The organism is Streptomyces sp. NPDC046870, assembly GCF_040704595.1.
GTDB lineage: Bacteria > Actinomycetota > Actinomycetes > Streptomycetales > Streptomycetaceae > Streptomyces > Streptomyces argyrophylli.
Genome location: NZ_JBEYXM010000021.1, coordinates 1 through 112,826, shown reverse-complemented (window position 1 = coordinate 112,826; position 112,826 = coordinate 1). Strand labels below are relative to the sequence as shown.

Genomic DNA, 112,826 nt, shown 5'->3' with positions numbered 1-112,826 from the left:
TGACGAACGCCGAGCAGCCGCTCGGGGCCGACTCCTACACGTCCGCCCGGACCGTCAACCGCTCGGTGCACCGCGGCTTCGCCGACGAGGCGAAGATCCGGGCACTGCTCGACGACGGCGCGACCCTGCTGCTGCGCTGCCTCGACCAGTGGCACCGGCCCACCGGTGCCGTGCTGGCCGAACTGGCGGAGGAGCTGCAGCGCCCGGTGGAGGCGTTCTTCTTCGTCACGCCGGCCGGGCACCAGGGGCTGCCGCTGCACCGCGACGACGCGGACGTCCTGGTCGTCCAGGTCGCCGGCCGCAAGGAGTGGCAGGTGCACGAGGGGCCGGCCGACGGGCACTGGGGCCCTGGGAGCGTCGGCCGCGAACGCCCCCCCGCCCAGGTCCTGCGGACCACCGTCGGGCCCGGCGACGTCCTGTACCTGCCACGCGGCTTCGCCCACCAGGCCACCGGCGACGAGGGGCTGTCGGCGCACCTCTCCCTGACCATCCGGGAGATCGCCCTGACGGACCTGTGCCGCAGCCTGCAGTCGCTGTCCCTGGAGGGCCTGGGCCTGGCCCCGCGCCCGGTGGACGACGAGGCGATCGTCGCCTCGGCCGCGGAGGTGCTCGCCCACGTCCGCGCCCGGCTGGCCGGTCTGGACCCCGAGGAACTGGTCCACCGCGCGAGGCGGGCCCGGCTGGCCGCGGCACCCGGGCCCCGGTCCGCGCTGTCACTCACCGAGCTGGCGGCGAAAAAGCCGTAGAGATCCCTATCGAAAAGCAAAAGGCATCCCGAAAGCAGATCGCGCACGCCTGATGATTAAAGGTGCGTCCGGTCTGTGATTTCGGGATGCCGTTTTGCATTTCCAGATATTGATTCAAAAATTCTCCGGATTTCTCTTGTTGGCGGTTCCGCGGGGCTGTTAGGGTTCATTTCGCGATGGACTGCAAAAGGCGTCCACCGTCCTCTCGTGAAAGGAAAGAAAAATGGAGAACAACCAGATCAACATCGCCGCTCTGACCGACGAGGAGCTGGACGACATCGTGGGTGGCGGCACCGTGCACACCGACGCGGCCTGCATCTGAGCCGGCACCACATGAAGGGTGACGCCGGCCGACGCCGGCGTCACCCCGTCGGGTGAGGACTGACGGGATGACCAACACAGCACGCTTCCGCTCCGAGGCCGTCGAGCACCGCCACGGGCACCGCGGCCTCGGCCCGGCGCTCGGGCACGATCTGACGCCACGGCCCAGGAGGAGCCTCCTGGCCCTGGGACGCTCGCTGCTCGGGCGGCTGCGCGAAGGACGCCGCCCCCGGGTGCCTGTCTGCTTCCAGACCCAGGTCAGCGACTGCGGTCCGGCCTGCCTGGTCATGACCCTGCGCCACCATGGCGTCGAGGCCGAACTGGAGGCGGTCCGGGCCCGGGCGGACTCGGGGCGCAACGGCGCGTCGGCCCGGACGCTGCTGGAGATCGCCCGGGAGTTCGGGCTCAAGGGACGCGGGGTGCGGACGGATCTCGCCGGGCTGCGACACCTGCCCGCCGGCTCCATCCTCTTCTGGAACTTCAGTCACTTCGTCGTGCTCGAAGCGGCGACCGCGGACCACGTGGACATCGTCGACCCGGCGCACGGTCGGCGCAGGCTGGCCTGGGCCACCGTCGGCGAGGCGTTCACCGGGGTGGCCCTGGAGTTCGAGCCGCCGCTGGAGCGCGCCGCGCGGGCCCGCCGCCCGGGAACCACGGGGCCGTGGGCCCGTCTGCGCCACCTCAGGCCCGGTCCCGGGGAGCTGCGGGGCATCGCCGCCGCCTCCCTGGCCCTGATGGCGTTCGAGTTCGTCCTGCCCCTCACCATCAGCCGGCTCGTGGGACACGTGCTCCCGGGCAGGCTCCACTCCGAACTGTGGCTGATCACGGTCGGACTGGGCACGCTCGTCGTGCTGTTCCTCGCCCTGCAACTGACCAGATCGCTCCTGCTGATCAAACGCCAGGCCCTGGTGGAGAAACAGCTCACCTGGGGCGTCATGGAGCACCTCGCCTCGCTGCCGTACGACTACTTCACCGTGCACAACGCCGGCGACCTGGCGATGCGGGTGCGCACCAGCAGCACCCTGAACCAGGTCCTGAGCGTCACCGCCGTCTCCGCCGTGTTCGACAGCGTCCTGATCGTCGTCTACCTGGCGGCGATCGTCCTCGCCAACCCGGTCCTGGCCGCCCTGGTCATCGGGCTGATCGCCGTCCAGGCCGGGCTGACCGCGGTCACCTGGCGCCGGCAGACCGCGCTGAACCACGAGGTCCTGGAGCAGCAGACCAGGGCGCAGAACGAACTGGTGGAGATGCTGGAGAGCATCACCACGCTCAAGGCCGCCGGGGTCGAGGGCGAGGCCGTCGAACGCTGGTCGCACGCCCTGGTCCGCGAGGTCAACAAGCGGCTGCGCGCACGCCGCAGCCTCGCGGCGTTCACCGCGGTGGGCCGGACCGTCCAGTTCGGCGCACCCGTCGTGGTGCTCCTCGCCGGCACCTGGCGGGTCCTGGACGGACACGACTCCCTCGGCTCCACGCTCGCCTTCATGGCCCTGACGACCGCGCTGTTCGCCCCGCTGGAAGGCATGTTCGCCGCGGTCTCCCAGCTCGCCTCCGTCCGGCCCACCCTGGCGCGGCTCGACGACGTCCTCCAGGCCGAGCCGGAGCCGCGCGCGGCGGGCACGCCCGCCCCCGCGCCGGCCGGGGAGGCCGCCGCGATCACCGCCGAGGGCGTCTCCTTCCGCTACCGGGGAGCCCCGTCCCCCGCCCTGTCCGGAGTCGAACTGGACATCCGCCCCGGGCAGTTCGTCGCCGTCGTCGGCCGCTCGGGATCGGGCAAGTCCACCCTCGGCATGCTGCTGGCGGGGCTGTACCTCCCGACGTCGGGGACCATCACCGTCGACGGCACCGATCTCGCGGACCTGGACCGGCCCGGCTACCGCCGGCAGATCGGGTACGTCAACCAGAACGCCCACCTCTTCAGCGGCACCATCCGGGAGAACATCGCCTTCGGTGCCGGGGAGCCGGACCAGGCCGACCTGATCAGAGCGGTCAAGGCGGCCTGCGTCCACGAGGAGATCGCCGCCCTCCCGATGGGCTACGACACCCTGGTGGGCCCGGGCGGACACGGGCTGTCGGGCGGTCAGCGCCAGCGCATCATCCTGGCCCGGGCGCTGGCGCGCCGCCCCCGGCTTCTGGTGCTGGACGAGGCGACCAGCGCGCTCGACCCGCAGCTGGAGGAGGAGATCTTCGACAATCTGCTGAACGCGGGCATCACCGCCGTCGTCATCGCCCACCGCCTCACCGTGCTGGAGCGCGCCGACCACGTCGTGGTCGTCCGGGACGGCAAGGTCGTGGAGGCCGGATCGCCCGCCGAACTCAAAGCCGCCGGAGGGGAGTTCCTGTGCCTGACCTGACCCCCGGTGACCCGCGCGAGCGGATCGTGCCGCTCACGTACGAACAGGAGTGGTACCACGCCAACATCCGCCGCTCCACCCGGGCCCGCCGCAATGTGCGGCTCTCCTACGAGATCCGCGGCCCGTTCGACCCGGACGCCTTCACCGAGGCCGTCCACGGCTTCGTGGCACGGCACGACGCGCTCCGCATGGACCTCGTCGCCCGGCCCGGTGCCGACGCCCCCGCCCAGCGCGTCAGGCCCCTCGCCCCGGGGGAGCGGATCGTGCTCCACCAGAGCGTGACGGCCGCCTCCGAGCGGCAGTTCACGACGTACGCGTCGGCACTGCACTCACGCGACTTCCTCGCCCCCTGGGCCGACGGGGAGCGGCCGTACACCTTCCGGCTGCTGCGCTACGCCGACGACCACCACGCCTTCCTGGCCACCTTCCAGAACGTCGTCTTCGACGGCCGCGCGCACGAACTGTTCGCCCGGGAGACCTGGCGCGACTACCGGACGCTGCTCGCCGGCGGCTCCCCACCCCTCGCCGCCCCCTCCTTCGCCGAGGCCGCGCTGCGCCAGCGCGGCCGGTACGGCGCCGGGCACCTGGACCGGGCCCGGGAGAGCTGGCGCGAGCGGCTGGAGTTCGCCGCCCGCACCGCCTGGAACCGGCCCGGGCACGCGGAGCCGACCTCGGACGGAACCGTGCACGCGCAGCTCGCGGGCGAGGACGCCGTCGCCTTCCACCGGGCCTGCGAGCGGCTGCGGTGCACCGCGATGCAACTGCTCGTGGCCTCGTTCGTCAGGGCGCTGTCGGCGTGCGCCGGCGCGGACCGGGTGACCGTTTGGACGTCCATGGACTCGCGGCAGACCGCCGAGCGCGACGTGGTCGGCATGTTCGCCGGCGTCAGCCCGCTCGCCGTCCGCGCCGCGGGCGCGGACCTGCCCGACGTCCTCGTCGAGGTACGGCGCCGGATGCTCGACGCGCTGCGGTACCAGCAGATCCCGGCGAGCGAGCTGTCCGCGCTCGCCGCGGAGTCCGCCGCCGACGGCGCCGATCCGCTCCGCCGGGACGTCCACGTCAACCTGCGCCGGTTCGACGGCCCCTACCGGCCCACCGAGCGGTCCGGACCGCTGCGGGTCACCGCCGACGCCTACCCGCTGCGCAGGATCACCTTCGGCACGTCCTCGGCCCTGCACCTGAGGTGCAACGAGTACCGGGACCGGGTCCTCGTCGACCTGGTCTTCGACGGGCGGCGCGTCGGGCGCCCCCTGGCCCAGGCCCTCCTGGACCGCATGGTCCGCACGGCGGTCGCACCCGCCGAGACCCCGAGCACCCCGAGCACCCCGAGGACCCCATGAACACCTGCCACGACGGCCTGCTCGCCCACGTCCTGACCGCCGCGACCACGGTGTTCGGACACCCCGTCGAGCCGGGCGACAACTTCTTCTCCCTCGGCGGGGACTCCATCGCCGCCGTCGAACTCGTGACCCTCCTCGAAGAACGGCTGGGCGTCGCGCTGGACACCGAACCCGTGGTGAACACCGCGGACTTCGCGGAGCTGGCCGGCGCGCTCGCCGCGGCCACCGCGCCGGCCCGGGAGGCGTGAGGCCGCCGTGCGTCCCTACCTGTGGAACCCCTGGGCGACGGCCCAGGAGCGGCCCGGGCGGCTCGCCGTCGTCGCGGACGACGAGACGTACACCTTCGCCGAACTCGTCCGGCGCGCCGACGACCTCTGCCTGGGCCTGCGCGCCCGGGGCCTCGCGGACGGCGCCGTCCTCGCCACCGACATCCCCAGCGGCCCGCGCTTCTTCGCGCTCGCCCTGACGGCGCTGCGGTACGGCTACGGCCTCTTCCCGGTCGACGGCCGCCTGGTCGCCGCGCCGTTCGGGCCCGCGCTGCTGAGCGGCATGGACACCGCGCTGCACATCACCGCCCGGCCGGCCGAGGGCGGCCCGGCGCTGCCCTGCCCCACCGTCACCGACGACGAACTCGCCTCGGGGGCCGCGCCGCGCTCCACCGCTCCCGCCGCCGCGGCGCGCGCCGGGTACCTCGCGTTCGCCACCTCGGGCACCACCGGGGACCCGCAGGCCGTGCCCCGGGCCCGGCCGTGGCGCCCCTACAAGGGCGTGGCCGTCAGCCCCCGGTACGCCGCCGGAACCGGCCTGGGTCCGCACCTGATGGCCAACCCCACCTTCCACCTGGGCACCTTGGGGCCCGCCCTGTACGCGCTCCAGGCCGGCAGTGCCGTCGTCGTCCAGCGCGCCTGGTCGCCGGGCGGCTTCGCGGAACTGATCGACCGGCACGGAGCCGACAGTGCCATGCTCAGCCTCGACCTGCTGCTGGACGTCCTGGCCGCCGGCGCCCGGCCCCGCCATCCGCTGCGCGCCCTCTTCCACGGCGGCGCCGCCTGCCCGCCGCAGCGCAAACGGGAGGCCATCGCCCTGCTCGGGCCCGTGCTGCACGAGTACTACGGCACGTCCCGGAGCACTCTGACGGAGATCACCACCGAAGAGTGGCTGCGCCATCCCGGGTCCGTGGGCCGGCCCCTGCCCGGGATCGGCATCGAGATCCGGGACGCGGGGCGGCCGGTGCCGTCGGGGACCGTCGGCACGATCCACGCCCGGCTGCGCGCCGCGGACCGCGAGCGTCCCGGCGAACCCCTGCTGGACACAGGGGACCTGGGCTTCCTGGACGACGACGGCTATCTGCACGTCGTGGGCCGCGCCGGGGACGAGGGGCAGCGCGACGAGGCCCGGCTGGAGTACGAGATCCGGCTGCTGCCCGGCGTCTGCGACGTGGCCGTGGTCGGCGGCGCGGACCCGGTGTGCCACGTGGAGACGGTTCCGGGACCCCCGGACGACATCGTCACCGGCATCCGGGACGCCGCCCGGCGGCTCGGTGTGCCCGCCCCGCGCATCGCCCTGGGCCCGTCCGGGTCCCTGCCGCGCACCCCGAGCGGCAAGATCCGGCGGGCGGTACTGCACGCCCCGGCCGGACCGGGCCGGCCACGCCGGTGACCGGCGCCCCGCCGGGCCCGGTGGTGACCGCGTACGACTGGCTGCGGCAGCACGCCCGCGCCCGGCCCGACGCCTTCGCGGTGACCGTCTGGCAGGACGGAGCGGCCCGGCAGCGCCTGACCTTCGGGGCACTCGCCGGGCTCGTCGACCGTGTCGCGGCCGGCCTCGCGGCCCGCGGCGCCCGGGCCGGCGACCGGGTCGTCCTCGCCCTGCCCAACGACCTGTCCTTCACCGCCACCCTGCTCGCCGCGCTGGCCGTCGGACTGGTCCCGGTGCCCGCCCCCACGCCCGACGCGGTACGGCAGGGCGCCTTCGAGGAACGGCTCCGCGGCATCGTCGCCGACTGCCGTCCCGGCCTGGTCGTCACCACGGACGCCTGGACGCCCGCACTCCACCGGGCACTGCGCGGGGCCTGCGGGCCGCCCGCGCACACCTGGGAGGCCCTGTCCACGGCCGACCCGGAACCGGCGCCCGGTGTCCGGTCGGGTCCGCGCCCCGGCATCGCCCTGCTCCAGTACACCTCCGGCTCGACGGGCACTCCCAAGGGCGTGGTCATCAGCCACCGGGCCCTGGCCGCCCAGTGCGCCCAGTCCGCCCTGGCCTACCGGGAACGACTCGACGACACGGCGGTGACCTGGGTGCCGCTCCACCACGACATGGGCCTGGTCACCGGCCTCTTCCGGCCCCTGTACACGGGCTACGAGTCCGTCCTGCTGTCACCGCGTGCCTTCGTCCGCGACCCCGGCGCCTGGCTCGCCGCCCTCACCCACTGCCGCGGCACGCTCTCCAGCGCACCCGACTTCGGCTACCGGCACTGCGTACGCCGGATCACGCCGGCGGCGGCCGGGACCTTCGACCTGTCGTCCTGGCGGGTGGCACGCAACGCGGGCGAGGTCGTCCGTGCCGACACGGCGGCCGACTTCACGGCCCGATTCACCCCGGCCGGTTTCCGGGCCGACGCCCTCTGCCCCTCCTACGGCATGGCGGAGGCCACGCTCACCGTCACCGCCGCCACGCCCTGGGCACCGTCCGCCGAGCTGACCGTCCGCCGCGACGACCTGCGCCGCGGCACCGCCGTGCAGGTGGGGCCGGACGCGGACCCCGCCGCGCCCACCGTCACCCTGCTGTCCTCGGGACGGACGCTGCCCCGGACCCGTGTCACGGTGCGCACGGCCGACGGGGGGACGGCGCCGGACGGGACGGTCGGGGACATCCTCGTTCAGGGACCGCAACTCTTCAGCGGCTACTGGCCGGACACCGCGAGCGCCGCAGGAGGCGGCCCGGGTGCCTGGCACGCCACCGGGGACACGGGCTTCCTGCTGCGCGGGCACCTGTTCGTGCTCGGCCGCGCGGACGACACCCTCGTGCACCACGGGAGGAAGTTCTACGCCGCCGACGTGCTCGCCGTGTGCGCCACCGTCCCGCGGCTGCGGCCGGGCCGCTGTGCCGTGTTCACCGTCGAGGCACCCGGGCCGGACGGCCGGGACACGCCGCAGGTCTGCCTGGTCGCCGAGGTCGGCGAGGACGCGGCGGCACCGACTCCCGCCGTCGTACACGAGATCAGGCGGCGCCTCGCCGACGCCCTCGACCTGTACGTCACCACCGTGGCCCTCGTGCCCGCCGGCGAACTGCCGGTGACCACCAGCGGCAAGGTACGGGTCGCGGACACCCGCCGCCGCTACCGGCGGGGCACCCTCCGCGTGCTCCCGGTCCCGGCCCGGACCCGGGCGGCCGGCGCGGCCGCCCGCCAGGCCCTGCCCTGAGACCCCACCCCTGCCGCACGACGCCATGCGCCGACTTCCCCCCGCACCACGGCCCCGGGGCACGCGCGGGTCCGTCACCCGGCCAGGCGCAGGGCCGCCGTCTCCTTGTCCGGGGGCAGGCCCATCGGCGGGCGGTCCGGGCGGTGCGGCGGGACACCGCCCAGCGAGCGCAGCCAGGTCCAGGTGTCGGCGACGGTCCGGGCCACCGGACGGCAGCGCAGCCCGGTGGCGAGGGCACGGGAGGCGTCGGCGGTGTGCAGGGCGTCGTACCGCTCGCCCGGCGGGAGCCAGACCGGCAGCTCGGTCCACGGCCGGATGCCGGCGGCCAGCACCGTCTCCGGGGCGGTCCACCTCAGGTCGGCGGTGCCGCCGGTGACGGCGACGCAGGCGTCCAGCAGATCGCCCATGGTGGTGTGCCCGGGCGGGCTCACCAGGTTGTAGGCGCCGCCGAGCCCGGCCGCCGCGGCGTCCAGTGTCCAGGCGGCGAGGTCGCGCGGGTCGACGTACTGGAGCGGCAGGTCCCGCGGCCCCGGGGCCAGCACCGGGCCGCCGCGGGCCGTCCGGCCCAGCCACCACGGCAGGCGGCCGGTGTTCTCGTAGGGGCCGAGGATCAGCCCCGCCCGCACCAGCAGGGCCCGGTCGCCGAAGGCCTGGAGGGCCGCCAGTTCCCCGCCCCGCTTGGCGCGCGCGTAGCTCACGTCGGCGCCGTCGTCGGGGGACGCGTCCACCACCGGCGCGCTCTCGTCCGCCCCGGCCGGCGCCGGGTAGGCGTAGACCGAGCGGCTGGAGACGTACACGTACCGCCCGGCCCGGTCCGCCAGCAGCCGGGCGGTGTCGCGGACCGCCGCCGGGCTGCCCGACCAGGTGTCCACGACCACGTCCCACGTGCCGTCGGCCAGCGCGGCGAGACCGTTCTCGCCGGTCCGGTCCCCGTGCAGCGCGGCCACCCCGGGCGGCGGCGCGTGCCGCCCCCGGTGGAACACCGTGACCCGGGCGCCGCGCGCCCGCGCCTCCTGGGCGAGCGCCCGCCCCACGAACTCGGTGCCCCCGAGGATCAGCACCCTCATGACGGCAGGGGCAGCACGTCGTAGATCTCCGGGCCGAGTGCGCCCAGGTCGATGAAGCCGAGCGTACGGCCGGCCGCCAGGTCGGCGATGGTGAGCCCGCACCGGCCGCGGGGCATGCCCGGGTCCGAGGGGTTGGCGACCTGACCGGTGCTCTTCGACACCTTCCGGCCCTGGCTGGTGCCGACACAGGCGAGCTGCGGCGCGAGCCAGCCGAGGCCGCGCGGGTAGCCGTCGGTCCCGGCCGTCCGGCCGGACCGGCTCACGACCCGGGCGTGGTGCGACTCGCACCAGTACAGCTCCCCGTCGTGGACGGACACGGTGTGCGGGTGGTAGACGTCCTTGACGACGACCTCGTCCCGGGTGATGTCCCGGACGTACCCGTTCTCGGCGCTCGCCCACAGCTTGGAGGCGCGCGGGCCGAAGCCCGATACCAGCACCGAATTCCCGTGGCGGGCCAGGGAGTTGAGGTGGTGGGTGTCACGCCCCTCGGCACTGGCCCGCCACACGGCCCCGCGAGGGACCAGGCCCTCCGGCCGGTCGTCGTAGGCGAGAACCTCGTCGGTGCCCGAGGAGACGACGAGCAGCGCCCCGTCGTGATGGAGCAGCGAGTGGCCGTCGCGCACCTCCGGCAGCCGGTGGGACGACAGCAGTTCCAGGGACTCCAGGGACAGCACCGAGACCCGGAACTCACGGTTCACGCAGTAGAGCACGAAGACCCTGTCGCCCGAGGTGGCCAGGCCCGTCGCCCACGCCACCTCGCCGTCCGGATCGATGGGTACGGGGTCCGCCGCGCCGGTGCGCAGGTCGACGCGGAACAGCGCCGTGCTGCTGTTGGCGGGCAGCGCGATCGGATAGGTGAACGTCACCAGGACGCGGTGTGCGGCATGGTCGGGCAGTACGACGCCTTGGTCGGTGTGCTCCCACGGCGGATTCAACTGCGCCACCCCCAGAATTTCCGAAAGATGCCGTTCCGGCACCCTGCCGGAATCCGGTCACCATCCTTTTGCGCGGGGCGTGGCCGGACAAGTCACGTATCCGCGGTACCGGCCGGGGGGTTCGGTGCCGTCAGAACCGGCCGAAGCCACAGGAGCGGCACTGTTCCATGGCGAATTCACCGCGCACGTTCCCGCGGTGCACCCGCATCCGTTCGGGCATCGTCCACGCCTCTTCGACGGACATGTCCTTGATGTTGCCGAACACCTTCTGCGCGAGGTAGTCCTCGCAGCACAGGATGAGCTGGCCGTGGGCGTTGATGTGCAGTTCGTTCATCACGACGCCGCACGACTTGCGGCGCTGCACCTGGAGGGGTATCAGGCCGGCCCGGTTGGAGGCGTTGGCCTTGATCTGCTGGGCCGTCTTGTACCGCAGGCGGGGCGGGCTCCCGTCGTAGCGGTCCATGATCTCCCGCACGCCGCGGGGCATCTTCTCGCCGTGCTGGGTGACGACGAAGGCGTCGACCGACTTGCCCAGCTCGTGGAAGAGGTCGAGCGTCAGGAAGTCGCCGTTGGTGTACAGCGCGATCCGGGCGAGCGGCATCTCCTTGCGCGCCAGCCGCAGCAGGTCGGGCATCCGCGGGTCGGCCAGCGGCTCCCCGTAGTTGTGCGGGCTGAACTGGTTGCAGAAATTGTTGCGGCCGAGATCGGAGACGATCTTGTGGAAAAGGTCCTCCGGCATGCGGACCTCGTTCTGCCTCAGTCCGCGGTCGAAAATGCTGTTCGGACAGTAGTCGCAGCGGCGGTTGCAGTAGGTCGTCGTCTCCACTTCGACGAACATCGGCTGGTGATCGGAGAACGTGCCCATGGGCGTCACTCCTCGGTCTCAGGGGGAAATCCCGGAAAAGGGCCGGAGGGCCCGCGGGCGAACCCTCCGGTGTGGTGCGGTCCGGCTCAGGTGAGTTCGAGCCGGGGGAACAGCGGCGGAGCCTTCTCGATCCGTCGTCCCGCCGGGTCGGCCGCCACCGCGGCGGCCGGGTCCCGCGTCGTCGCGCCCAGCGCGTCGAGGATCCGCCGGGCCGACTCCGGGACGAAGGGCAGGAGCAGCACGGCCAGCCGCACCGACGCGCGCAGCGTGAGGTTCAGTACGGTGTCCAGGGCCGCCGCGGCCGACGCGTCGCCCTCTTCGGCCGCGCGCGCCAGATGCCAGGGCGCCCGCTCGTCCACGTAGGCGTTGGCCCTGCGGACCAGGTCCCACACCCGGGCCAGCGCCTCGCGGTGGTCGTAACGGTCCATGGCGGCGCGGCACGCCTCGGCGCTGGCCGTCATCTGGTCCGTCAGCGCGCGCTCGGGAGCCTCCAGCGGACCCGCGGCGGGAACCGTGCCGCCACGGTAGCGGGCGGTCATCGCGGTGACCCTGCTGACCAGGTTGCCCAGGCCGTTGGCGAGGTCGGTGTTCCAGCGGGCGACCAGCCGTTCCTCGCTGAAGTCCCCGTCGCCGAAGGGCGAGAAGTCCGCGAGGAGGTAGTACCGGACGGCGTCGGCCCCGTACCGGTCCACCAGCTCCATGGGGTCGACGGCGTTGCCGAGCGACTTGCTGAGCTTCTGCCCGCCCGTGGTGATGTAGCCGTGCACGACGACGTCGGTCGGCAGCGGCAGTCCGGCCGACATCAGCATGGCCGGCCAGTAGACGGCGTGGAAGCGCAGGACTCCCTTGCCCATCACGTGCACGCGCTGTTCCGCCCCGGCCCAGAAGCGCTCGTACCGCTCGCCGTCCCGGGTCCAGTCCAGCGCGTTCACGTAGTTGGTGAGGGCGTCGATCCAGACGTACATCACCTGGCTGTCGTCGCCCGGCACCGGGATGCCCCAGCCGCGTGCCCGCTCGACGGAGCGGGAGACGCTGATGTCCTCCAGGCCGGCCCGGATGAAACTGGTCACCTCGTTGAGCCGGGACGCGGGATGGACGCGCAGCCGGCCGGAGTCGAGGGCGTCGAGGAGCTGGTCGCCGTACCGGGACAGACGGAAGAAGTAGTTGTGTTCGCGGACCCGCTCCGGCGGCACCAGGTGCTCCGGGCACTTGCCGTCCACCAGTTCGTCCGGGGTGTAGAACTGCTCGCAGCCGACGCAGTACAGCCCCTCGTAGTCCTTGACGTAGAGGTCACCGTTCTCCTGCATGCGCCGCCAGATCTCGGTGGCCCCGGCGATGTGGTCGGCGTCGGCGCTGGTGCGGATGAATCGGCTGATGTCGATGGACAGCGCGTCGACGAGCCGTTCGAAGTACTGCACGTTCCGGTCGACGAGCTGCCGGGTGGGAACACCCTCGCGCTCGGCCGCCAGGACGTTCTTCAGGCTGTTCTCGTCCGATCCGCTGAGGAAGTACACCTCCCGGTCGAGCGCCATGTGACGCGCGAGGGAGTCCGCCTGGACGTACTCGAAGGCGTGCCCCAGGTGGGGTTGGGCATTGACGTACGGGATGGTCGTGGAAACGAACGCCGTGGAGGACATGATCTCCTCAGAGGGACGGAAGGACGGGCGGAGCGACCGCATCGCGCGGGCAGACGTACGGCGGCTGGGCCGGCGGCGGAAGGCCGGATACGGTGCCGGGGTAGTTTACTGATCGACGAGCGTGGCCCGGTGTGCGGCACTCTGCCTCAAATCACCGTCCGGGGCCGCCAGTTGAGGAGGCCGACGGCCGACGAGCACCCGGGCGACGCGCTCGGCGGTGGTCGCCCAGCGCGGGGCGGCGCCCGCGAGGACGCGCTCCACCTCCCCGACCAGTTCCTCGAAGATCAGCCGGTTGGCCTCCAGGGTGCGGCCGGCCACGTGCGGGGTGTGCACCACGTTCGGCATGCCGCGCACGGGATGGTCCCGGGGCAGTGGCTCCTCCGGGTGGACGTCGAGGCCCACCCGCAGCTTCCCGGCCGCCGCGCGGGCGAGCAGGGCCGGCAGGTCCACCGTCGCCGCCCGACCCACCAGCACCACGACCGCCCCGGCGGGCAGTTCCGCGATCGCGTCGGCGTCGACCAGCCCCGCGGTGTCGGCGCGCGGCTGCGTCGCGACGACGAGGATCTCCGAGCGGCGGGCGAGCTGTCGCACCGAGGACACCAACTCGACCCCGAGGTCACCGGCGGCCGCCGGGGAGAGCCACGACGAGCACACGGCGGTGTCGCATCCGGCGCCGCTCAGCAACCGCACCAGATGACGGCCTATGCCGCCCATCCCGACGATGCCGACCCGTCGCCCGGCCAGCGTCGTGGGCCACGCGCCCGCGCCGGCACCGGTGCCCGCGTCCTCCCAGCCGTCCCACCAGCCGCCCGAGGCGACCAGCGCGTGCCGGCCGGGGATGTCACGCAGACAGCACAGCACCAGGCCCAGGGCGAACTCCGCGACGACCGGCCCCATCGCACCGGAGCTGTCGGAGCAGACGACACCGCGGCGCAGGGCCTCCCGCACGTCGAGGAACCGCCACCGGCCGTCCTGCCCGGCGCCGGCCAGCCGCAACAGCGGCGCTCCGGCGAGGCGTTCGGCGTCCAGGTACGGCAGGCGGGTGTCCCACCCGGCGACCAGCAGCGCGGTGCTGCGCCCGACCTCCCGCAGGATTCGCCCCTCGTCGTCGTCGCCGAGCACCGTCACCTGCGCGACGGCCGAGAGCCTGCGCAGCGCGGCCTCGGTCAGTACGTGGTCGCGGGCGAAGTCGTCGGCCACGACCAGGGCACGGGGGCGTGCGGACTCAGCCACCGAGGACCTCCGTGATGTCGGCCCCCGGGTCCGCCGGCAGCTCCACCCGGCCGCCGTCCCGCGCCGCCCGGTAGCCGGCCAGGAGGACCTCCAGGGTGCGCAGCGCCCGCTCGCCGCTGTGCGCCGGGGCCCGCTCCTCGGCCAGCGCGGTCACGAGTTCCTCCAGGGACCGGATCCACTGGGGTGCCCCGAGCGCGCTCTCCCCGACCTCCACCTCGGACCAGCCCGTGCCGCCCGGACCCAGCACCCGCAGGATCGGCCCGCGCCGGAAGCCGTCCGGGCCGGGCAGGACGCTGCCGAACTCGATGAGCCCCTCGGTGCCGACCAGCCGCATCAGGGGCTGGCCTGCCACCTCGGCACCGCACTCCAGCTGGCCCCGCAGCCCGTCGGCGTGTTCCCACACCAGCAGCCCGGAGTGCTCCAGCAGCAGCCCGGCGTGCTCCCTGCGGCGGCTGAGGTCGACCGTGCCGGCGACCCAGGTGACGGGTGCGTCCCCGGCGAGGAGGAAGCTGATGTCGATCCAGTGCGGGCCCCAGTCGAACAGGGCGGAGTCCTTGCTGTGGCACTCCACGCGCAGCAGCCGCCCCACCGCTCCCTCGGCGGCCAGCCGCACGGCCCGCTGGATCGCGAGGCCGAAGCGGCGCTGGTGGTTCACGGCCAGGGTGATGCCCGCGGCGGATGCCGTGTCGATCAGGGTGCGGGCCGGGGCCAGGCCGGTGGCGAGCGGCTTCTCGCACAGCAGGCCGCCCGAGAAGCCCTCCTTGGCCAGCTCCTCCACCAGCTCCGGCTGGGTGAGCGGGCCGGTGGCGGTGATCACGATGTCGGGCCGGTGGGCCAGCAGTTCGCCGACCGAGCCGACGGCCCGGCCGCCGTACTGCCGTACGACGTCCTCCGCGCGCGCCCGGTCCGCGTCGAGGGCGGCGACCAACTCGGTGCCCTCGCACCTGTCGACCGTGAGCGCGTGGGCGGTCCCGGCGTCACCGCACCCGATCAGGGCCGCCCTCAGGGGGGACCTCGTCGTCTGCCGTGTCATCTGTCTTCCTGCCTCTCCGTGCGGTGCTGTGTGGGGTCGGTGCGGCCGGGTGCCGCCGGCCGGCCGGTTCGCCGGTGCCGTACCCGTGCGCGGTGGCCGCGGTTCACTCCCAGCCGGTGCGGGCGGCGAGCCAGCGGCACGTGGCGGCGGCCTCCGCCCGCTGGAACTCCCGGATCGCGCCGGTGTCCCAGTCGGCGGGCTGCCGCGAGGCGTTGACGAAGCTGCCCGCCAGCGCGGCCAGGACGCTGTCGACGGCCCGCGGGTCCGCGGCGCGGCCGGCCGGATGCGCCAGGAAGAGACCCTGCGGATCGGCCAGGCCCTGCACCGCCGCGCAGAGCGCGAAGATCATGGGGTCGATCCAGTCCTGCCCCCGGGCCGCCCAGGCCCAGTCGACGAACCGGACGGTGCTCCCGGCGACGAGGATGTTGTCCGAGCGCAGGTCCGAGTGGAGCAGGGTGTCGCCCCGGGCGGCCTGCGGGAAGGACTCCTCCAGCCGGGCCAGTCGGTCCACGTGGCGCCGCGCCCAGGGCGCGAGGCCGTCGAGCCCCTCGACTCCGCCCAGCCCCTCGCGGTCGCCGAGCAGGTGGTTCCAGCCCCGCCAGTCCGCCAGGGTGCCTCCCCAGGGCTTCGCCGCGGGCACGGGGCAGGAGGCCGCCAGCTCGGTCAGCCGGACCAGCGCCCCCAGTACCAGCCGGAGGTCGCGCTCCCGCCAGGGCACCGGGGGCGTGCGGCCGGCCGCCGCGTCGAAGACGAGGGCGAGCCAGTCCCCGGTGTCCACGGTGCCCCGGAAGGCCGGTGCGGGCAGCGCGGCCGGAAGCTGCGCGGCGACCGCCGCCTCCCGCTCGTACAGCGCCACCGCGTAGGGATCGCCGTGCCGCGGTACGGCCTTGACGAAGGCCCGGGTGCCGTCGGCGCACCGAAGCCGGGTCGCGACCCCCCGGGAGAAGCCGCCGCTCTGCGTCCGGGACCAGGTCACCGAGGAGCCGAGCAGCCGCTCCACCTCGGCCCGGGCCGCGGGCGGCAGCGCCGTCCAGGGCAGCCGGGCGCTCCGCGCCTGCGGTACGGCCCGCGTGGGCGGTGCGGGAGCGAGCCGCGCCGTCACGGTGTCACCGCCGTGGCGTCGAGGCTCCTGCCGAGCCAGTTCTCCAGCTCCTCCACCACCGGGAGGGCGAGCTCGCTGAAGAGACAGGGGTGGGAGCGCAGCCACGCCGTGTCCATCTGCCGGGTGTAGGCGCGGCTGAAGTAGCCGTAGTGGTGCAGGATGTGGATGTCGTCCCGCAGCTCCGGCCGGTCGTCGTCGCGGAAGATGGTCTCCCACTGCTTCCAGTGCACCGGGAAGAACCGGTCGTGCGGGCTGAAGTCGTCCGGTGCGGTCGACGCGCGCACCAGCCGGGTCCAGCGGTAGACGATGCTCTGGTAGACCGCCAGGTCCTTCTCGGGCAGGTGCAGGAAGTCCTCCACCATGGCGGCCGGCAGCGGGTCGCCCGGCGGGAACGCCAGCACCCCCACCTGGACGATCTTGCCGTCCTCCAGCAGCAGCCGGTCGGGCAGTTCGCCCAGCGGGCGCCGGGTGAGCGTGTCCGTGTCCAGGTAGAGCCCTCCTCGGGAGGCCAGCACGCAGAAGCTCACCAGATCGGACCGGTGCGCCACGAAGGTCATCCGCCGGTACAGGTCGGCGTGCGCGGGGGACATCAGCTCCTCCAGGCACAACGGTTCGATCTCCACCCGGGGCACCGAGCGCAGCAGCTCGAAGTACCGGTTGCCGGCCGGTTCCTCGTCGACGATGACGACGACGCGGCCCGGCGCGTGCGCGGCGGCCGAGGCGACCGCGAGGAAATGGCCGAAGTCGAACTCCTGGCCGGACCAGTAGAAGTGGACGGGTGGCGCGGCGGCTGCCGCGCCCCCGCCGACAGTCGCGGGCGCCGGGAGCGTGGTCATGAGACCACCGCCTGACCGACCCGCCGCAGTGCGCGCATGCCCATGCCGATCTCCCATTCCGCGCTGATCCGAGGGGGTTCCTGCGGGCCGGACAGGACGGCGTCCAGCACCGCTCGCAGGACCTGGTGGGCCATCGGGCGGCCCAGGCAGGCGTGCCGGCCCCGGCCGAAGGCCACGTGGGGCAACCGCCGGTCCCACCGGAACTCCAGCGGGTCGGGGAACTGCCGGGGATCGCGGTTGGCCGCCACGAGCACCAGGACCACCCGGTCCCCGGCCGGGATTCGCTGGTCCCGCAGGACGATCTCGGTCGCGGCGCGGCGCGGCGCGAAGTGGAACGGGGTCGCCAGCCGGACGGCCTCGGTGACGAAGCCGTCGGGGTCGGCGCGGTAGCCGTCCCGCAGCCCCGGGTCCGCGGTGAGCTGCTCCAGGGCGACCGCCAGCGTGGCGACCGTGGGCTCCAGCGCGCCGGTGACCAGTTGCGCGTAGACGGCGACGGCGTCGGTGCGCGTCAGGGAGCCGTCGCGGACCGCCCGGTCCACGGCGATGGCGAGCGGGCTCGTCCGCGCGAGGCAGGCGCGTTCGACGAAGTCCGTGAAGAGGTCCAGTGCCTCGCGGGCCGCCAGGATCGTCGCCAGGCGCGTCTGCCGCCCCACGAAACCCATGAGGCGCCCGGACCAGGCCGCGAGGAGGGACAGTTCCTCGCGGCTGACCCCCAGCAGACCACCGAGGGCGGCCTCGCAGGCGGGGCGCAGCAGGGAGTCCAGCAGGTCCGCCGCACCGTCCGGCCCGTCCGGGAGCAGCGCCCCGGCCGGCAGCCCCGCCCGGACGACGGCGGCCACCCGGGTCACCTCGGCCGGGGCGAACGCCGGCCGTACCACCCTGCGGACGACGGCGTGCCGGGGCGGGTCGAGGAACATCGGCCAGCGGGCGAGGAAGTCCACCAGGGGAGCCGCCGCCGTGCGCTGCTCCTCGGTCAGCTCCTCCAGGAACGGCTCGGGCGTGCGCGCCAGCAGCCGGTTGTCGGCCAGCAGGTCCCACACGTCGGCGTACCGGGTGACGTACCAGGACGCGGTCTGCGGGTGCCAGAGCACCGGTGTCGTCTCCCGGGCCGCGTCGAACCAGCCGAGCGGGTCCGGCGGGACGAACGGCCGGCGGGGCGCCGCGGCGGGCGCCGGCGGATTGTCGTCGTGCTGCACGGGTACCGCATCCCTCCTGGGCGTGGGGGCCGCACCCCCCGGGCGCGGGGGTGCGACGGTGTGTCGGGGCGAGACGGGCACCGCGGCCTACCCGGGCTCCGGGGCCGAGCGGACCAGGGTCCAGGTCTCCCGCAGGGTGTCCGGCCGGACGGGCCGGTCGGAGTAGTCCTCGCTCACCCCGGCGACGGTGAAGCCGGCGGCCCGCGCGGCGGCGCGGACCTCGTCGTGCCCGAACCACCACTGGCTGTGGTGCTCCGTCTGCCGGCGGAAGCCGTCGCCGGACGCGGTGAACAGGGAGATGGCGTAGTCGCAGCGGTGCTCGCCGGGGTGGTAGCGGTTGCGCCACACGTAGGCGAAGTCGTCCAGGTCGTCGCCGTAGTGGCTGTCGCCGAACACCGACTCCAGCTTGTGCCGGGTGTTGAGGTCGAAGACGAACACACCCTCGGGGCGCAGGGCGGCCGCGACGGTCCGCAGCAGCGCGGGCAGCTCCGCCGGGGCGAAGTAGTTGACGCTGTCGAAGCAGCACACGGCCGCGTCGAGGGAGCCGGCCGGCACCGGCAGCGGCGCCGGGAGCCGGACCTCGTGCAACGGCGTGCCCGGGGCGACCCGCCCACGGGCCCGGGACAGCATGGCCGGGGAGCCGTCGACGCCGCTGACCTCGAAGCCCCGCTCCTGGAGCAGCCGGGTGACGGTGCCGGTGCCGCAGCACACGTCGAGAACCGTGCGGACGGGCAGCTCGGTGCCGCGCAGCCGGGCCGCCAGGTGGTCGGCCCAGGCCGCGTAGTCGTTCTGCGCCGTCCAGCGGTCGTACACCGCCGCGAGCGCGTCGTAGAGGGGGAGCCCGCCGGTGTCGGGACGGGCTGGCGCGGTGGTCATCGTGGCCTACCGGCGGACCTTGACGGCCAGGTTGACACCGCGCTCGGCCCACTCCTGCCGCTCACAGGCCTCCAGCTCCAGCGCCAGCAGGGTGTCGAAGTACTCCTTGTCCTCCAGCGCGCGGGAGATGGCGCTGATCGCGCCGTACGGGTAGCCGAAGTCCTCCGGGCCGGGCAGGGCCAGCGAGGTCACCCCGAAGACGCGCTCGCCGGCGAGGCCGGCGCCCTCGGCGAGGGAGAGCAGCTCGGCGGCGCTGTAGACCCGCAGCGGCGGCACCGTCGGCGACCACTTGACGGTACGGGTGCGCAGCAGCTCCTTCAGCTCCTCGACGCCGGCTCCGTCCCGGCAGATCTTGGACGACAGGGCGTTGGACAGTGAGTGGCTCATCAGCAGGCCCGGGGCGCCGGGCCGCAGCACCCGCTGGACGGTGGCGAAGGCGGCGGCCGGGTTGTCGAGGAAGCTCAGCACGCCGTAGGTGCTCAGGACGGCGTCGTAGGTCTCCGAGGGGAGCTGCGGGGCGTCCTCGACGTCGCAGTGGACCAGCTCGACGAGGGAGGCGACCGACGACTCGGCGAGGTTGCGCTCCGCCTGCCGCAGCATGTCCTCGGACTTGTCGGCGACCGTCACCCGGACCCCGAACTCGGTCGCCAGCCAGATGCCCCAGCGGGCGGTGCCGCCGCCGACGTCCAGCACGTGCTTGCCGGGGCGCAGGTCGAGGTGGCGGCGGACCAGCTCCTTGATCACCTCGTCGGACAGGTGCCAGTAGGCGGCCTCGTAGAATCCCTCGACATTGCCGGCGTACGAGGTGAAGAAGCCGTCGAACTCGGTCTCGGTCATCAGGGTCATGGCGTGTTCCTCCAGTCGGGTGCGGTCCGCGCGGGTCGGCGGAACCGGTGGGGGTGGTGCGGGCGGGTCAGCCGCGGCGGGCCGCGGTGGCGGTCCGGGAGCCGGGCCGCTTCCGGTCGAGCAGGCGTGAGGGTGGCGCCTGCAGAGCGGCGAGGTAGGCGCCGTAGTCGACGCCCTCGGGGAAGTCGACCAGCTCCACCTCGGGGTCGAGGGTGATCCAGTCGTGGCTGTCCCAGTGGGCGGCCAGCTCGTCCCAGTCGGGGGTCACCGGCCAGCCGTGCGGGTGCGCGAACTGGGTGCGCAGCGGTTCGGTCGTGAGCTGGTAGCGCACGTCGGCGGAGAGCCGGATCTCGTCGCTGCTGTTGGGGCCGCCGCCGTGCACGGTGAGGCTGTGGAAGACCACCGCGTCCCCGAGGGCGAAGTCGGCGGACGCCCAGCGCTCGTCGTCCGGCGCTACGGGCAGGTACAGGGGGCGGCGGCCGCCCTGGGCGGGGTCGGTCGGCAGGAAGCCGGCCCGGTGCGAGCCGGGGATCAGCCGCAGCCCCTGGCGGCGCGCGTCGCAGTCGGTCAGCGGCAGCCACACGGTGAGCGCGTCGGTGGTGACGTGCTGCACCACGAAGTCCTGGTGCGCGCGGGTGAAGTAACGCACGGGGTCGGCGGACGGCGGTGCCAGCCGCACCACCCGGGCCGGGTGGCAGAACATCGGACCGCCGAGGAAGCGTTCCATGAACGTCCACAGCCGGGGCGTGAACGCCAGCCGGTGAAAGCTCTCCAGGCGCTGCACCGCGGGGTAGACGGTGGCGAACCCGTCCCGGCCGAAGGACAGGCCGCTCCGGGAGACGGACAGGCCGTCGGGGTCGGCGAGCCATCCGATGCCGTACAGCGCGGCCCGCAGCTCCGCCTGTACGGCGGCGGGGCCGGCCGGGTCCAGCAGGCCGGGGAGGTACAGGTATCCGTCGTCGGCCAGCCGGTCGCGGAGCGCCTCGACGTCGTCGAGGATGTCGTGGGAGTCCCTGAGTGTCTGCACGGCGGGTCCGTCAGGGCAGGATGGTGCGGCCGTTGGCGCGCGGCATCAGGGCGAAGTCACGGATGTCCGCGCGGCCCAGCAGCCACATGAGGAACCGTTCGACACCCATGCCGAAGCCGGCGGTGCGCAGCGGGTGCGCGGACTTCATCCGCACGTACCACTCGTACTCGGCCGGGTCGACGCGGTGGGTCTCCAATGCCGCCAGCACCTCGGGCCCGTCGATGTGGCGCTCGCCCGCCCCGACGACCTCACCGGGGCCGAACAGCAGGTCCCCGTTGAGCGCCCGCCCCTGCGCGTCGCGGCGCTGGTAGAAGGGGACGGACAGCGCGTCGAAGTGGGTCACCCACAGGAACTCGCCGTGCCGACGCATCAGTTCCTGCTCGCCGGCCCGGGTGAGCGTCCGCCAGCCCTGCTCCTGGCGGACGTGGCGGGGATCGGCGCCGAGGTCGGCCACGGCCTCGTCGAAGGTCATCCGGGTCAGGGCCGTGGACCGCTCCAGCAGCGCCTCGACATGCCCGAGGCCGCCGGCGGCCGCGCGGATCACCGGCGCGTGACGCTCCGCCAGCTCGGCCACCACATGCCGCAGGTACGCCTCGACGACCTCGATGACCTCGTCGAGGCCGCCGGGGATCTCCGCCTCGCTGTGGAAGAACTGGCACAGGTGGGTCTCGTCCGGGTCCTCACCCCGGAAGGACGGCATCAGGTAGTAGGCACCGGCCTCGCTGAGCCGGCACAGGTACTCCAATCCGAACTGCATCGAGTCGGCGAGGTAGGTCGGTACGCCGAACATGTCCACCCGCACCGGCTGGGAGTCGCTGCCCAGGCCCATCGGCGAGGACACGGAGCCCGTCGTCACCGGCAGGTGCCCGAAGCGCACCCTGCGTTCGGTCCAGAAGCCGACGGTGGCCGAGGTCAGGGTGTCCTGGAGGTCGAGCAGCCGCGCGTACCACTCGCTGCCGAGCGCGCGCAGGTAGTGGGTGTCCGGGTCGCGCCACGAGCCGGGAGGCGCCAGTTCGGTCGCGGACGGCGGCGCGGTCGTGGTGACGGGCAGGGTCTCAACACTCATGAGGGGAGTTCCTCTCTCGGTGACCACCGTGCGGCGGCGGGCGATCGGACGGCCGCGGGTGCGTCCGCCGGCAACGCGGTCAAGGTGATGCCGTGGGTGTCGCAGGCCTCGCGGAAACGGGGGTCCAGCAGGACATGGAGATCGCTGACGCGGATGTCGCGGGCCCATTTCCAGCGCCGCGAGTCGGGAGACGTCAGCGTGCCCAGCTCGGGGCGGTCCAGCGCCGGGTGGGTGACGATCATGTGGGTCCCGGGCGGCAGCGCGGAGAGATGCTCGCGGAGCAGCTCCGCCTTGTCCTCCATCGGGCAGTTGGACAGGTGCCACACCGAGTCGACCGCCAGGGGGATGCCCGGCGCCGGCACCGCGTCCCGGCAGGGCAGCCCCCACTCCGCGCTGACCCGGGCCAGCACCTCCGCGTCGAAGACGCCGATGTGCGACTCCAGGTGCCGCAGCCGCACCCCGGCGTCGGCCGCCGTCCGCAACTGGGCCCGGAACTCCGCCAGCGCCTCCTCGGGGTCGGCGGCGGCCCGCAGTTCGGCCACGCCGGGCAGGAAGGCGCCGTCGGGGGCGCACAGCGACCGTCCGCCGGTGAGCGGCCGGTAGCGCAGCCCCTCCCACTCGCAGGCCAGGACGAGGTGGGCGCCGAGCGGGAGCCCGGCCCGGAGCGCCAGCCGGACGGCGCGGCGGGCGTCGGGAGCGGGGACCATCAGGGACGCCTGGGTGACCACGCCCGCGCGGTGGGCGGCCAGGATGCCGTCGGTGACCGCCGGGCACATGCCGTAGTCGTCGGCCTGGACGACGAGGAGCCGCTCCGTGGTGGGTGGAGTCATGCCCGGCCTCCCCGGGTGACCGCGTGCAGGGCCCAGCGGCGGCCGGGGGTGGCGGTGACCACCTGATGGGCGGCGGCGCCGGGGAGTTCGCGCAGCCGGGTGTCGAGTTCCGCGATCAGGGCGTGCCAGCCGGGGTGCCTCTCGGGCGGCGGCAGGTAGAGCGAGATGAGCAGCTCCCCGCCGGACGCCACCCGGTCCAGCATGCCCACGGCCGTGTCCACCGGGTCGTCCAGGTAGTAGAGCACCTCGCTCAGCACGACCGCGTCGAACCGGCCGCGCAACGGCAGCCGGGAGGCGTCCGCGCACAGCAGCAGCTCGCCGGGCCGGCGACCCCGGGCGGCCAGCGCGTCACGGGACCAGTCCACGCCGACGTAACGGCCGTCGAAGCGGGGGCCGAGCCGGTCGCGCAGGGTACCGGTGCCGCAGCCCACGTCCAGGACGTCCCGCGCCCCGTTCGCCAGGATGCGGTCGGCGAGGGCGGTGTAGCGGGCGTCCTCCGCCGGTTCGGTCAGGTAGTCCCAGCGGCCCGAGCGGTACTGCCGCTCCCAGTCGTCCCTGCTGTACACCGGCACCTGGCCGTGCGTCGTACGGGTGCTCATCGGGCCGCCTCCGGGTGCGCGGACCGCAGCCGGCCGGTGAGGCCAGGAGCGGCGAGCAGGTCCTCGGCGGCGTCGAGGGCGAAGTCGATGTGTGCCTCGCCGTGCGCCGCGCTGACGAAGTTGACGCCGTGCCCCAGCAGGACGCCCCGGCGCGCCATGCCCGCCACGAAGGCCTCCGCGAGCGGGGCGTGCCCTGCGGGGTCGGCCGCGAAGCGCAGGCACGGCATGGCGTCGTGGCCGACGGCGAAGGGGGCCAGACCGTGGCACCCGGCGAGGGCGTCGAGGCCGTCCCGCAGACGCCGGCCGAGCATGGCGACACGGGCGTAGTAGTCGGTGTTCGCGTAGTGCCGCAGGGCCGCCTTCATCACCTCCAGGGACACCCGCTCGCCCGTGAAGGCGCTGGCGACGCCGAGCTTCGCGAAGTGCGCCATGGTGCGTCGGGGTCCGGCCACCGCGGCGAGGGCGGCGCCCGCCGCCAGGCTGGTGGAGAAACAGGTCAGGTCGGCCTCCGTGGCCAGCGACTGGCCGAGCCCGCCGGGCGCGAGCCGGAAGGCGGTGATGTCCTCGTCCAGCACCAGCATGGTGCCGTGCAGGTCGCACAGCCGGCGCAGTTCGGCGAGGAAGCCCGCGGTCAGCCGCCGGTGGTGGGGCGGGCACAGCACGACCGCGGCGGTCCGGGAGCCCTCGTCGGCCAGGAGCCGGAGCAGCAGGGCGTCGTCGTCCGCCGAGTCCAGCTCCACGGCGGGGGAGGCCCCCGGCGGGCCCGCGGGGCGGCCGGCGAACAGGACGCGGTCGCGGCCGGTGACCGTCCGGGCCAGGCGGACCGCTGCCGCGCGGGCCCCGGTCCGGGTCTTGAGGAAACGCACCATCTCCACGCCGGGCACCGCGGCGACCAGCGCTTCGGCGGCCGTGATCTCCGCCTCGACGGGCAGGGACAGCAACAGGCCGCGTCCGCCGCGCTCCCGCACGGTGTTGGCGACGACCGGGTGGTTGTGACCGAGCGTCGCCGCGCCTCCCGCGCACACGAAGTCGACGTAGGACCGGCCGTCGACGTCCCGGACCAGGGCGCCGTCGCCGCGCTCCAGGTAGCCGGGGTGGATCCCCGTCAGACGCCCGGGGCCGTCGGCGAGGGTGCTGCTCGTCCCGGGGATGACCCGCTCGGCCCGCTCCCGCAGCGCGGCCGACCGGGCGAGGGTGAGTGGCCGGTCGCCGGGTTCGGGCAGCGCGCCGGTGTCGGCGCCGGTGCCGAGGTGTTCGGGGGTGATGGCCCGGAACCGGGAGCGCTCGGCGAGCCAGGGGCGCCCGATGTCGTGCGCGACGACGTCCCGTGTCCACAGCACCCGGTGTTCCTCGTAGCCGTTCTCCGCGATCACCAGATCGCGCAGGCGCTCGTCCACGCAGCTTCCCGGGTCGGTGGTCGCCAGGGCGCGGGCCACGGCGGGCGCCCAGCGGTCCGTCACATGGACGTGCGGGCTCAGCGGCAGGAAGCCGGCGGCCCAGCTCGCCGGGGTCAGCCGGACCAGCGGCACCCGGGTGCCGGCCACCGGCCGGGCCTCCTCCGGCCGGTCGAACGTTCCGCCGCGCGCCACGTGGGAGTTGCCCAGCACGATCTGGGTGCCACCGCCCGCCAGCAGGTCCTCGATCAGCGCGTCCAGGTCGACGGGGCCGTCGAACTCCCAGTCGTCCTCCAGGTGGACACCCACGGGGGTGCGGGCGTGGGCGAGCAGGACGGACAGGGCGCCCGGCAGACCGACCGGCCGGGGGAACTCCTCCACCACGACCTCGCTCACCCGGGGCTCGGAGCGCGGCAGGTCGCGCAGGAAGGCCAGGGTCGCGGCCCGCTCCTCCGGCGGGACGCCGTAGGCGGGGTCGACGGTGGCGATCACCCGGAACGTGCCGGAGAAGCGGACGTTGGCGAAGAAGGACGTGTAGGTCCGCGGCAGGGTGTCGCGGCCCACCGAGGTGGTGGTCAGATCGACCGCCGAGGTGTCGAGCGGGGGTGCCGGAACCGGCATTCCATCCTCCTGTGGACGAACGGGCGGGGTGGCAGCGGACGTGCCGGTCAGTAGAAGCGGCCCTGCTCGCTGAGCAGCGACGCGCGTCCGGGGCCGCCGCAGGCCGCGCAGGCCATCGGCCCGCCCGGCACGACCCAGCCGAAGAACGGCAGCCCGCGCCCGGCCGCGCACGGCGCGCACGCGCCCTTGACCAGGCCGGACCGCTCGATGCTGCGGTCCAGGCGCTCGCGTGCGCGGGACAGCAACCGCCGGTCGTAGGAAGCGAGTTCCCGGCGCAGCCGCCCCGCCGTCGGAGGGCCCGGTAGCCGCTCCCGCTCGGTGGGGTTGCGGCGGCCGATCCGCCAGCCGCCGTCCTCCCGCACCCCGAGCACCAACGGGGTGCCCGCACGCAGCAGCCTCCGCTCGGCACGCATGCGCCGGTACGGCTCGTGCGGCGCCGTACGGACCACGTCGGCGCGTATCCCGTCCAGCTCCCGCCGCCAGTGGTCGAGCGCCGGGCCGGCGCCGGGCGAGGCCAGGACGGCCGTCTGCACGGGCGCCAGCGGTGAGGGGAGCCCGAGCCCCCAGCGGTCCCGGTGGTGCATCGCCACCAGGGCGAGTACCTTGCCGGTGAAGCCGATGTCGACCAGCTCGCCGTCCACGCCCAGCGCCTCGCGGTAGCGACGGGCCATCAGGTAGGTGGTGGCGACGACCGTCGGCCTGCCGTCGCGCAGGCAGGAGACCGTCAGGTGGCAGGTGTCGCCGTAGCCCGCGGGGGCGTCGACGGCCACGGTGAGCACGGGCAGGCCGAACGCCGCGAACGTGCTCTCCAGCACCTCACGGTAGCCCTCCAGGGCAGCGGCCCCGGTGCCGCGGGGCAGTACGTGGTTGAGCTGGATCGCGGGCCAGATGTAGCGCTCGCGGAACAGCGGGGTGCCGCTGCCGCGCAGCCGGCGCAGCAGCCCCCCGGTGGTCACCACCGGCCCCTGGTGGCCGGTGCGGTGCAGCCAGGCCACGTTGAGGTGCAGGTTGTCGGCGCGCAGCACCCAGCCGGGCAGGTCGCGGTCGCCGGGGCGGAGCCGGTAGACGTTGCCGTAGGTCGGGAAGACCCGGTCGTAGGACTCCTGCGGGTCGAGGAAGGCGTGGGTGGTCTCGGCAGGCGGTGCGACACGGGCCACCCGGCCGAGGAAGGTCTCGACCATGAGCCGGACGACGTCCAGACCCGGGCCGCGCCACGGCGTGATGCCGCCGGCCACGCCGCCCGGCGCGACGACACCCGCGTCGACCAGGACCTGGTGGTACGTCATGTCAGTCATGTGCGCCCCCGTCCGCCGGGTGGCCGATCCGCGCGCTCAGCCACAGGCACGGCCGTCCCCATTCCAGGCCGACACGCGTCGCCGGCTCCTCGGTGCCGGGAGGCAGGGCGCGGACGAGTTCCGCGCCGAGGCGTTCGGCCTCCGCGAGATCGTCGGTGAAGGCCTGGACGAGCAGCAGCCCGTCCGACTCGCCGTCGGCGCCCAGGTCCTGGCCGACGGAACAGCAGCGCCGGGGGCCGCGGCGCAGCCAGGCCCGGGGGATCATGCGGAAGTCGGTTCCGTGGGAGCGCAGGTACCAGGGCTCGCCGTCGGGCTCCAGCCGGACCGTGTGCGCGTACCGCAGGCCGCCGGTCGCGGGGACCGCGGGGATGTCTGCGATCTCCTCGATGCCGTGCCGCCGCATGACCTCGTCGAGGGCGGGAGGAGCCAGCTCACGCAACCGCCGCATCGAGCACCTCCAGCGTGCCGGCGTCCCCGTCGAGCCGCGCGGGCGTCCCCAGGGGCAGCGTGAGCATCGGGTCGGTGTGGCCGATGTCGGCGCCGGCCACGACCGGGACCCCGTGCCCGGCGAAGCGCCGGCGCAGGTGGTCGGTGAGAGCCCGCTCGAAGCCTTCGGGCGCCCGGAAGGAGCGTCCGAAGACCAGCCCGGCCATCCCGGTGAAGACACCGAGCATCTCCAGCTGCGTCAGGCCGCGTTCGACGTGGTGCAGGTCCGTGCCGGTGGTCTCCAGGACCACCACGGCACCGGAGAAGTCGGGGAAGTACCGGGTGCCGGCGAGCAGCCCCAGCGTCTCCAGGTTCCCGCCGATCAGCGGACCCGTCGCCGTGCCGCCGTGCAGCGGGGTCCAGCCGGGCGAGGGCGTGGTCGCGCGGGCCCGGTCGTCGGCCTCGTCCCACAGCAGCAGTTCCTCCGTCCACCGGGGGGCCGCGGCGAGCGGGCCCAGGGGCTCCGCCCGGCCCACGGCGCGGACGAAGTGGTCCCAGGTGTACGGCAGGGGGCCCGGGTACTCGGCCAGCTCGGGCAGGAGGGTGGGGCCGTGGAACGTCACGATGTTCGCGACCCGGAGCGCGGCCAGCAGGACGGTGGTGATGTCGCTGTAGCCGACGAGGATCTTCGGGTCGGCGGCGAGCGCGTCGTAGTCCAGTTCGTCCAGGACCGCGTTGCCGGTCAGCCCGCCAAGGGACATGACGACGCACCGCACCTCGGGGTCGCGGAGGAAGGAGTTCAGCTCGGCGGCCCGCTGGGGTCCGCCGTCCGCCGCGGAGGGCTTCCCGGCCAGCGGTCCGAGCCGCACCCGGTAGCCGCGCGACCGCAGTGCGCGCACTCCGCGCTCCAGACGCCGCGGGGCCACGACCGAGCCCGAAGGGGTCGCCACCGCGACGAGGTCCCCCGCACGCAGCCGCGGCGGCCGTATCGGCGGCGCGGATGCGCGCCCGGCGCGGACCGGTGACGGACCGGTACAGGGCAGGACAGGCATCATCAGCTCCAGGGCCGTTCGTGGACGAAGGGGACGAGGTGCGGGCGCGGCCGGTGCGTGGGGCCGTTGCCGCGGGTCCGGGGCACCGGGCCTCTCTGTGCCGGTGCCGGTGCCGGCCGTGCGCCGACGACGTCGATTCTGGCCGTGCGGCCCGCGCGCCGACAGTCCCGGGATCACGGGACAGCCGCAGCCCGGCACCGGCCGGGCGCCGTGTCGCGGGAACGCGTGACTTGAGGGCCACGGAGCGCGGTGCCTAGGCTCGGCCGCCCGGGCGGGTGGATGTCCGCCGGCACCCGCCGGCGCGTCAGGGCACCGCACCACGGCCGCGGTCACGGGAACGAGAGTCCGGTCACCGTCGTGGGGGACACGCGGTGGAACGTCAGCCCGTACCGCCGGTGCGTGCGGAACGTGCTTGGCGGTACGGGGGTCTCCTCACGTGGGAGTCGCCACTCCCGCACGAGCCGGGACCCCCGTCCGACGGCACTGCGCGCAGGGCCAACCAGGAAACGGGCCGCGGGGAGCCGGGCGGCTTCTCGCGGGTTGCGGGGCGCCGGGCGGCACACCTGAGGGGTGCCGGGCGGCTTCGCGCGGGCCGGGGGGCGTCCGGCGTCTCGTGGGCGGGGGGGGAGCCGGGCCTGTCCGGTCGCCGGTCACCGTCGGCGTCCCGTTCCTGAGCCCCCGTCCTCACCGCAATCCCGTTCCGACCGCCGTGCGAACCGGGAGCACCCCGTCGGTGCCCCCGGCCGTCCGGTCGTACCGCCGTGCCCGCGCCCTCGTGTCCCCGAGCGGTCGCCGGTACGCCGTGCCGGGGTGAGGCCCCGGACGGCATCCCGTGGCCGGGCGGACGGTCCGCCCGGCCACGGAACGCGTTCTCCGACAACCAGGGGAGTCCCTATGACCCGACCGACACCACCCCGACCGTGGGCGGTCTTCGACATCGACGGTGTCGTCGCCGACGTACGCCACCGAGTGCCGCATCTGTACCAGCCCACCCCCGACTGGGAGGCCTTCTTCGCCGCGGCCGAGGGGGACCTGCCGCTCGCCGAGGGCGTCGAGCTGGTGGCCGAGTACAGCGCGGACCACGCCCTGGTGTGGCTGACGGGCCGCCCGGAGCGCATACGGGACCTCACCACCGCTTGGCTGGCCCGCCACCGCCTGCCGCACGAGCACCTGGTCATGCGGCCCGACGGTGACGACCGGCCGGCGAGCGTCCTCAAGGCCCGGAGACTCGCGGAGCTGGCCCTGCACCGGCCCGTCGCCGTCGTCGTGGACGACGACCCCAGGGTGGTGAGCGAACTGCTGGACGGCGGCTGGCCGGTGCACCGGGCGACCTGGGCGCCGGCGCCTCCCCCGCTGCAGGACGCCCAGGAACGGCTCGGCCGTACCTGACGCGCGGGTGACGGCGTAACGGACGCGGACGTCGGCCGGCGGGCGGGTCGCGGCGCGGCCGGTCAGGCGGTCGGCGCCCGCGCCGGCACGGAGCCGGACGCGTCGAGGGCCAGGAGGCCGGCGCGGACGGCGGCCGCGCTCCGGTCGAGTTCGCCGCGCTCCCGCACGCGCCAGTCCGCGTCGATGCGGAATCCGTCACCGACGAAGCGCGGGAAGACGTGCAGATGGGCGTGGAAGACCTCCTGGAACGCGGCCTCGCCGTCGGCCAGGAAGAGGTTGACGCCGTCACAGCGCAGGTTGGAGCGGCGCAGCGCGCGGGCGAGCCGGTGCGCCACCGTCCACATGTGGGCGCCCAGGGGCTCCGGGAGGTCTTCCAGGCCGGGCGCGTGCGCCTTGGGCACGACCAGCAGATGACCGGGGGTGACCGGCTGGAGGTCCATGAACGCCACGGTCGTGTCGTCCTCGTGGACGATGCTGGCCTCGGCCTCACCGCGCACGATGGCGCAGAAGACACAGTCGTGGACGGCCATGGGCCCCTCCTCGGGTGGGGGAAGGATCCCACGAGACCACAGCCCGGGCAGCGGATGCCAGTCCGGCACCGGCCGCCCTCCGTCCGGGGGCCGTAGGACGCCCCGGTGCCGGGCTGCCCGTCCAGGGCCGCGAAGGCCTCCGCCAGCGCCCCGGTCACCTCGGTGCGGAAGTGCGCGTCCAGCAGGGGACGGACCGGCTCGGCGGCGTCGGCACCGGTCGTCCGGGACACCTCCTCGACCGCCACGGACCGGCCCGACACCAGCAGCCTCAGCGTGGGCAGGGCCTCGGCGGGAACGTCGGATGCCGGCCGTTCACGGTCACCACGGCGTTGCCGCCGCCGGCCGTCAGGTGTGGCGGGAAGTCCGTCAGGCACACCGCCTGGGCGGCCGGCCCGAACGCGCGGTCAGGATTCCGAGCGGTCAGGGTGCCGTCACACGGTGAGCGAAGCCGCCAGCGCCGCCAGGGAGAGGTCCGCCGGAGGCGTCGGCATGGCGTCGAGGCGGGCCTGCCGGGCCCACGCCACCAGGTCCCCCGGGTCGATGCCGGCCAGGCGCCGGCGCGCCCCCTCCAGCAGGGCCGCCGCGGCGGCCGTGATCGCCCCCTCCGTGACCGGCAGCGGCGGCAGCGCGCTCCCGGTGTCGCCGAGCGCGATCCGTTGCAGACCCGAGGACAGGTCGGCCACCCCGACCTCTCGGACCGTCAGCGACAAGTGCGCCGACAGCCCGTCCTGACCGTGGGCGCGGTGGGCGAAGCCGCGCGGGATGTACAGGACGTCACCCGGGCGGGTGACGGTCGTCAGCACCTCGGCCGGCTGCGGCTCGTGGCCGGGCACCCGGCCCGCGTGCCAGTGGCCGTCCGCCGGTCCCTCGTGCACGCTCCAGCTCTTGCTGCCCGCCACCTGCACGACGAGGACGTCGGCGTCGTCACGGTGCAGCGGCAGCCCCGCGTGGCCGGCGGGCGTGACGAAGTAGAACGCCTCGACGGCCAGACCCAGTTCACCGGCGAGCGCGCGCAGCAGGGCACGGGTCGGCGCGTGCCACTGGTCGATGCAGCGCAGCAGCAGGGTCGCCCCCGCGTCGAGCAGGGCGCGGATCCTGGCCGGATCGGCGAAGCCGTCCGGTTCCGCGCGGGCGACGGTCCGGGAGGCCGTGAACCTGCGGGCGGGCAGCCGGTTGTCGTCGGCCCACATCTCGATGTACGGCTCGCGGAAGAATCCGGTGGCAAGGGCCTGGTCGAAGTCGGTCAGCGCGAAGGGACCGGACGCACCGCCCCGCGGGGTGAAGCGCTGTGGCTGCCGGCGCCAGTACTTCTCGAAGAAGACGTCGGTGTCGCCGACCCACTGGCCGAGAACGGGGGTTCTGCTCATGAGATCCGCTCCTGAGTTTCGATGACGGTCGGGTTTCTCAATCCGGCAGGATCGCTTCCGGATAACGGGCCAGGGCGGCGTCGGCCAGTTCCTGCGGGACGAGGACGTCGTCCACCAGCAGAAAGCCGCCGACCGGGCAGCGCAGGACGGTCAGTCCGGGGGATTTCTCGACCCGCGCCGGGAATGCGCGCAACGCCTCTCCGAGGAAGAGGCCGTAGCGCACCTTCGTGTCACCGGCATCGCCGCCGGACGCGGAGGCCACGGCCGCGCGTCTGGCCCGCTCCCGTTCCGCCTCGTCCGCCAGTGCGTCGGCCGCCCAGCGCGCGGCGGGCGTCGACAACAGCGGGATGCCGCAGACCCGTTCGGCGAGCTGGTGCAGCTCGGGCGCCAGCGACCAGTCCCGGGCGGCCCGGCGCAGCGCTCCGCGCTCCGCCTCCGGTACAGCGGCCAGGAGCAGGGCGGTGTCGACCAGATCGCGGCCGCGCGGTGGCTGTTGGAAGAGTTCCTCGGCGATCAGCAGCAGCCCGGCGAGGAGCGGATCGTCCGGGCGGCCGGGACGGAGCGGGACCGTCGCGTGGTCGCCGACGAACGCGGCCGTGAAGAACTCCACCGCGTACGGATGGTCCAGGTCGGACTCGGGCGAGGCCCAGTTGAGGGCCACCGCCCAGTCCCTTCGGCCCGGGCTCTCGATCATGCTCACGCGGGCCTCGTCCACCGGGCGGGAGGCGGCGACGGCCGCGACCGCCCGCCACATCGCGTTCTCGTCGGGCATCAGCAGGTCCACGTCCCGGCTCGACCTGAGGACACCCTCGGGATACAGCCGCTCCAGGGCGGCGCCCTTGAGTACCTCCGCCCGCCCGCACCCGCGGGCCAGATCCGCCAGGCGGCCGTACTCCTCCTGCCGCGCGTGCTCGGCGGCCAGCAGGGCCTCGCCCAGCCGGCCGAGCCGCGCACCCTCCAGCGCCGCCAGCGAGCACACCGTGCCGCCCAGCCGGTGCTCCCGGCGGCCCGCCCGCTCCAGGACGAGGCCCAGCCGTATGTCCTCGGCGACGCCGAGCACCGCGCGCACCGTCTCCATCGACAACCGCAAGTCCACTCCCGGGGTGACACGTCGAAGCAGGGACGAGCGGAGCCTAACGGCGGTCGATTCGGCGGCGACCGGATTTTCCGTAAACGGCAGACCCGATTTCCGGAATCAGCAGCCGTCCGTTGTCCGGGAGACTCCGCGGAGAATTCGGCTGCGGAATGCAGAAATGCCTGTTGCTGTCACCGTTTCGGGCTGGCTACGGTCACTGCCGTCGGATTCCGTTCACTCTTGAGGAGGTACACCATGGCGAACCACGCCTCGATCCTGCGTCCGCGTCTGGACAAGGTGAAGCCGCAGGACCGCTGAAAAAGCGGGAGGAACACGGATGCCGCCACCTCCGGGTGGCGGCATTCCTCTTCGCGCCGGCGTACGTGAAGGACGCGACGACTTTCTCAAGGAGGTTTTGCTGTGTACGAGTTCGGCAGGGTGGAGGGCCCGGTACCCGTCATCGCGCTCGTCGACGAGCGGCTGAGCACCACGACCGTGTGTCTGGCGTCCACGTACGGCTCCCGGCACGACCCGGTCGGGGAGTGCGGTCTGGCCCACGTACTGGAACACGTGCTGATGTCGGCGCCGGTGGGCACCGTGCCGTCGTTCAGCGAGCACGTCGAGCGACTCGGCGGTTACGCGAACGCGGAGACCGGCCTGGACCGGATGCTCTTCCACGCCCGGGTGCACGCCGACGACGCCGAGGAGATCGCGGGCCTGCTCTACCAGGCGGTGCTCCAGCCCCGTCTGGGCGAGGAGACCCTGGCCCAGGAGAAGCGTGCCGTCTTCCGGGAACTCGCCACCGCCGCGGCCGACCCCGGTGACGTGGTGCAGGACGCCTTCCTCGCCCACCTCTTCCCCGGCCACCCCCTGGGCCGCCCGGTCGGCGGTACGACGGCGGACGTGGAGAGGATGGACGTGGCGGCCGTCGCCGCCGGACACACGCAGCGGCTGCTGCCGGCGTCCCTGACCGCCATCGTCGTCGGACCGCGCGTCCCCGCGGCGATCGATCCGGTGGTCGCCGGCATCGACCGCGACGTCCTGGCCACGATCGGCACCGCCGTGCCCGAGCCGCTCGCGCTGCCCGCCTCCAGCACACCCGAACCGCCCGCATGGCCCGACGAGTTCGCGTGGGTGTGCGCGGGGGGCCGCTCGGTGCCGAACCACGATCCGCGCCGCCCGCACTTCAACGTCCTCGCGCAGCTCCTCGGTTCCAGCCCCTCCTCGTTGCTCTACCGCCGGCTGCGCGGCGAGGCGGGGCTCGCCTACGCCTTCCAGGCGTGGAACCGCGGCTACGGCGAGACCGGCGCCTGGCGGGTGCTGGCCGGCGTCGAGCCCGGCAACGGCCCCGATGCCCTGCGGGTCATCCGCACCGCGCTGGAGGAGATAGCGGCCGACGGCCCCAAGCCGGACGACCTGGCCTCGGCCCGCCGCCAGGCGCAGATGCGCATCCTGACCTCCGTCGACAACCCGCTGGAGTGCGCCCGGTTCCTCGCGATGCGCAGCGGCGGCCCCGCGGCCTGGTCGCCGGCCGCCGAGGTGGAGTTCCTCGCCGGGGTGAGCGCCGAGGACCTGCGGCAGGCCGCGGCGCAGGTCCTGGACGGCTTCCGGGCCGTCGTCCGCCCGGAGCCCCGGTGAACGCCGTCGAGCAGTACCTCGACCGGGCCCGGCGGGCAGGGCTGGCGGACGAGGTGCGCGGACTCGCCTTCGTCGCCGACCGCTGCGACGATCCCATCAGCGGCCGTCCGCAGGTGCTCGTCGAGTACTGCGACCCACGGCTGACCGGCGACGCCCCGGCCCTCGCCACACTGCGCCGCCGGCTGCGCGAGCGGCACCCCGGTGCCACCTCGGTGCTGCTCCGCTCGGCCGGGGACGTCCGCCCTCCCGGACCGTGGCGGCCACGGCTGACCTACATCCGCCACCTCGGCGCCGCCGCCGTCCCGGACGGTACGGCGGTGGCCGTGCGCCCCGCCACCCCCGCCGACGACCCGCGCGTGCACGCCTGGCTGGTCCAGGCCTTCCGCAACGCCTATCCCGGACACGAGGTCGACCCCGGGCACGCCGGGATCGCGGCGATCATGGCGAATCCCGCCAGGCGGTCGTTCATCGCCCTGGTCGCCGGCGAGCCGGTGGGGCACGGCACCGTGCTGACCGGGGAACGGGACGAGGTCACCGGTGAACCGTTCGCCGAGCTCGTGGACATCCTCATCGACCCCGCCGAGCACCGCGGCGCCGCCACCGCGGCACTGGTGGCCGCCATCGCGGAGGCGGTCCGTGGCCGCAAGCTCTGCGGCCACGTGGTGCATCCCCACGAACCGGGGGAGGGCCGGCGGGCGGAGACGGTCCTGCGCGGGCTGCTGAGCGCCGGCTGGTCCGTCGACCACTGCTTCTGGGAGAGCCCGCTGTGACGGGCCGTACCGAGTCCGCGACGTCGGACCGTACCCAGCCCGTCGTGACGGGCCGGGGACCGGCCGGCACAGGCGGCGGGCCCCGCGCCCCGTGGTGGTCCCCGGGCAGGCGCGACGACGTAAGGCGGCAGGAGGCGGCGACGATGGACGCGATCGTCATGGAGGACCTCACCCGGTCCTACACCGACCGGCGCGGCGGCACGGCGAAGGAGGTGCACGCCCTGCGCGGGCTGAGCCTGACCGTGGGAGCGGGCGAGGTGCACGGACTGCTCGGCCCCAACGGCGCCGGCAAGACCACCCTGTGCCGGATCCTCACCACCGTGCTGGAGCCGACGACGGGCAGGGCCACCGTCCTCGGCCACGACGTGGTGCGCGACTCCCGGGCCGTACGCCGGTCCATCGGGCTCGTCTTCGGCGGGGACCGCGGGCTGTACGGCCGGCTCGACGCACGGCAGAACCTGCGGTTCTGGGGTGCGATGTACGGGCTGCGCGGCCGGCCGCTGCGGGCCCGGACGGAGGAACTGCTGGACCGGGTGGGCCTCGCGGAACGCGCGGCATCGCGGGTCGACACCTTCTCCCGGGGGATGAAACAGCGCCTGCACCTGGCCCGGGGCCTCATCGGTGACCCACGCGTGCTGATCCTCGACGAGCCCACGGTCGGCATGGACCCGGTCGCCGCGCTCGACTTCCGCGCGCTCGTCGCCGACCTGCGGGCCGAGCGGCGCACCGTCCTGCTGACGACGCACGACATGGCGGAGGCCGCCGCGGTGTGCGACCGGGTCACGCTCATCGACCGGGGGCGGCCGGTGGTGACGGAGGACCCGGCCGCCATCGGCCGCCTGCTGTCCGGACACGAGCGGATCGTGGCCGAGGACGTACCGGCCGGCCTCGTACCGGCACTGGAGGCGACCGCGGGGGTCGTCGAGGTCCGTCACGACCCCGGCACCGGCCGGCTGGAGGCGCACACGCGCGACCCCGCGGCGGCGGCGAAGGCGCTGGCCCTGCTGGCGGGGGCCGGGGTGTACCGGGTGACGACCGCGCCACCGGGCCTGGAGGAGGTCTATCTCCGTCTCGTCGGCGGACGCGGCATGGCGGTCTCCTCGTGAACCTCTTCCTGGCCTCCCTGCGCTTCCAGCTCCGGCTCGCGCCCCGCTCCCCGGGCACCCTCCAAGTGTGGTGCACCGCGCCCCTGTTCACCGCGGTGTTCCTGTCCATCGCGGACCACGCGGGCCGCCACGACATCGCGCCCTACGCGATCGTCGCCCCCACCCTGATGGGACAGTGGGCGCTCGCCCTGGGCATCGCCGGCGAGCTGATCACCGACGAACGCAACCAGGGCACACTGGAGGGCCTGATCGCGGCCCCCGGCCGGCTCTCCGGGGTGATCGTCGGCCGGATCTGCGCGGTGAGCCTGCTCGGCACCTCGACCATGCTGGAGGCATGGCTGACGGCGGGCCTGTTCTTCGGCCGCTGGATCGCCGTGCCGCACCCGTTCGCCCTGGCCGCCGGGATGCTGGCCACCGCGGCGGCCATGGCGGCGACCGCGAGCATCCTGTCGCCGCTGTTCGTGCTGCTGCCCTCCGCCCGCATCGTGCAGAACACGCTCAACTACCCGGTGTTCCTGCTCAGCGGTGTACTCGTGCCGGTCACCACCCTCCCCGGGTGGATCCGGCCCGCCGGCCGGCTGATCTTCCTCAGCTGGAGCGCCGACCTGCTGCGGGACGGTCTGGCGGCGCCGGCCATGCACCAGCCGCTGTTGCGCATCACGGCCGTGGCGGTCCTCGGACTGCTCGGTTACCTCACCGGAGCCCTGCTGCTGGCGGCCGTCCTGCGGCGGGTCCGCCGGACCGGCACGCTGAGCCACACCTGAGAGAGCTGTGAAGTCCGCATGTCCCTGACCTCCTCGTCCTCCTCCTCGTACGCCCCGCCGGCCGGCCCGGCGTATCCCACCGCCCCGCTGCTCGTGCGCTACGGCCTGCTCAACGCCCTCGCCGACTTCCGCGCCACCTACAGCTGGCGGAGCTGGCTGTTCGGCTGGCTCGGCCGGATGCTCGCCCAGGTGGTCTTCTTCACCGGCCTCGGCCGCGCCCTCGGCGACCCGGCGACGGTGCGCTATCTCGCGCTGGGCAACGCGCTGATGACCTGTGTCATCGACACCATGGCGGTGGTGGCGAGCACCAGTGGGGAGCGCCGCGCCGGGACGCTGTCCCTGCTGATCGCCGGTCCCGCCGACCCCGTCTGGGTCTTCGTCGGCCGCAGCCTGCACTGGCCCGCCAGCGGGGTGGTGACCTCCCTGGTGGCGCTGTTCGGGCTGGGGCCGGTGTTCGGCGTGACCTGGCGCCCGGCGCAGGTGCCGGGCGTGGTGGCCCTGGTGGCGCTCACCGCGCTGGCCACCTATTGCGTCGGCCTGTTCCTGGCCATGATCGTGCTGAGCGTCCCCCGTCTGCGGAACGTGGTGTCCAACTGCGCCTATCTGGCGATGATGGCGTTCTGCGGTGTCCAGGTGCCCCTCGGCTACTGGCCCGCGCCGGTGCGCTGGGCCGCCCAGGCGGTGCCGCTCACCCACACCCTGCGCGCCCTGCGCCTGGTCGCCGAAGGCGCCGGCTGGACGGCGCCGCTGCGGCCCGTGACGCTGGCCCTGCTGGCCGCGGTGGCCTGGCTGCTGGCCGCGTTCGCCACGTTCCGCTGGCTGGTCGCGGTACCCGCCCGACGGGCCGGAACGCTGGACCTGTCGGTGTGAGCCGGCCGGTCCGCGCGCCGGCGGACCTCCGGGCCGAGCCACCGGCAGGAGAGCTGGGTTGCCGACAGCGGCCGAGCCGCCGGTACGGGCCGAGTCGCCCGTACGGGTGGCAGCGCGCCCCGCCGTGGCGGCGGGGCGCGCTCAGCCGTACCCCGGGACGGTCCGAGCGCGGGCTCAACCGCAGCCGCACCCGGCGCCCGCCGCCGGCCGCTCGGCGGCGAGGCAGGTCACGAGGGCGGCCGTGGCCTCGTCCAGAGCGGTGAAGTAGGCGTCCCAGCTCGCTCCCGGGGCCCGGTCCAGGCTCAGGTCCAGCACCGGGTAACCGTCGCCGGTGCGGCCGCAGGTCAGCAGGCACCGGTCGAGCGACACCCGGACGGGTGCCGGCACCCGGGGCGCGGCGGCGCGCACCGCCCGGCACAACGCGGCGGCGACCGTCAGGAGTTCGGCGCCGGAGCGCGGAAGCACCCCGACCCGCCGCTGGGCCGGGGGCAGCGCAGGGTCCCGGTAGGCGTGTCCCTGGCAGCTGTCGTACGTCGTCAGCGCCCAGCCGCCACGGGTCAGGGTGTGCACCAGCGGCCACACACCGTCCTCGATGGCCGCCCGCCAGTCGGGGTGCGCCGGGTCGAGGTCCTCGGCCTCGTGGATTCCCGGGAGCCCGGCGGTGTTGATGTTGCCGACCTCGCTGCGGTGCAGCCGGGCCGGGCGCCGGGCGGTGCCGGGGCTGTCCCAGCGGGCCAGGAACCCGGCGACATCGGGCATGACGTTCGGGTGCCGGTCACGGAAACCCAGAATGCGGCACGGCGGGGGAGCAGCCCCGGTGCCGGCCGGCGCCGTTTTCGTCTCGGTGTTCAAGAAACCTCCCGTGCTCGGCCGTTCAGTACGCACGATTCCCTGGCGAATTATGTGGCTCCGCCCCTTCCGGGGGGCGCGTCCCTGCGTATTTCCGTAGATCCGGCCGGGGCGGGGTTCGGTTATCCGCAAGGAAGTCGTCACCGGCCCGCGAGGTCCGGTAAGCCTGAGGGCCGGATGCCGTCGCGGCAGCCGAAAGGAAAGCTTCGTCTCCCCGTCACGAGAAGGAGTCGGGCCATGGCTGGACCAGCCGGACCGTACGATCTCGTCGTCATCGGACTCGGCTACGCCGGTCTGCCGCTGGCCGTCGAGGCGGCCCGCACCGGAATGCGGGTCGCGGGTCTCGACCAGGACCCGGAGCGGGTGGCGCGCCTGGCGGCCGGCCGCTCCTACGTCGACGACATCTCCGACGCCGAGGTGGCGGCGGCCCGGGCCCAGGGGTTCCACCCCACCGGTGATCCCGAGGTACTGACGCGGGCGGAGGCCATCGCCATCTGCGTGCCCACGCCGTTGCGCGACTCCGTGCCGGACCTGACCGCGGTCACCGACGCGGCCCGGCTGATCGCGCCCCGGCTGCGGCCTGGGGCGCTGGTCGTGCTGGAGTCGACCACGTACCCCGGCACGACCACGGACGTCCTGCTGCCCCTGCTGGCCGTGGACGGCCGGGTCGTCGGGCGTGACTTCCGGCTGGCCTTCTCACCGGAGCGCACGGACCCGGGGAACCAGGCCTTCCGGCTGTCCAACACCCCGAAGATCGTCGGCGGGGTGACCGCGGAGTGCTCGGCCGCGGCCACCGCGCTGTACGACCGGCTCGTGCAGAAGGTCGTGACGGTGAGCACCCCGGCCGCGGCGGAACTGGCGAAGCTGCTGGAGAACACCTATCGCCAGGTCAACATCGCCCTGGTCAACGAACTGGCGGTGTTCTGCCACAGCCTGGGGGCCGATGTCTGGGAGGTCGTCGACGCCGCCGGCACCAAGCCGTTCGGCTTCCAGGCCTTCCGGCCCGGGCCGGGCGTCGGCGGCCACTGCATTCCCGTCGACCCCGGGTACCTGGCCTTCCGGGGCCGCAGCCTCGGCCATCCCCTGCGGTTGACCGAGCTGGCCCAGGACATCAACAACCGCATGCCCGACTACGTCGTCGGGCGCGTCACCGACCTGCTCAACGACGCCCGGCGCAGCGTCCGCGGGGCGCGCATCCTGCTCCTGGGCGCCACCTACAAACCCGATGTCGCCGACGGGCGGGGCGCCCCGGCGCTGGCCGTCGCCGAACGCCTGGCCGGCCTGGGCGCGGAGCTGTCCTTCCACGACCCGTACGTGACCCGGCTGCCGGCCGGCGGGCGCACGCTGCGGCGCGTCGCGGCGCTGGACGCCGCGGTGGCCGAAGCGGACCTGGTCGTCCTGCTCCAGCCGCATCTCGACTACGACCTGCCCGCGATCGCCGAAGCCGCCCGGCTGCTGTTCGACACCAGCGGCCGTGCGGTCGGCGCGGGCGTCGTGCACCTCTGAAAATCCGCTGCGGATATCGGAAATCTCCGGTCCGTAAATACATTGAGGTCGATTCTCGGGGGCTGCTAGCTTTTTCGGCAGCGGGGAATTCAACCCTCCCGCACATCTCACACGCCATGAAAGAGGTGGAATATGTCCGAGGGTAATGAGCTGGAATTCGAGGCGTTCGTCGACGCGGTCAAGTCCTACGACCTGGAGACGGTAGGCGCCACGGAGACCGCCCACTCGTCCGCGGTCTCGGTGAAGCCGTGGCAGCACGTGGACGAGCAGACCGCCCAGGCCGACGCCTGATCGTCGCCGCGGCGCACCGCCGGCGGGTGGCCGGCCCCCGGCCACCCGCACGGCCCGCTCCCCTCCCCCCGACCCGACTCCGCGCACCGATGTGAGGTCGCCCGCGATGTCCCACCCCACTCCCGAACGGGCCTACGGACGCGACGAGATCGTCGAGACCCAGGTGCTGATCCTCGGCGGCGGCCTCGCCGGCCTCGCGGCCGGCTCGCTGCTCGGCGACCGGGCCACGGTGCTGGAGGCCGAGCCCCGGCCCGGCGGACTGGTCCGCACCGAGCGGGTGGGCGCGTACTGGTTCGACCACGTCATCCACCTGCTCTACTTCAGCCACCCCTCGGTGGAGGAGCGGATCCGCGGGATGCTCGGCGAGACGCTCCGGCCCTGCCCCCCGGTCGCCTGGGTGGAGACGGCCGCCGGCACCACCCGCTTCCCGGTCCAACTGCACCTGGCCGGACTCCAACCGGAGGCCCGCGCCGCCTGCCTCACCGACTTCGCCGAGGCCGCGCGGGCGGACCGCGCGGACGCGGCCGACTACGCGGAGCTGCTGCTCAACGCGTTCGGACGCACCCTGTGCGACCTGTTCTTCTTCCCCTACAACGCCAAGCTGTGGCGGCGCCCGCTCAACGAGCTGTCCGCCTCAGGCTTCCACTGGAACCTCACCCGGCCCGGCCTGGCGGAGGTCGAGCGCGGCGCCGATCCGGCCCGGCCGGTGACCGCGCCCTACAACGCGCGCGGCTGGTACCCCCGGCCGTCCGGCCCCGGCCGACGGGGCATGGAGGTCCTCTCCGAGGCGCTGGCGGGCCGGGTCGCCGACCTGCGGCTGCGGCACACCGTGGAGCACATCGACCCGGAGCGGCGCCTGGTGCGGGCGCGGACGCCCGAGGGGCCGGTCCTCTTCCACTACACCCGGGAGTGCCTGTCCACGCTGCCGCTGCCGACCACGGTCGAGCGGTGCGGTTCGGCCCCGGCCGACCTGGTCGCCGCCTGCCGTGAGCTGCCGCGCAACCGGGTCCGGTCGGTGGCGCTCGCGGTGCGCGGCCCGCGCCCCGAGGGCACCGGCCACTGGCGCTACTACACGCGCGCGGACGTGCCCTTCACCCGCCTGGTGTTCATGACCGAGTTCGACCCGGCCATGGCCCCGGCCGACGGGTGGGGGGTGCTCGCCGAGGTCGTCGAACGCTCCGGGGAGCCGGCCGTCAGCGACGCCGAACTCACCGCGCGGGTCCTGCGGGGCGTGCGCGCGGTGGGGTTGCTGGACGAAGGCGAGGTCGTCGAGTCGCGCGTGTTCCACGCCGACCCGGGCTACGTCGTCTTCACACCCGCCGCCCAGGCCGTCACCGAACGCGCCCTCGGCTTCCTGGCAGAACGGGGGCTGACGGCCCTCGGGCGCTACGGCTCCTGGACGTACTCGTCGATGTCCCAGGTGATGGAGTCGGCGTTCGCCTGGGCGGAGGGCCTGGTCGGTGCACCCGCGGCCCGGCCGCCGGCGGCCCCCGCGCCCGCGGCGCCCTGAGCCCGGCGCCCGCGCCCTTCCCTGTCCAACGCTCGCAGGTACGGAGAACCCCTTGCTGCCCACCAGCCCACACCGCTTCCTCGCCCTCGAGGGGATCGACGGATCCGGCAAGACGACCACCGCACGGCTCATCGCCCGCCATGTCCGCGGCACCGGCCGCCCGCTGTCCCGGATCGGGCAGCACTCCTGGCTGGACCCGCGGGCCGCCCGGGTGATCATCGACGTCCGGGAGCACCGGCCGCACCGGCACACCCCCGCCGAGATCGCCGACGCCTACTTCCGCGACAAGCGGCTCCAGGCCCGCGCCATCGGAGACCTGCTGGAGCACCGCACCGTGCTTTCCGACCGGTACGTCTTCAGCGACGCGGCCTATCTGGAGGCGCTGTACGGCGTCCCGGCCCGCGAGACCCTGGACCGCCACCACGCCGCCGGCACCCGCTTCCCCGACCTGATCATCTATCTCGACGTGCCGGTCGCCGAGGCCGCTCACCGCGTGGTCACGCGCGCCAAGAGCATCCGTCACTACGAGAACAGCTACACCCTCGACCAGGTGAGCGGTGTCTATCGCGCGCTGCTGCTGGAGGACCCGCCGCCGTACCTGCCGCCCGTGCACGTCTTCCGCAACACCGCCGGCGCCCACGACGACGTCAGGCTGGCGGAACTCCTCGACACCATCGACGGCCGGCTGGCGCCCGCGCCGCAGCCGGTGGGGCAGCCGTGAGGGACATCGCCGTCATCATCCCCTGCCACGACGCCGCCCATCTGGTGGGCGGTCAGCTCGCGGCCCTCGCGCGTCAGCGGACCCGGTACGACTGGGAGGTGGTCGTCGTCGACGACGGCTCCCGCGACGACCTGTCCGGTACGGTCGACCGGTACCGCGACGCCCTGCCCGCCGTGCGGATCATCGCCCACCACCCGCGCCGCGGCACCGGCGCCGCCCGCAACGCCGGCGCACGGGCGTCGGACGCGCGCCTGCTGCTCTTCCTCGACGCCGACGACGAGGTGGCCGACGGCTACCTGGACGCCATGGCGGCGGCACTGGACGAGGCCGGCATGGTCACCGCCGAGATCGACTACCGGCGGCTCAACTCTCCGCGGGTGCTGCGCAGCACGCCGCCCGACCAGCTCTGCGACGTGCTGACGCCGAGCCTGTTCCTGCCGAACGTACCCGGCGGCCTGATGGGCACGACCCGCGAACTCTTCGACGAACTGGGCGGCTTCGACGAGCAGTTGCCCGCCCTCGCCGACATCGACCTGTCCTGGCGGGCGCAGTTGGCCGGCCGGCGCATCGCCGTCGCCGCCACGGTGGTCTCGGTCGCCCTGCGCACCACCCACCGGGCCCGGCTGCGCCGTGCGCGGTTCCAGGCCCGGGACGCCGTCGTCCTGCGGGCGAAGTTCGCCGGCCAGGGGCTCGACCCGGTCGGCCGGGCGGAGCACGCCCGGGAGTGGATCCGGCTGGCCGGACTCCTCCCGGGGGTCGTGCGCCCGGCGGGCCGTGCCCGGCTGGCGTGGCAGCTCGGCTGGCAGCTCGGCAGCCTCGACACCCTGCGCGGAGCCCGGCGGGCCGGCGGCGCCCGCGCCCTCCCGGCCGGGTCCGCCGCGCCGGTGCGCCCGTGGAGGAGGCAGGCGTCGTGATCACACTGTCCCGGGGCATGAACCCGCACGAGACGGGGTTCGCCGAGCCGGTCACCGTCTCGGACCCGCCCTTCGAACTGCTCTCCGGTGTCCCGTCGTACATCAACGTCCTGGACGCGCTCCTCGCCCGGGACCTGGCCGACCGACTGGAGCGGCAGACCGGCGAGGCGGCCTGCGCCACCTCCAAGCACACCTCGCCCGCCGGCGTCGCGCTCGGCACGCCCCTGGCCCCCGGCGCCGAGGAGTTCCACGACCGCGGCCCGCTGCCGGCCGACCCGGTGGGCCGCGCCGTCCTGCGGGCCCGCAGCACCACACCCAAGTACGCGTTCGCCGACTTCGTGGCCGTCTCCCGCCCGGTCACCGGCGACGTCGATCCGTCCCTCTTCGCCAACGCCGTCGGGGTGATCGCCCCGGACTACGCGCCCGGGGTCGCCGACCGGCTGCGGCGGTTCAACGACGGCACGTTCATCGTGCTGCGCGGACCGGCCCCCGCGACCCCGCCCGTACGGCGGGAGGTCCAGGAGGCGTACGGGCTGCGGCTCACCCGGGAGATCCCCGGCGGTACGGAGTTCGCCGGCGGCCTGCACACGGTCTGCGGCGACCTCCACGACCCGGACAGCCTCGCCGTGGCCGTCCTCGCGGTCGCGCAGGCCCAGTCCAACTCCATGGTGTTCGCCGTCGACGGGCAGACGATCGGCATCGGCATGGGTCAGCAGCACCGGCTGGACTGCACCCGCCTCGCGGCGCACCGCGCGCTGGTCTGGCAGCGCCGTCACCACCCCGACCTGCTGTCCCTGCGCTTCGCGGACCACGTCGACGCCGCGCAGCGAGCCCTCTGGCGGGCCCGGGTCGCCGAGGGCGACCTGACGCCCTCGGTGCGCGACCAGCTGGCCGGCGTCCTGCGCGATCCGGGGCGGGCCGCGCACGAACCGGACTGGGCCCGGACACCACCCCTGACCGGTGTCACCCTGGCGGCCGACAACCACTTCCCGTTCGTCGAGGTGGTCGAGCTGGCGGCGCGGGCGGGCGTCACCCAGCTCGTGACCCCCCGCGGTTCCACCGACGCCGGCGCGCTGCGGGAGGCCTGCGTCCGGCACGGCATCAGCTGGATCGTGACCGGTGAGCGCTTCTTCCGGCACTGACGCGGTGCCGTGGCGGCACCCGGACTGGGCGACCGCGGCGACCGCACGCATCGACGCCGCGCTCGCCCACGAGGGCACCAGCCGCACCGGCCCGGTCACCGAGGTCAAGAACTGGGTTCTGTCCGCGGTGCTGCGCTGTCCGACCCCGCACGGCCCCGTCTACTACAAGCAGGCCCTGCCCTGCCTGGCCCACGAAGGACCGCTGCTCGCCCGGCTGGGTGCCCGCCGCTCCGGCGCCGTGCCCACCGTGCTGGCCCCGGACCTGCCCGGGCCGGGCTGGTGCACGCGCGGCGTCCGCCTGCTGCCCGGCACCGGGCTGCCGGACCGGGCCCGGGGCGACGCGCTGCGCGAACTCGCCGTGCTCCAGCGCCGCCTGCTCGAAGAGCCCGGCCGGGTGGCGGAGCTGACCGGGCTCGGCTGCTGGGACCGCCGCGCGGACGCACTCGCCCGGGAAGCGCGGGCCCTGGCCGGACGGGCGGACGTGTTCGGGCCGGACGCCCCGCTGCCGGACGCGCTCACCCCACGGGAGGCCCGGAGCTGGGCCGACGCGCTGCGCCGGATCCCCTCCTGGTGCGCCGAGCTGGCCACCCAGCCGCCCGGCGACACGCTCGTCCACGGCGACCTGCACCCGGGCAACTGGGGCGTCGGCCCGGCCGACGGCCGGATCATGCTGCTCGACTGGGCGGAGGCCGCCGTCGGCCACCCCTTCCTGGACATCGCCCCCGCGCTGCGGAGCGCCGCCGACCCCGCCGAGCGGACGCGGGCCCTCGCCCGCTGCTTCACCGGGTGGGCACCCCTGATGTCGCCCGCCCGGTGCGCGGCGGTCTGGCGGATCGCCGAGCCGGTCGCGGTCCTGAACCAGGTCGTCACCTACGTGCGGTTCCACGACGAGACCGCCCCGCCTGAACGGCGGAACTGGGCGCCGCGCGTCCTGTGGTGGGCCAGACGGCTGATCGGCCTCCTGGACGGCGCGGGCCACCGCGCACCGTGAATCCCAGCCCCACCGACCGCACAGCACACCCGAGGAGGGTTCTCCATGTGGGACATCAACGCGCCCGGCAGGCCGGTCCTGGTCACCGGCGGAGCCGGCTTCATCGGCGGTCACCTGGTCCGCGCCCTGACGCGCGCCGGCCACCGCGTCCGCGTCCTGGACGACCTGTCGACGGGCCGGCCCGACACGGTGGCCGGGCTCCCGGGGGTGGAACTCGTCCGCGGCAGCGTGCTCGATCCCGGCGCCGTGGCCACGGCGTCGGCCGGCACCGGCCTGGTCCTGCACCTGGCCGGCGTCGTCGGCATGCGCCTCGCCGCGGACCAGGCGGGTCTCGCCTACCGGGTGGGCCGTACCGGTACAGCGAACGTCCTCGCGCACACCGGTGACGTACCGGTGGTGCTGTTCTCCAGCTCGGCGGTCTACGGCCTCTCGGACGGGCGGGCCCCGCTCGCCGAGGAAGCGCCGATCGACCGGTCGGTGCCGCTCGCCTACGACAGCGGCACCGAGGGCTACGCCACCGGCAAGTGGGAGCTGGAACGGCTCGGCGCCGAAGCGGCGGCGGCCGGCCGGCCCGTTCTGGTGGTGCGCCCCTTCAACGTCGTGGGACCGGGACAGCGCAGCCGCTACGGCATGGTCCTGCCCACCTTCCTGCGGCAGGCCGCGGCCGGGCAGGCGCTGACGGTCCACGGCGACGGCAGCCAGCGGCGCTGCTTCACCGAGGTCACCCAGTTCACCGACCGGCTGCTGCGCCTGATGGCTGCGGCGCCGGCCTGGCGGCCCGGCGGCAACGTGTACAACATCGGCTCCACCCGCGAGACGAGCATCGGTGAACTGGCCCGTCTGGTCCTGGCGGCGACCGGGAGCACGGCCGGCGTCGTGCACGTGCCGTACGAGCGGGTCTTCCCCGGCCGCAGCGACGTCACCGGCCGCGTCCCCGCGACGGACCGGCTGCGCGCCGTCGTCGGCGAGACGCGCTGGCTGCCGGCCGCGGAGATCGTCGCGAGCATGTCTGCCGGCCGGCCCGGTTCCCGGGTGCGGGTTCCCGCAACATGACCGGCGACGCGTTGACGCGTGAATCCCGGACCAGAAAGCATTCTGCCCACCGCATTCCGAAGGATGGGAATTCCCCATGGAGCTGAGGCTTCCGGCGCCCGGCGAGACAATTCTGGCGATGCTGAAACTCCCCGGTGAGATATGCAACATCAATTGCCATTACTGCTATGAGCGACGCAAGCCGTACCCGAACGCCCTCATGCTGAAGCCGGATGTGCTCCGGCGTTTCCTCGACGCGTGCCAGGGGCGGCCGCTGGCCGTCGAACTGCACGGCGGGGAACCCCTGTTGCTCGGCCGGCGCAGGCTGGGTGAACTGCTCGCCGTCCTGCGCGGCTACGAGGGCCGGGTGACCCTGTCGATGCAGACCAACGGCATCCTGCTCGACGACGCCTGGCTGGACTTCTTCGACCGGGAGTGGCCGGACATCGAGATCGGCGTCAGCCTGGACGGCGACGAGCGGGGCAACGCCCATCGCGTCGACTTCCGTGACAAGCCCACGTACCCGAAGGTGGTGCGCGCACTCGAACTGCTCGCCGCCCGGGGCCGGCAGGTCGGCGTGATCGTCGTCGTCACCCGGCGCATCCTCGGCCGGGCGGGCGAAGTCCTCGACTCCCTGGGTGCCTTCGAGGCGGTCAAGGGCGTCAAGCTCTCCGGCTGCCTGGACTTCAACGTCAGGACGAAGGACTACCGGACCGCCAACCGCGAGTCCCTGCGCCTGCTCAACCCCGACGGGGTCGGCATGCCCGGCTGGGCGACCACCCCCGACGAGTACGCCGACTTCCTCGTCCAGGCCTTCGAGCACTGGCGTGCCACCAAGGCGTACCGCTCCTACGTCCTGGAGCCGTTCTTCACCATCATCCGCGCGCTGTCGGACCTGCCGACCAGCTACACCAGCTACAGCGAACGCAAGGAGCCGTACATCGTCACGCTCTACCCCGACGGCCGCATCGGCAGCTCCGACGAACTCACCATGCCCGGCGCCCTGCTGGGCTCGGTGGACACCACCGAGTCCCTGGACGACCTGCTGACGCTGGACACCAATCCCCGCCTGCGCGGTGACCTCACCGCCCTCCTCGCCCAGTGCGCCGGCTGCTCCCACGCCGCGACCTGCCGCGGCGGTGCCCTGCCGGACCGGCTGCGGTTCGCGGGCACCGGGTTCGAGGAGGACTACTGCGACCACCGGCGCAAGGTCATCGACCACGTGGCGGCCGCGCTGCCGGCCGCCGTCTGAAAGGCACCCGTCCCATGTTCCTGCTTCCCGCCATCGATCCGGACCCGTCGGAGAACCGCGTCTGGAACGCCTCGCTGGACGGCCGGGCCATCCACTCCTACCTGCTGTGGATCGAGCCGACGGCCGCCGACCGGGCTCCACGGGCCGCCGTACGCGCACCGGCCGCGCCCGGCGCCGTACCCCCCGGCCCGGACCACGTCGTCACCCCCCTCGACCGGGCCCTCACCGCCCTGGTCGCGCTCGCCGAGGCGGCCCCCGCCCGGGTCGCCCTGGACCGGTTCGACCGGTCCAGGGCATCGCTCAGGCTAGGCGGCACCGCCGACGACGGACCGCAGGTGCTGGTCCTGGAGACCCCGGCGGACGAGCCGCGGGCCCCGGGCCTGCCCCGGACCCTGCTGGCGGCCGGCCCGGCGGCCCGGGAGGCCACCACGGCCGCCGCCGCCGTACTGGACGAGGTCGGCCTGCGCTACGTGCTGGACCTCGCGCTCGGCGCCGTCGTGTACGCGTCGGAGCCGCACCCGCGCCCCTACTCCGACGGCTCCTGCGAACTCGCCTGGATCGTCGGCCGGCCCGACGACCCGGTCGCCGTCGCGGAGGCCCTGCTGCGCGAGGGCGCCCGTGCCTGGACCGGTCAGTGGCTGCGGGCCGAGGAGTCGGTCGGGATGCGCACCGCCCCGCTGCGCCACCCGGACCGGGACTGGCTGGCCGGCCTGCTCGGCGACTGCTTCGCCTACCAGCTCCACGACCGCCTCGCCGGGCGGCACGGCGGTCGGCCGGGCCCCGCGCGCGAACGCGCCGACGCGCTGTACGCCGCACTGCTGGTCCAACGCCCCGGACTGGACGAGCGGCTCGGCCGCACGGCCGGCTTCGGTGTGCTCTGCGAACTCGTCGCCTTCATGTACCCGTGCTGGAACCGCCGGCAGTTCGCCACCAAGTCCCCGTTCGACTACATGCGGGAACTGCGGGCCGTGACCGACGCGGAGAAGGCCCAGCACCTCGCCAAGTGGTCGGTCCCCGAGGCGGCCCGCTGACACGCGGGCCGGCAACGGGCCGCACGACCGCAACCACCCCACAGCACCAGAAGGGAACACCAGCATGGTCGCGACCGCCGTCGACCTCTCCGAGCTGCTGGACGGGCTCACCAGGACCCTCCTCACGGAGCGCACCGAGCGCGAACGCCGCGTGCTGGCGAGTCTCGGCGCGCTGGCGCCCACCGCCCCACTCGCCGGTACCGAGGGCACGCCGGACGCCTTCGACACCGCGATCCTCCACCACGCCTTCCAGCAGGCTCAGCTCGCCGTGCGCACCCGGGACGCCGAGCGCGCCCGGCACGCCCTGCGGCTGTGGCAGGAGCGGGACCGCCTGCGCCGCCGGGCCGTCCACACCGCCGTCGGACCGGTGCTGGTGGTCCGCGCCGCCGACTGCACCGAGGTCGAGGACGGCCGGCTGGGCAGTCGTATGTTCCTCCTCCAAGACCCGGTCCCCGAGGTGCCGGAGGAGATGGCGCGGACGCTGAACGACGCCGTCGACGCCGCCCTGGCCGTCGGCAGCGAGGTGCTGCGTTCCTCCACGGCCGTCGTCGTCTGGACCGAGGTCCGGTCCCTGGAGGAGACCTGCCGCAGCTACACGTTCGACTTCCTGCCGGGCAGTGTGGTGCTCAACTGGACCGAGGAACCACTGCGGCTGGCCGAGACCCTCGTGCACGAGGCCACCCACTCGTGGCTCAACGAATGCCTCGCCGCCGAGAACGTCGTCCTCCCCGAGGACGTCAGCTTCCATTCCCCCTGGAAGAACGAGGAGCGGCCGGCCTTCGGCATCGTCCACGCCGCTCTCGCGTTCGCCCATGTCATCGCGTACCTGTCGCGCATCCAGCCGGCGCCCGAGGACACCTCGCCGCTCGCCAACGTGCTGCGCCACCGCCTTGCCGACGAGCTGCGCTCGCTCGAATCCGGCCACGAGGCGGCCCTGAAGTGCTTCGAACTGGTCGGCTCCGCAGAGCTGCGGACCTACCTGGAGACGGCCGTCGAGGCCGCGCGGCATGCCGCCTGAGCCGGCCCCGGACGGCCCAGCCGCCCGGACGGACGGTCCCCCCTACCGGCCCGGCCCCCCGGTCGCCCTGCTCCCCGCCGACGTACGGCGGCCGGTGCGCACGCTGCTCGGCGACCCGACCGCCCGGGTGACCGACGTCCAGGCCGCGCCGATCGGCTACGAGAGCTGGAGCAGATCCAGCGACGGCCTCTACGACGTCAGCGGCACCGCCCGTACCGCCCACGGCGACCACGTCTGGCGGCTGGTCCTCAAACAGGTCCGGCACCGGAGCTGGACGCCCACGCCCGGTGACCTCGCGCGGCAGATGGACGACGGCGGGGACGCACCGGGGGACTGGGCCTACTGGCGTCGCGAGGCCCTGCTCCTGGAATCCGGACTGCTGGACCGGCTGCCCGGCGTCTTCGCCGCACCGCGCTGTCTCGCCACCACCCCCTGGGGCGCCGCCGGACGGGGAGTGCGGCTGTGGCTGGAGCGGGTGACGGGCGTGCCCGGCGACCGGTGGACGGCCGACGACCTGCTCACGGCGGCGCACGACCTCGGCCACTGCCACGCCCGCTACCTGGCCGAGCCGCCCGCCCCCCGGCCCTGGTTCTGCCGGCCCTTCCTCGAACAGCGGGCCCTCGTCGGCCGGGCCGCCCTCATCGGCCGGGTCGAGGAGGCCGCCGGCACGGCCGATCCGCTGCTGCGGCGGCTCTTCCCGCGCGCGGCGGCCACGGCACTGCGCGCCCTGTGGGAGCGGCACGCCCAGGTCGTCGGCCTGATGCGGCGGCTGCCCCACACTCTGGTGCACCGCGACCTGACCCCCGGCAACCTCTTCCGCGCCTCCGGCCGGACGGTCGCGATCGACTGGGGCCAGACGGGGCTGGGGCCGGCGGGTGAGGACCTGGCGACGCTGGTCCTGTCGTCCCGGCCCGCCTGGCACCTGGACGCGCAGGGGCTGGCGGACCTCGGCGCCGCCGCGGCCGCGCGGCACCGTGCCGGGCTGGCCGAGGGCGGCTGGCACGGCGACCCGGACACGGTGGCGGTGGCCTACCGGCTCGTCGCCGCCTTCCACTACGGCCTGCCGCTCGCCCGCACGGCGGACAAGCTGCTGGCCCTGCCGCCGGAGCGGCGGCGGGCGGCGGTGGAGGACACCGGCCTGCGGACGCGGATCGCCACGATGATCGCCCACCTGGAGACCGCCCAGCCGGACCTACGGCGGCTGGACACGCACGTCTCCGCACCGAGTCGCCCGACCCGCTCCGGGAGGACATCATGAAGATCACGTTTCTGGGACACGCGGGCGCGCTGATCGAGACCGACGAGGTCCGGCTGGTGTGCGATCCGTGGTTCTCCGAGACCGGCGCCTTTCTGGCGGGCTGGCACCAGCTCCCGGACAACAGCGCCTGTGCCGGTCTGCTCGACGGCGCGACGCACGTGTACGTCTCCCACGACCACGAGGACCACTTCGACGCGGACGTCCTCGCCGCCCTCGACCCGTCCGTGCGCCTGCTCATGCCGGACTACCGGCTGCCCGGCTGGCACCGGCTGGTGTCCGCGCTCCCGGGGCCGGCACCGACCCTGCTGGGTGACGGGGAGGTCTTCGAGGCCGGCTCGCTCCGGCTGCGCCTGGTCATGTCGCCGATGGCCCAGCACCAGGACTCGGCACTGGTCATCGAGGACACCGCGACCGGACAGGTCGTCGTCAACCTCAACGACTGCCAGGTCGACCGGACCCAACTTCGCATGCTGCGCCGCCTGTACCCGCGGATCGACGTGGTGATGGCGCAGTTCTCCGGAGCGACCTGGTTCCCGTTCGCCTACTCCTTCCCCGCCGAGGAAGCGGCCGAGGCCGCGGCCCGCAAACGGACCAACTCCATGCGCCGCTGGGCCCGTTACATGCGGGCGCTGGACCCGCGCACCGCGGTGGCCTTCGCCGGACCGCCGATCCTGCTCGACCCCGCCCTGACCCCCCACTTCTTCGATCCGGCGTCCATCTTCACCACACCCCCGGAACTGCTGCGCTGGCTGGAGGCGGAACATCCCGGCCTCGCGGCCCGCTGCGTCGCCCCGCTGCCGGGCGACGTCCTCGACGTCGGACCGGCCGCGCTGACACCGGACGCGCGGATACGGCAGGACTTCGACTGGGCGCGGCTGGAGGAGTACACCGAGCGGTACGCGCGGCGGCGGGCGCCGGCCATCGAACGCGTGCTGGCCGCCCGTCCCGAGCCCCGCGCGGACCTCTTCGACGCCTTCCGCGAGCACTTCCAGGCCCTGTTCCGGTCGGCGGAGAAGACGTGCCGGGCCGTCGACGCGGTCGTCGGCTTCGACATCCGCGGCGCGGGTGGCGGATTCTGGCTCGTCGACTTCCGCCGGCTGCGGGTGTGGCGCGGCGGCGATCCCGAAGACGCCGGTCACGACTACCGCTTCACACTGGACTCCCGGTTCCTCCCGCCGATCCTCAGCGGTGAGAGCACCTGGGAGGAATTCTTCTTCTCCTTCCGCTTCACCGCGTGGCGGCCCTCGGTCGAGGCCTACAACGAGGAGCTGATGTCCGTCCTGCGGCGCAGTTCGCCGGGCGACCTCGCCGAGCACGCCGCCCAGTTGGACCGGGCCCGGCGGCAGCCCGGCGGAACCTTCCGGCTGACCACCGCCGAGGGCACGTACCTGGTCGAGGACACCTGCCCGCACATGGGCGCCCGGCTCCAGGCGGAGGACCACGACCCCGGACAGAACGTCGTCGTCTGCCCCCAGCACGGCTGGCGCTTCGAGGTGCCCGGCGGCCGCTGCCTCAACGGACGGGCCCGGCTGGGCATCGTCCCGGCCTCGCCCGAAGGGGCGGACGCCCCCGGCGTGGCCGATCCCCGACGAGAGGACGACTGACGTGATCGACCTGACCGCCCTGCACCGCGTGCCCGGCGAGCCCGCCTCGGGCCGCCGGCGCACCGACCCCTACGACCACTATGTCTGGGACGGACTGTTCGACCCGGACGCCCTGCGGGCCGCGGCCCGGGGGTATCCCGACGTCGGCCGGATGACCCAGAAGCCCGGCATGCCCCGCTGGTTCTCGCTCGACCTGGAGTCGGCGTCCCCCGCCCTGCGCGCGCTGTGCGAGACGCTCCTGTCCGCCGAACTGGCCGAGCGCATCGGTGCCGTCACGGGGACGGCCGGGCTGCGCACCGACCGGACGGGCGACTGGGGGAGCTACCGCGTCTCGACGCGGGGAGCCGTCCATACCGCGCACATCGGCGGCAACCGCCACCCGGTCACCGGCTGGCTGCGCCGGTACTCCCTGTTCACCTACCTCAACGAGGGCTGGCGGGAGGACGACGGCGGCCTGCTGGAACTCTGGCGGCCCGGCGCGGACGCTCCCAGCGCCCGGATCCTCCCCGTGTTCAACCGCAGTGTGCTGATCGAGACGACCGACCGGTCCCTGCACGGCGTCTCGGAGGTGCTCGGCTCCCGGCCGCGCCGGATGGTCACCGTCCACTTCTGGACGACCTCCCCGGGGGCGGACGGGCGGGAGCTGACGTGAGGCACCGCCGGCTGGGCGACAGCGGGCTGTACGTCAGCGAGATCGCCTACGGGAACTGGATCACACACGGCGGCCAGATCGACGCGGACCGCGCCACCCGGTGCGTACGGGCCGCGCTGGACGCCGGCATCACCAGCTTCGACACCGCCGACGGGTACGCCTTCGGCGCCGGGGAGGAGATCCTCGGGCGCGCCCTCAAGGGCGAGCGGAGAGAAGGGCTGGAGATCTTCACCAAGGTGTTCTGGCCGGTGGGACCCGGCCCCAACGACCGCGGGCTGTCCCGCAAGCACATCCTGGAGTCCGTCGACGCGTCCCTGCGACGACTGGGCACCGACTACGTCGACGTCTACCAGGCACACCGCTACGACCACCGCACCCGCCTGGACGAGACCCTGGTCGCGTTCGCCGACGTCGTACGCCAGGGCAAGGCGCTGTACATCGGCGTGTCCGAGTGGCGGGCCGAGGAGATCCGGGCGGCCCAGGCGCTCGCCCGGGAACTACGGGTGCCGCTGGTGTCCAACCAGGCCCGCTACTCCGCCCTGCACCGGGTGATCGAGGCGGAGGTCATTCCCGCCTGCCGCGCCGAGGGCCTGGGCCAACTGGCCTTCTCCCCGCTGGCCCAGGGCGTCCTCACCGGCAAGTACGCGCCCGGACGTCCCCCGCCGGCCGGCTCGCGCGCGACCGACACCAAGGGCTTCGGCCGGAAGTTCGTGAGCGGACTCCTGCACGACGCGATCCTGCGCCCGGTCCAGCGGCTGCTGCCGCTGGCCGACCAGGCGGGCGTCCCCCTGGCGACGCTGGCGCTGGCCTGGGTGCTGCACGAGCCGAACGTGTCGGCAGCGATCATCGGCGCCAGCCGCCCGGAGCAGATCCAGGCCAACGCGGCGGCCTGCGAGTTCGTCCTCGGCGAGGACCTGAAGGCGGCGATGGACGAGATCCTGGCACCCGTGGCGCTCACCGACCCCGCGCTCACGACCAGCCCCGGCGGCGGGCGGTGACCCACCGCCGCCCGGCCCACCCCGTCATCCGGTGGCGGCTTCCGCGGCCCGGTGCGGGGTGGTGCCACCGTGCCGTACGGCGAGGTACACCGTACGGGCCGCGTCGAGAGCGTGCCGCAGATCGGCGAAGCCCCGGTCCAGAGCGGCCAGTTCGAGATCGGCGGGAGCGCGGTGCCACAGCTCCGCGAGCCAGGGCAGGACCACCCGCGCCGGCAGGCGGCCCGGCTCGAACTCCGGGCGGACGGTGCGCGCGAGCCGGTTGAGCTCGGCCGCCCTGCGCCACACCCGCTCGGCGTCGCGGTGGAAGGGCCGTGCGCGCACCACCGGCAGGGCCAGGGCGTCCGGCGGGAGACCGGGCCGGAGCCGGAAACCGCGCACGAGGAACGCCGTCAGCAGTTCCCGTACGCCGAGCGTGCGCCGCTCCTCGGGGCTGGTCCACCGCTCGATGCAGGACGGCACCCCCGCCCCGTCGAGCCGCAGCAGCCCCGCGTGTTCGGCGTGCAGGATCGCCGCGTCGACCGCTCGGTCGGCCTCCTGCACCGGACCGGCGAGGAGGCCGGGGGCGACGCCGTCGCCGGCTGCCCGGGCGGCGCAGTCCGGGCAGCCGGCGAGGAAGCGTATGACGAGCTGCTCGTGCACCCGGGGGTACTCCGGGTCCAGGAGCTGGCAGACGCGCAGCGCGCCGTGCGCCGCGCCCCCGGGGTCGTCGTGCGCGACGCGCCACTGGTGCAGGTGGACCGTCTCGTTGACCCGGACCGGCGGCGGGGGCGGGCCGGGATCGGGGGCGGTGGCCGCCGCGAGGAGTTCCAGGGTGTCGGCGCGCTTGAGGTCCACGTAGTCCCGGCGGCACAGGTCCGCGAGTTCGCCGGCCCGGAGCGGGTCGATGCCCGCCCCCCGCGCGACCACGGCCACCTGCCCCAGCGCCCTGCTCTGATAGGGCATGCCCGCCAGCCCGGTGACGACCGCCTCGGCCTCGTCCCGCGAGCACCGCCCGCCCGCGACCGCCCCCGCGAGAGTGGCCCGGAGGTTGACGAGGGGTTCGGACAGCCGCCGGTACCCCTCCTCCGCCGGTGCGTGCACCAGGGTCACCTCGTCGTCCGCCACCAGGGTTCCGTCGCGGAAGCTCTCGAAGATCCTGCCGACGCCGGTCATGCCGAAGGGGGCGAGCTCGGCGGCGCGCAGAGCCCCCATGCTCGCGCCGCCCCACACGCGGACGCCCCGCGCCATGAGCGCCAGGATCTCCTTGTGCCGGACGGCCCGTACGTGGTGGAAGTACCCGTCGGCGATCACCACCGAGTCCCCGGGTCCGGCGGGCAGCGCCAGTAGGTCACCGGAGCCGACGGGCGGACGCAGCTCGGCCACCGAGGGATCGACCAGATCCGCCGCGTCGGGCAGGGACGGGCCGACGAAGAAGTACGTCCTGTTCATGAGGGTGCCGTGTTCATCGGGAGAGTTCCGTTCCTCGGGAGTCGTTCGGGGGATGGTCCTCGGCGGGGCCTGTCCGGTGATCCCGTCAGGCCCGCTCAGTAATCGTCGGGACACGACGTACCGGGACACACCACCCGCACGACCGGTACGTCGAACTCCTCGCGGCGCAGGTCCACGACCACGGGCGTGCTTCCGTACACCGCGGCCACCGCACGGCTCAGCCCCAGCCATTCGGGCCCGGCGGCGCCGGGCGGCACCGGACGGAAGCACCGGAAGTCCACCCCGTTGCCCGCGTCGTCCCATGGTTCCCCGGCGGAACCGGGCCTGCCGCTGTAGATCGCCTTGGTGAGGTCCTCCCTGGTGCCCGCGATCGCGGAGAGCCGGGACTGGGCGGCCTCGGTGAGGGCCCGTGTCAGGGCTCGCCCGGGGTCGCGGTGGGCACCGCTGCCGATGAACTCGACCGGCAGGTCCTCGCTGCGCAGCCGCGCGGCGAAACAGGGCGTCCCGACCGGCGACGGGCAATGCTCCACCAGGACGTTCATGCCGGCCGTGGCCAGGCGGTCGAGCAGGAGCCGCGGGGTTCCGGTCACGCTGTCCGGTGCCACCCGGGTCCGGTTGCCGGCCCGTGCGCTGGCGGCCAGCGCGTCGCGTTCGACGACCTCGTACAGGGCGTGCGTCACCGCCTCGTCGTAGGTGGTGCCGCTCGCCAGGCCGTTGCTGCTGACGGTGAACAGCGGAGGCCGCCATTCCCGCGCGACCAGCGCGTCCAGCCGGAACAGCGCCGCGGGCAGCAGGGTCTCGCGGGGGTCTTCGTCGAGAGTCCGAGCGGGTGCCCACTCCAGGACCGTGTCGCCGCTCAGACAACTGCGGGGCGCCGACCGCAGACCGCCGATCTCGTAGGTGAGGGACCGCTGGACATCGCTCACGCGGGCGTGGACGCCCGTGGGCGGGAAGTGCTCCGCGTGCCAGACCTCCAGGGCCTCCATCGCGGCCGACACCCGGGCCGCCGCCGGTGTCGTGCCCTTGCCCTGCGACACCGACAGGGTCAGGGCGTTGGGGCGGACCGCCTGGAACACCGGAATCCCGATGTGGTCCAGCCAGGTGACGTCCGCGACCCGGGTCACCCCGGCTCGCGGCAGCAGTCCCCGGATCGCGGCCCATGTCTCCTCGGCCGTCCGTGCTCTCGTCTCCATGCCTGCCGGCTCTCCGGGTACGCGCGCCGACCGGCCGTCAGGACCCCGTGCTGTTCCAGTCGTCGACCGGGTCGAGGGCGCGGACGGCGGTCCGGTCGGTCGCGGTGTGCTCGGCGCTGTGCACGGTGAGCGCGGCCACTACGGTGAGCGCGGCCACGGGAAGCAGGAGCGCGGCCCGCGCCGCGAGGGAACGACGGCCGCGGGCCGCAGGGCACCCGGCCGGGGCGTTCGCCGCGCGCTCGCCGTTGTCCCGGCTGCCGACCGCGTTCATGTCCTTGCCGTGGAGGTTCATCGATGTCGCCTTTCGTGGAAGTGGTGTCGGGCGCGGACGGGCCCGTGGTCAGTCGTAGGGGTGGGCCGGACGGCGGTCGGGCACCCGCTGGGCGGGAGGACTCCCGTCGTGCACCCGCTCCAGCAGCAGGCCCGGCACCATCGGCCGACGCGCGGGGGACGGGCCGGGGCGCATCCGGATGCCGAGGGCCACGCCGAGCTGGAAGCGGTTGTCCACCCCGAGCCGGTCCATCAGGGACCGCAGGATGTTGGTGACGGTCCGGGGACTGATCCCCAGCCGGTGGGCGGCGCTGGAGTCGGTGTGACCGGCCAGCAGAAGGGAGATGAGCCTGCGCTGCCGCTCGTCCAGCGGCACCAGCGGCGGGACGGTGGGGGAGTGCGAAGGGAGGCGGGGACGAGGCCGCGGGTTGGTGTTCGCGCTCACCAGGACTCCCTCTTGTCGGTGTTCGGCCACAGGGGGGGGTGGGCCGGGCGCTTCGCGTTCCGGCCCCTCACGAACACTGGCAGCCACCGGTCGATGCGCGATCAGCGTGTACGGCCGTGCCACTGGACGGCGGATCGACGTCCCGCGCGCTCCCGGCCCACGCTCACCCGCGGCGCCGACTCCGGCCCTGGTCGGCGGCATCGATCGAACGTTGATCCACACAGGCGCCGGGCCCTCGCGGGGCGCCGCCGGTGGGAGGGTCATGGTGGCCTCCGGCCGGGGTGGCTGCTCCCCGGACCCGGTACCTCTCCGCCGCCGGTGGCCTCCGCCCCGGAGACCCTGCTGACGCCGACGCCCCTGCACTTCGCCTGAACTCCCCCACCGGGCCAGCAGGGTGATGTCCGAGGCGAAGCCGACGAGCGGGCCGCACGGCCGACCGGCGTTTGACATGGAGCGCACTCCAATGCCTAGCGTCCCGGGGGAACGGTCCGACGAGTGCAGGAGGCAGCACCATGACCGACATCCCCACCCGGTACCTGGGCGAACTGGCGGTCTCCGCGCAGGGGCTCGGCTGCATGGGCATGAGCCACGGGTACGGCGACTCGGACGACGCCCAGTCGATCGCGACGCTGCACCACGCCCTGGACCTCGGGGTCACCCTCCTCGACACCGCCGACTTCTACGGTGCCGGGCACAACGAGGAGCTGATCGGGCGGGCGATCGCCGGGCGGCGTGACGAGGTGGTGCTGGCGACCAAGTTCGGCTTCGCCAACCGCCTGGGCGAGCCCACCCTGATCCGCGGCGACGCCGCCTATGTCCGCCAGGCGTGCGAGGCCTCCCTGCGCCGGCTCGGGGTCGACCACATCGACCTCTACTACCAGCACCGGGTCGATCCCCGGGTGCCGGTCGAGGAGACCGTCGGGGCCATGGCCGAGCTGGTGCGGGCCGGCAAGGTGCGGTACCTGGGGCTGTCCGAGGCCGCCGCGGGGACCATCCGGCGGGCGCACGCGGTCCACCCGATCTCCGCGCTGCAGAGCGAGTGGTCGCTGTGGACCCGGGACCTGGAGGCGGAGACCGTCCCGGTCTGCCGCGAACTCGGCATCGGCCTGGTCCCCTTCTCGCCGCTCGGGCGCGGCTTCCTGACCGGCCGTTACAGCTCGGTCGACGGGCTGGCGGAGACCGACGTACGGCGCGGCCAGCCGCGGTTCGCCGACGGCAACCTCGAACGGAACCTGGCGATCGTCGCGAAGCTGGACGAGCTCGCCGCCGCCAGGTCCGTCACCGCCGGGCAGCTGGCCCTGGCCTGGTTGCAGCACCGCGGCGACGACGTGGTGCCGATCCCCGGCACCCGGCGGCAGCGGTACCTGGAGGAGAACCTGGCGGCGCTGGACCTCCGGCTGTCCGCCGAGGACGTCGCCGCGATCGAGGCCGCGGCCCCGCCCGAGCACATCGCGGGCAGCCGCTACGACGCCACCAGCCTGACCTTCGTCAACCGCTGACTCCGGGAGGAGCGGGCGTCACCGGAAGGCGCCGTACGTGCCGGTGACCGCACCCGCCCGCTCACTCCACGGCGGCCCCGAACCACCGGGACAGGTGCTCGCGCAGATCCCGCTGGTCCTCGCCGGCCCAGGCCACATGGCCGTCCGGCCGCAGCAGCACCGCGGGCACCTCCAGTTCCTCGCTGACGTCGGCGACGTGGTCGACCCGGTCCGTCCAGCCGGCCGCCGAGAGCCGGCCGGTCTGGTCGAGGAGCAGGCCACGGCCGCCGTGCAGCAGCCCGTAGAGGCGGCCCCGCTTCAGCTGGACGTCCCGCAGGCGCCGGCCGATCAGATCGTGCCCCTCCCCGAGGTCGTAGCGGACGTCGACCGCGGTGATGATCCCGGTGACGTACCGGTTCACCTCCTCGAAGTCCATCAGCCGGCCGAACAGTCCGCGCAGCGCGGTCGCACCCGGATCGGTTCCCAGCAGCGTCATCTGCGCACGGGTGTTGTCCAGTACGGCGGCGCCCACCGGGTGCCGTTCGGCGTGGTAGCTGTCCAGCAGGCCCTCCGGCGCCCAGCCGGCCACCTCGGCGGCCAGTTTCCAGCCGAGGTTGAACGCGTCCTGGACGCCGAGGTTGAGCCCCTGGCCGCCGGTCGGCGGGTGGATGTGCGCCGCGTCGCCGGCCAGCAGCACCCGGCCGACCCGGTAGCGCTCGGCCTGCCGGGTGGCGTCACCGAAGCGCGACAGCCAACGCGGGGAGTGCGCCCCGAAGTCGGTGCCGGCGACCGCCCGCAACCGCGCCTTGAACTCCTCCAGGGTCGGCGGGGCCGTACGGTCCTCGGCCACCCCGTCGGCGGGGACGCCGATGCGGTACACCCCTTCGTTGCCGTCCACGTCGGCGATGGCGCCGAAGCGCAGCTGGGTCTTGCGGACCTCCGCGACGACGGCGGCGATCGTCTCCGCATCCTCGGTCACCCTCATGTCACCCAGCAGCGTCTCGACCTTGGAGGGCTCACCGGGGAAGCCGACGCCGAGCAGCTTGCGCACCGTGCTGCGGCCGCCGTCGCACCCGACGAGGTACCGCGAGCGCAGCCGTGTGCCGTCGGCCAGTTCGGCCGTCACCCCGTCCGCGTCCTGGCTCAGTCCGACCACCTCGTGGCCGCGCCGGATCTCGGCACCGGTCTCCAGGGCACGTTCGTTCAGCAGCCGCTCGGTGGCCTGCTGCGAGATGGCGAGGCCGTACGGATGAGCCGTGTCCAGCCGTTCCGGCCACGGCTTGATGACACCGCCGAAGAGCCCGCCGGCCCGGAACTTCTCACCGGCCGCCAGGAACCGTTCCAGCAGGCCGCGCTGGTCCATGATCTCCACGCTGCGCGCGTGCAGACCGCGCCCGCGGGACTCCTCGGTCGGCTCGGCCAGCTTCTCCAGCACCACCACGTGTACGCCGTGCAGCCGCAGTTCGCAGGCGAGCATCAGGCCGGTCGGTCCGCCGCCGACCACGAGCACGTCGATCATCAAGGTTCCCCGTTCCCGCAGGTTCTGGTCGAGGCCGGAGATTGTGCAACACCACGGGGGCCTTGCCGCAAGGCCCCCTGTGCGCTATATGTTGAGAGTGGCAAGGAGTGGGTGAACTCCTTGCCTTTGTCATGTGTGCGGTCCGCGCGCGCTTCAGCGTCGCAGGTGGACGGTGAAGTGCCGCTCGGTGGCGCCCGCGGGAACGGTGCGGACGAAGCCCCGGGCGGTGCTGTAGGCCCCCGAGCCGCCGGTGATGCCGACGTCGACGGAGGACGGCGCGGGCAGGTGCAGCAGCGACTGCGCGCTGAACTGCCCCTCGGGAAGCGCGAAGGTGCCGATGCACTGGAGGGCGGCCGGGCTGACCCGGGTGAAGGTGCAGACCGCGCTGTGGTCGCCCACCTTCTCGCCGTCGCGGTAGAGGTCCTCGTGCACGATCCGCTGATCGCCCACGCTGATGCCCGGCTCGCCCAGGTCGACCTCCCCGGACGAGGTCTGCTCGCCGACCAGTTCGAAGGTCCTCGCGGGCGGTTTCGCGACGGTCGCGTCGGCCGACGCCGACGGTGCGAGCGCCGCACCGCCGACGACGGCCACGGCGGCTCCGGCCGCTGCCAGCAGGTAGCGCGCCTTGCGTGTCGCGGTGATGTCCGGCATCTGTGTTCTCTTTCCGTTCATGGGGGTGCGTGGTACGGCGGACGGCCCGCCGGGTCAGACGGCGACGGCGTTGACGGTGACGGGGATGTTGCCGCGGGTTGCCTTGGAGTAGGGGCAGAGCTGGTGCGCGGCACGGGCGAGTTCGTCGGCCGTGTCCGTGTCGACGCCGCCGAGTTCCAGGTTGAGCACGGCGGCGAGGGAGAACGCGCCGTCCTCGTTCAGCAGGGTGATCTCGGTGGTGATCGCGGTGCTGGTCAGCCTGATCTTGCGGTCGGCGGCGGCGTGCCGCACGGCGCCGAGGAAGCACGCGCCCCACCCGGCGGCGAAGAGCTGCTCGGGGTTGGTCGCGGTGCCGGCGCCGCCGAGCTCCTTGGGGTAGGACAGGCCGGTCTCCAGCAGGCCGTCGTCGGACCGGACCCGGCCGCCGTTGCGGCCTTCGCCGGTGACGCTGACCGTCGCGGTGTAGCTGTTGTTCGCCATCACTGTTCCTTCTGGGGGGGTGGGGGTTGGTGGACGGGGGTGTGTTCGGTCCGACCGCCCGGGGAGGGGCGGCGGAGTCAGGTGGTCGCGGAGGCGCGCCGCCGTCGCGTGCGGCCGCGCGGGACGAGCAGCACCGCGGCGACGACGGCCCACAGGGCCAGCGTCACGACGGGTCCTGCCGCGTGCGCGCCGTGGAAGTAGCTGAGGTCGGCGATGGCGCGGACGGCGGCGCCGGGTGGCAGCAGCGCGGAGACGGCCCGGGCCGCGGCGGGCAGCAGGTCCTCCCCGATGGTGGCGCCACTGGTGGCGTTGCCGACGGTGAGCAGCAGCAGGGTGGTGACCGGGAGCCCGATGGGGCCGAGGTAGGTGCCGAGCAGTTTGGTGGTGAAGGCGGCCGCCGCCGCCAGCAGGGCGAGGGTGGCGATCAGCGGGACGACCGGTGCCGGAACCGCCCCCAGGACCGGTCCCGCGATGATCGCGGCCACGGCACCGATGGCCGCGGAGGCGCCGGCCAGCAGCCAGAACCGGTGGCGCAGACGCAGCAGACCGGCCAGGCCGACGGCGTTCGAGCCGAGCACGAAACCGGCCAGGGTGACGCCGAAGGCCAGGTAGAAACCGGCCAGCCCGCGGGCGTCGTAGCGGGCCAGCGGCCGGACGTCCTCGGTGCTGACGCGCATGCCCGCGCCCTGCGCGTAGGCGCCGACGAGGGACTTGACGGCGGCCGTGGTGGAGGTGCCGTTGGCTCCCGCGACCTCCAGGCGCAGTTCGCCCGGACCGCCGGTGCTGAGCGCGGCGACGACGTCGTGGTGCTCCACGGCCCGGTGGGCCGCGTCGGCGTCGGCGGCGCGGCGCACCTCGACGCTGTCGCCGAGGGCCCGGTGTATCTCGCCCGGCAGGTCGGTGCCGGAGACGGCGAGGGGGACGTGGTGCGGTTGCGGGTCCCGCTGGAGACCCACGTAGCAGCTGACGAAGGCCGCCACGACGACCAGGGCGACGAGGGCCGGTTGCAGCCAGGCCCGCACCGGCGGCCGGCGGTGGACGGCGGTGTGGTGGGCCGGGGCGGGCGCGGCCGCCGCGGAGCGCGTCTGCGGGCGCTCGTGGGCGGATCCGACGGGGGTTTCCATGATGAGGCTCTCTGAGGGTGGGTCGCGGGTTGCACGGGGGATGTGCGGGGCCGCGAGGGGGCGCGATGTGCATTACGAGCATATGCTCGTAATTGGGCGAGGGCAAGCGCGGGGCTCCTGTCACGGGGTTCGAGGAGGGCTCAGGCGCCGAGGACGCCCATCGGCTGCGCGCGTCCCTCGCGGCCGTGCCGCGGCCGCCTACTTGGTGGTGCCCCACAGCTGGCCGGCGGGGACGTGGTCCGGGTTGCCCATCAGCCTGGCGACCCGGATCTGCCCGGGCACCGAGGCGCGGTGACCGCGGTCCCCGAGATGGCTACGGCGGTCGGGTGAGTCGTGCGTGAAGGTCATCGCGTAGGGGTGCGCGAAGTCCGTGGTCGAGCCGTTGACCAGCGGGAAGTGTCCCTGGGCGGCGGTCGTGGGCGAGTCCGCGGTGTCGATGATCCAGACGGTCCTGGCGGAGACCCCGCACTTCTGGAGGGTGAGCCCCTCGTTCTGGTGGGCGGTGGTGGCCAGGCCCGCGCACAGCCCGGTGCGCTCGCCGTACGGCGCGTACTCGACCTCCACCGCCCGCAGGGTGCCGTAATGCCGGTTCACCTCGGCGGACAGGAGGCCGTCCTGGTGGAAGTCGGACACCAGGCCCGCTCGGTGACCGACGATGTCCCCGGCCGGATCGGTGGTGCTGACGGGGCGCATGACGGTGGGCCGGCCGACCTCCGCCAGTCCGCGGTGCACGGTCTCCACCAGACGGGGGTGCGCGGCCGTGCCGAACTTCGCGCTGTAGATCTGTATGCAGCGGTCGCCGCACTGGGCGGTGGCCGCGTCGGCGGCCACCGTTCCGGCTGTTCCGAGGCCCGCGACCGCGGTCAGCACCGCCGCGGTCGCGAGCAGCTTGCTCCTGACGGACATGAAGGATTCCTTGCTGGAAAGGCAGCGCGTCGCGCGCACTGCTCGGGTGGGGCATGGGGTCACCAGGCCGTCCTCGTGCTCGGGACGACCCGGAGCTCTTCGGCTCAGTGCGGGTGCGGGTGCGGATGCTCGTGCGGATGGGGGTGGTCGTGGCCGGGAGGGCGCCGGCCCAGGGTCTCGGCGCGCGCGGCGACCTCCTCGGCCGTCACGGCGCACAGGCCGGTGAGCACGTCCTCCAGGGCGGCCAGCCAGAGCCGGTAGTACTCGTAGGGCTCGTCCGGCGCCGCCGCGGACTCCCAGGCCGCGATCCGGGCGACCAGCGCGGCCTGGAACTCGGGCCAGGTGAACGCGCCCGCCTCGTACAGGCTGACCGCCATGCCGAAGGCGCGGCTCTCCCACGGCTCGGCGAACACCAGCTCGCCGTTGGAGCGCGGCGGCGCGGCCGGCCCCTCGATGTCCAGGGGCGCGCTCACGGTGCCGCCACCTTCGCCACGCCGACCATCGCGTCCCGCGTCACCAGGGGCACGAGCTCCTCCTCGGACAGGTGCTCGGTTCCGGCCGGGCGCTCGGGCAGCACGAGCCAGCGGACCTCGGCGGTGGAGTCGTGGACGGTGATCCGGACGTCGTCGTCGAGGTCGAGTCCCATCTCGGACAGCACGGTGCGCGGCTCCTTGACCACGCGCGAACGGTAGGCGGGGTCCTTGTACCAGCTCGGGGGCAGGCCGAGCACCGGCCACGGGTAGCAGGAGCACAGCGTGCACACCACCACGTGGTGCGTGGTCGCCGTGTTCTCCACCACGACGATGTGCTCGCCCTGTGCCCCGGAGAAGCCCAGCTCCTTGATGGCCGCCGTGCCGTCCTCGAGCAGCCGGCGCCGGTACTCCGGGTCGGTCCACGCCTTCGCGACGACCTTGGCGCCGTTGAGCGGGCCCACGTTGGTCTCGTAGGTGGTGATGATCCCGTCCATCGTCTTCGGGTCGATCAGCCCCCGCTCGGTGAGCAGCTGCTCGAGCGCCTCCGTGCGCAGGGAGGGGGGAAGGCGGTCGCCCGTTCCGCTGGTGGTGGTCATGAGGTCTTCTCCAGGTAGCTCTCGTACATCTCGACGGTGAGGGCGAAGGGTGCGGCGTCGGCGCCCCACAGCTCGCGCGAGTCGAACCGCACGGAGTAGACGTGCTGCGGGTTCTCGCCCAGGAAGTGCGCGTTGGTGTCCGGCAGCACGGAGGCGGGCTGGACACGCTCGACGACACCGGTGTGTCCGCGCACGTAGGCCGGCAGCCGGGTGTGACCGGGCACCGGCGTGCCCTTGGCCCGCACCCGCTCCCCGGTGCCGAAGGCCGGGGCGGTGTCGACGGAGCGCAGCGAGCCGGCGCCGACCGGCGCCGCGGTCGGCGCGTAGTCGGGCCGCGGGGCGGGGACGGGCGGCTCCTCGACGTGCTCGCCCCGCAGATTGCGGGCACGGGCGTCGATCGCGCCCGGAGCCAGCGTGGCGCTCTCGGTGAGCATCAGCTCCGCGCCGTTGAGCCAGCGTCCGAAGTAGCCGTCGTCCAGGTACGCGGCCCGGTCCAGGCGCTCCATGGAGTGCCGGAAGGCGTCCGGGTTGTAGCCGCCGCACGCGATGCGGCTGGAGAGGAGTGTCAGGGCGAACGCCCGGCCCTGCCAGGGGTGTTCGAAGACCGGTTCATCGGCCCTCGGCGGGTGGAGCGGGCCCCCTCCCGGGGTGCCCCCCATGTCGGCGATACCGTCCATGGCTGACCTTTCACGGGTGTTTCCTATAAAGGACATTTTCGATCACCTGGGGGTGGATGGCTCGACCGGCGAGGCGGGGACCCCCAGGAGTCCGCCGCGCGGTGCCGTCCGTGGGGAGCGACGCGCGGCCCGCTCGCCCAGCAGGCCGAACGTCGCGCCGAGCGCCGCCCACAGCAACAGGGCGGTGGCGACCGACCAGAGCCTGAAGTCCCACAGCGGTCCGGCCGGGACCGTGAGGGCGTCGGGATCGCCGGGCAGGGTGAACAGCGCCGCTGTCGCCGCGCCGAGGACTCCCGCCACACAGAGCTGCCGGGCCGGTGCGCCGTGGCCGCGGCGGGCCAGACGGCCGTGCAGGGCCCAGGCCAGGGCGACGCCGATCAGGCCGATGGCGACCGCCCCGAGCCAGGCCTGCGTGCGCACGCCGACCGTGCCGGGGTCGCCGACGCCGGGCGGGTCCGACGGGTAGCGGATGAACGGCAGCAGCCACAGACCGGTGAATCCGGCGGCGGCCAGCCGCAGCGCCCGCGGCCAGGCCCCGGTGCCGGGGGCGTGCCGGTGCAGCAGCAGATGGACGACGGCGAGGAGCAGGCCCAGGGCCAGGCCGGTGAGCGTCGTCGCCACCAGCAGACCGGCGTGCTGGGTGGCCCGGGAGAAGACCTCCGCGTGGTGACCGGCGTGCCCGGAGGGCTCGGTGGCCTCGTGGGCGGCCTCCCAGCGCACGGCGCGGTCCATCAGCGGCTCGACGAGGAACCAGGAGAAGCCTCCGCTGAGCAGACCGGCCACGGTCCCCGCGGCCGCGCCCCGGCCCAGCAGGCTCATGACGGAACTCATGGTGCGGTACCCCGTCAGTGGCAGGGCGCGCCGAGCAGGTGCCGGCCGTCGTGGGCGAACTCGTGCAGGTAGTTCGCGCTCGTGGCGACCTTGCCCAGGACGGGGGAGAGCAGCTGCCCCTGGTCCAGGAACACGGCGTACAGCGCCAGCAGGGCGAGGGCGACGGCGGTGACGACGACGGCGGCGTCCCGCAGCGGACGGGCCGCCACTGCGAGGGAGTCACCGGCTGCGGACAGGGGCGGATGCGGCATGGAGGGCTCCTTCGTGCGGGCCTCGGGGCGGGGGAGGGGGAGCGGCCCGACCCCAGGGCGTCAGGGCGGGGCCAGGTCTCCACGCCACAATACGAGCACATGCTCCTAAATGGAAGGGTGACCCGGCCGCAGGTTCCGCGCCGGGCCGGCCCGGGCGCGTGTCCGCCGGTTTCCGGAAAGCCGCCCCCGGCGTGGTAACAGCTGTTACCTTCGGGGTATGGCGAAGACACAGCTGGGCGCGCGCGTCGACGAGGAGATCGCGGAACTGGCCCGGGCCCGGGCCCGGGACCGCGGAATGAGCGTCGGCGACTACATCGCCTCCCTCGTACGGGACGACACCGGCGGACTGCGCGAGCGCGGCATGGACGCCGCCCGCCGCTTCCTCGACGAGCACCAGGCCGTCTTCGACGCGGCCGAGGACGCGGACCGGGGCACCCCGGGCGCGCACGCCGCCTGATGGAGCTGTACGTCGACGTCCCCTGGATCCTGGAGGTCGCGGAGCTGGCCGGCGCACGGGACCCGGCCCCCGAGGACTACGGCGTGCCGGTGGCCGCCGTCGCCTGCCACCGGGCGGAACTGCTGGAACAACCCGTCTACGACGGCCCGTTCGCCCGGGCCGCCGCCCTGGTGCACGTCCTGGGCCGCTGCCGCTGGCTTGAGCGCTCCAACATGGCCGTCGCCGCGGCGACGGGCGTGATGTACCTGGAGGCCTCCGGCATCCCGGTCAAGCCCACCCGCGACGACGCCGTGGCCCTGCGCGACCTCCTGCGCGACCCCCTGTGCACCGCGCCGGCGATCGCCGCCCTGCTGCGCGGCTGGCCCCGTTCGAGCTGACCGCCACGCCCGCCCGTCGCGTTCAGGCCCACACCGCCTGGGCGACGGCGGTGCCGATGAACACGGCGCCGAGGCCGGTGACCACGCTGGCGATCACGTTGGCGGCGGCGAAGAACCTGGCGCCGGACTCGGCCAGCCGCAGCGTCTCGTAGGAGAAGGTCGAGTAGGTCGTGAGCGCTCCGCAGAACCCGGTGCCGATCAGCAGTTGCACCGAGTGGGAGGCGGCCCCGTAGGTGACCGCGCCGGACAGCAGCCCCAGGATCAGGCAGCCGGTCACGTTGACGAGGAAGGTGCCGAAGGGCAGGCCGGTGTCGTGCCGGGCCTGTACGGCGCGGTCGGTCAGGTACCGCAGCGGCGCTCCGACCACGGCACCGGCGATGACGAGGAGCCAGTTCACTTCGCCCGCTTCTCCTTCTCGCGCCCGACGTAGCGGATGACCTCGCACTCGTCGAGGACCACCAGCCCGTTCGTGACCAGGTCGTCCAGTTGGGGCAGGAAGGCGCGGACGCGGGCCGCGTCGTCCACGATGACGACCGCGACGGGCAGGTCCTCGCTGAGCGACAGCAGGCGGCTGGTGTGGATCAGGGAGGAGGCGCCGTAGCCCTCGATGCCCCGGAACGCGCTCGCGCCGGCCAGCCCGGCCTCGTGGGCGCGTTGGATGATCTCGCCGTAGAGCGGCTTGTGACGGAAGGTGTCGCCCTCGCCCACGAAGACGGTCAGGCGGAGCGCGGAGCCGTGCAGCCGGGTCACCTCGTCCTCCTCCACGCGATCAGACGGCGGGTCGCCGCCGCCGCGAGCCACACGGCCGCGAGCGCGGCGAGCAGGGTGGCGGCCAGATAGGCCAGGCCGGTGCGGGCGTGACCGCTCTGCACCAGCTGCTGGATGTCGACGCAGTAGGTCGAGAAGGTCGTGAAGCCGCCCAGGACGCCGGTGCCGAAGAAGGGACGTACCAGCCGGTGCGCGGCCCACACCTCCGTGATGACGACCATGAAGGCACCGATCACCGCGCAGCCGGTCGCGTTCACCGTGAGGGTGGTCCAGGGGAAGGCTCCGGCGGCGGTCGGCCACAGCAGGGAGGCGCCGTAGCGGGCCACGGCCCCCAGCGCGCCGCCGGCCGCGACCACCGCGATCACGGGCGCCTGGCCGCCGGCGAGTCCGGGGCGCCGCGCGGGCGCGGACGGATCGGCGTCGGACACCGTGGGCTCCGTGATCTGGTCGCGGGGAGCTCTCATGGACGCGCGTCTCCTACTCGTGCGGCCGCCCGGCGTGCGGGCGCGTGCTCACAAGCAGGGACTGTCGGCGGCGTCTGTGCCGCGGTTCGGGTGCGGCGAGCCCCACCGCCACGCGACCGCCTGGTCCGGGCTGCCGCTGGTGACCAGGGTAGCCGGGGCCACCCGGGGCCGTCGCGCCGGGTGCCGTGAAGCGGCGTGGGGGGGCAGAGGGCGGGCGCCGCGCGCGGGTTGTGCTCGGCGATGCCCGCCGTCGCCGCCCGGTCGGGGAAGTCCCCTTCGAGCAGCCGCGACGGCCCCGCCGTCAGCGAGAGCCGCTGCGCCGGCACCGCTTACCGATCGCGGGGCCGCCCCGCGGCCGCCGTTCGAGCCGGACGCGGGCCGCGCCGATCCGCGGAGCACGGGAGGCGGCCTCGGCGAGGTCCCGCAGTGTGCCGGCCCCCTCGCACGAGGTCCCGTGGGGCGTCCCTCCAGGCCGGACGCACGGTGCCGCCGTAGCGCCTCCAGCGCTCCCCGAGCCGGTCCACGACCGGTGCGGCGGCACGTGGATGGCGACGCCAATTCCCGCGCTCCAGGGGAGCGTTGGAAGGGCGGCGAGACGAAACGGACGGCATGTGCGCCCCCTCGCGTAAAATGGACCGGCAGGTCCAGTGCGGGATGGAGGAGGGTACGTGAGCAGGGGCGACCGGGGCGCACCGCGGCTGACCGCCAAGGGCATGGCCACCCGGCGGCGCATCGTGGAGGGCGCGGCCGAGGAGATCCGTGAGCGGGGCGCCGCCGGGACGACACTCGACGACATCCGGGCCCGCACCGCGACCAGCAAGAGCCAGATCTTCCACTACTTCCCCGGCGGGAAGGAGGAGTTGCTGCTCGCGGTCGCCGCCCGCGAGGCCGGACGCGTCCTGGAGGACCAGGAGCCGCACCTCGGCGACCTGACCACGTGGGAGGCCTGGCAGGAGTGGCGCGACGCGGTCGTACGGCGGTACGAACAGCAGGGCGTCGACTGCCCGCTCGGCGTGCTGATCACCGAGCTGGGCCGCACCACCCCGGCCGCACAGGCGCTCACGGGCCGGTTGATCGACCAGTGGCAGTCGGCCCTGCGCACCGGCATCCGGCACATGCAGGACAGCGGCGAGGTCGACCGGCGGCTGGACGCCGACCGGACGGCCGCCGCACTCGTCGCCGCGGTACAGGGCGGCGTGACCATCCTGATGTCCACCGGCGCCATCGGACACCTGGAAGCGGCGCTCGACACGACCCTGGCACTGCTGCGCACCGCCGCCACCCCGGCGACCCGCCCCGGGACCTGACACCCATTGCCTCGACGGCGTGGAGGTGCCCCCACTCGCCGTACCGGCCGCAGACCCGAGTACGCCCAGTACGCCCAGTACGAGGGCCAAGGGCCGGCACTCTTCCAGCCTTCGGCCGGGGACCCCGGAGCACGCACCCGACGCCGCGCGGCCGCCCTCGGGGCGACGGCGCGAAGTGCCGGACAGGCCCTAACATCCGGACACATCATGGACTTCACGGATGTGTCACTCACCGCGCTGCGCGTCTTCCGCGCCGTCGCCGAGCGGGGGACCTTCACGGCGGCCGCCGCCTCGCTGGGCTACACCCAGTCGGCGGTGTCGCGGCAGATCGCCGCGCTTGAACGAGCCGCCGGCGCCGAGCTGCTGGAACGGCGGCGCGACGGCGTACGGCTCACCGCGGCCGGCCGTGTCGTCATCCGCCGGGCGACGGTCGTGCTGGACGAGATCGACGCGACCGCCAGGGAGCTGTCGGGCCTGCCCGGGCAGGCCGGGACGGTCCGCCTGGGCTGGTTCCCGAGCGCCGGCGCCGTCCTGCTGCCGCGCGCCCTCACGGCACTGCGCGGTACCGATCCCGGCCTCCGGGTCGTCGGCCGCGAGGGGAGCACCCCGGCGCTGGTGCGCGCCCTGCGGGCCGGCAGCATCGACCTGGCCCTGCTCGCGTCCGCGCCGCCGTTCCGGCCGCCGGACGCCGAGTCGCCCCCGCTCGTCGTACGGACCCTCACCGAACGCGCGCTGTGCCTGGCGGTGCCCGCCGGCCATCCGCTGGCCCGCGGCGACTCGGTCGACGTGGCCGACCTGCGCGGGCAACGCTGGATCGCGGGGTCCTCCTCGGGCGAGGACCAGCTCATGGGGGTGTGGCCGGGCCTGGACGAGCGGCCGGAGATCGCCCACACCGCGCGGGACTGGCTCGCCAAGCTCCACCTCGTGGCCGCCGGCTGCGGGTTGACCACCGTGCCGGCCGCCCTCGCCGCCGCCGCGCCGCCGGGTGTCCGCGTCCTCCCGGTCCGCGGCGGGCCCCAGGAACAGCGGCGCGTGCTCCTGGCGCGGCTGCCCCACCCGCCGACGGACCCGGTCACACGCGTGGCAGCCGCCCTGCGCGCGGCGGCCCTCGACGTGGACCCACCGGCTCCGTCGCCGCTCTCGTCGCCGTCCTGAGGCGGGGGCGTCCTCGGACCGGTGACGCGGTGCCCGACGGGGGCACGGTGGCCGCGTGCCACGGCGAGAAGGTCAGCGGGTGCCGCCTTGCCGGGTGGCTTCGGCGGCGTCCGTGAGGAGTTGTTCCAGGCGTGTGAGCTGACGGGCGTCCAGGGCGCCGAAGATGCGCTGGAGTATCCGGGTGCCCGCCTGTTCGCCGGCGGCGAGGGCCGCGTGGCCCTGCTCGGTCAGCGTGACGGTCTTGCGCCGGCGGTCCACGGGATCGGGGGTCCGGGTGACCAGCCGCAGGCGTTCCAGGGCTTCGACGGCCTGGGTGACGGAGCGGGGCGCCTGGCCGAGTGCCTCGGCGAGTTCGGCTTGGTGGACGGCGCCGCGCTGGGCGAGGAGCCGCAGCAGCTTGGTGCGGGCCAGGGACAGGCCGGCCGCGGCCATGTGCTGATCGACCGCTGTCCGGACCTGGTGGGCGACGCCCAGGAACCGCAGGCCCACGTCCGCGGGGTCGGGGCCGGCGGGCGGCGCTGTCTCGTGCTCGCTCATGACGTCGGGTATCGTCCCACACGTGATTGATGAGGTACCTCATGAAAGGGGCCGACGATGACCCGTCCCGTTGCTGTGATCACCGGAGCGACCTCCGGGCTGGGCCGGATCGCCGCCCTGGAGCTCGCCCGCCGCGGCTACGGCCTCGGCATCGTGGCGCGCTCCCCGGACAGGGCCGAAGCGCTGCTCGCCGAGCTGGAGGAAGCGACCGGGAGTGCCGCGCACGCCGACGTCTTCCTCGCGGACCTCGGAGTCGTCGCACAGGTCCGCCGGGCGGGCCGGGAGATCGCCGCGCGGTATGCGCGGCTGGACGTACTGGTCAACAACGCGGGCCTGCACGCGTTCTCCCAGCGCGTCACGGCCGAGGGGCTGGCGGAGATGACCGCCGTCAACCACGTCGGCCCGTTCGTCCTCACCCAGGCGCTGACGGACACGCTCCTGGCCTCCGGGCCGGCACGGGTCGTGAACGTCGCCTCCGAGGCCTCCCGGCGGGCCGGGAGCATCACGCCGGCCACGGACCTGCGGGACACCACCCCCTACACCCGGCGCGAGTCGATGGCCCGGTACGCCCGGACCAAGCTGATGACCATCATGTGGACGCAGGAACTGGCCCGGCGCCTGGACGCCACGAAGGTCACGGTGAACTGCTGCGACCCGGGCTTCAACGCCACCGGTCTCGGCCGCGACCTGCCCGGCTCCGCCGCGCTGCGGCGCGTCCTGGACGTCCTGAGGATCGGCGACCCGCGCAGGGGCGCGGGGATCATCGTCCGCCTGGCGACCGATCCGGCGTTCGCGCACACCACCGGCGGCTACTTCTCCGTACGCGACGCCAAGCCGTTGCGGTGCCCCGAACCCGGCCGCGGTGCGGACGTCCAACGGCAACTGTGGACCGAAACGGAGTCGTTGCTCGCCGGGATGCCCTCGATCCCGCCTCGCCACATCTGAAATCCACAGGTCGATGATTTGGAAACCCGCAGGTCAGCGGCGTGGCGCCGGTGTTCCCGTCTGGATCTGTGCCCACGGCCACAGCGAACGGGCGCTCCGTGGGCTCATACTGAGGCATGACCCAGCCTGCTGCACCCAAGCGTCATCTGCCCACCAGCCCCTTCAAGGCCCCCGCCGTACGGGCTCCCAAGCACTTCGCCGTCGGTGACCAGGTCACGCACGACGTGTACGGCCTCGGTCGGGTGATCGGCGTCGAGGACGGGATCGCGGCGCTCGTGGACTTCGGTCCGGAGCAATTGCGGATCTTGAGCCCGTACGCGAAGATGACCAAGCTGTAGGACCGCTGTGCCCGGTCACGGCACACCAGGACCCCTCAGGGGCCTGTGACGAAAGAGAGACCTCCCATCGAATCGACGTCGCTGTTCTCCGCCCTGGAAGGGCAACCCCGCCGCCCCGCCGCGGCTTCGCCGCCTCCGGCGACGAACCCCTTCCAGGCTCCCGACTTCGGGGACGACGAGAGCCGGCTGCCGGACGACGCGCAGGAGCCCGCCCCGGGTACGCCTGCCGCGCGACCCGCGGCGGCGTAACTCCACGCACGACGGCCCCGGCATCCGGCCGCAGGCCGTCACTCCCGGGACGAGGCCATGGCGGTGGATCCTGTGAACGACGTGTCCGGAGGCCCGGCCCGGCCCGCCGGTCCCGCGCGGGCGAACGACTACGACAGCTTCGCGGAGGCGTACTCGGCGGAGATCGAGGACAACCTCGTCAACGCGTACTACGCGCGCCCCGCGATCCTGGCCCTCGCCGGAGAGGTGGCCGGCCACCGGATCCTGGACGCCGGCTGTGGCTCGGGCGCCCTGTCCGCCGCGCTGCGCGACCGCGGTGCCGTCGTCACCGGGGTCGACGCCGCCGCCGGGATGGTGGCGCTGGCCAGGCGGCGGCTCGGCGACGGTGTCGCCCTGCACGTGGCCGACCTGAGCGACCCCCTGCCGTTCGCCGACGGCGCGTTCGACGACGTGGTCGCGTCGCTGGTCCTGCACTACCTGGAGGACTGGGGGCCGACGCTGGCCGAGTTCCGGCGGGTGCTCAGACCCGGTGGCCGGCTGATCGCGTCGGTGGACCACCCCATCGTCGCCTACACCTTCCGGGAACCCCGGCCCGACTACTTCGCGACCACCAGCTACTCCTTCGACTGGACGTTCCGTGGCCGGACCGTCCCGATGCGGTTCTGGCGCAAGCCGTTGCACGCGATGACCGACGCCTTCACCACCGCCGGCTTCCGCCTCGCCGCCATCAGCGAGCCGCAGCCCGACCCGGCCGCCCGGGACCTCTTCCCCGACGGCTACCGGGAGCTTTCGACCAAGCCCAACTTCCTGTTCTTCGTCGTCGAGGCACCGCTGCAGGCCACCTCCTAGGACTCCTGGGAAGGCCCGCCCGGGCCCCCGCCGGCAGCGGTGGCGGGGATACGGGCGGCCCGGGCACCGTCGGCGGTGGCGTGCTGCTCGACGGTGGCGGCCCCGGGCGACCCGCGATCCGGCCCGGGCCTGCCGCAGTGCGTCCCGGAGCTGCCGCGTCGACGCGGTCGGCTGACGCACCCCGTGGCCACGGTGGCGGCCCAGATACGGCGCACCGCGCCCAGGTCCCGCACCCGGGCGCGGCGACGACCGTGGTCGACCGTTCCGATCAGCCGCAAGCGGCCCCGCGAGGACGGCGTCAGCCGGCGGCGGCCGGGCCGCTCGGGAGCCAGGCCGCGAAGATCTCCGGGAGCCGGTCCAGGTCCTCCGCCGTGACCGTGACGAGACGCAGGCCGTGCAGGCGGGCCAGCTCCCGCTTGCGCGTGACCTTCGCCGCGTACGCCTCCCTCGTCAGCAGACCCAGCGCCTCGACGAACGTGCCGTCCGCCAGGCGCCAGTCCGCCCGCAGACCGGTCGTGTTGAGTTCCGGGTGGCGCGGGTAGGCGGGCTCCGGCTCGTGGGCCACGCCCCGGTGGTGGAGGAAGTCGTCCACGTGCCGCTCGAACAGGGAACGGCACAGGTGCCCGTCCGTCGCCCTGGTCACCGTACCCATCGACGTACGGACCCCGTCCGCGAGGAGTCCCGCGTGCGCCAGCCACTCCGTCCAGGTGCGGGCCGGGCGTGCCGGCCGCGCGCCCAGCAGCGTGGAGGCGGGGCGCGGCACCAGGAAACGGCAGAGCATCGCCTCGTCGACCAGGCCGGGAGACTCGAACGAGACGCCGATGCGGTCGAGTTGGGCGAGGGACGGCGGCCCGGAGAACTCGGTCTCGGCGAGCCGGCGCAGCGCGTACACCACCGCCTCCGTCCACGCGCCGTCCTCGCCGGTGTCCCGCAGCACCCCGTTCCTCGCGAGGGCACAGCAGCCGTGGCAGTAGAAGAGCCCCGGGCGCGCCGACTGGGCGGAGCGCCCGCAGAGCCGGCACGGCCCGCGCTCCGCCAGGTCCACCGGGGCCCCGAACAGCGCTTCCAGGGCGCGCCGGTAGTACGGGTTGTCCGCCGCGTCGTCGGCGAGCGACGGCAGCGTGCTCCCGGCCGTCGCGGTGGCCGTCCCGCCGCCGGGCTTCGCGTCGAGCCAGCGGCGGTGGGGCTCCGGCACCAGCCGCCGCACGGCGTCCGTCACCCGGCTGGAGCGGCTGACCGGGCTGACAGCGCCCGGCGCGAACGCGGCCCGGGCATTGTGCCGTTCCACCTCCTCGGGCGGTGCGCCCCAGGTAACGAGCAGCGGCCGCACCCCGTGTCGGCGCAGCAGCACCGTCAACGCCTCGGCGAGCGGCGCCGCGTACACGGTGAGCGTCCCCGAGTCCGGGTCGAACCAGCCGGCTTCGGCAAGAGCGTCCCGTGACAGCCCCGGCCGCGGGAGCCGGATCGACCACGTACCCCCGCCCACGACGACCACCGCGTCCGGGAAGCCGCCGAGAGCGGCCAGGTCCCCGGGCGCGTCCACATCCACCCCGTGCGCGCGCAGCGCGTCGAGCGCCTCGGCGCGCAGTCGCTCGTCGGCGAGGGTGAGCGGGCCGCCCGGTTCGTGGTACTGCCCGACCTCCACACCCGACTCGTCCAGGACGAGGATCCGGGTGTGGTGGAAGACGGAACGGGTGACGGCACGCAGGCCGCGCCGGCCGTGCGCCGCGTTCCGGTACGTCTCCCAGGACTCCAGGAGCGACCGGGCCTCGGCGTCCCGGCGCCGCCGCGCGCGGTCCCGCTCGGTCTCCCGCCCCCAGGCCCCGCCGGCGGCCCGGTGGCTCAGACCGGCCCGCAGCCGGATGGCGAGCCGCTCGGCCAGCGCCCGGCGCAGGCCCCACTCGACACCGGCCGCAGTCTCCTGCCGCGCGTCCGGGCCCGCGTCGTGCTCCGCCAGACAAGCCTCCACGAGGGCGCGTACGGTCCGCCGCGCGGGCAGCAGGAGCCGTACCGGACCGACCGCGTACCCGAGCGCCTTCTGCTCCGCCCACGACACCGGCTCGCGGCGGCTGGGCCGCCAGTCCGCGCCGGCCCCGCCGTGGAAGTCGTCGAGGTCGTCGAACTCCTCCTCGTCGAAACGGCTGTCGCTCTCCAGGTCGTGGAGCTCGATCCACCCGTGGCAGCCGACGGGCGTTCCGGTCTCCTCGGTGAGCTTGCGGATGCTCTCACCGGTCACGTCCAGCGCGCTGCTGTAGAGGTAGCCCAGGTGCCGGTCGAGGACGGAACCGCCGTCCCCGGGCGGGGCGGCGACGGACACGGCACGCGTGTCGTAGTCGTTGTCGGGCCGGGGGACGAGACTCAGGCGTACGGGTATGACGGCGTCGCACTCCGCCTCGCGCGGTGCCGGCCTGACGCTCTCCTTCCGCAGCCGGCTCAGGACGAACGCGCGCAGGGCGGGGACGGAGTCGTCGAAGACCGCGAACCCCAGGGCGTGGTCCTCGGCCGGATCACCCGGGATCATGAGCAGACCGGCGTCGGGGGCGTACTGGATCGCAACTCGGCTCGACATGGCCGGATTATGCCAGAGTCATATGCCTCGCTCCTGGGTCCGCCGTTGGGCCTGCCCCGCGACGGCTTCATGGTGCGGGGCGCTCCATACGCCTGGGGATATCAGGCCATGCCGTCGGCTGTGATGGACGTGTCTGCGCGGGTCACCTAGCGTTCGGCGCATGACAGAGCGACACGCGGTTCTCAGCGGCTCGACCTTCGAGGAGCAGATCGGCTATGCCCGTGCCGTGGTCGACGGCGACTGGGTGCATGTGTCCGGGACGACCGGCTTCGACTACACCACCATGACGATCTCCGACGACGTGGTGGTGCAGGCCGAGCAGTGTCTGCGCAACATCGGGGCCGCGCTGGCCGAGGCGGAGTGCACCTTCGCGGACGTGGTGCGGGTGCGTTACCTGCTGCCCGACCGCGAGGACTTCGAGCCCTGCTGGCCGGTCCTGCGCCGCTGCTTCGGCGACGTCCGGCCGGCCGCCACGATGCTCGTGTGCGGTCTCTCCGACCCGCGGATGAAGATCGAGATAGAGGTGTACGCGCGGCGCCGCGTCCCGCAGCACGACGGTGCCACGAGCGGTCACGCGGTAGCGCCGGTCGCGCCCGTCGAGGCCTATGAACCCCCTTACTACGTCGCTGTCTTCACCACGGTGCGCAGCCCGGACCAGAGCGGCTACAGCGAGACCAACGCGCGTATGGAGGAGCTGGTGAAGGACGTCCCCGGGTTCCTGGGGATGGACCACGCGCAGACTCCCGGCGGGCTGGGCATCACCGTCGGCTACTTCCGCGACGCCGACGCCCTCACCCGGTGGCGGACCGACGCCGAGCACCGCGCGGCGCAGCAGCGCGGGCGAGCCGAGTGGTACCAGAGCTACACACTGCACGTGGCCAAGGTGGAGCGGAGCCACGGGTTCACGCGAGCCGGCGGGGCCTAGACGGGCCGGGGGGGCGCAGAAGAGTGCCGCCGTGCCGCGTGTTCTCGGGTGCCGCGCCTACAGGGCCCGCGCCACCAGCAGGGCCACGTCGTCGTGGTCGTCGGGGTGCCGCAGGCCGTACAGCAGGAGGTCGCAGGTCTCCTCCAGGGGCCGCTCGGGTGCGTCGAGGAAACCGAGCAGGGTGTTCAGCCGGTCGTCGATCGGGTGCTGCCGGGTCTCGACGAGGCCGTCGGTGTAGAGCACGAGCAGGTCGCCGGGCCCCAGCTCGGTCGTGGCGGTCTCGAACCGGATGCCGCCGACACCGAGCGGGGCACCGCAGGGCAGGTCGAGCAGCCTCGGCTCCTCCCCGGTGCGGGCCAGCGCGGGCGGCATGTGTCCCGCGTTGGCCATGCGGCACTGTCGTGTGTGCGGGTCGAACACGGCGTACAGACACGTCACGATGTAGTGCTCCAGATCGCAGGTGATCTTGTCCAGGTGCTGGAGCACCTCGCCCGGGTCCAGGTCCAGGTCCGCGTAGGCGCAGGTGGCGGTGCGCAGCCGGCCCATCGTGGCGGCGGCGTCGATGCCGTTGCCCATGACGTCCCCGACGACCAGGGCGGTCTTGTCACCGGTGAGGGGGATGACGTCGTACCAGTCGCCGCCCACCTCGCTCGTGGCCTGCGCCGGCTGGTAGCGGGAGGCCAGGAGCAGGCCGGTGTGGTGCGGCGAGTGGTCGGGGAGCAGGCTGCGCTGGAGGGTCAGCGAGGTGTTGCGCACGCTCTGGAACCAGCGGGCGTTGTCGATGGCGACGGCGGCGCGGCTCGCCAGCTCGCCGGCCAGGATGACGTCGTCCTCGTCGAACGGCGCCGGAGTGCGGGTGCGTTTGAGGTCGAGGGCGCCCAGCACCTCGCCGTGGGCGATCAGCGGCACGGCGAGGTACGAGTGGACGCCGGAGCGCGCGAGCAGCGCCGCGGCCTCGGCGTCCCGGGCGATCCGCCGCAGATCGTGTTCGCCCACGTGCCGCACCAGGACCGGCCGGCCGGTGTGCACGCACAGCGTGACCAGGCGGTCCCCGTCGTAGGAGGCGAGGTCGCCGGGGGCGTCGGCCGCGCGCAGCGCCACGGTGGGGTGCGCCGCGCTCAGGGCGAGGGCGCGGAACAGCTCCGGGCCGCCCGCCGGCTCGCGCACGCGGCGGCAGGCCAGCGCGGAGTCGAGTACGTCCACGGCGACCACGTCGGCGAGTTCCCGGCTGGCGATCTCGGCCAGCTCGGCGGCGGTCTGCTCCACCTCCAGGCTGGTGCCGACGCGGGTGGAGGCGTGGGCGATCAGGGCCAGCCGGCGCCGGGCCCGGTCCGCCTCGGCCGCGGCGCGGTGCCGTTCGGTGACGTCGACGACCGACACGGCGGCGCCGAGCACCCGCCCGCTCGGGTCCTCCAGGCGGTAGAAGGACAGGGACCAGGCGTGTTCGTGCTCCGGGTCGGAGCGGGGCCGGCCCACGTGGTACTGGTCGAGCAGCGGGGTGCCGGTGGTGAGCACCTGGCGCAGCGCGGACTCGACGGTGTCGACGTCGGGGAAGGGCAGGGTCTCCCGCAGCCGGCGGCCGAGGTGGTCCTCGGCCGGGATGCCGTCGATCCGCTCCAGCGCCGGGTTGACCAGCAGGTACCGCAGATCGGGGTCCAAGAGGGCGAGACCGATCGGGGACTGGTTGATCAGCCGCTCGCACAGGGCGAGATCGGTCTCGACGCGCTGGAGCAGATGGTGGTCGGCGGCGAGCCCGAGGGCGTAGACGTCCCCGAGGTCGTCGAGCAGCCGCATGTTGCGGAACTCCATCAGGCGCGTGCTGCCGTCCGCGTGCCGGATGGGGAACGCGCCGGCCCAGCTCCGGCCCGTCTCCATGACCTCCGCGAACAGCTTGACGACCGCGTGCAGGTGCTCGGGGTGGATGATCAGGCGGGCCGCCGGTCTGCCGAGCGCCTCTTCCGCGGAGTAGCCGAACAGGTCCTCGGCCTGCGGGGTCCAGAACACGATGCGCCCGTCGGTGTCGAGGACCAGCGCGGCCACGCTGAGCACGTCCAGCAGGCTGGTCCGCCGGGGCCGCTCGGCGTCGTAGGCGTCGTCATCGGGCGAGAAGGATTCGGCTGTCATCCCTGAGCCTCCTGTACCGCCGGCGGCGCCCGGCCCAGGCCCCGGTCCCGGCCGGACCCGGTTCCTTCCATGCTCCCCCCGCTCCTCCACGGGGGCGACACAGCCCCGCGGAGCCCGCGTCCGGCGCACGGGCACTGTCGGCGCGTCCCGCTCGCGGGGCGTACCGGCGTCCGGACGCCCCGCGCGGCGTGAACACCGCCCGCCCGGCGGGCCGGAGCCGGGGGCGGGCGTCATCGCCGTCGACAGGTGTCAGGGCAGGATGGAGTCCACGTAGCCGCCGTCGACCCGCAGCGCGCCTCCCGTGGTGGCGGAGGCGTGCGGCGAGCTGAGGTAGACGACCATGTTGGCGATCTCCTCGGGCTCGATGAGCCGCTGGATCAGGGACTGCGGCCGGTACTTGACCATGAACTCGCGCTGCGCGTCGTCCCAGCCCAGCTCGTCCCCGACGAGCTGCCGGACGAAGTCCTCGACGCCGCCGGTGTGCGTGGGCCCGGCGATCACGGAGTTGACGGTGACACCGCTGCCGGTGGCCTCCTTGGCGAAACCGCGGCTGACCGCCAGCAGGGACGTCTTCGTCATGCCGTAGTGGATCATCTCCGCCGGGATCACCACGGCGGAGTCGCTCGCGACGTTCACGATGCGGCCCCAGCCGCGTTCCCGCATGCCGGGCAGGCAGGCGCGGATCAGCCGGACCGCGGACAGCACGTTGACCTCGAAGTAGCGGACCCACTCGGCGTCCTCGATCTCCAGCGGCGGGGCGGCGCCGAAGATCCCGAGGTTGTTGACGAGGATGTCGATCCGGGGCACGGCGTCGAGCACGGCCCGGGCGCCGTCCGCGGTCGCCAGATCGCCGGCCGCGCCCACGACGTCAGCCGCGCCGGACTCGGCACGGACCTCCTGCACGGCCTTCTCGACGGTCTCACCGCGACGGCCGTTGACGACCACCCGCGCGCCGGCGCGGGCGAGACCGACGGCGATGGCCTGGCCGATGCCCTGGGTGGAGCCGGTGACCAACGCGGTCCGGCCGGTCAGGTCGATGTGCATGGCGAACCTCCTCGACGATTACGGGGGTTGGGGGCGGGGTGGTACGGCGCTCAGTTGAACGTGTCGGGGTCCGGACCGGTCCGCAGGCCACGGTCCAGCGCGGCCAGGCTCCGCAGGTCCTCGTCGGTCAGCTCGAAGCCGAAGACGTCCAGGTTCTGCCGGATGCGCTCGGGCGTCACCGACTTGGGGATCACGATGTTGCCGATCTGGAGGTGCCAGCGCAGCACGACCTGCGCGGGGGTCACGCCGTACCTCGCGGCGAGGTCCGCCACCGCCTGGTCGCCGAGGACCGCACCCTGCGCGAGCGGGCTCCACGCCTCCGTGGCGATGCCGTGCCGCTCGTGGAAGGCGCGCAGTTCCTCCTGCTGGAGGCCGGGGTGCAGCTCGACCTGGTTGACCGAGGGGGTGACGCCGGAGTTCTCCATCAGCCGCTCCAGGTGGGCCACCTGGAAGTTGGAGACGCCGATGGCACGGGTGCGGCCCTCGCCGAGGATCTTCTCGAAGGCCCGCCAGGTGTCGAGGTAGAGGTCGCGGGCCGGGGTGGGCCAGTGGATGAGGTAGAGGTCGACGTAGTCCAGGCCGAGCTTGTCGAGGGAGGCGTCGAAGGCCGCGAGGGTCGCGTCGTAACCCTGGTCCTCGTTCCACAGCTTGGTGGTGACGAACAGTTCCTCGCGCGCGATGCCGGACTCCGCGATGGCCCGGCCGACGCCACGCTCGTTGCCGTAGACGGCGGCCGTGTCGATGCTGCGGTACCCGGCCTGGAGCGCGGTGGTGACCGCCGCGGTGGTCTCGTCGTCGGGGACCTGGAAGACACCGAAGCCGAGCTGAGGCATCTCGATGCCGTTGTTCAGCGTCACGTTCGGGGTCGGGTTCATGGCTGTGCCGTCCTTCCGGGAGTGCGCCGCTCGCCGGGTGCGAGGGCGTCCCGTCTGGGTACCCCTCGTCGCACCGTCCGAGGCGACCGTTGTACGTTCCAGGCGTGGGCGATCAATGCGTGCACGCCTTACGGTCGTCGACAATAGTTGCAGGCGCGGTATACGCGCAAACGCAAGCAGTCTCGGAAGTGCGCGTCTACTTGGACTCCACCCGCCCGAACGCCTCCGGGCCGGTCGTCAGCGCGTCCCGCGCGTCCTGCCACGCGCTGTCGCCCGGGCGGAACGCGCTGCGCAGGTAGGCGGAGGTCAGCCGGGCGAGCGCGGCGACCCGGCCGGGGTGCTCGTCCGTCGTCTCGGCGGCGTCGTACCCGGCGATCCCGCCCAGCCCGTGCTCCGCGTCGAACAGGGTGAGCAGGGTCTTGGGGGCCGGGGCCAGGTGGAACGGGTCGGCGTGCCAGGCCGGGCCCATGTCCGTGAAGTGCCGCGAGTCGTCCTTGTCGCCGGCGACGACCAGCGCGGGCGTGGTCATGGTCGAGAAGTCGAGGGTCCTGAAGGCCGGCAGCCGTTCCGCCATGGGGTCGTTCAGGGCGTCACCACCCCGGCCGGGTGCGGCCAGCAGCACGCCCTGCTTGATCCGGGGCTCGAAGAGGCCCACCTCGCGGCCGTCGTCGGGGCCGGTGAGCCGGGCGCCCAGCAGGAGGCTCGCGGTGAAGCCGCCGAGCGAGTGTCCGGCCACGGCGACGCTGTCGTGGTCCAGGCGCCCGGCGAGTCCCGGTACGGCGTCCTCGATCACGTCGAGACGGTCGAGGACATGGGTCATGTCCTCGGCGCGGGAACGCAGGAAGAAGGGCGCTCCGGGAGCGTCCGCGAGCAGGGGGGCGAGCGTCGCGGAGCTGAGGTGGGTGGGCTGGACGACGGCGAAGCCGGAGGCGGCCCAGAGATGGGCGAGCGGCGCGTAACCGTTGAGGGAGGACAGGTTGTTCGAACTGCCGTGTCCGTGGGAGAGCAGGACGACGGGCAGGCCGGTCCCGGTCGCCGGTGCGGTGACGCGCAGCTGGAGGTCGACGGGGCGTCCGGGCACGGTCAGCACCACCGGGCCGTAGGAGAGCACGGGGGCCGGCGGGGTGACGGTGGAGGTCGGTGCGGTCATGGGTGCGGCCTTCTTCCTCGGGTCCGGCATCGGCCGGAAGGAAACGGAACGTTGTTCCGCTTGGGTGACGGCTACGATACGGAACAACGTTCCGCTTCACAAGCGCATACGGAACATTGCTCCGCTTATTGGCGGCGAGAGGCGAGGAGACGAAGCGGTGTCCACTTCAGGCCAGACCGGACCGGCGCCGGGCCCGGGCAAGCGGGCCGACGCGGTGCGCAACCAGCAGAAGCTGCTGGCCGCCGCCGCCGAGGTGTTCGTGACCTCCGGCGTCGACGCACCGATCCGCGAGATCGCGGCCAGGGCGGGCGTCGGGATGGGGACGATCTACCGGCACTTCCCGACCCGGGCCGATCTCGTCGTCGCCGTCTTCCGCCACCAGGTCGAGGAGTGCGCCGAAGCGGGCCCGCGCCTGCTGGCCGACGCCGACTCGCCGCTCGCGGCGCTGCGTCGGTGGATCGACCTCTTCGTCGACTTCCTGGTCACCAAGCACGGGCTCGCCGGCACCCCGCAACCGGACAGCAGCGGCTTCGCCGCGCTCCACACCTACTTCCTCGACCGCCTGCTGCCCGTCGCCGAGCACCTGCTCGACGCGGCGGCCGAGGCGGGGGAGATCCGGCCCGGCATCCAGCCGTACGAACTGATGCGCGGCATCGGCAACCTCTGCGTCGGCGCCGACAACGACCCCCGCTACGACCCCCGCAGGATGGTCGCCCTGCTCCTCCAGGGACTCCAGGCACCGCCGTCGGAGCGGGGCTGACCGCCGAAGTCGCGGCGGGCCCCGGCCCGGCGTGATCCTGGACCGGGCGCCCCTGCCCCCGCCCACCGAGAACCACCGGAAGACAACGAGAGCGAGGAGCACCCATGCGGTACCGCAAGCTCGGCAGTTCGGACCTGGACGTCTCGGAGATCTCCCTCGGGTCCTGGCTCACCTACTCCGGCGGCATCGAGGCGGACGCGACCCGCGCCTGCACCGAGGCGGCGTTCGACGCCGGCATCAACTTCTTCGACACCGCCAACGTCTACGGCCGGGGAGCCGCCGAGACCGCGTGGGGCGAGATCCTCTCCGCCCACCCCCGCGACTCCTACGTCCTGGCCACCAAGGTCTACTTCCCGATGTCGGACGACCCGGCCGACCAGGGCCTGTCCCCGGCGCAGATCGCCCGGCAGATCGACGCCTCCCTCACCCGGCTCGGAACCGATTACGTCGACCTGTACCAGGCACACCGCTTCGACCCCACCGTGCCGGTCGAGGACACCGTCGAGGCGTTCCGGAAGGTCGTCGAGCAGGGCAAGGCCCGCTACATCGGATTCAGCGAGTGGACCCCCGAACAGATCCAGGCCGCGATCGACGTCGCCGGACCCGGCCTGTTCGTCTCCTCCCAGCCGCAGTACTCCATGCTCTGGCAGGCCCCCGAGGCCGAGGTCTTCGAACTCTGCGCCGCCCACGGCATCTCGCAGATCGTGTGGTCCCCGCTCGCCCAGGGCGTGCTCACCGGGAAGTACAAGCCCGGGCGGCCCGTACCGGAAGGCAGCCGCTTCGCCTCCGCCGACATGGCCGTCTCGAAGGACCTCGTCTACAGCGACGCCACCCTGGAAGCGGTCCAGCGGCTGGTCCCGATCGCCGAGGAGGCCGGGATGAGCATGGCCACGCTGGCGCTCGCCTGGGTCCTGCGCCGTGGTGAGGTCGCCTCCGCGATCACCGGCGCCTCCCGCCCCGAGCAGGTCCACGCCAATGCCGGCGCCTCCGGCGTGGACCTGTCCGACGACCTCCTGACCGCCGTCGACCGGGCGCTCGGCGACGTCCCCGTCACCGAACCGACCCTCGCCCCCGGCGCCCGGCCGGGCGTCGAGCACCGCTGACCGGCCGGGCACCGGGAGCGGGTCCGTCAGGCGACCGCCGCCCGTCCGCCGTCACTGTTCTCGTTCCCGCCCTCGCGGTGGATCGGCGTCTTGCCGCCGGTCAGCGGCGCTCCCGTTCCGCCGCGCCGGGCGGCGACGATCTCCGCCGTGATGGACAGGGCGGTCTCCTCCGGTGTGCGGGCGCCGAGGTCGAGGCCGATCGGCGAGCGCAGGCGGGACAGCTCCCGTTCGGTGAGGCCTTCCGCCCGCAGACGCCGGTCGCGGTCCTCGTGGGTGCGGCGCGAACCCATCGCCCCGACGAACGCGACCCGCATCCGCAGGGCCACCTTCAGCAGCGGCACGTCGAACTTCGCGTCGTGGGTGAGCACGCACAGGACCGTACGGGCGTCGGTCGTGGTGCTCCGCAGATAGCGGTGCGGCCAGTCGACGACCACCTCGTCGGCGTCCGGGAACCGGTCCGGCGTGGCGAAGACCGGGCGGGCGTCGCAGACGGTGACGTGGTAGCCGAGGAACTTTCCGGCCCGGGCGAGCGCCGACGCGAAGTCCACCGCGCCGAAGACGATCATGCGCGGGGGCGGCACGTTCGACTCGACCAGCAGCGTCACACCGCCAGGGCAGTTCGAGCCGTCCGCCGACAGCTCCACCGTGCCGGTGCGGCCCGCCTCCAGCAGGGCGCGGGCCTCGGCCGCCGCCACCCGGTCCAGCTCCGGGTGGCCGCCGAGACCGCCCTCCACCGTGCCGTCGGACCGGACCAGCAGGGCCCGCCCGAGGAGTTCGGCGGGGCCCCGGGCGACCCGGGCGAGGGCCGCCGGCTCGCCCTGCGCGGCGGCCGACAGCGCCGGCCGCAGGACGGTCCGTACGGGAGCGTCCCCGGCCACCGGCGTGACCAGCACCTCGATCGTCCCACCGCAGGTCAGTCCCACGGCGAAGGCGTCCTCGTCGCTGTAACCGAACCGTTCGGCCACGCTCTCCCCGGTCCGCAGCGCCTCGCGGCACAGGTCGTAGACCGCGCCCTCCACGCAGCCGCCGGAGACCGAGCCGATGACCGTGCCCGCGCTGTCGACGGCGAGGGCCGCGCCGGGACCGCGCGGCGCGCTGCCGCCGACCGCCACCACGGTGGCGACGGCGAACTCCCGGCCCTCCTCGGTCCAGCGGCGCAGCTCCTCGGCCAGGTCAAGCATCCGGCGCCCCCGCGGCGGCCGACAGCACCCGGTCGGGCCGGATGGGCAGGGCACGGTGGCGTACGCCGGTCGCGTGCCAGACCGCGTTGGCGACGGCCGCCGCGGCGCCGACGATGCCGACCTCCCCGATGCCCTTGATGCCGACCGGGTCGTCCGGGTCCGTGTCGTCGATCCAGTCGGCCTCGACGCGGGGCACGTCGGCGTGGGTGGCCACGTGGTAGCCGGCGAGGTCGGCGCCGACATGGCCGCCCGAGGCGCGGTCCCGGTGGGCCTCCTCGTGCAGGGCCATGGAGATGCCCCAGATCATGCCGCCCCGCAGCTGGTTGCGGGCGGTGAGCGGGTTGACGATCCGGCCCGCCGCGAAGATGCCGAGCATGCGCCGCACCCGCACCTCGCCGGTGCCGACGTCCACGGCGACCTCGGCGAACTGCGCGCCGAAGGAGTGCCGTTCGGCGGGCGGCAGGGCCGCGATGGCCGCGGCCGTGTCGGAGCGCACGGTGATCCCCTCCGACGGGATGTCGGCGCCGAGGGCCAGCCGTTCGCGCAGCTCACCGGCGGCGGTCCGGACCGCCCAGGCCCAGGAGCGGGTGCCCATCGAGCCGCCGGCGATCATCGCGGGGCCGAAGGCGCTGTCCCCGATGCGCACCTGGATCCGCTCCGGCGGCACCTGGAGGGCGTCCGCGGCGACCAGGGTGAGCGCGGTACGGGCGCCGGTGCCGATGTCGGCCGCGGAGATCCGCACGGTGAAGGTGCCGTCCGGGTGCGCGGTCGCGGCGGCGGTGGACGGCGCGGCGCCCGCCGGGAACGAGGCCGCGGCCGTACCGGTGCCGAGGAGCCAGCGGCCGTCGCGGCGCACCCCGGGGCGCGGGTCCCGGTCCGCCCAGCCGAACCGGCGCGCGCCCTCCCGGAAGCAGGCCGCCAGGTTGCGGCCGGCGAACGGCAGGCCCGACACCGGGCCCTTGTCCGGTTCGTTGCGCAGCCGCAGCTCGACCGGGTCGATCCCGCACTTCTCGGCGAGTTCGTCCAGCGCCGCCTCCAGCGCGAACGACCCGGGTGCCTCGCCCGGGGCGCGCATGAACGTCGGGGTCGGCACGTCGAGCCGTACGAGGCGGTTGGCGGTGTGGTGGGCCTCGGCGTCGTACATCACCCGCGCCACCCCGGCGCTCGCTTCGACGAACTCGTACACCGTGGAGGTGGCGCTGACGGAGCTGTGCTCCAGCGCGCGCAGCCGTCCGTCGGTGCCGGCGCCGAGCCGGACGCGCTGGGTGGTGGGGCTGCGGTAGCCCGCCAGCGAGAACATCTGGCGCCGGGTGAGGACCACCCGCACGGGCCGTTGCAGGACGGTCGCGGCCATCACGGCGGCGACCTGGTGGGCGCGGACGCCCTTGCTGCCGAAGCCGCCGCCGACGTGCTCGGAGCGCACCCGCACGGAGGCCGGGTCGAGCGAGAAGAGGTTCGAGAGTTCGCCGGCGACCCAGGTGACGCCCTGGTTGGAGTCGATCACCTCCAGCTGCCCGCCGTCCCAGCGGGCGGTCGCCGCGTGCGGCTCCATCGGGTTGTGGTGCTCTTCGGGGGTGGTGTACTCGGCGTCCACGACGACGGGCGAGGAGGCGAGGGCGGCGTCGAGGTCGCCCTTCTCCGTCACCGCCGGCATGTGGCCGTCCAGCGGGTACGCGTCCGGGTGCTCGCCGGCGAACTCGACGTCGTGCGGCTCCTGTTCGTAGTGCACGACGAGGGCCTCGGCGGCTTCCCGCGCCTGCTCGGAGGTCTCCGCGACGACCAGCGCCACCGGCCAGCCCCGGTGCGGCACCCGGTCGTGCTGGAAGACCGCGCAGGTCGGGTCGGGGCGCATGCCCAGCAGACCGGTGTAGTCGGTCTCCAGCCGCAGGGCGTTGCGGTGGTCCAGCACGGCCAGCACGCCCGGCATGGCGAGGACGGGCTCGGTGTCGAGGGAGCGGATCCGGCCACGGGCGACCGTGGACAGCACCAGCCAGCCGTGGGCGAGGCCGGCGAAGGGCACCTCGCCCGCGTAGCGGGCCGCTCCGGTGACCTTGTCCCGGCCCTCGACACGGGTGCGGCCGGTGCCGACGGCAGGCGCCTGCGCGGGTGTTCCGGTGGTGACGGCGGTCATCGTGCGGTCTCCTCGGCGAGTTCGGTCAGGACGGCCACCACGAGGTTGCGGACGAGGTCCACCTTGTACCCGTTGTGCGGCAGCGGCCGTGCCGCCGCCAGCTCGGCGTCCGCCGCGGCGGCGTAGGTTTCGGCGGTGGCCGGCGCGCCGGCCAGGACCCGCTCGGCAGCGGCGGCCCGCCACGGCCGGGAGGCCACGGCGCCGAGGGCCAGGCGCGCGTCCTGGACGACGCCGTCCCGGACGTCCAGCGCGGCGGCCAGGGAGCCGATGGCGAAGGCGTAGGAGGCGCGCTCGCGGACCTTGCGGTAGCGGGAGCGGGCGGCGACCGGGGCGGGCGGCAGCGTGACACCGGTGATCAGCGCGCCCGGCGGCAGGGCGGTCTCCCGGTGCGGGGTGTCCCCGACGGGCAGGTAGAAGTCGGCGAGCGGCAGCTGTCCCGGCCCGTCGGCCGTCTCGAACCGGACCACGGCGTCGAAGGCGGTCAGGGCGACGGCCATGTCCGAGGGGTGTACGGCCACGCAGTGGTCGGAGGCGCCCAGGATCGCGTGGTTGTGGTGCTCGCCCTCGATGGCGGGGCAACCGCTGCCGGGCACCCGCTTGTTGCAGGGCTGGGTGACGTCGGTGAAGTAGCCGCAGCGGGTGCGCTGGAGCAGGTTCCCGCCGACCGTGGCCATGTTGCGCAGCTGCCCGGAGGCACCGGCCAGCACCGCCTGGGCCAGCGCCGGGTAGCGGCGGCGGACCTCGGGGTGGGCGGCCAGGTCGCCGTTGGTGACGGTGGCGCCGATGCTCAGGCCGCCCTCCGGCGTGGCCGCGATCTCGTCCAGCGGGAGTTCGCGGATGTCGACGAGCCGCGCGGGCCGCTCGACACCGGTCTTCATCAGGTCGACGAGGTTGGTGCCGCCGCCGAGGTAGCGGGTGTCCGGATCGGCGCCGAGCAGGGCGACGGCCCCGGCGACGTCGTGCGCCCGCTGGTAGTCGAACTCCCTCATGCCACGGCCTCCTCGGCGCCCGTCGCGGCGTGCGCGCGGGCCTCGTCCGGGCCGGCCCCGGCCGCGCGGGCCACCGCGTCGACGATCGAGACGTACGCGGCGCAACGGCACAGGTTTCCGCTCATCCGCTCGCGGATCTCCTCGGCGGTCAGGGGTGGTGGCCCCGCTTCGGGGCGGACGTCCTCGGTGACGGCGCTCGGCCAGCCCGCCGCGTGTTCCTCGATCATCCCGATCGCCGAGCAGATCTGGCCCGGTGTGCAGTAGCCGCACTGGAAGCCGTCCAGGTCGAGGAACGCCTGCTGCACGGGGTGGAGACGGTCGCCGTCGGCCACGCCTTCGATGGTGGTGATCTCCCGGCCCTCGGCCGCCACGGCCAGTTGCAGACAGGCGACGGACCGGCGCCCGTCCAGCAGGACCGTACAGGCCCCGCACTGCCCCTGGTCGCAGCCCTTCTTGGTGCCGGTGAGATCGAGCCGCTCGCGCAGGGCGTCGAGCAGCGTGGTGCGGTGGTCGACGGGCAGTGTGTACTTCTCGCCGTTGATCTTCAGGGTGATGACACTGGACGTCGATGAGGCCATTGGCTGCTTCTTTCGCGTTTCCAGAAGTGGGGGGCCGGCTGCCGGGGGTGGCCGGCGCGGGGCGTGTGTCAATGCGGTGCGTGCCGTGCGTGCGTGCCGTGCGGTGCGTGCGGGACGGGCGGGGCGAAGGTGCGGGTTCGAGGGGCGACCGGCGACTGCCGGGGGGCCGCCCCAGCCGCTATGGTGAAGCTAAACGGATAACTGTCCGGTCACAGGAAACGTAACGGACACTTGTCCGCTTAGCAAGGGCGAGGTTCGGCCACGCCGTGAGGAGGACGAGTGCCGCAGCAGAAGGACTCACCCCGGCGCTCGGACGCACAGCGCAACCGCGAGCGCATCCTTCAGGTGGCGCTCACCGAGCTGTCGCGCTGCGCCGACGCCCCGCTGAGCGTGATCGCCAAGAAGGCCGGGGTCGGGCAGGGCACCTTCTACCGCAACTTCCCCAACCGCGAGTCACTCGTCCTGGAGATCTACCGCCACGAGATGCGGCAGGTCGCGGAGAGCGCGGAAGACCTGCTCGCCGGCCGGCCACCCGACGAGGCCCTGCGCGCCTGGATGGACCGGCTCGCCGGGTTCGCCATGGCCAAGGCCGGGCTGGCCGACGCGATACGGCAGGTCACCGGCGCGCCGGGCGGCCCCGCCAAGCCGTCCCCCACCCCGGTGGCCCGCGCGGCGGAGCTCCTGCTCCGCGCCAACGAGGAAGCGGGCACCATCCGGCCCGGAGTCACCTCGGACGACTTCTTCCTCGCCATAGCGGGCCTGTGGCAACTCGACCCCCACGACGACTGGCAGCCCCGCGCCGCCCGCCTCCTCGACCTGGTCATGGACGGACTGCGCGGCGGGGCACGCGGGGAATGAGGCACGCGCGCGGTCACCGGAGGACGTCGGTCCCTGTGCGGTTCCCCGCACGTGCCGGTGCTCTGTCGGCTCTGGTGCTGATCGCCCTGTCCGGCTGCTCTACCCCCTGGGGATGCACCGACACGACCGCGGAGCGCGGTGAGGCCGGTGTCAGGGTGGGGGTCGAGGACGCGTCCGGGCGGCCCCTCGGCGTCACCGCGGAGGTCGTCGACTGGCGCCTGGAGCCCCATCCGCAGGTGCCCGAAGAAGGTGACCAGGTCCACTTCCGCTTCCGCTTCGACGGCGCCGACGAGGGATCCGGCCCCGCGGTGGACGCCTGCGCGGTCGATGGGGAGCGCGTGGCGCTGGGGTGCCGGACGGTCCGCTCGGCCGAGGCGTTCGGCCCGGACGGTGCCCACACCGGCGACGACTGGCTCGCCGTCGAGCACCCTGAGCGGGTCGCCGGGGTCCTGCTGATCCCCAACGACCAGTCCTACGGCAGACGCACCTGCGAGCAGGACGTCAAGGACGGCGGCGGACCGCACCCTCCGGAACCGGCAGGCGTGGGGGACCGGCTGTAAGCCGCGGTGCCACCGGGCCGGAGCCGGTCACGCCGTGCCCCCCTCAGGCCGTCGCCTCGTCGAGGAGTTCCAGCACGTGCCGGTAGGGCTGCCCCGTGGCCCGGGTCATGCCCAGCTCGCAGGTGCGGTTGCAGGAGGCGTACGCGTCGTACGTGCCCGCCTTCAGCTCGGCGGCCTGGGCGGCGACGGCCGACGCGGTGATCTCCGGGTGCAGCAGGCCCCGGTCCCCGGCGAACGCGCAGCAGCCCCAGCTGTCGGGGACCGTCACCTCGTCGCTCACCGCCGCGGCGACGGCGCGCAGGGCGGTCTCGATGCCCAGGTGCACCGTGGAGCAGGTCGGATGCAGGGCGAGGCGGCCCAGGCGCCGGGGCACGGGCAGGGCGGGGAGCAGGTGCTCGGCGGCGAAGACCACGCTGTCGACGAAGCGCAGCGCGGCGAAGCGGGCGCGGTCGGACTCCGGGAGGGCGTCGCGCAGTTGGTCCAGGCCGTGCGTGCAGGACGAGGCGTCGCACACCACCGGCAGCCGGCCGTGCCCGCTCGCCTCCCACAGCGCTTCCAGGGTGCGCGCGGCCATGGTGCCGTGCCCGGCGGTGTACCCCTTGGACTGCCAGGGGGTGCCGCAGCACAGCCCGTCCAGCCCGGAGGGCACGGTGACGGGGACCCCGGCCCGCGCACACAGCCGCAGGAAGGCCGCTGCCGCGCCGGCCGCCCCGCCGGGGCCTTCCTGCCCGCCGTCCGCCGGGGCGAAGAGACTGCCGATGCACGCGGCGAAGAACACCGCGCGGGCTCCGGCCGGCCGGCGGGGCGCGGGGCGGGCGGGGCCGCCGCGCGGGATGTCGTCGCTCCAGGCCGGTACCAGTTCGCCCGCCCCCAGCCGGCGCAGCGCGCCCGTGGCGGTACGCAGGACGGGGGAGGGGGCGGCGTGCGCCGTGTCCAGGGCGACCCGTACGGCCTTGACGGCGGTCCCCCAGTGCCGGGCCACCGTGTTCCCCGCGCGCTGCGCGACCGCACCGTGCCCCTCGGCGCGCAGGCGTTTCATCACCGCCCCGGTGTCGATGGTGACCGGGCACGCGGTGACGCAGAGACTGTCGGCCGCGCAGCTGTCGACGGCCGCGTAGCCGTAGTCCTCGGACAGCGCGCGCCGCCGCTCCTCGTCCCCCGCCGCCGCGGCCAGCGCGATCTCGCGCCGCAGGGCGATGCGCTGACGCGGTGTCGTGGTGACCTCGGCGGTGGGACACACCGGCTCGCAGTAGCCGCACTCGACGCACGCGTCGACGGCGGGGTCGACCTCCGGGATGCTCTTGAGGTTGCGCAGGTGCGCGCTCGCGTCGTCGTCCAGGAGCACACCCGGGTTGAGCACCCCGTGCGGGTCGCACAGCCGCTTCAGCTCGCGCATGACGTCGTACAGCTCGTCGCCGTACTGCCGGCGCACGAACGGCGCCATGGCCCGCCCGGTGCCGTGCTCGGCCTTCAGCGTGCCCCCGGCGTCCAGGACGAGGTCCACCATGGCGTCGGTGAACCGGGCGTAGCGCTCGACCTCGGCGGCGGAGTCGAAGTCCTGGGTCAGCATGAAATGGAGGTTGCCGTCGCGGGCGTGGCCGAAAATCACCGCGTCCTGGTAGCCGTACCGGTCGAAGAGCCCGGTCAGGCCCTCGCAGGTACGGGTCAGCCGCTCCATCGGCACCGCGATGTCCTCCAGCAGCGCGGTGGTGCCGGGGCGGCGCGCGCCCGCGACGGCGGTGTACAGGCCCTTGCGCAGGTGCCAGAGCCGGGCCCGCGCGCGGGGGTCGCCCACGAGCGCGGCGTCGTGGACGGCGGGCAGCCGGTCCAGGACCCGCCGGGCGTCCGCCACCCGCTCCGCCAGCAGCCCGGGGTCCTCCTCGGCGAACTCCACCAGCAGGGCCGCGTGCCGCTCCACGCGCAGGCCGCGCACCTCGTCGACGGGGTCGGGGGACTGCTGTGCCACCCGGAGCGACGCCGCGTCGAGGAGTTCGGCGGTGCGGGCCCCGGCGGTGAGCAGCGCGGGCAGGGCGTCGGTGGCCTCGGCGAGCCCGGGCAGCACCAGCAGACCGGTGGCGGTGTGCGGCAGCAGCGGGACGGTGCGGAAGACGGCCTCCCCGACGAAGCCGAGGGTGCCCTCGCTGCCGATCATCAGGTGGGCGAGGACGGCGGCCGGTTCGTCGTGGTCCAGGAACGAGTTGAGCCCGTAGCCCATGGTGTTCTTCATCGAGAACAGCCGCTCGACGGTGGCCCGGGACCGGGCCGAGCCGCGCACCCGGTCGCGCAGCCGCAGCAGGCCCGCGTGCAGTTCGGGTTCGCGGGCGCGCAGCGCCTCGTCGGCGTCGGGGAGCGCGGTGTCGACCACCGTGCCGGAGGGCAGCACGAACTGCAGGGACTCCATGGTCCGGTAGGCGTTGTCCCGGGTGCCGCAGTTCATGCCGCTGGAGTTGTTGGCGACCAGACCGCCGATGGTGCAGGCGGACTCGCTGGCCGGGTCGGGGCCGAGCCGGCGCCCGTACCGGGCGAGCCGCGCGTTCACCTGCCGCACGGTCAGCCCTGGCTGCACCCGCACGCGCAGCCCGTCGTCGAGGACCTCGGCGGCGCGCCACGCGCTGCGGACGTCCACGAGGATGCCGTCGCCGCCGGCCTGCCCCGCGAGGCTGGTGCCCCCCGAGCGGAGCGTGAGCGGCAGCCCGGCCGCGCGGGCGCCGGCCATCAGGGCACCCACCTCGGCCGCCGACACGGCCCGCACCACCGCGCGCGGGGTGAACAGGTACGGCGAGGCGTCGTGGGCGGCGGCGACCCTGCGGGGGACGTCGGTCGTGACCCTGGCCGGGTCGTCGACGCACGCGGACAGCAGCTCGGCCAGGCGGTCGGGCCGGTCCGGCGCGTACGCGGCGGCGGAGGGGGCGTCGGAGGGGCTCATGGGTCCTCGGGTGGGATCAGACGATCCGCAGCAGGTGCGGCGGCCGTGCGACGGGGGCGGGCAGGCGCAGCGGTGCCCGGCCGGGGGTGATGCTGCCGAGCAGGGTGGCCCTGGCGGCGCCGGTGGCGGAGGGGTGGGTGCCGGGCAGGCCGTGGACCGTGAGGAAGCCCAGGACGGCGAAGGCCAGGGCCTCCTTGGCGTCGGAGGGCAGCCCCAGGTCGTCGCTCCGGCGCACCGGCACGCCGGGCAGCTCCTCGCCGATCATGCGCATGAGCACCGGGTTGCGGGTGCCGCCGCCTGAGGCGACGAGCTGGGTGACCCCGCGAGCCCGGCAGGCGTCGGCCACGGTCACGGCGGTCAGCCGGGCCAGCGTGGCCAGCACGTCGTCGGTGGCGGGCGTCGGCACGGCGTCGAGCGCCCGCAGCAGGTACGGCAGGTGGAAGTGCTCCTTGCCGGTGGTCTTCGGCGCGGGCCTGCGGTAGTAGGGGTCCGCCAGCAGGAAGCGCAGGAGTTCGGGGCTGACGTTTCCGGCGGCGGCCCGGCGTCCGTCCGCGTCGTAGGCGGCGCCGTCGCCGGTGAAGTGCCGTACGGCCGCGTCGAGCAGGGCGTTGGCGGGGCCGGTGTCGAAGGCCAGCGGTTCGGCGCCGGGGGCGAGGACGGTGACGTTGGCGATGCCGCCGAGGTTCAGCGCCGCCGGGGTGCCGGGCAGGGCGCGCAGCAGCAGGGTGTCGGTCAGCCCGACCAGCGGGGCGCCCTGGCCGCCGGCGGCGACGTCCCTGCTGCGCAGGTCGGAGACGACGGGCAGCCCGGTCTCCTCGGCGATCCAGGCCGGCTGGCCGAGTTGCAGGGTGCCGCGCACGACGCCGTCCTCCACCCAGTGGTGCAGGGTCTGGCCGTGCGAGACCACCAGGTCCGCCGCATCCGCGCACAGCTCCCGCAGGGCGCGCGCCGCCGCTCCCGCGAAGGCCTGCCCGATGCCGCTGTCCAGCGCGCAGACGGCCTGCGTCGTCGTGGCGGCCGGCGGCAGCGTGGCGGCGATCAGGGCGCGCAGGTCCTCCGGGTAGGGCACGGAGAGATGGCCGAGGGGGCGCAGGCTCAGGGTGTCGCCGTCCAGGGTGAGGTCGGCGGCGGCCGCCTCGATGGCGTCGTACGACGTGCCGGACATCAGCCCGATCACCCGCATGGCGCCGTCGGGCCCGTCCCCCGCCCGCTCGGCGGACCACGTGCGCTGCGACTGGGACATGGTGCGTGCCTCCGGGGACGTGCGTGGAAGGAAGAGGGCGGGGGCGGGTGCGGTCCCCGCTCTCCGGCGGGGGGCGGCCGTGCCGGTCCGCCCCCCCCGCCGGGCGGGCGTCAGTCCTGGTGGACGGCCGCCGTGACCCGCCCCTCGTCCGGGCCCGGTCCGCCGTCGGCCGGCCGGGCCGCCTCGGGTTCGGGGGCGCGGTGGAACAAGCTCATCAGACCGCCGACGACCAGGGTGACCACCACGCCGATCGGGACCAGCCACTGCGCGGCGATGGCCGTCGGCACGGTGGCGCCGCCCACGGTCACGTCGATCTTCACCTCGCGCACGATGTACGTCATCACGCCGACCGTCACCAGGAACGCCACCACGGAGTCGGCCTCGCCCGCGCGCCGGACGATCCGGCCGAGCAGGAACGCGCCGAGCAGGGCGCCGTAGGTGTAGCCGGCGATGGTCAGGCCGGTCAGGTAGACGTTGCCCGTGCTGGTGCTGAACGCGCAGGCGAAGACCGCCATCAGCGCCGCCCACACCAGCGTCATCACCCGGGCGAGCTTCAGCAGGGACGCCTCGGACGGCGTCGTGCGGAAGAAGCTGTGGATGATGTCGGCGACGGTCGAGTTCGACATGGAGTTCAGCGCCGAGGACAGCGAGCCCATGGCGGCGCCGAGGATGCCGGCCACGAGCAGGCCGGAGACCACCACGGGCAGGCCGTGCAGGATGAAGTTCGGGTACAGGTTGTCGGAGCTGTTCAGGCCCAGCTCCTTGAAGCTCTTGCCGTCGTTGTACGACCACAGCAGCGCGCCCACGAGGGAGAACGCCGCGAACTGGAAGGTGACGAAGACGCCGGAGGCGATCATCGCCTTCTGGCCGTCGCGCAGGGAGCGGGTGGCCAGGATGCGCTGGACGATGAGCTGGTCGGAGCCGTGGCTGGCCATGGCGAAGATCGCGCCGCCGACGATCGCGGTGGGCAGCGCGAACGGGCTGGTCAGGATGTGCGCGAGGTTGAAGTCGGTGTCGAACAGCCGGAACTCGCCCGCGTGCAGGGCGCGCGAGAAGCCGGCACCGCCGACGTGCCCGGACAGGACGGCGATGGCGAGGACCGCACCGCCCAGGTAGAGGCCCATCTGGATGGCGTCGGTCCAGATGACCGCCTTGATGCCGCCGAGGTAGGTGTAGACGACGGTGATCACGGTGAGCACGATGATGATGACGCGGTAGCCGGCGTGCACCCCGAACTCGTCGAGCAGCAGCTTGATGGGGATCGCGGAGGCGAACAGCCGCACGCCCTCGGCGAGCAGGCGGGTGAAGACGAAGGTGACCGACGCCAGGCCCTGCAGTTTCGGTCCGAACCTGGTCCCGAGGTACTGGTAGGCGCTGACGAAGCCGCCCCGCTTGTACAGGGGGATGAGTACGGTGGCCACGACGACGCGGCCGATGACGTAGCCGAGGGCCAGTTCGACGTTGCCGAAGCCCTGTCCGCTGTAGGCGCCGCCGGGCACGCTGATGACGGTGAGCACGCTGGTCTCGGTCGCGACCACGGAGAACGAGACCGTCCACCACGGCATGCTGCCCTCGCCGACGAAGTAGTCCTTCGCCGTCTTCTGCCGGCCGGCCAGGCGCAGTCCGATCACGGCGATCGCCACCAGATAGACGACGATCACCACGAGGTCGAGTTGGCGCACGCTCTCTCCTAAGCAACGGCCGGCGGGGGGACCGGCGGGGTGGGGACGGGGGGGAGGGGGGCCGTCCGCCGGACGCGGACGACATGGGGTTCGTGCGGCCCGCGGGCGTCCAGGGCCAGCAGGCGCGCGCCGTCCAGCGGGTCGCCGAGCGGGCGCCGCGGCCGCAGGGGGCGCGGGGAACCGGCGAGCGCCGAGCGCAGCGGCCCGAGCAGGGGTTCACCGAGGCCGGTGAGCCCGCCGGTGACGGCGACGTCGAGGCCGTGCTCGCCGCCGATCCGGCGGGCCGCGGCGAGCACGGCCTCGCCGAGCGCGGTGGCGGCGTCCCGGACGATCGCCGAGGCCGTGGGGTCACCCGCCGCGGCCGTGCGCGCGACGTCCGGTGCGAAGGACGCGGCGGTACGGGCGGGGTTGCCGTCACGGCCCAGGGCCAGCGGCAGCCGGTCGGGGTCGCCGAAGCGCTCGGTCGCGGCGGGCAGCAGCGCGGTGTCCGGGCCGCGTCCGTCGTGGGCGCGCAGCGCGGCCCGCAGCCCGGCGGCGCCGATCCAGGCGCCGCTGCCCTCGTCGCCGAGCCAGGGACCCCAGCCGTCGACGCGGGCGTACGCGCCGTCGTCCCCGATGCCGATGGCCACCGCGCCGGTGCCGATCGCCAGCACGACGCCGGTACGGCCGCCCAGGGCGCCGGCGTGGGCGGTGACCGCGTCGCTGGTCACGGCCACCTCCTCGGCGGACAGGTCGCCCAGGAGCAGCCCGGCCAGGGCACGGGCCGCGTCCGGTGCGGCGGCGGCTCCCGCCGCGCCCACGCAGACGGCCGACGGCCGGACGGCCGGCTCCCGGGCCAGGAGGGGCCGGACGGCGGCGAGCACGGCAGCGCGGGCCGTCGTCACCCCGTCGTCGGTGGCGAGCCCGGGGGCGCCGGGCACCTCGTGGACGTCTCGGGCAGGGCCGGCGCCGTCCCACAGCACGGCACGGCAGCCGGTCTTGCCCAGGTCCACCGCGACTGCTGCTGTCATGCGGCCCGCCTTCGGGTGTCCAGGGATCCGTCACGTCGAGCGGTCACCAGTGGCCGGGAGGCCGGTGGCCGGCGCGGATCGCGGTGCAGCGAGTATCAGAAGGCGAACCTCCGGATGTCAATAAGTAACCTCGTGGAGTGAGTCCCGTAAATTTTTGACGTCGCTCGCGGGGCGTGGTTACTGTGGCGCCACCCAGTCGGGCGTTCACCCAGGAGGCAGCGGTCCATGGCCGGCCAGAAACCACCCCGCACCCCGGCCCGGCCGGCGGACGAGTCCCCCGCCGGGACCCTGGCGCGCATCCGCGCCGAACTGCCCGCCATGGCACCGTCCGAACGACGGGTGGCCGACGTCGTCCTGGCCGATCCCGCACAGGCGTCGGAGCTGTCCATCAGCGCGCTCGGCCGGCGGGCGGACACCTCCGTGGCCACGGTCATGCGCTTCTGCCGGACGATAGGCATCACCAACTACCCCCAGCTGCGCCTCGCCCTCGCCGCCGCGGCGGCCCGTGAACACGCTCTCGACGGCGAGCGCCCGATGCCGAGCACGGACATCAGCGCCACCGACACGCTGAGCGAGATCGTCGAGAAGATCGTCTACAACGAGGTGCGGGCCCTGGAGGACTCCGGGGCCGGGCTGGACATCGACGTCCTGGGCCGCGCGGTGGACGCGGTGGCGGGAGCGCGGCGGATCGACATCTTCGGCGTCGGCGCGAGCGCCTTCGTCGGCCAGGACCTGCACCAGAAGCTGCACCGCATCGGCCACATGGCGTTCATCTGGACCGACCGGCACGCGGCCCTCACCGCGACGGCGCTGCTCGGACCCGGCGACGTGGCCCTCGCGATATCCCACTCCGGGGAGACGGAGGACACCGTCGAGCCGCTCCAGGCCGCCGCCGCGCGCGGCGCGACCACCATCGCCCTCACCAACGTCCCCCGCTCCGCGCTCGCCCGCACCGCGGACCTCGTCCTGACGACCTGCGCCCGCGAGACGCCCTTCCGGTCCGGCGCGACCGTCAGCCGCATCGCCCAGCTCGCCGTCGTCGACTGCCTGTTCGTGGGCGTCGCCCAGCGCGGCTACGACGCCGCGACCGCGGCCCTCCACGAGACCTACGAGGCGGTCCGCCGCCGCAGCACCCCACATCCGGGACGCCGCGCGCAGACGACCGACTGACGCGGTGACCCTGCCGGGGGCTCCGCAGAGCGTCACAGCTCCGACCAGCCGCCGGTTCCGACCATCCGCCCCCGGCCGCGAGCCCTTGGCTCAGACCAACACCCCCGACTCCGACCAGCAGCACTCGCCCCGAGCCTTCGGCTCCGACCAGTAGCCCTCGGGCTTCCGGTTCAGCCCCGGAGCCCCCGGCTCCCGTCCCCACCGAGGAGTTTCCGCCCCCGACTTCGGCCACCAGCCCCCGCCGACAAGCCTCCGCCCCCGCCCCGAGCCGGCCCCTGCCCCCCGAGCCCCCGACTCCGACCACCAGCCCCCGCCCGTCGAGCCCCCCGAGCCCCGCCCCCGACCGTCGAGCCTCAGCCCCCGGCTCCGCTCACCAGCCCCCAGCTTCCCCGACCAGGAGCCCCCGCCCACGAGCCCCCGGGCATCGCCCCGGACCCCCACCCCCTCAGTCTTCGGCTCGCACCCGGAGCCCCCGCCCACGAGCCCCCGGACCCCCGCCCCCTCAGTCTTCGGCTCGCACCCGGAGCCCCCGGCTCCCACCAGCAGCCCCGCCCGGCGAGTTTCGGCTCGCCCCGGAGCCCCCCGCTCCGGCCAAACGCTTGCGTACCGCCCAGGAAAGGAAAAGCCGCCGTGGACCTCAGCACTCTCGGCACCGAGACCCGCAACGAGCGGACCGCCGACCTCGACCGGATGCCGGTCGGCGAACTGCTGTCGGTCATGAACGACGAGGACCAGACCGTCGCCCTCGCGGTACGCGGCGCGCTCGCGGAGATCGGCACCGCCGTCGAGGCCATCACCGCGTCCCTGCGCCGCGGCGGACGGCTCGTCTACCTCGGCGCCGGCACCAGCGGCCGTATCGGACTGCTCGACGCCGTCGAGTGCCCCCCGACCTTCGGCACCGCCCCGGAACAGGTGGTGGGCCTGCTCTCCGGCGGTCCCGGCGCCTTCGTCGTCGCGGTGGAGGGCGCCGAGGACGAACCCGAGCGGGCCGCCGCCGACCTCGAAGCGATCGGCGTGGACGACCGCGACACGGTCGTCGGGCTCGCCGCCAGCGGCCGTACCCCCTACGTCGTCGGCGGCCTGAAGCACGCCGCCGCCAAGGGCGCGACGACGGTCTCGGTCGCCTGCAACCGCGACGCGGTGATCAGCCGCTACGCCGACATCCCCATCGAGGTCCCCACCGGGCCCGAGATCCTCACCGGGTCGACCCGGCTGAAGGGCGGCACCGCCGAGAAGATGGTCTGCAACATGCTCTCCACCGCCTCCATGGTCCGCCTGGGCAAGGTCTACGGGAACCTGATGGTCGACGTCCGGGCCAGCAACGAGAAACTGCTCGACCGCGCCCGCCGCATGGTCGTCCAGGCGACCGGCGCGGACCCCGAGGCCGCCGCCGGGGCACTGCGGGCGGCGGGCGGACACGCCAAGACGGCCATCGTCATGCTCCTCGCGCACTGCACCGCCGAGGAGGCCGCCCGGCGCCTGGAGGAGTCCGGCGGCGACACCCGGACGGCCGTGGGTCGGGGCTGAAAACCCTTCGCCTCAGGCTTACTTCAAACCTTGACTTAACCTCGCGGAATTGCTTGGATCCGGAGCGGTCGCGCGCCGCCGGCACACGTGTGGCGCCGACCCCCGACACCCCCGGAGCCCAGGGAGCAGGCGTGGGACGTCATCTCACCGCACTAGCGGCCGTCGCGACCATGACCGTGTCCGCGCTGGTCGGCGCGGGCCCGGCCGCGCACGCCGACCGAGCCGCGGGCGGGCCGCCCGGCCACGGCAGGATCGTGACCGGCACCTACTCCACCGGCGCCGCGCGGGCCTGGGCGCCGCTGCCGGAGGTCAGGACCGGCACCGACCCCGGCGGCCCGGTCGACGCCACCGTCGTCGCGGACCCGAAGGCCGTCCGGCAGCAGTACGCGGGCGTGGGCTTCTCCCTGGACGAGACGAGTGTGTCCAACCTGTGGAAGCTCACCCCCGCCGAACGGGAGAAGGCCGTCCGGCTGCTCGTCGACCCCGTGCACGGCGCGGGCCTGGACCGGTTCCGGCTGACGATCGGCAGTCCCGACCTCATCGAGCACCTGCCGTTCTGGTCGGAGGACGACCTGCCCGCCGGCGTCACCGACGACTTCGGGCTGAAGCACTTCTCCATCCGGCGGGACATCGACCTGCACATCGTCGACACGGTCAAGCTCATCCAGCGCTACAACCCCCACGCCACCTTCTTCGCGTCCGCGTGGAGCGCGCCGGCGTGGATGAAGACGAACAACCGGTTCACCGGGCAGGTCGCGCTCAAGCCGGGGAGCAGCACGGAGTACTACCAGGTCGGCAAGTTGCGGGACGACTGCATCGACGTCTTCGCCCGGTACTACGTCAAGTTCGTCCAGGCGTACGCCCGGCACGGCATCCGGGTCGACGCCCTGACCCTGCTGAACGAACCGGGCATGGACGTCGTCTACCCGGCGATGGACATCAGCGTCGCCCAGCAGCAGAAGCTGGCCCTGGCGATCAAGCGGGAGTTCCGGGCCGCGCGGCTGGACACCGCACTGTACGTGCACGACTTCAACTTCTGGGACTGGCGCGACCCCAACAGCGAGGCGACCAAGAACTACCACCGCATCTTCGACGACGCCCCCGACGGCTCGGTGACCGGCGCGCAGGTCCGCGAGGCGGCCGACGCCATCGCCTTCCACCCCTACTGGGGGGACCCCCGCGTGATGCGCGACGCCTACGAGCAGACGGGCAAGCCGGTCCAGCTCACGGAGACGAGCGACCTGTCGCCGTCGACCATCCTCGACGACTTCCGCCTCGACGCCGGTTCCTACATCCTGTGGGCCCAGACCACCGACCAGGACGGCGGCACGCTGCACTGGACACCGGCCCGGGACAACGACATCGACTGGAACCAGGTCGCGGCCACCACCAAGTGGCGGGACCGGCTGGTGACGGTGAACACGGCCACGCGCCACTTCACCGTCCGCGACGAGCTCTACCCGATCGGGCAGTTCGCCAAGTACCTGTCGCCCGGCGACGTGCGCCTCGAATCCAGCGCCGCCGAGCACGGCATCGGCAACGTCGTCTACCGCAAGAAGGACGGCACCTTCGTCGCGGTCCTCGGCAACAGCACCCACACCGACGGCAAGGTCCGGATCACCGTCGCCGGCCAGTCGTTCGTGGTGACGGTCCCGGCGGACTCCTTCGCCACCTACCGCTGGAGGAGCGGGCCGGGCCACTGACGTCAGCGACCGCCCGGGGCGGCGGCCTCCAGGTCGGCGACGCTGCCCGACATGATGGTCCGCACATGCTCGGTGATGTGCTCCAGGGGCCAGTCCCACCAGGCCACCGCCAGCAGCCGGGCGACGTCCCGGGGGGTGTGGCGGGTGCGGACGAGGCGGGCCGGGTTGCCGCCGACGATGCCGTAGTCGGGCACGTCGCCGGTGACCACGGCCCCGGTGCCGATGATCGCGCCGTGCCCGATGCGCACCCCGGGCATGACCGTCGCGCCGTGGCCGAACCACACGTCGTTGCCGACGACGGTGTCCCCGCGGTTCGGCAGGCCGGTGAGCAGGTCGAAGTGGTCGGCCCACGAGCCGCCCATGGTGGGGAACGGGAAGGTCGAGGGGCCGTCCATGCGGTGGTTGGCGCCGTTCATGATGAACCGCACGCCCGTGCCCAGCGCGCAGAACTTGCCGATGACCAGCTTCTCCGGCCCGTAGTGGTAGAGCACGTTGCGTGTCTCGAACGCGGTCGCGTCGTCCGGATCGTCGTAGTAGGAGAACTCCCCGACCTCGGTCAGCGGGGACCTCACCAGCGGCTTGAGCAGCACCACCCGCGGCTGCTCGGGCATCGGGTGCAGGACCGTCGGGTCGGCGGGCACGGGCATGGTGAACGGTTCCCCAGCGGTCGACGTGACACGGGCTGTTCCATGATCCCCGTACCGGGTCGTCCCGTACACCGATTTACTGTCGGGCGATGGCGGTCCTGCGCCATGCCTTCGGGGTCGCCGCGAGCAGGGGAGTGTCGGAACACATGGATGGGACGCCGGACAGCCCGTGGCCGGGAACCGGGCTGGACCCGCTGGCCGGGCGGGTGCTGGAGCATCTGGTGAGCGTGCCGTCGGCGGACGCCGTCCAGGTGGCGGCCGCGGTGGGTGTGTCCGGACCGGCGGCGGAGGAGGCGTTGCGGCGGCTGGAGGAGGCCTCGCTGGCCCTGCGCGCCGACGGTGCGACGGCACGCTGGGCGGCAGGCCCTCCGCGCGCGTCCCTCGGCGCGCTGCTCGCCCGCCGCCGGGCCGAACTGGCGCGCGCCGAGGCACTGGTGGAGCGCCTGCACGAGACGTACGAGGAGGTGTCCGCGCCGCGCACCGCGCACCTCGTGGAGGCGCTGGAGCACGAGGAGGAGGTGTCGGCCCGCTACGCCCAGCTGCTGAAGGGGTCTTCGGTCGAGGTGCTGCACCTGGCCAAGCCGCCGTACGTGACCGGACAGCACGCTGCCGCCCGGGACCTGGGCGTGGCGGACGGAGTGCGGATGCGGTCGGTGTACGAGACGGACGGTTTCACCGACGCGGTGTCGCTGGAGACGGCGCTGCGCGGGACCGCGGAGGGCGGGCAGTTGCGGCTCGCCTCCCGGCTCCCGGTGAAGCTCGTGGTGTTCGACCGGGCGGCCGCACTGCTGCCGGTGCGCGGGGACCGGCCGGCGGCGGGCTCCGTGGTGGTGCACTCACCCGCCCTGGTGGAGGCGCTGGTGGCGCTGTTCGAGAGCGTGTGGGAACGGGCCGAGCCGGTGTCCCTGGCGACCCGGCGCGAGGGCCCGCCGCCGGTGCCCGCGCCCCGGCCCGAGGACCCGGTGCCGGATTCCGGCGCACCGGCGGTACGGCCGGACCGGCGGACCCGCGAGATCCTGCATCTGATGGCCACCGGGATGAAGGACGACACCATCGCCCGCGTGCTGAAGGTCAGCAGGCGCACGGTGCAGAAGCACGTCAGCGAGGCCGGGGTCCTGCTGGGCGCCCGCACCCGGTTCCAGATCGCACTGCTGGCGGCGGAGCGGGGGTGGCTGGAGGAGCGGCCCTGACCGTGCCGTCGTCCCGGCCGTGTCCGGGGCGGTGCCGGTGGCGCACCCCGACGGGACGCGCCACCGGTGCCGCGTGAGTCAGCTGTCCTGCGTCACGGCCGCGCCCGGAGCGCGAAGCTCGTCCCCGTGACGCGGTCGCCGTGCGTCACGGCCCGCCGGTCCCGTGGCGCGTACCCGTCCGCCGTCGCGCGCAGGGTGTGCACCCCGGTCCCCGGCGTGAACAGCGTGTACAGGCCGTCGCCCACGGCCGGGTCCTCGGGCGTGGCCACCGTGCTCGCGACGGCGTCCGGTGCCGAGGCGTCCGTGACGGTCGCGCCCACGAGGCCGTGACCGGTGCGGGCGTCCTCGACGGTGCCGGCGGTCAGCCCGCCCGGTACCGGCTCCAGCGTCCGGCTCTCCACGGTGACGTCGTCGACCTCCCAGAAGTAGGCCCAGTTCGCGACGAAGTGGAAGCGCAGCCGCACGGACGGCTGCCCGGCGTAGTCCCGCAGCGGCACGCGCACGGTGACGTGGTCGGCCTGGCCGCCCGTCTTGGGGCCGCCCCACACGTTCTGCCAGGTGGCGCCGTCGTCGGTGCTGGCGTCCACGGTCATGTGCTGCTGGCTGAGGTTGGTGATGTAGCCGGTGCGGAACGTGAGGGCGGCCGACTGCGCGTCCGACAGGTCATAGGAGGGACTGACCAGCGAGGTGTCCTGGTGCGGCCCGAACGGCCCGCTGTCGCTCTCGATGACGGCGAAGGCACCGCTGCCGCCGGTGATGTTGCCCCGCTCGTTGGGATCGTCGAACCGCCAGCCGTTGTCGCTGCCCGCGTCCGACACCGTCCAGCCCTGCGGTGCGGCCGTGCTGGAGTCGAAGCCCTCGGAGTGCTGCGCGCGGTGGAGGTCGTAGCCGACGGCGGTGGCCGCGTCGGGGTCGGCGGTCAGTGCCGCGTCCACCGTCACCGGGCCGCCGCCCAGCCTCACCTCGCGGGTGAGCGGCTCGTAGCCGGGGAGGGCGGCCGTGATGCCGAGACGGTAACCGGCGTCCTTCGGCAGGGAGATGTCGTAGTCACCGGTCACCGGGTCGGTCCAGACCGGCGCCTCGGGGGAGCCCTCGACGGCGATCCTGGCGTACAGCGGCCAGCCGTGCCCGGAGCCGTCCCGGACGGTCCCGCGCACATGGGTGCGGGGCAGGGCCTTCAGGCCGAAGTCACGGGTCACGGTCGTACCGTCGGTGATGTCCACGGTGACGGCGGCCGGGGACGCGTAGCCGAACGCCGTGACGGTGAGGCCGCCGACCTCACCGGCGGGCAGGTTCAGCGTGTACGTGCCGTCCGCGCGTGTCGTGGCCACGTCGAGCCCGGACCCGACGGTGGCGCCTGCGACGGGCCCGCCGGTCTTCGCGTCCGTCACCGTGCCGGTGAGGGTGCCGCTCGGACCGCTGCGGAAGGCGGCCAGACCGGAAGGGGTGCCGAGGCCCGTGGGGCCGTCGTAGCCGGTGCCCGCGGTGCACAGGTAGGCGGTGGCGCAGGTGCCGTTGGACCCGGAGGTGATGTCGTTCAGCCCCGGGCCGTCCGTCGCGTACGGGTAGGCGTTGGGATAGGTGCCCGGGCGGGGCGGGCCGGCCAGCGCGTAGGTCGCCGCGATCACCGGGGTGGACGCGCTGGTGCCGCCGTAGCGCTGCCAGCCGGTGCCCAGCGAACCGAACGTCGAGTACACGGCAACGTTGTCAGCGACCGCCGACACATCGGCGACACTCCGTCCCGAACAGCCGGTGTCCTTCTGGAACTCCGGCTTGGCCTGGTACGACGCGCAGCCCGAGCCCGGGCCGTAGGAGCCCCGCTTCCACACGGTCTCGTCCCAGCCGCGCGGGCTGTCCGGGTCGGCCGTGAGGTTGGTGCCGCCGACCGCCGTCACGGTGGACAGGGTCGCAGGGAAGGAGACGCCGTAGCCGTTGTCCCCGCTCGCCGCGACGATCGCGACACCGGGATGGTCGTAGGAGGAACCGTACGTCTCCTGGTCCGAGGCGAAGTCGCCCGTGCGGCCGTAGGAGTTGGAGACGTACTTGGCGCCCAGCTCGACGGCCTTGTCGACACCGGCGGCGAGCCGGTCCAGGCCGTCGTTGTCCGTCTCCACGAGCAGGATGTGCGCCTGGGGGGCGACGGCGGAGACCATGTCGAGGTCGAGGGCGATCTCACCGGCCCACGTGTCGTTCGACGTGGGGTAGTCGGTGCCGCCGCGCTGGTCGACCTTGCGGAAGCAGCCGTTGGCGGTGGTGCACGGGGGCAGACCGTACTGGGCGCGGTAGACGGCCAGATCCGCCTCGGCGTTGGGGTTGTCGTACGCGTCGACGATGGCGATGGTCTGTCCGGCGCCGCCGTCGGCCGGGAGGCTGTAGGCGCTCCGCAGGTCCTGGGGGCCGAGCCCCGGCGGTGTCTGTGCCGCGGCCAGCCGGCGCAGCGGGGGTTCGTCGGAGCGCATGGCGTAGCAGGACGCGTGCCCCTCGGCGGGGGTGCCGCACACGGGGGTCAGGTCGGTGCCGCCGGCCTGGCCGGCGGCGGACGCGGGCGGGGTGACGCCCAGGAGGACGAGGGCGGAGAGCCCGGCCGCCGCGAGTCCGTGCCGGACGGCCCGGGAGACGGTTATTCGCTCTCTGCGAAGCGAGGATGACGTCACTTCGTACCTATCGTGAACAGGCCCTCGGTCGAGGGCCGACTTCGGGCCAATTAGCGGGAACGAAATAACGACGTGTCAATACGTGCCGTGTTAAGGCCAGATGAGCCCAGCTCGCAGCGGGTTCTCACTTGCGCAGCAGCACGAAACGCCCTCGCTCCGCCGCTTGTCCGGCCGCAGTCGAGCGGATCAGAATGACGCCGGAGCAGAATTCCCGAAAAGGCGCGGGAATTCCCGTCGGTCCGCCCGACCGCGGTGAGCGTGGGGCGGAACTCCCGCGACCCGGTTGAAGGCGATGCGCCCGGCGGCGTATCCGCTCACGGCCCGGAGCCGCTGGCGGCGGACAGCCTCTGGCGGCGGACCGCCTCTGGACGTACGCGGCCGACGCCCTTCGCCGAGCACCCCGCTCCTCGGCACGGCGCCGATGAACCGCCGCCGTGACAGACCGGCCAGGTGCGCGGGCTGCGTTGAGGTACTTCTGATGGTTCGCCTGGTACAGGGCCGGCTTGGCGGTCTCCGTGTCCATGGGGGCCGGCGCGGGTGCTGAGTGCGGTTCCGAGGCGGCGGACCTGTCCGGTTCTTGCCGTTCCGCGTTAAATGCCTGGACTGAGAAACTCCGCGGACGGGAGACTTCGCCATCCGAACCTCCGGGAGTGTGATGGGGACAACAGACGCACGCGGGCCGACACCGGGCAGGAGCGCGGTCGTTCTGGCGCTGCGCCGCTACGGCCGGGAACTGTTACGACTACGCCTGCTGGCCCTGCCCGCGCTGCTGTTGCCGGCCGTGGGCAACATCGGCATCCGCTACGTCGCCCCCCTGCTGATCGCCAAACTGGCCGGGCAGGCCGCCGGCGCCGGCGGACTCACCCTCGGCCCGGCACTGCCGTACGTGCTGGGCTTCGGTGTGACGCTGCTGCTCGCCGAGGCCGTGTGGCGGGTCGGGCAGCACTGCCTGAACCGCCTGGACGCCCTCGGCATGGAACACCTGTACGTGAGCGGCATGGACGAACTCCTGGCCAAGGACGCCGCGTTCTTCCACGACAACTTCGCCGGCTCCCTGACCAAACGGGTGCTCAGCTACGGCAAGCGCTTCGAGGACTTCGTCGACACGGTGACGTACCGGATCGTGGGCAGTCTGGTCCCTCTGGTGTTCGGTTCCGTGGTGCTGTGGAGCTACCAGCCGATGCTGGTCGTCGGCCTGCTCGTGATGATCGCGCTGACCGTGGTGGCCGCGACGCCTCTGATCCGCCGCCGGCAGAGACTCGTCAACGACCGTGAGGCGGCGATCGCCCGGGTCTCCGGACACGTCGCCGACAGCCTCGTGAACATGGAGACCATCCGGGCGTTCGCGGCCGAGCGGCGGGAGGCCGACGAACACCGCAGCCGTGTCGCGGACTCCCGCCGCCTGACGCTGAGGTCGTGGGACTACGGCAATCTGCGCGTCGACACCCTGGTCGCCCCCATGTCCGTGCTGACCAACGTGCTCGGTCTGCTGGTGGCCGTCGCCTTCGGCGGCTCGGGCCAGGGCGTCGAGGAGATCGTCGTCAGCTTCACCTACTACTCCAACGCCACCCAGATCATGTTCGAGTTCAACCAGATCTACCGGCGTCTGGAGAGCTCGATGACCGAGGCCGCGCAGTTCACCGAACTGCTGCTGGAGCCGCCCACCGTGCTCGACCCGGCGGAGCCCGAACCGCTCGCACCGCGGGACACGGGCATCCGCTTCGAGGCGGTGACGTTCGCCCACGCGGGTGCGAAGCCCATCTTCCGGGGACTAGACCTGGACGTGCCCGCAGGCGCACGGATCGGTCTGGTCGGCAGGTCCGGCGGCGGCAAGACCACCCTCACCCGACTCCTGCTGCGGATGTCGGACGTCGACGGCGGACGCATCCTGATCGGCGGCCAGGACATCAGCCGGCTGCGCCAGACCGACCTGCGCTCACTGGTCGCCTACGTCCCGCAGGAACCCGCCATGTTCCACCGCAGCCTGCGGGACAACATCGCGTTCGCCCGGCCCGGCGCCACCGACGAGGAGATCCGCGAGGCGGCCGAGGCCGCGCACGTCACCGAGTTCGCCGACCAGCTCCCCGACGGCTTCGCCACGCTGGTGGGGGAGCGGGGGGTCAAACTCTCGGGCGGCCAGCGCCAGCGGGTCGCCCTCGCCAGGGCCATCCTGCGCGACGCCCCGGTCCTGCTGCTCGACGAGGCGACCAGCGCGCTGGACTCGGAGAGCGAACTCCTCGTCCAGGACGCCCTGTGGCGGCTGATGGACGGGCGTACGGCCCTCGTGGTGGCCCACCGCCTGAGCACGGTCGCCGGCATGGACCGTCTCGTCGTCCTCGACCGCGGAAGCGTCGTCGAGCAGGGCACCCACGAGGAACTGCTCGCCGCGGACGGCGCCTACGCCAGGCTCTGGCAGCACCAGTCGGGCGGATTCCTCGGCGAGAGCACCGAGTCGGCCCCGGGACGCCAGGTGCCGGAAACCGGTCCCGCCACGCCGTCCGGACCGGCCGGCCCGGGACCGGACGGGAGCCGCAGGACGCCGTCGCCCGCCCGTACGAGCACCGGGCTCACATGACGGCCCACGCTCCGCCGGGTCCTCGCCGGAAACGGCGTCGCCGCCGGCTCGGCCGCCGGGTGGGCAGTCGGGGCCAGCGGGAGGCCGCGCAGCAGGACCGTACTCGGCTCCCCCCGTCCCGCCGGGCCGACCCGGACGCTCCACTCGCCCGACCGCGCCGCACCGCCGGGTGCGGAGCCGTCGGGCCGCGTCCGTCCCGCCCCGTCACCCGGGCGGCGCATCTGCCGCGCTCCGGCCGACGACGCCCCGCACGGGGTCCTCACCGGCTGTGCCGCCCCGGCCACCCGCGTCCCTCGCCCGGCAGCCGCCGGCGGCCCGGCACCGTCCGGCGGACGCCGGGCGTGCCGATCGCCCCGCCTGCGTGGATGATCGTACGGAGAGGAGGCCGGACACCGGTGTGCCTCACCGACGCCTGACCTGTCCCGGCCTCGTTCGTCACCGCGAGGGAGACACCTGTGCTGCGCTCGATCATGACGGGGACGGCCGCGGGCCTGCTGGGCGCCGCCGCGCTGTGCCTCGGGGCCCCGGCCCCCGCGTTCGCCGGTACGGGCGGCGCCGCCCGGTCGCCGCTCACGTTCTGCGGTACGGACAAGGCCACCGGGCTGGCGGTCTGGGCCGACCCGGCCGGGTCCTGCGCCACCGCCCTGGAGGTCGCCGGCGCCTACACCATGGCCGCGTCCAGCAGGGCGGGCGCGCCCGCCACCATCCGCGTCGGGGCGGCCACCTGGACATGCCAGGAGCGTCAGGGCGACCCGAACCCCTACCAGGAGTGCGTCACGGGCGACAGCGGCGGCCGGGCCGGCGGCCGGGTCGTTCTCACGTCCTGAGGCCCCAGTCGGAAACGATCACCGTACGCCCCGCCGTGGCGAACGGCTCCAAGCTGCTGTTCAATACATGAAATCGACTGATCGAGGTCGCATCACGGCTTGGGGAGAGAGACATGACGACGGGACCCGGCGCCGAGACCGAGAAGCAGATCCTCGGACGCATCACGGATATGATCAACCAGGAGAAGGACCTGCGGGACCGTCTGGCGGACCACGGCATCGACCAGCCGACCGAGCACGAGCGCCTGGCGCGGCTGGAGACCGAGCTCGACCAGTGCTGGGACCTCCTGCGGCAGCGCCGCGCCCGCGCCGCCGCCGGCCAGGACCCCGAAGAGGCCCAGGTGCGCCCGGCGTCGCAGGTGGAGCGGTATCTGTCCTGACGGCCGGCACGGGCCCGTCCCGCCCCTGCCCTGTCTCCGCCCCCGGAATGAACGCCCCACCTGCCGCTGTTGCCACGGCAGTGCCGGCCGGCACGGGACTCGGCGCGAGGTGGAGATGAGCACGGATGAGCATGGCGTTCGCACCCGACGACCTCTCGGGCCAGACCGCCTGCGACGGCTCCCGCTCACCGCTGCGCCACTTCCTGCGGACCGAGACCGGTAGCGCCGCCGTCCTGGTGACGGCGGCGCTCGTCGCGTTGCTGTGGGCCAACGTGGCGCCCGCGGGCTACGCGTCGTTCTGGGAGACGCACCTGTCCGTCGGGATCGGCACCCACGGTCTGTCCCTCTCGCTGCGCGAGTGGATCAACAGTGGCCTGATGGCGCTGTTCTTCTTCGTCGTCGGACTGGAGGCACGCCGCGAGTTCGACATGGGCGAACTGCGCGACCGCCGGCGTCTGGCCCTGCCGCTCGCCGCCGGGATCAGCGGCATGGTCGTACCGGTCGCCGTCTTCCTCGCGGTCAACGCGGGGCACTCGTCCGTGCACGGCTGGGGTGCGGCGATGTCCACCGACACCGCCTTCGCCCTCGGCATGCTCGCCGTCGTCGGGCACCGGCTGCCGAGCGGTTTGCGGATCTTCATCCTGACGATCACGGTCGTGGACGACTTCGTCGCCCTGGGCGTCATCGCCGTCGCCTACAGCGAGCACGTCGACGTACCGGCACTGCTGATCGCGGTCGCGGTGTTCGGCGTCATCCTGCTCGTCCGCGCGCTCGGGGTGCGCCGGGGCCTGGTCTACGCGCTGCTGGCGCTCGTCGTCTGGGCCGCGCTGCTGGAGTCGGGTGTCGATCCCGTGGTCATCGGCCTCGCCATGGGCCTGATCACGTACGCGTACCCGGCGGCACGCGCCGACCTGGAACACGCCACGGGCCTGTTCCGGATGTTCCGCGAGCAGCCGACGCCCGAGCTGGCGCGCTCGGCGCAGGCCGGCCTCGCGTCCGCGATCTCGCCCAACGACCGGCTGCAGGGCCTGTACCACCCGTGGACCAGCTATCTCGTCGTCCCGCTGTTCGCCCTGGCCAACACCGGTATCCCGCTGGACGCCGGCCAACTGGCGCGGGCGTTCACCTCGCCGGTCACGCTCGGCATCCTGCTCGCGTTCCTCGTCGGCAAGCCGCTGGGCATCGTCGGCGCGTCCGCGCTGGCGTACGGGGTCAGCCGGGGGCGGGTCCGGCCGCCGGTCGGCTGGGGAGCCGTCGCGGCGGGCGGCGTGCTGGCCGGGACGGGCTTCACCGTCTCCCTGCTCATCGCGACCCTCGCCTTCAGGGGGACACAGCTGGCGGACGCGAAGATCGGCATCCTGAGCGCGCTGGCCGGCTCCTTCCTGATCAGCCGGCTCCTGACCGCGGTCCTCGCCGTGCTGCCGGGCAGGCTGCGGCAGCGGGCGCTGCTCGGCGACGCGGAGACGCTCGTCGACCTGGCGGTGCCGGTCGACCCCGACCGCGACCACGTGCGGGGCCCGCGGCACGCGCCGGTGACCGTCGTGGAGTACGGCGACTACGAATGCCCGTACTGCGGACAGGCCGAACCGGTCGTCCGTGAGCTGCTCGGCGACTTCGGCGACGTGCGGTACGTGTGGCGGCACCTGCCCCTGACGGACGTGCACCTGCACGCCCAGCTGGCGGCCGAGGCGGCGGAGGCCGCGGCCGCGCAGGGCCGCTACTGGGAGATGCACGACCTGCTGCTCAGCCACCAGGGCGAGCTGCGCCTGGGCCATCTGCGCACGTACGCCGACGCCCTCGGGCTGGACCCCGGGCGCTTCGACCGGGACCTGCGCTCCCACCGGGGCGCGGCGCGGATCGCCGAGGACGTGGAGTCGGCGGACCTGAGCCAGGTGGCGGGCACGCCGACGTTCTTCGTGAACGGGCGCCGGCACCACGGGGCGTACGACATCGCCAGCCTGTCGGCGGCGGTGCGGGCGGCTCGTGAGCGGGCGGCGGTCGGGGCCCGCGGGGGGCGGTGAGGGCCGGGAATGCATCACGGGGTGGTGGTGTTGAGAGGAACGTCTGACATGTTCGAGTCAACGGACTCGGGCGGTCGGCGGAAGGAGTCCCTCATGGCACGCAGCACCACACGCCCCGTCGTCAAGCTGAAGTCGACGGCCGGCACCGGCGTCACCTACGTGACCCGCAAGAACCGTCTGAACGACCCCGACCGGCTGGTCCTGCGCAAGTACGACCCGGTGGCCGGCGCGCACGTTCTCTTCCGCGAGGAGCGCTGAGCCCCGCGCACCCTCGCCCGCTTGT

Annotated in this window: 105 protein-coding genes and 2 pseudogenes (1 of these 107 running past the window's edge); 50 read left to right on the top strand and 57 right to left on the bottom strand. The window is 74.0% G+C overall.

The features are described from left to right. From AB0946_RS32145 to AB0946_RS32120, 6 genes are all read left to right on the top strand, one after another. On the top strand, positions 1 to 746 hold the 3' portion of the coding sequence (locus AB0946_RS32145) for a cupin domain-containing protein (RefSeq protein ID WP_366764193.1). It extends 175 nt beyond the left edge of the window; the window shows 746 of its 921 coding nt (coding positions 176–921); its start codon lies off the left edge, out of view; the stop codon is at positions 744 to 746. A gap of 389 nt (positions 747 to 1,135) precedes the next feature. After that, complete coding sequence (locus AB0946_RS32140) at positions 1,136 to 3,418, top strand: peptidase domain-containing ABC transporter (RefSeq protein WP_366764192.1); 2,283 nt, start codon at positions 1,136 to 1,138, stop codon at positions 3,416 to 3,418. Further along, a complete protein-coding gene (locus AB0946_RS32135) occupies positions 3,406 to 4,758 on the top strand; it encodes a condensation domain-containing protein (RefSeq protein WP_366764191.1) in 1,353 nt (450 codons plus the stop codon). Before AB0946_RS32140 ends, AB0946_RS32135 begins: the two co-directional genes overlap by 13 nt. Then, a complete protein-coding gene (locus AB0946_RS32130; RefSeq protein WP_366764190.1) occupies positions 4,755 to 5,006 on the top strand; it encodes an acyl carrier protein in 252 nt (83 codons plus the stop codon). Before AB0946_RS32135 ends, AB0946_RS32130 begins: the two co-directional genes overlap by 4 nt. A gap of 7 nt (positions 5,007 to 5,013) precedes the next feature. Then, the gene (locus AB0946_RS32125) at positions 5,014 to 6,417 is read left to right on the top strand and encodes an AMP-binding protein (RefSeq protein ID WP_366764189.1); all 1,404 of its coding nucleotides are present in this window, start codon (positions 5,014 to 5,016) and stop codon (positions 6,415 to 6,417) included. After that, positions 6,414 to 8,180 carry an AMP-binding protein gene (locus AB0946_RS32120; RefSeq protein WP_366764188.1) on the top strand — a complete coding sequence of 589 codons (1,767 nt, stop codon included), beginning with the start codon at positions 6,414 to 6,416 and terminating at the stop codon, positions 8,178 to 8,180. Before AB0946_RS32125 ends, AB0946_RS32120 begins: the two co-directional genes overlap by 4 nt. Before the next feature lie 74 nt (positions 8,181 to 8,254). Here the strand turns inward: AB0946_RS32120 and AB0946_RS32115 are convergent, their stop codons facing one another. From AB0946_RS32115 to AB0946_RS32025, 19 genes are all read right to left on the bottom strand, one after another. After that, positions 8,255 to 9,247, bottom strand: coding sequence for an NAD-dependent epimerase/dehydratase family protein (locus tag AB0946_RS32115; RefSeq protein ID WP_366764187.1), 993 nt, complete (start codon positions 9,245 to 9,247; stop codon positions 8,255 to 8,257). Further along, a complete protein-coding gene (locus AB0946_RS32110; protein WP_366764186.1) occupies positions 9,244 to 10,191 on the bottom strand; it encodes a DUF4915 domain-containing protein in 948 nt (315 codons plus the stop codon). The genes AB0946_RS32115 and AB0946_RS32110 overlap by 4 nt, the downstream gene beginning before the upstream one ends. 121 nt (positions 10,192 to 10,312) lie before the next feature. After that, positions 10,313 to 11,047, bottom strand: a complete 735-nt coding sequence (locus AB0946_RS32105; protein ID WP_366764185.1) for a radical SAM/SPASM domain-containing protein — start codon at positions 11,045 to 11,047, stop codon at positions 10,313 to 10,315. Positions 11,048 to 11,133: 86 nt separating this feature from the next. Next, positions 11,134 to 12,684 (bottom strand): class I tRNA ligase family protein, encoded by a 1,551-nt coding sequence (locus AB0946_RS32100; protein WP_366764184.1) that lies wholly within the window; start codon positions 12,682 to 12,684, stop codon positions 11,134 to 11,136. 105 nt (positions 12,685 to 12,789) lie between these two features. Beyond that, positions 12,790 to 13,917, bottom strand: coding sequence for an NAD(P)-dependent oxidoreductase (locus AB0946_RS32095; RefSeq protein WP_366764183.1), 1,128 nt, complete (start codon positions 13,915 to 13,917; stop codon positions 12,790 to 12,792). Continuing rightward, positions 13,910 to 14,950, bottom strand: coding sequence for a Gfo/Idh/MocA family oxidoreductase (locus AB0946_RS32090; RefSeq protein WP_366764182.1), 1,041 nt, complete (start codon positions 14,948 to 14,950; stop codon positions 13,910 to 13,912). Before AB0946_RS32090 ends, AB0946_RS32095 begins: the two co-directional genes overlap by 8 nt. 103 nt (positions 14,951 to 15,053) lie before the next feature. Continuing rightward, positions 15,054 to 16,052, bottom strand: a complete 999-nt coding sequence (locus AB0946_RS32085; RefSeq protein ID WP_366764181.1) for an aminoglycoside phosphotransferase family protein — start codon at positions 16,050 to 16,052, stop codon at positions 15,054 to 15,056. Continuing rightward, on the bottom strand, positions 16,049 to 16,888 hold the full coding sequence (locus AB0946_RS32080; RefSeq protein ID WP_366764180.1) for a glycosyltransferase: 840 nt from the start codon (positions 16,886 to 16,888) through the stop codon (positions 16,049 to 16,051). The genes AB0946_RS32085 and AB0946_RS32080 overlap by 4 nt, the downstream gene beginning before the upstream one ends. After that, entirely contained in the window at positions 16,885 to 18,084 is a 1,200-nt protein-coding gene (locus AB0946_RS32075) for a cytochrome P450 (RefSeq protein ID WP_366764179.1), read from the bottom strand. The genes AB0946_RS32080 and AB0946_RS32075 overlap by 4 nt, the downstream gene beginning before the upstream one ends. Positions 18,085 to 18,171: 87 nt before the next feature. Then, positions 18,172 to 18,960: a class I SAM-dependent methyltransferase gene (locus AB0946_RS32070; RefSeq protein ID WP_366764178.1), complete on the bottom strand. Its 789-nt coding sequence runs from the start codon at positions 18,958 to 18,960 to the stop codon at positions 18,172 to 18,174. Positions 18,961 to 18,966: 6 nt separating this feature from the next. Further along, positions 18,967 to 19,806 (bottom strand): methyltransferase domain-containing protein, encoded by an 840-nt coding sequence (locus AB0946_RS32065; protein ID WP_366764177.1) that lies wholly within the window; start codon positions 19,804 to 19,806, stop codon positions 18,967 to 18,969. A 67-nt stretch (positions 19,807 to 19,873) separates the two neighbouring features. Further along, on the bottom strand, positions 19,874 to 20,833 hold the full coding sequence (locus tag AB0946_RS32060; RefSeq protein WP_366764176.1) for a phytanoyl-CoA dioxygenase family protein: 960 nt from the start codon (positions 20,831 to 20,833) through the stop codon (positions 19,874 to 19,876). Between the two features lie 10 nt (positions 20,834 to 20,843). After that, positions 20,844 to 21,899 (bottom strand): asparagine synthetase A, encoded by a 1,056-nt coding sequence (locus AB0946_RS32055; RefSeq protein ID WP_366764175.1) that lies wholly within the window; start codon positions 21,897 to 21,899, stop codon positions 20,844 to 20,846. Further along, positions 21,896 to 22,729 (bottom strand): ChbG/HpnK family deacetylase, encoded by an 834-nt coding sequence (locus AB0946_RS32050; protein ID WP_366764174.1) that lies wholly within the window; start codon positions 22,727 to 22,729, stop codon positions 21,896 to 21,898. Before AB0946_RS32050 ends, AB0946_RS32055 begins: the two co-directional genes overlap by 4 nt. After that, entirely contained in the window at positions 22,726 to 23,328 is a 603-nt protein-coding gene (locus AB0946_RS32045; protein ID WP_366764173.1) for a class I SAM-dependent methyltransferase, read from the bottom strand. Before AB0946_RS32045 ends, AB0946_RS32050 begins: the two co-directional genes overlap by 4 nt. Then, entirely contained in the window at positions 23,325 to 25,343 is a 2,019-nt protein-coding gene (locus tag AB0946_RS32040) for an aminotransferase class III-fold pyridoxal phosphate-dependent enzyme (RefSeq protein WP_366764172.1), read from the bottom strand. The genes AB0946_RS32045 and AB0946_RS32040 overlap by 4 nt, the downstream gene beginning before the upstream one ends. A 47-nt stretch (positions 25,344 to 25,390) precedes the next feature. After that, entirely contained in the window at positions 25,391 to 26,638 is a 1,248-nt protein-coding gene (locus tag AB0946_RS32035; protein WP_366764171.1) for a hypothetical protein, read from the bottom strand. After that, positions 26,631 to 27,086, bottom strand: a complete 456-nt coding sequence (locus AB0946_RS32030) for a hypothetical protein (protein ID WP_366764170.1) — start codon at positions 27,084 to 27,086, stop codon at positions 26,631 to 26,633. The genes AB0946_RS32035 and AB0946_RS32030 overlap by 8 nt, the downstream gene beginning before the upstream one ends. Then, positions 27,070 to 28,014 (bottom strand): S66 peptidase family protein, encoded by a 945-nt coding sequence (locus AB0946_RS32025; RefSeq protein WP_366764169.1) that lies wholly within the window; start codon positions 28,012 to 28,014, stop codon positions 27,070 to 27,072. The genes AB0946_RS32030 and AB0946_RS32025 overlap by 17 nt, the downstream gene beginning before the upstream one ends. Before the next feature lie 996 nt (positions 28,015 to 29,010). Between AB0946_RS32025 and AB0946_RS32020 the strand changes: the two genes are divergently transcribed. Next, positions 29,011 to 29,505 (top strand): hypothetical protein, encoded by a 495-nt coding sequence (locus AB0946_RS32020; RefSeq protein ID WP_366764168.1) that lies wholly within the window; start codon positions 29,011 to 29,013, stop codon positions 29,503 to 29,505. A 62-nt stretch (positions 29,506 to 29,567) separates the two neighbouring features. Here the strand turns inward: AB0946_RS32020 and AB0946_RS32015 are convergent, their stop codons facing one another. The 3 genes from AB0946_RS32015 to AB0946_RS32005 all read right to left on the bottom strand — a co-directional run bounded on the left by AB0946_RS32015 (position 29,568) and on the right by AB0946_RS32005 (position 32,486). Then, positions 29,568 to 30,035 carry an HIT family protein gene (locus tag AB0946_RS32015; protein WP_366764167.1) on the bottom strand — a complete coding sequence of 156 codons (468 nt, stop codon included), beginning with the start codon at positions 30,033 to 30,035 and terminating at the stop codon, positions 29,568 to 29,570. Positions 30,036 to 30,466: 431 nt separating this feature from the next. Continuing rightward, positions 30,467 to 31,402, bottom strand: coding sequence for a cupin domain-containing protein (locus tag AB0946_RS32010; protein ID WP_366764166.1), 936 nt, complete (start codon positions 31,400 to 31,402; stop codon positions 30,467 to 30,469). A 37-nt stretch (positions 31,403 to 31,439) separates the two neighbouring features. Further along, positions 31,440 to 32,486 (bottom strand): hypothetical protein, encoded by a 1,047-nt coding sequence (locus AB0946_RS32005; protein ID WP_366764165.1) that lies wholly within the window; start codon positions 32,484 to 32,486, stop codon positions 31,440 to 31,442. Between the two features lie 411 nt (positions 32,487 to 32,897). Here AB0946_RS32005 and AB0946_RS32000 point away from each other — a divergent pair, with 411 nt between their 5' ends. The 5 genes from AB0946_RS32000 (at position 32,898) to AB0946_RS31980 (ending at position 37,625) form a co-directional block, all read left to right on the top strand. Continuing rightward, the gene (locus AB0946_RS32000) at positions 32,898 to 34,115 is read left to right on the top strand and encodes a pitrilysin family protein (RefSeq protein ID WP_366764164.1); all 1,218 of its coding nucleotides are present in this window, start codon (positions 32,898 to 32,900) and stop codon (positions 34,113 to 34,115) included. After that, on the top strand, positions 34,112 to 34,885 hold the full coding sequence (locus AB0946_RS31995) for a GNAT family N-acetyltransferase (protein ID WP_366764163.1): 774 nt from the start codon (positions 34,112 to 34,114) through the stop codon (positions 34,883 to 34,885). Before AB0946_RS32000 ends, AB0946_RS31995 begins: the two co-directional genes overlap by 4 nt. Positions 34,886 to 35,028: 143 nt before the next feature. Then, positions 35,029 to 35,991 (top strand): ABC transporter ATP-binding protein, encoded by a 963-nt coding sequence (locus AB0946_RS31990; RefSeq protein WP_366764162.1) that lies wholly within the window; start codon positions 35,029 to 35,031, stop codon positions 35,989 to 35,991. Then, positions 35,988 to 36,755, top strand: a complete 768-nt coding sequence (locus tag AB0946_RS31985; RefSeq protein ID WP_366764161.1) for an ABC transporter permease — start codon at positions 35,988 to 35,990, stop codon at positions 36,753 to 36,755. The genes AB0946_RS31990 and AB0946_RS31985 overlap by 4 nt, the downstream gene beginning before the upstream one ends. Positions 36,756 to 36,773: 18 nt before the next feature. Next, a complete protein-coding gene (locus AB0946_RS31980; RefSeq protein WP_366764160.1) occupies positions 36,774 to 37,625 on the top strand; it encodes an ABC transporter permease in 852 nt (283 codons plus the stop codon). A gap of 174 nt (positions 37,626 to 37,799) precedes the next feature. On the opposite strand, the gene AB0946_RS31975 is transcribed toward AB0946_RS31980, so the two are convergent. Continuing rightward, positions 37,800 to 38,384 (bottom strand): hypothetical protein, encoded by a 585-nt coding sequence (locus AB0946_RS31975; RefSeq protein WP_366764159.1) that lies wholly within the window; start codon positions 38,382 to 38,384, stop codon positions 37,800 to 37,802. 327 nt (positions 38,385 to 38,711) lie between these two features. Here AB0946_RS31975 and AB0946_RS31970 point away from each other — a divergent pair, with 327 nt between their 5' ends. The 15 genes from AB0946_RS31970 to AB0946_RS31900 all read left to right on the top strand — a co-directional run bounded on the left by AB0946_RS31970 (position 38,712) and on the right by AB0946_RS31900 (position 54,394). After that, on the top strand, positions 38,712 to 39,980 hold the full coding sequence (locus AB0946_RS31970) for a nucleotide sugar dehydrogenase (protein ID WP_366764158.1): 1,269 nt from the start codon (positions 38,712 to 38,714) through the stop codon (positions 39,978 to 39,980). Between the two features lie 132 nt (positions 39,981 to 40,112). Then, positions 40,113 to 40,271 (top strand): hypothetical protein, encoded by a 159-nt coding sequence (locus AB0946_RS31965; protein ID WP_366764157.1) that lies wholly within the window; start codon positions 40,113 to 40,115, stop codon positions 40,269 to 40,271. A 106-nt stretch (positions 40,272 to 40,377) separates the two neighbouring features. Next, positions 40,378 to 41,781, top strand: coding sequence for an FAD-dependent oxidoreductase (locus AB0946_RS31960; RefSeq protein WP_366764156.1), 1,404 nt, complete (start codon positions 40,378 to 40,380; stop codon positions 41,779 to 41,781). Between the two features lie 52 nt (positions 41,782 to 41,833). Beyond that, a complete protein-coding gene (locus AB0946_RS31955; protein WP_366764155.1) occupies positions 41,834 to 42,502 on the top strand; it encodes an AAA family ATPase in 669 nt (222 codons plus the stop codon). Beyond that, positions 42,499 to 43,416, top strand: a complete 918-nt coding sequence (locus AB0946_RS31950) for a glycosyltransferase family A protein (protein ID WP_366764154.1) — start codon at positions 42,499 to 42,501, stop codon at positions 43,414 to 43,416. Before AB0946_RS31955 ends, AB0946_RS31950 begins: the two co-directional genes overlap by 4 nt. Then, entirely contained in the window at positions 43,413 to 44,558 is a 1,146-nt protein-coding gene (locus tag AB0946_RS31945) for a hypothetical protein (protein WP_366764153.1), read from the top strand. The genes AB0946_RS31950 and AB0946_RS31945 overlap by 4 nt, the downstream gene beginning before the upstream one ends. Then, positions 44,536 to 45,549 (top strand): aminoglycoside phosphotransferase family protein, encoded by a 1,014-nt coding sequence (locus AB0946_RS31940; RefSeq protein WP_366764152.1) that lies wholly within the window; start codon positions 44,536 to 44,538, stop codon positions 45,547 to 45,549. The genes AB0946_RS31945 and AB0946_RS31940 overlap by 23 nt, the downstream gene beginning before the upstream one ends. Before the next feature lie 45 nt (positions 45,550 to 45,594). Beyond that, positions 45,595 to 46,602 carry an NAD-dependent epimerase/dehydratase family protein gene (locus AB0946_RS31935; RefSeq protein ID WP_366764151.1) on the top strand — a complete coding sequence of 336 codons (1,008 nt, stop codon included), beginning with the start codon at positions 45,595 to 45,597 and terminating at the stop codon, positions 46,600 to 46,602. Positions 46,603 to 46,678: 76 nt separating this feature from the next. Next, complete coding sequence (locus tag AB0946_RS31930) at positions 46,679 to 47,833, top strand: radical SAM protein (protein ID WP_366764150.1); 1,155 nt, start codon at positions 46,679 to 46,681, stop codon at positions 47,831 to 47,833. A 14-nt stretch (positions 47,834 to 47,847) separates the two neighbouring features. After that, on the top strand, positions 47,848 to 48,864 hold the full coding sequence (locus AB0946_RS31925; RefSeq protein WP_366764149.1) for a hypothetical protein: 1,017 nt from the start codon (positions 47,848 to 47,850) through the stop codon (positions 48,862 to 48,864). A gap of 64 nt (positions 48,865 to 48,928) precedes the next feature. Continuing rightward, positions 48,929 to 49,882 (top strand): HEXXH motif-containing putative peptide modification protein, encoded by a 954-nt coding sequence (locus AB0946_RS31920; RefSeq protein ID WP_366764148.1) that lies wholly within the window; start codon positions 48,929 to 48,931, stop codon positions 49,880 to 49,882. Further along, a complete protein-coding gene (locus tag AB0946_RS31915) occupies positions 49,872 to 51,140 on the top strand; it encodes a hypothetical protein (RefSeq protein WP_366764147.1) in 1,269 nt (422 codons plus the stop codon). Before AB0946_RS31920 ends, AB0946_RS31915 begins: the two co-directional genes overlap by 11 nt. Next, positions 51,137 to 52,744: an MBL fold metallo-hydrolase gene (locus AB0946_RS31910; protein ID WP_366764146.1), complete on the top strand. Its 1,608-nt coding sequence runs from the start codon at positions 51,137 to 51,139 to the stop codon at positions 52,742 to 52,744. The genes AB0946_RS31915 and AB0946_RS31910 overlap by 4 nt, the downstream gene beginning before the upstream one ends. Position 52,745: 1 nt before the next feature. Further along, entirely contained in the window at positions 52,746 to 53,396 is a 651-nt protein-coding gene (locus AB0946_RS31905; RefSeq protein WP_366764145.1) for a 2OG-Fe(II) oxygenase, read from the top strand. After that, entirely contained in the window at positions 53,393 to 54,394 is a 1,002-nt protein-coding gene (locus AB0946_RS31900) for an aldo/keto reductase family protein (protein ID WP_366764144.1), read from the top strand. Before AB0946_RS31905 ends, AB0946_RS31900 begins: the two co-directional genes overlap by 4 nt. 24 nt (positions 54,395 to 54,418) lie before the next feature. Here AB0946_RS31900 and AB0946_RS31895 read toward each other — a convergent pair whose 3' ends face one another. The 4 genes from AB0946_RS31895 to AB0946_RS31880 all read right to left on the bottom strand — a co-directional run bounded on the left by AB0946_RS31895 (position 54,419) and on the right by AB0946_RS31880 (position 57,730). Continuing rightward, the gene (locus AB0946_RS31895) at positions 54,419 to 55,822 is read right to left on the bottom strand and encodes a TfuA-like protein (protein WP_366764143.1); all 1,404 of its coding nucleotides are present in this window, start codon (positions 55,820 to 55,822) and stop codon (positions 54,419 to 54,421) included. A 95-nt stretch (positions 55,823 to 55,917) separates the two neighbouring features. After that, positions 55,918 to 57,015, bottom strand: a complete 1,098-nt coding sequence (locus AB0946_RS31890; RefSeq protein ID WP_366764142.1) for a YcaO-like family protein — start codon at positions 57,013 to 57,015, stop codon at positions 55,918 to 55,920. A 37-nt stretch (positions 57,016 to 57,052) separates the two neighbouring features. Beyond that, positions 57,053 to 57,307: a hypothetical protein gene (locus AB0946_RS31885; RefSeq protein ID WP_366764141.1), complete on the bottom strand. Its 255-nt coding sequence runs from the start codon at positions 57,305 to 57,307 to the stop codon at positions 57,053 to 57,055. A 48-nt stretch (positions 57,308 to 57,355) separates the two neighbouring features. Further along, positions 57,356 to 57,730, bottom strand: a complete 375-nt coding sequence (locus tag AB0946_RS31880; protein ID WP_366764140.1) for a helix-turn-helix transcriptional regulator — start codon at positions 57,728 to 57,730, stop codon at positions 57,356 to 57,358. Between the two features lie 512 nt (positions 57,731 to 58,242). Between AB0946_RS31880 and AB0946_RS31875 the strand changes: the two genes are divergently transcribed. Further along, positions 58,243 to 59,229 (top strand): aldo/keto reductase, encoded by a 987-nt coding sequence (locus AB0946_RS31875; RefSeq protein WP_366764139.1) that lies wholly within the window; start codon positions 58,243 to 58,245, stop codon positions 59,227 to 59,229. Between the two features lie 61 nt (positions 59,230 to 59,290). Here the strand turns inward: AB0946_RS31875 and rox are convergent, their stop codons facing one another. The 10 genes from rox to AB0946_RS31825 all read right to left on the bottom strand — a co-directional run bounded on the left by rox (position 59,291) and on the right by AB0946_RS31825 (position 66,716). After that, positions 59,291 to 60,727: a rifampin monooxygenase gene (gene rox, locus AB0946_RS31870; protein ID WP_366764138.1), complete on the bottom strand. Its 1,437-nt coding sequence runs from the start codon at positions 60,725 to 60,727 to the stop codon at positions 59,291 to 59,293. Between the two features lie 153 nt (positions 60,728 to 60,880). Continuing rightward, positions 60,881 to 61,378, bottom strand: coding sequence for a hypothetical protein (locus AB0946_RS31865; protein WP_366764137.1), 498 nt, complete (start codon positions 61,376 to 61,378; stop codon positions 60,881 to 60,883). Between the two features lie 54 nt (positions 61,379 to 61,432). Beyond that, the gene (locus tag AB0946_RS31860; protein WP_366764136.1) at positions 61,433 to 61,858 is read right to left on the bottom strand and encodes an organic hydroperoxide resistance protein; all 426 of its coding nucleotides are present in this window, start codon (positions 61,856 to 61,858) and stop codon (positions 61,433 to 61,435) included. A 77-nt stretch (positions 61,859 to 61,935) separates the two neighbouring features. After that, positions 61,936 to 62,982, bottom strand: coding sequence for a hypothetical protein (locus AB0946_RS31855; protein WP_366764135.1), 1,047 nt, complete (start codon positions 62,980 to 62,982; stop codon positions 61,936 to 61,938). Positions 62,983 to 63,180: 198 nt separating this feature from the next. After that, positions 63,181 to 63,888, bottom strand: a complete 708-nt coding sequence (locus tag AB0946_RS31850) for a hypothetical protein (RefSeq protein WP_366764134.1) — start codon at positions 63,886 to 63,888, stop codon at positions 63,181 to 63,183. 104 nt (positions 63,889 to 63,992) lie between these two features. Next, positions 63,993 to 64,361: a nitrile hydratase accessory protein gene (locus tag AB0946_RS31845; RefSeq protein WP_366764133.1), complete on the bottom strand. Its 369-nt coding sequence runs from the start codon at positions 64,359 to 64,361 to the stop codon at positions 63,993 to 63,995. Beyond that, on the bottom strand, positions 64,358 to 64,957 hold the full coding sequence (nthA, locus tag AB0946_RS31840) for a nitrile hydratase subunit alpha (protein WP_366764132.1): 600 nt from the start codon (positions 64,955 to 64,957) through the stop codon (positions 64,358 to 64,360). Before nthA ends, AB0946_RS31845 begins: the two co-directional genes overlap by 4 nt. Next, a complete protein-coding gene (gene nthB / locus AB0946_RS31835) occupies positions 64,954 to 65,634 on the bottom strand; it encodes a nitrile hydratase subunit beta (RefSeq protein ID WP_366764131.1) in 681 nt (226 codons plus the stop codon). The genes nthA and nthB overlap by 4 nt, the downstream gene beginning before the upstream one ends. A 42-nt stretch (positions 65,635 to 65,676) precedes the next feature. Then, the gene (locus AB0946_RS31830; RefSeq protein WP_366764130.1) at positions 65,677 to 66,465 is read right to left on the bottom strand and encodes a CbtA family protein; all 789 of its coding nucleotides are present in this window, start codon (positions 66,463 to 66,465) and stop codon (positions 65,677 to 65,679) included. A gap of 14 nt (positions 66,466 to 66,479) precedes the next feature. Further along, complete coding sequence (locus tag AB0946_RS31825) at positions 66,480 to 66,716, bottom strand: CbtB-domain containing protein (RefSeq protein ID WP_366764129.1); 237 nt, start codon at positions 66,714 to 66,716, stop codon at positions 66,480 to 66,482. 217 nt (positions 66,717 to 66,933) lie between these two features. Between AB0946_RS31825 and AB0946_RS31820 the strand changes: the two genes are divergently transcribed. Continuing rightward, on the top strand, positions 66,934 to 67,173 hold the full coding sequence (locus AB0946_RS31820) for a hypothetical protein (protein ID WP_366764128.1): 240 nt from the start codon (positions 66,934 to 66,936) through the stop codon (positions 67,171 to 67,173). Beyond that, positions 67,173 to 67,550 (top strand): fic family toxin-antitoxin system, toxin component, encoded by a 378-nt coding sequence (locus AB0946_RS31815; RefSeq protein WP_366764127.1) that lies wholly within the window; start codon positions 67,173 to 67,175, stop codon positions 67,548 to 67,550. Before AB0946_RS31820 ends, AB0946_RS31815 begins: the two co-directional genes overlap by 1 nt. A gap of 22 nt (positions 67,551 to 67,572) precedes the next feature. Here the strand turns inward: AB0946_RS31815 and crcB (AB0946_RS31810) are convergent, their stop codons facing one another. From crcB (AB0946_RS31810) to AB0946_RS31795, 4 genes and pseudogenes are all read right to left on the bottom strand, one after another. Continuing rightward, entirely contained in the window at positions 67,573 to 67,947 is a 375-nt protein-coding gene (crcB, locus tag AB0946_RS31810) for a fluoride efflux transporter CrcB (protein ID WP_366764126.1), read from the bottom strand. Continuing rightward, the gene (locus AB0946_RS31805; RefSeq protein WP_366764125.1) at positions 67,944 to 68,300 is read right to left on the bottom strand and encodes a DUF190 domain-containing protein; all 357 of its coding nucleotides are present in this window, start codon (positions 68,298 to 68,300) and stop codon (positions 67,944 to 67,946) included. The genes crcB (AB0946_RS31810) and AB0946_RS31805 overlap by 4 nt, the downstream gene beginning before the upstream one ends. After that, entirely contained in the window at positions 68,297 to 68,782 is a 486-nt protein-coding gene (gene crcB, locus AB0946_RS31800) for a fluoride efflux transporter CrcB (protein ID WP_366764124.1), read from the bottom strand. Before crcB (AB0946_RS31800) ends, AB0946_RS31805 begins: the two co-directional genes overlap by 4 nt. A gap of 227 nt (positions 68,783 to 69,009) precedes the next feature. Continuing rightward, positions 69,010 to 69,102, bottom strand: a pseudogene (locus tag AB0946_RS31795) (aminoglycoside phosphotransferase family protein); the annotation flags it as partial. A gap of 393 nt (positions 69,103 to 69,495) precedes the next feature. Here AB0946_RS31795 and AB0946_RS31790 point away from each other — a divergent pair. Then, positions 69,496 to 70,089, top strand: coding sequence for a TetR/AcrR family transcriptional regulator (locus AB0946_RS31790; protein WP_366764215.1), 594 nt, complete (start codon positions 69,496 to 69,498; stop codon positions 70,087 to 70,089). A gap of 207 nt (positions 70,090 to 70,296) precedes the next feature. Next, complete coding sequence (locus AB0946_RS31785; RefSeq protein WP_366764123.1) at positions 70,297 to 71,244, top strand: LysR family transcriptional regulator; 948 nt, start codon at positions 70,297 to 70,299, stop codon at positions 71,242 to 71,244. A 72-nt stretch (positions 71,245 to 71,316) separates the two neighbouring features. Here AB0946_RS31785 and AB0946_RS31780 read toward each other — a convergent pair whose 3' ends face one another. Further along, complete coding sequence (locus AB0946_RS31780) at positions 71,317 to 71,781, bottom strand: MarR family transcriptional regulator (RefSeq protein WP_366764122.1); 465 nt, start codon at positions 71,779 to 71,781, stop codon at positions 71,317 to 71,319. 57 nt (positions 71,782 to 71,838) lie between these two features. On the opposite strand from AB0946_RS31780, the gene AB0946_RS31775 reads away from it, so the two are divergent. From AB0946_RS31775 to AB0946_RS31765, 3 genes are all read left to right on the top strand, one after another. Beyond that, positions 71,839 to 72,726: an SDR family NAD(P)-dependent oxidoreductase gene (locus AB0946_RS31775; protein ID WP_366764121.1), complete on the top strand. Its 888-nt coding sequence runs from the start codon at positions 71,839 to 71,841 to the stop codon at positions 72,724 to 72,726. A gap of 116 nt (positions 72,727 to 72,842) precedes the next feature. Further along, positions 72,843 to 73,064 carry a hypothetical protein gene (locus AB0946_RS31770; RefSeq protein ID WP_225809492.1) on the top strand — a complete coding sequence of 74 codons (222 nt, stop codon included), beginning with the start codon at positions 72,843 to 72,845 and terminating at the stop codon, positions 73,062 to 73,064. A 306-nt stretch (positions 73,065 to 73,370) separates the two neighbouring features. Then, on the top strand, positions 73,371 to 74,141 hold the full coding sequence (locus AB0946_RS31765; protein WP_366764120.1) for a class I SAM-dependent methyltransferase: 771 nt from the start codon (positions 73,371 to 73,373) through the stop codon (positions 74,139 to 74,141). Positions 74,142 to 74,439: 298 nt separating this feature from the next. On the opposite strand, the gene AB0946_RS31760 is transcribed toward AB0946_RS31765, so the two are convergent. Next, complete coding sequence (locus tag AB0946_RS31760) at positions 74,440 to 76,710, bottom strand: hypothetical protein (protein ID WP_366764119.1); 2,271 nt, start codon at positions 76,708 to 76,710, stop codon at positions 74,440 to 74,442. A 160-nt stretch (positions 76,711 to 76,870) separates the two neighbouring features. Here AB0946_RS31760 and AB0946_RS31755 point away from each other — a divergent pair. Together AB0946_RS31755 and AB0946_RS31750 are read left to right on the top strand one after the other, a co-directional pair. Further along, positions 76,871 to 77,233, top strand: a pseudogene (locus AB0946_RS31755) (RidA family protein); the annotation flags it as partial. Further along, positions 77,216 to 77,635, top strand: coding sequence for an antibiotic biosynthesis monooxygenase (locus tag AB0946_RS31750; protein WP_366764214.1), 420 nt, complete (start codon positions 77,216 to 77,218; stop codon positions 77,633 to 77,635). The pseudogene AB0946_RS31755 and the gene AB0946_RS31750, both read left to right, overlap by 18 nt. Before the next feature lie 57 nt (positions 77,636 to 77,692). Here the strand turns inward: AB0946_RS31750 and AB0946_RS31745 are convergent, their stop codons facing one another. The 4 genes from AB0946_RS31745 to AB0946_RS31730 all read right to left on the bottom strand — a co-directional run bounded on the left by AB0946_RS31745 (position 77,693) and on the right by AB0946_RS31730 (position 82,828). Continuing rightward, on the bottom strand, positions 77,693 to 79,759 hold the full coding sequence (locus tag AB0946_RS31745; protein ID WP_366764118.1) for a SpoIIE family protein phosphatase: 2,067 nt from the start codon (positions 79,757 to 79,759) through the stop codon (positions 77,693 to 77,695). A 249-nt stretch (positions 79,760 to 80,008) separates the two neighbouring features. Continuing rightward, positions 80,009 to 80,803: an SDR family oxidoreductase gene (locus tag AB0946_RS31740; RefSeq protein ID WP_366764117.1), complete on the bottom strand. Its 795-nt coding sequence runs from the start codon at positions 80,801 to 80,803 to the stop codon at positions 80,009 to 80,011. A gap of 50 nt (positions 80,804 to 80,853) precedes the next feature. Then, entirely contained in the window at positions 80,854 to 81,678 is an 825-nt protein-coding gene (locus tag AB0946_RS31735) for an aldo/keto reductase (RefSeq protein ID WP_366764116.1), read from the bottom strand. 196 nt (positions 81,679 to 81,874) lie between these two features. Then, complete coding sequence (locus tag AB0946_RS31730; protein ID WP_366764115.1) at positions 81,875 to 82,828, bottom strand: chlorophyllase; 954 nt, start codon at positions 82,826 to 82,828, stop codon at positions 81,875 to 81,877. A gap of 157 nt (positions 82,829 to 82,985) precedes the next feature. Here AB0946_RS31730 and AB0946_RS31725 point away from each other — a divergent pair, with 157 nt between their 5' ends. Further along, on the top strand, positions 82,986 to 83,588 hold the full coding sequence (locus tag AB0946_RS31725) for a TetR/AcrR family transcriptional regulator (RefSeq protein WP_366764114.1): 603 nt from the start codon (positions 82,986 to 82,988) through the stop codon (positions 83,586 to 83,588). A 104-nt stretch (positions 83,589 to 83,692) separates the two neighbouring features. After that, a complete protein-coding gene (locus AB0946_RS31720; protein WP_366764113.1) occupies positions 83,693 to 84,691 on the top strand; it encodes an aldo/keto reductase family protein in 999 nt (332 codons plus the stop codon). Positions 84,692 to 84,717: 26 nt separating this feature from the next. Here the strand turns inward: AB0946_RS31720 and AB0946_RS31715 are convergent, their stop codons facing one another. The 4 genes from AB0946_RS31715 to AB0946_RS31700 are packed head-to-tail and all read right to left on the bottom strand — an operon-like array spanning position 84,718 to position 89,570. After that, positions 84,718 to 85,872, bottom strand: a complete 1,155-nt coding sequence (locus AB0946_RS31715; protein ID WP_366764112.1) for an XdhC/CoxI family protein — start codon at positions 85,870 to 85,872, stop codon at positions 84,718 to 84,720. Next, positions 85,865 to 88,003 (bottom strand): xanthine dehydrogenase family protein molybdopterin-binding subunit, encoded by a 2,139-nt coding sequence (locus AB0946_RS31710; RefSeq protein ID WP_366764111.1) that lies wholly within the window; start codon positions 88,001 to 88,003, stop codon positions 85,865 to 85,867. The genes AB0946_RS31715 and AB0946_RS31710 overlap by 8 nt, the downstream gene beginning before the upstream one ends. Beyond that, positions 88,000 to 88,992: a xanthine dehydrogenase family protein subunit M gene (locus AB0946_RS31705; RefSeq protein ID WP_366764110.1), complete on the bottom strand. Its 993-nt coding sequence runs from the start codon at positions 88,990 to 88,992 to the stop codon at positions 88,000 to 88,002. Before AB0946_RS31705 ends, AB0946_RS31710 begins: the two co-directional genes overlap by 4 nt. Next, on the bottom strand, positions 88,989 to 89,570 hold the full coding sequence (locus tag AB0946_RS31700; protein ID WP_366764109.1) for a 2Fe-2S iron-sulfur cluster-binding protein: 582 nt from the start codon (positions 89,568 to 89,570) through the stop codon (positions 88,989 to 88,991). The genes AB0946_RS31705 and AB0946_RS31700 overlap by 4 nt, the downstream gene beginning before the upstream one ends. 279 nt (positions 89,571 to 89,849) lie before the next feature. On the opposite strand from AB0946_RS31700, the gene AB0946_RS31695 reads away from it, so the two are divergent. Together AB0946_RS31695 and AB0946_RS31690 are read left to right on the top strand one after the other, a co-directional pair. Beyond that, entirely contained in the window at positions 89,850 to 90,428 is a 579-nt protein-coding gene (locus tag AB0946_RS31695; RefSeq protein ID WP_366764108.1) for a TetR/AcrR family transcriptional regulator, read from the top strand. Between the two features lie 35 nt (positions 90,429 to 90,463). Then, positions 90,464 to 90,988: a hypothetical protein gene (locus tag AB0946_RS31690; protein ID WP_366764107.1), complete on the top strand. Its 525-nt coding sequence runs from the start codon at positions 90,464 to 90,466 to the stop codon at positions 90,986 to 90,988. Between the two features lie 43 nt (positions 90,989 to 91,031). Here AB0946_RS31690 and AB0946_RS31685 read toward each other — a convergent pair whose 3' ends face one another. The 4 genes from AB0946_RS31685 to AB0946_RS31670 form a co-directional block, all read right to left on the bottom strand. Beyond that, the gene (locus AB0946_RS31685) at positions 91,032 to 93,914 is read right to left on the bottom strand and encodes an FAD-binding and (Fe-S)-binding domain-containing protein (protein ID WP_366764106.1); all 2,883 of its coding nucleotides are present in this window, start codon (positions 93,912 to 93,914) and stop codon (positions 91,032 to 91,034) included. A gap of 16 nt (positions 93,915 to 93,930) precedes the next feature. Further along, positions 93,931 to 95,097, bottom strand: coding sequence for an anhydro-N-acetylmuramic acid kinase (locus AB0946_RS31680; protein ID WP_366764213.1), 1,167 nt, complete (start codon positions 95,095 to 95,097; stop codon positions 93,931 to 93,933). A gap of 170 nt (positions 95,098 to 95,267) precedes the next feature. Further along, complete coding sequence (locus AB0946_RS31675; RefSeq protein ID WP_366764105.1) at positions 95,268 to 96,839, bottom strand: sodium:solute symporter; 1,572 nt, start codon at positions 96,837 to 96,839, stop codon at positions 95,268 to 95,270. Between the two features lie 8 nt (positions 96,840 to 96,847). Then, a complete protein-coding gene (locus AB0946_RS31670) occupies positions 96,848 to 97,849 on the bottom strand; it encodes a BadF/BadG/BcrA/BcrD ATPase family protein (protein WP_366764104.1) in 1,002 nt (333 codons plus the stop codon). Between the two features lie 225 nt (positions 97,850 to 98,074). Between AB0946_RS31670 and AB0946_RS31665 the strand changes: the two genes are divergently transcribed. The 3 genes from AB0946_RS31665 (at position 98,075) to AB0946_RS31655 (ending at position 102,249) form a co-directional block, all read left to right on the top strand. Beyond that, a complete protein-coding gene (locus AB0946_RS31665) occupies positions 98,075 to 99,019 on the top strand; it encodes a MurR/RpiR family transcriptional regulator (RefSeq protein WP_366764103.1) in 945 nt (314 codons plus the stop codon). A gap of 630 nt (positions 99,020 to 99,649) precedes the next feature. After that, positions 99,650 to 100,546, top strand: coding sequence for an N-acetylmuramic acid 6-phosphate etherase (murQ, locus tag AB0946_RS31660; protein WP_366764102.1), 897 nt, complete (start codon positions 99,650 to 99,652; stop codon positions 100,544 to 100,546). Positions 100,547 to 100,677: 131 nt separating this feature from the next. Beyond that, a complete protein-coding gene (locus tag AB0946_RS31655) occupies positions 100,678 to 102,249 on the top strand; it encodes a glycoside hydrolase family 30 beta sandwich domain-containing protein (protein WP_366764101.1) in 1,572 nt (523 codons plus the stop codon). Positions 102,250 to 102,251: 2 nt separating this feature from the next. Here the strand turns inward: AB0946_RS31655 and AB0946_RS31650 are convergent, their stop codons facing one another. Further along, the gene (locus AB0946_RS31650) at positions 102,252 to 102,896 is read right to left on the bottom strand and encodes a CatB-related O-acetyltransferase (RefSeq protein WP_366764100.1); all 645 of its coding nucleotides are present in this window, start codon (positions 102,894 to 102,896) and stop codon (positions 102,252 to 102,254) included. A gap of 146 nt (positions 102,897 to 103,042) precedes the next feature. Between AB0946_RS31650 and AB0946_RS31645 the strand changes: the two genes are divergently transcribed. Beyond that, positions 103,043 to 104,086, top strand: a complete 1,044-nt coding sequence (locus tag AB0946_RS31645) for a helix-turn-helix transcriptional regulator (RefSeq protein WP_366764099.1) — start codon at positions 103,043 to 103,045, stop codon at positions 104,084 to 104,086. A gap of 92 nt (positions 104,087 to 104,178) precedes the next feature. Here AB0946_RS31645 and AB0946_RS31640 read toward each other — a convergent pair whose 3' ends face one another. Beyond that, positions 104,179 to 106,740 carry a carboxypeptidase regulatory-like domain-containing protein gene (locus tag AB0946_RS31640; RefSeq protein WP_366764098.1) on the bottom strand — a complete coding sequence of 854 codons (2,562 nt, stop codon included), beginning with the start codon at positions 106,738 to 106,740 and terminating at the stop codon, positions 104,179 to 104,181. A 655-nt stretch (positions 106,741 to 107,395) separates the two neighbouring features. On the opposite strand from AB0946_RS31640, the gene AB0946_RS31635 reads away from it, so the two are divergent. From AB0946_RS31635 to rpmG, 5 genes are all read left to right on the top strand, one after another. Beyond that, positions 107,396 to 109,315 (top strand): ABC transporter ATP-binding protein, encoded by a 1,920-nt coding sequence (locus AB0946_RS31635; RefSeq protein ID WP_366764097.1) that lies wholly within the window; start codon positions 107,396 to 107,398, stop codon positions 109,313 to 109,315. A gap of 455 nt (positions 109,316 to 109,770) precedes the next feature. Beyond that, complete coding sequence (locus tag AB0946_RS31630) at positions 109,771 to 110,142, top strand: hypothetical protein (protein ID WP_366764096.1); 372 nt, start codon at positions 109,771 to 109,773, stop codon at positions 110,140 to 110,142. Positions 110,143 to 110,255: 113 nt separating this feature from the next. Then, on the top strand, positions 110,256 to 110,522 hold the full coding sequence (locus AB0946_RS31625; protein ID WP_366764095.1) for a DUF2630 family protein: 267 nt from the start codon (positions 110,256 to 110,258) through the stop codon (positions 110,520 to 110,522). 125 nt (positions 110,523 to 110,647) lie between these two features. After that, entirely contained in the window at positions 110,648 to 112,543 is a 1,896-nt protein-coding gene (nhaA, locus tag AB0946_RS31620; RefSeq protein WP_366764094.1) for a Na+/H+ antiporter NhaA, read from the top strand. Positions 112,544 to 112,636: 93 nt separating this feature from the next. Next, positions 112,637 to 112,801 carry a 50S ribosomal protein L33 gene (gene rpmG / locus AB0946_RS31615; RefSeq protein ID WP_014669330.1) on the top strand — a complete coding sequence of 55 codons (165 nt, stop codon included), beginning with the start codon at positions 112,637 to 112,639 and terminating at the stop codon, positions 112,799 to 112,801. The last annotated feature ends 25 nt before the right edge of the window (positions 112,802 to 112,826 follow it).

Bases quoted from the DNA above. Each gene is read 5' to 3' on its own strand.
- AB0946_RS31825 (WP_366764129.1), bottom strand. From the start codon at position 66,716: ATGCCGCATCCGCCCCTGTCCGCAGCCGGTGACTCCCTCGCAGTGGCG.
- AB0946_RS31705 (WP_366764110.1), bottom strand. From the start codon at position 88,992: ATGAGGGAGTTCGACTACCAGCGGGCGCACGACGTCGCCGGGGCCGTC.
- rpmG (WP_014669330.1), top strand. From the start codon at position 112,637: ATGGCACGCAGCACCACACGCCCCGTCGTCAAGCTGAAGTCGACGGCC.
- nhaA (WP_366764094.1), top strand. From the start codon at position 110,648: ATGAGCATGGCGTTCGCACCCGACGACCTCTCGGGCCAGACCGCCTGC.
- rox (WP_366764138.1), bottom strand. From the start codon at position 60,727: ATGATCGACGTGCTCGTGGTCGGCGGCGGACCGACCGGCCTGATGCTC.
- AB0946_RS31730 (WP_366764115.1), bottom strand. From the start codon at position 82,828: ATGACCGCACCGACCTCCACCGTCACCCCGCCGGCCCCCGTGCTCTCC.
- AB0946_RS31790 (WP_366764215.1), top strand. From the start codon at position 69,496: ATGGCCACCCGGCGGCGCATCGTGGAGGGCGCGGCCGAGGAGATCCGT.
- AB0946_RS31775 (WP_366764121.1), top strand. From the start codon at position 71,839: ATGACCCGTCCCGTTGCTGTGATCACCGGAGCGACCTCCGGGCTGGGC.
- AB0946_RS31830 (WP_366764130.1), bottom strand. From the start codon at position 66,465: ATGAGTTCCGTCATGAGCCTGCTGGGCCGGGGCGCGGCCGCGGGGACC.
- AB0946_RS32010 (WP_366764166.1), bottom strand. From the start codon at position 31,402: ATGAGCAGAACCCCCGTTCTCGGCCAGTGGGTCGGCGACACCGACGTC.
- AB0946_RS31740 (WP_366764117.1), bottom strand. From the start codon at position 80,803: ATGCACATCGACCTGACCGGCCGGACCGCGTTGGTCACCGGCTCCACC.
- AB0946_RS31760 (WP_366764119.1), bottom strand. From the start codon at position 76,710: ATGTCGAGCCGAGTTGCGATCCAGTACGCCCCCGACGCCGGTCTGCTC.
- AB0946_RS31850 (WP_366764134.1), bottom strand. From the start codon at position 63,888: ATGTCCGTCAGGAGCAAGCTGCTCGCGACCGCGGCGGTGCTGACCGCG.
- AB0946_RS31915 (WP_366764147.1), top strand. From the start codon at position 49,872: ATGCCGCCTGAGCCGGCCCCGGACGGCCCAGCCGCCCGGACGGACGGT.
- AB0946_RS32080 (WP_366764180.1), bottom strand. From the start codon at position 16,888: ATGACCACGCTCCCGGCGCCCGCGACTGTCGGCGGGGGCGCGGCAGCC.
- AB0946_RS31785 (WP_366764123.1), top strand. From the start codon at position 70,297: ATGGACTTCACGGATGTGTCACTCACCGCGCTGCGCGTCTTCCGCGCC.
- AB0946_RS31670 (WP_366764104.1), bottom strand. From the start codon at position 97,849: ATGACAGCAGCAGTCGCGGTGGACCTGGGCAAGACCGGCTGCCGTGCC.
- AB0946_RS31700 (WP_366764109.1), bottom strand. From the start codon at position 89,570: ATGGCCTCATCGACGTCCAGTGTCATCACCCTGAAGATCAACGGCGAG.
- AB0946_RS32090 (WP_366764182.1), bottom strand. From the start codon at position 14,950: ATGACACGGCAGACGACGAGGTCCCCCCTGAGGGCGGCCCTGATCGGG.
- AB0946_RS31885 (WP_366764141.1), bottom strand. From the start codon at position 57,307: ATGAACCTCCACGGCAAGGACATGAACGCGGTCGGCAGCCGGGACAAC.
- AB0946_RS32140 (WP_366764192.1), top strand. From the start codon at position 1,136: ATGACCAACACAGCACGCTTCCGCTCCGAGGCCGTCGAGCACCGCCAC.
- AB0946_RS31680 (WP_366764213.1), bottom strand. From the start codon at position 95,097: ATGCGGGTGATCGGGCTGATGTCCGGCACGTCGTACGACGCCATCGAG.
- AB0946_RS31745 (WP_366764118.1), bottom strand. From the start codon at position 79,759: ATGACAGCCGAATCCTTCTCGCCCGATGACGACGCCTACGACGCCGAG.
- AB0946_RS31780 (WP_366764122.1), bottom strand. From the start codon at position 71,781: ATGAGCGAGCACGAGACAGCGCCGCCCGCCGGCCCCGACCCCGCGGAC.
- AB0946_RS31715 (WP_366764112.1), bottom strand. From the start codon at position 85,872: ATGCTTGACCTGGCCGAGGAGCTGCGCCGCTGGACCGAGGAGGGCCGG.
- AB0946_RS32115 (WP_366764187.1), bottom strand. From the start codon at position 9,247: ATGAGGGTGCTGATCCTCGGGGGCACCGAGTTCGTGGGGCGGGCGCTC.
- AB0946_RS31920 (WP_366764148.1), top strand. From the start codon at position 48,929: ATGGTCGCGACCGCCGTCGACCTCTCCGAGCTGCTGGACGGGCTCACC.
- AB0946_RS32015 (WP_366764167.1), bottom strand. From the start codon at position 30,035: ATGGCCGTCCACGACTGTGTCTTCTGCGCCATCGTGCGCGGTGAGGCC.
- AB0946_RS31975 (WP_366764159.1), bottom strand. From the start codon at position 38,384: ATGCCCGATGTCGCCGGGTTCCTGGCCCGCTGGGACAGCCCCGGCACC.
- AB0946_RS31765 (WP_366764120.1), top strand. From the start codon at position 73,371: ATGGCGGTGGATCCTGTGAACGACGTGTCCGGAGGCCCGGCCCGGCCC.
- AB0946_RS32035 (WP_366764171.1), bottom strand. From the start codon at position 26,638: ATGACTGACATGACGTACCACCAGGTCCTGGTCGACGCGGGTGTCGTC.
- AB0946_RS31990 (WP_366764162.1), top strand. From the start codon at position 35,029: ATGGACGCGATCGTCATGGAGGACCTCACCCGGTCCTACACCGACCGG.
- AB0946_RS31895 (WP_366764143.1), bottom strand. From the start codon at position 55,822: ATGAACAGGACGTACTTCTTCGTCGGCCCGTCCCTGCCCGACGCGGCG.
- AB0946_RS31750 (WP_366764214.1), top strand. From the start codon at position 77,216: ATGAAGATCGAGATAGAGGTGTACGCGCGGCGCCGCGTCCCGCAGCAC.
- AB0946_RS31770 (WP_225809492.1), top strand. From the start codon at position 72,843: ATGACCCAGCCTGCTGCACCCAAGCGTCATCTGCCCACCAGCCCCTTC.
- AB0946_RS31650 (WP_366764100.1), bottom strand. From the start codon at position 102,896: ATGCCCGTGCCCGCCGACCCGACGGTCCTGCACCCGATGCCCGAGCAG.
- AB0946_RS31965 (WP_366764157.1), top strand. From the start codon at position 40,113: ATGTCCGAGGGTAATGAGCTGGAATTCGAGGCGTTCGTCGACGCGGTC.
- AB0946_RS31635 (WP_366764097.1), top strand. From the start codon at position 107,396: ATGGGGACAACAGACGCACGCGGGCCGACACCGGGCAGGAGCGCGGTC.
- AB0946_RS31855 (WP_366764135.1), bottom strand. From the start codon at position 62,982: ATGGAAACCCCCGTCGGATCCGCCCACGAGCGCCCGCAGACGCGCTCC.
- AB0946_RS32130 (WP_366764190.1), top strand. From the start codon at position 4,755: ATGAACACCTGCCACGACGGCCTGCTCGCCCACGTCCTGACCGCCGCG.
- AB0946_RS31735 (WP_366764116.1), bottom strand. From the start codon at position 81,678: ATGAACCCGACCCCGAACGTGACGCTGAACAACGGCATCGAGATGCCT.
- AB0946_RS31910 (WP_366764146.1), top strand. From the start codon at position 51,137: ATGAAGATCACGTTTCTGGGACACGCGGGCGCGCTGATCGAGACCGAC.
- nthA (WP_366764132.1), bottom strand. From the start codon at position 64,957: ATGACCACCACCAGCGGAACGGGCGACCGCCTTCCCCCCTCCCTGCGC.
- AB0946_RS31875 (WP_366764139.1), top strand. From the start codon at position 58,243: ATGACCGACATCCCCACCCGGTACCTGGGCGAACTGGCGGTCTCCGCG.
- AB0946_RS32065 (WP_366764177.1), bottom strand. From the start codon at position 19,806: ATGACCCTGATGACCGAGACCGAGTTCGACGGCTTCTTCACCTCGTAC.
- AB0946_RS31720 (WP_366764113.1), top strand. From the start codon at position 83,693: ATGCGGTACCGCAAGCTCGGCAGTTCGGACCTGGACGTCTCGGAGATC.
- AB0946_RS31820 (WP_366764128.1), top strand. From the start codon at position 66,934: ATGGCGAAGACACAGCTGGGCGCGCGCGTCGACGAGGAGATCGCGGAA.
- AB0946_RS31685 (WP_366764106.1), bottom strand. From the start codon at position 93,914: ATGAGCCCCTCCGACGCCCCCTCCGCCGCCGCGTACGCGCCGGACCGG.
- AB0946_RS31890 (WP_366764142.1), bottom strand. From the start codon at position 57,015: ATGGAGACGAGAGCACGGACGGCCGAGGAGACATGGGCCGCGATCCGG.
- AB0946_RS32100 (WP_366764184.1), bottom strand. From the start codon at position 12,684: ATGTCCTCCACGGCGTTCGTTTCCACGACCATCCCGTACGTCAATGCC.
- AB0946_RS32050 (WP_366764174.1), bottom strand. From the start codon at position 22,729: ATGACTCCACCCACCACGGAGCGGCTCCTCGTCGTCCAGGCCGACGAC.
- AB0946_RS32055 (WP_366764175.1), bottom strand. From the start codon at position 21,899: ATGAGTGTTGAGACCCTGCCCGTCACCACGACCGCGCCGCCGTCCGCG.
- AB0946_RS32040 (WP_366764172.1), bottom strand. From the start codon at position 25,343: ATGCCGGTTCCGGCACCCCCGCTCGACACCTCGGCGGTCGATCTGACC.
- AB0946_RS32045 (WP_366764173.1), bottom strand. From the start codon at position 23,328: ATGAGCACCCGTACGACGCACGGCCAGGTGCCGGTGTACAGCAGGGAC.
- AB0946_RS32030 (WP_366764170.1), bottom strand. From the start codon at position 27,086: ATGCGGCGGTTGCGTGAGCTGGCTCCTCCCGCCCTCGACGAGGTCATG.
- AB0946_RS31930 (WP_366764150.1), top strand. From the start codon at position 46,679: ATGGAGCTGAGGCTTCCGGCGCCCGGCGAGACAATTCTGGCGATGCTG.
- AB0946_RS31710 (WP_366764111.1), bottom strand. From the start codon at position 88,003: ATGACCGCCGTCACCACCGGAACACCCGCGCAGGCGCCTGCCGTCGGC.
- crcB (WP_366764124.1), bottom strand. From the start codon at position 68,782: ATGAGAGCTCCCCGCGACCAGATCACGGAGCCCACGGTGTCCGACGCC.
- AB0946_RS31625 (WP_366764095.1), top strand. From the start codon at position 110,256: ATGACGACGGGACCCGGCGCCGAGACCGAGAAGCAGATCCTCGGACGC.
- AB0946_RS31935 (WP_366764151.1), top strand. From the start codon at position 45,595: ATGTGGGACATCAACGCGCCCGGCAGGCCGGTCCTGGTCACCGGCGGA.
- nthB (WP_366764131.1), bottom strand. From the start codon at position 65,634: ATGGACGGTATCGCCGACATGGGGGGCACCCCGGGAGGGGGCCCGCTC.
- AB0946_RS31865 (WP_366764137.1), bottom strand. From the start codon at position 61,378: ATGCCGGACATCACCGCGACACGCAAGGCGCGCTACCTGCTGGCAGCG.
- AB0946_RS31925 (WP_366764149.1), top strand. From the start codon at position 47,848: ATGTTCCTGCTTCCCGCCATCGATCCGGACCCGTCGGAGAACCGCGTC.
- AB0946_RS32070 (WP_366764178.1), bottom strand. From the start codon at position 18,960: ATGACCACCGCGCCAGCCCGTCCCGACACCGGCGGGCTCCCCCTCTAC.
- AB0946_RS32105 (WP_366764185.1), bottom strand. From the start codon at position 11,047: ATGGGCACGTTCTCCGATCACCAGCCGATGTTCGTCGAAGTGGAGACG.
- AB0946_RS31665 (WP_366764103.1), top strand. From the start codon at position 98,075: ATGGCCGGCCAGAAACCACCCCGCACCCCGGCCCGGCCGGCGGACGAG.
- AB0946_RS32020 (WP_366764168.1), top strand. From the start codon at position 29,011: ATGACCCGACCGACACCACCCCGACCGTGGGCGGTCTTCGACATCGAC.
- AB0946_RS31815 (WP_366764127.1), top strand. From the start codon at position 67,173: ATGGAGCTGTACGTCGACGTCCCCTGGATCCTGGAGGTCGCGGAGCTG.
- AB0946_RS31645 (WP_366764099.1), top strand. From the start codon at position 103,043: ATGGATGGGACGCCGGACAGCCCGTGGCCGGGAACCGGGCTGGACCCG.
- AB0946_RS31860 (WP_366764136.1), bottom strand. From the start codon at position 61,858: ATGGCGAACAACAGCTACACCGCGACGGTCAGCGTCACCGGCGAAGGC.
- AB0946_RS31960 (WP_366764156.1), top strand. From the start codon at position 40,378: ATGTCCCACCCCACTCCCGAACGGGCCTACGGACGCGACGAGATCGTC.
- AB0946_RS31970 (WP_366764158.1), top strand. From the start codon at position 38,712: ATGGCTGGACCAGCCGGACCGTACGATCTCGTCGTCATCGGACTCGGC.
- AB0946_RS31980 (WP_366764160.1), top strand. From the start codon at position 36,774: ATGTCCCTGACCTCCTCGTCCTCCTCCTCGTACGCCCCGCCGGCCGGC.